We start from the raw sequence: 115,343 nt of genomic DNA, 5'->3' as shown, positions 1-115,343 counted from the left end.
AGGCACGTTTTTTGAATAATTGATAGCGAATTTTGTACATAAAGGCACTGTTCCAGCCATTCAATAATATACCTAACGCCAAAAAGCTAAAATTTACCACTGGCATAAGCACACTTGCATCGACTTTCCCTGCTGCCCCCGCTGATTTAAAAGAACTCTGCAATAAAAAATAAATGAGATAAAGTAAAAGTGCGGGTAAAATTTTGGCAAATCGTCCTTGGCGTGGATTAACACGGCTTAGTGGTACCGCGATTAATGCCATAATAGGAACCGCTAAAATAAGTGTAATGCGCCAATGAAGCTCTGTTTTACCCGCCGGTGTTGTGCTATTTAATAGTTGGCTTAAGGGCAAAGTTTCGGCATCATCAGTCTCATTTTCTGTAGCTTTATAACCTAAATAGGCTTGATACTGCTCAAAATCGGTAATACGGAAATCAGGTAATACGGCACTCCCTTCAATGCGTTGGCTATGGGTGAGGTTTAACACCTGATCACCATTTGGTAACGCGGTGAGTTCACCACGATCAGCCATAATGACAGAGGGTTTTTCATTTTTTTTATTTTGCATTTGAAAAACATAAACCCCTTCAATGGTATTATTTTGAACTTTATCAATAAATAAAACCAAATCACTACTATTCGCTGAAATAAACTGCCCTGCTGCTAACGCCCCCATTGTTGGGTTTGCTTTTGCATCTTTGACGATTTGGCTTTGCTTTTGTAATGCCCAAGGCGAAAGAACCAACGCATTGTAAGCGGCTAATCCCGCAGTGGCTAAAGATAAAATTAATGCGACTTTTACTAATAAACGTTGCCCTACACCGCAAGCGCGCATTACCGTAATTTCACTTTCTGCATAAAGGCGACCAAAGGTAAGCAATAAAGCAATAAATAAACACAAAGGCAACATTAATTGTGCCATTGTCGGCATCCCCAATCCTAATAAGGAAAATACCAAATCTGCTGGCACTTTTCCGTTTGCAGCCGAACCAAGTACACGCACAAGTTGTTGGCAGAAAAAAATGAGAAGTAAAATGAACAGGATCGCCATTTGGCTTTTTAATACTTCTTTCGTTAAATATCTTGTTAAAATCACCGTATTGCCTATGTTATTTTGCTTGCAATTTTTATAGAAGTCGTTTCAAATTGAATGGCGTATAATAACGTATTTTTCAACAGAAGGCAGTAAATTAGTGAGGAACAAATGAAATATACTGTAAAAAACACCGCACTTTCTGCGGTAACAGGTAATGTTATCGTTGCTGTGTTTGAAGAAGGAAAACTTTCTCCCGCAGCACAAACACTTGATCAATTAAGCCAAGGCGCTATTAGCCAACTTATTCGTGTAGGTGATATGAAAGGCAAACTCGGTGAAGTGGTTACCTTGCGTTTATCTAATACAAATCTCGAACGCATTTTTATAGTGGGTTGTGGCAAACAAGAAGAACTTAGCGTTCGTCAATATAAACAAGTCATCAAAAGTGCTATTCAAGCAGTAAAGGCTACCAATGCGGAACAAGTGCATAACTTTTTAACGGAAGTGCAAATCAACGAACGTGATCTTTATTGGAATGTGAGATTTGCGGTAGAAGGCATTGCTGAAAGTTTTTATCAATTTTATCAATTTAAAAGCCAAAAATCTGATAAACGTTCCGTCTTGCAGGAAGTGGTGTTTGCGGTTGAACCCGTACAGCTTACAGAGGCTGAAAAAGCCATTCAGCAAGGTCAAGCCATTGCATTAGGTGTTGCCTTAGCAAAAGATGTGGCAAATTGCCCACCCAATGTGTGTAATCCAGCCTATTTAGCCGAGCAAGCCAAAAAACTCAGCGAAAAATCACCGCACATTCGCACCACCGTACTGGGTGAAAAAGAAATGGCAGAGCTTGGAATGAATGCCTATCTTGCGGTATCTCAAGGCAGTAAGAATGAAGCTCAACTTTCCATTATTGAGTATCGCAATCACCCTAATCCACAAGCCAAACCAATTGTTTTAGTGGGTAAAGGTTTAACCTTTGATGCAGGTGGTATTTCCTTAAAACCTGCCGACAGTATGGACGAAATGAAATACGATATGGGAGGTGCGGCGTCTGTTTATGGCGTGATGAACGCATTAGCAGAATTAGCATTGCCATTAAATGTGATTGGTGTCTTAGCTGGCTGTGAAAATTTACCCGACGGCAATGCTTATCGCCCCGGCGATATTTTAACTACAATGAGTGGTTTAACCGTTGAAGTGCTGAATACCGATGCAGAAGGACGTTTAGTGCTGTGCGATACGCTCACTTATGTAGAACGTTTTGAGCCTGAGTTAGTGATTGATGTTGCTACCCTCACTGGGGCTTGTGTGGTGGCACTTGGTCAGCACAACAGCGGTTTAATGTCGCCAAATGATCATCTCGCAGAACAGCTATTAAATGCCGCACAACAAAGTGCCGATAAAGCTTGGCGTTTACCCTTAAGTGAAGAATATCAAGAACAACTTAAATCTCCATTTGCTGATCTTGCCAACATTGGTGGGCGTTGGGGCGGTGCGATTACCGCAGGTGAATTTTTATCTAATTTCACAAAAAAATATACGTGGGCGCACTTAGATATTGCTGGCACAGCGTGGTTACAAGGCGCAAACAAAGGGGCGACAGGTCGTCCTGTAAACTTGCTGACCCAATTTTTACTGGATCAAGTAAAATAAACATAAAAAAACTCCCTCAATTATTTGAGGGAGTTTTCTTTTAGGCACTACACAACTTCAATCAAAAACTGCTGTTCTTGATCAGTGAGTTCTCCCACTTCAAATAATTCAATCCCCTCTTGCTGCGCCAATGCCATTACTTGCGCCACTGCATCTGGCTTCACAGCAATCAACAACCCACCTGAAGTTTGCGGATCACACAACACCGCTTTTTGTTGCTCATTCATTGGTGAAATTTTATGTCCGTAACTCTCAAAATTTCGCCCTGTTCCACCCGGCACACAACCTTTTTCAATATAACGAATCACGCCATCTAAGGTATGAATTTTATCAAAATACACTTTAGCCTTGAGCTGTGAACCTTCACAAATCTCACTTAAATGCCCAAGCAAACCAAAACCGGTTACATCCGTCATCGCGGTGATTGCCTCCAATTCGGCAAATTGACTACCGATTTTATTCATTTGGCACATTGTTGCACTGGCAAGCCCTTTATGTTCTGGCTTGAGCTTACCTTTTTTCTCTGCTGTGGTTAAAACCCCAATGCCTAATGGTTTAGTCAAATAAAGTTTACAGCCTGCTTGTGCGGAAGCATTCTTTTTCACTTTGTCCGTAGAAATCACTCCCGTTACGGCTAAGCCGAAAATGGGTTCTGGTGAATCAATAGAATGCCCACCAGCCAGCGCGATACCGGCTTGTTGGCAAGCAAAGCGTCCACCTTCAACAATCCGTTTTGCCACACTCGGTGGTAACAATTTAATTGGGAAACCTAAAATAGCAATTGCCATTATCGGTTTGCCTCCCATCGCATAAATATCACTAATGGCATTAGTCGCCGCAATACGCCCAAAATCAAAAGGATCATCGACTATCGGCATAAAGAAATCCGTTGTACTAATAATGCCTAATCCATTACCAATATCATAAACAGCAGCATCATCTTTGGTTTCATTGCCAACCAATAAATTTGGATCAACAAACTTTTCCATTTCCGAATGTAAAATGGTTTCTAAGACTTTTGGTGAAATTTTACAACCGCACCCTGCGCCGTGACTGTATTGTGTTAAACGAATGGTTTCTGCCACCGTTTGATCTAGCGCATTTTGTACGTCGTTCAAATCTGTTTCTTTTTGCATAGCATCCTCGCGTTACCATCAACTGATGAGTGAATGAGGTTATTATACGCTGATTTATCAAGTGCGGTGATTTTTTGTGAAATTTTTGTCTTAAATCAGTTAAAATGTGCCTTATTATTTTGCTGATAAATATCACTAATGAATAGACGAAAACGCCCTACATTACAAATGATTGCCGATCATCTTGGTTTAACGAAAATGACGATTAGCCGTTATTTACGTCAGCCCGATTCTGTTGCACTAGAAACCCAGCAAAAAATTGCTGCAGCAATTGAGCAATTTGGCTATATCCCTAATCGTGCGCCAGATATTTTATCTAATGCGAAAAGCCTTGCCATTGGTGTATTACTCCCCTCACTTACAAACCAAGTATTTGCTGAAGTGCTAAAAGGCATTGAGCTAATTACAGACAAAACGGGCTATCAAACAATGGTCGCACACTACGGATATAGCGAAAAAAAAGAGGAACAACGTATTGAAAGCCTACTTTCTTATAATGTGGACGGCTTGATTTTATCGGAAAATCATCATAGCCCCCGAACCCTAAAAATGTTGGAAGTCGCCAATATTCCTGTGATTGAAATTATGGATAGCAGCGAAATGGGTATTCAACAAGTGGTAGGCTTTGATAATGTGGCGGCTGCGCAATCTATGGTAGAAACGATGATCCATTATGGTCATAACAAAATCGTATATTTTACCGCTCGAATGGATAAACGCACCCAATTAAAAATGCAAGGCTATGAAAATGCAATGAAAAAGCACGGTCTCACACCACATAGTTTAATTACCTCTGAACCCTCTTCTTTCACCTTAGGCGCACATTTACTTCGCCAAGCCTTGAGTGAATATCCTGACACTAACGGGATTTTTTGTACCAATGATGATTTAGCCATAGGGGCTATCTTTGAATGCCAACGATTAGGGATTAAAATCCCACAGGAAATGGCGATTGCTGGCTTTCACGGCCACGATGTCGGACAATCAATGACACCCCAGCTCGCAACCGTGATTACGCCAAGGTTAGAAATTGGCAAGATCGCCGCACAAGAATTACTAAACCGTTTAAAAGGACTCCCTGTGCAAAGCCATATTATTAATTTGGGTTATGAAATTCATTTGGGGCAAAGTGTGAAATAACGCCCATCACCGCCATTAAAAAAGGGCATCACAAAAAATGCCCTTTTTTACTTTCTAGCTAAAAATTAGCCATTAACAAATTTCTCGCCTAATTCAATATCAGCACGTAATGTTGGTAGCATATCTTCTAATGCTTTTTGTTCAAAAGCACTTAATTCACCAATTGGCAGAATTTCTTCAACCCCTTCTTTACCTAAACGAACTGGCTGAGCGAAGAAACGTGCGTATTTACCATCGCCCTCTACATAACTACATTCCACCACAGTTTGACCGCTCAGACCTTTTACTAAAGAATGGGCAAAACGTGCAGCGGCTTGTGCCATAGAAAGGGTTGCAGAACCGCCGCCCGCTTTTGCTTCCACCACTTCTGTTCCGGCATTTTGGATACGTTTTGTCAGTGGCGCAATTTCTTCCTCTTTCCATTGTGCATACGGCACTTGAGATAATAGCGGTAAAATGGTTACCCCTGAATGTCCACCAATCACTGGCACAGCTGTACGAGATACATCAAGTCCTTTTAACGCTGCCACAAAAGTTTCAGAACGAAGAACATCAAGTGTCGTAACACCAAATAATTTACGTTTGTCATAAACACCCGCTTTTTTCAACACTTCTGCCGCAATAGCTACTGTTGTATTGACTGGATTGGTGATGATACCAATACAGGCTTTCGGGCAAGCTTGCGCAACTTTTTCAACCAAATTACGCACAATTCCCGCATTAATATTAAATAAATCTGAACGATCCATACCCGGCTTGCGCGCAACCCCAGCAGAAATTAACACCACATCTGCGCCTTGCAACGCAGGTGTAGGATCTTCACCTGAGAACCCCTGCACTGTTACCGCGGTTGGGATATGGCTAACATCCACGGCTACACCGGGCGTAACAGGGGCAATATCATAAAGCGATAATTCTGAACCAGCTGGTAGCTGTAACTTTAGCAATAATGCTAAGGCTTGACCAATTCCGCCTGCGGCACCTAAAACTGCAACTTTCATCTAATACTCCTCTTTTTGGTTATAAATCAAATTAGTTGAATTTTAGACTTATCCCCTAGCAAATTCAAACAGAGAAATTCAATAGTGAGATCTAATTCAAAGTTTTAAAAAATTTATTTTAACCTTGTTGAATTTCCTTTCTGTTATGGTGTTTTCAACTTGCTAAAAATTGAATTTTTATGCAAAATTCCTGCCCATATTTGCAATACAACCTTATTATGAAGCCTAAAACGATGACAACAGACAAAAATGATAATTTAATCGCGACATTTAAAACCTTGCTCGAACAAGAACGCTTCGGTTCACAAGGGGAAATTGTAAACGCCCTACAACAGCTCGGTTTTAATAATATTAATCAATCTAAAGTTTCTCGAATGCTCACCAAATTTGGGGCGGTTCGCACGCGTAACAGCCGAATGGAAATGGTGTACTGTTTACCCGCTGAATTAAGCGTGCCAACGTCAAGCAGCCCATTAAAAAACTTGGTATTAGACATCGATCATAACGATTTTTTGATCGTGGTGAAAACCAGCCCCGGCGCAGCACAGCTTATCGCTCGCTTATTAGATTCAGTGGGCAAAGCCGATGGCATTCTTGGCACGATTGCTGGAGATGATACTATTTTTATCACACCGACCTCAGGCACGGCGATTTTAGCGTTAATGCAACGAGTGCAAGAATTATTTGAAACGAGCCTATAAATGAAGATTTTACTCACAGGCGGCACAGGGCTGATTGGTTCAGCCTTGATCCCGCAACTTCTCGCCAAACGACATAAAATTTGCCTTTTAACACGCAACATTCAGCCCGAACGGTTTCCAAATGAAGTGCAACAAATTGATCATCTTGCATTATTAAAAAATCTCAATGAATTTGATGCCGTCATTAATTTAGCCGGTGAACCTATTTTCAATCACCGCTGGACAGCCAAACAAAAAGCCAAACTTTTTGCAAGCCGAGTAAATTTAACGCAAAATTTAACCGCACTTATCAATCAAAGCGATTGTCCGCCTCACACCTTGATTTCAGGATCGGCGACGGGGTTCTATGGTGATCACCAAGATCATTGGATTGATGAAACAACCCCTGCTAGCACACAATTTCCCGCCCAGCTATGCCAACAATGGGAAGCCGCGGCAAGGCAAGCCAACACTCGCGTGTGTTTATTACGCACGGCAATGGTATTAAGTCCAAACGGCGGTGCATTAAGCAAAATATTACCGTTATATCGCCTAGGTTTAGGCGGAAAACTCGGTAGTGGCAAACAATATTGGGCTTGGATTAGCTTACAAGATATGATCGCGGGAATTTTATTTTTATTAGAAAATAGACAATATGAAGGCGTCTTCAACTTCGCTTCCCCACAACCGATCACCAATCAGGATTTCAACCAACAGCTCGGAAATTTCCTTAACCGCCCTCATTGCGCTAACGTGCCAGCATTTGTATTACGTTGGCTTTTAGGTGATCGCTCACAATTATTATTAGACAGCCAACGCATTCGCCCCACTCGCCTGATTGATGCGGGGTTTGAATTTAAAGTGGAGAATTTTGCGGCGTTTTTGGCAAAAAATTTAAGAAGATAAAAGGGGATATTTTCGTTTCGACACGATCTTCATATTCACGATAGACAATGCGGTAATGGCGGCAAAATGAATCCCTCATTTCATCACCTCTTTTCTTGCCAATTTTGGGAAAAAATGCAATACGGTGGAAAACTTTTTGTAGCTCAGAATTTAATTTTTCTGCGCTTTTTACAGAGCCAGTATAGTCTGATACATTGGTTAGAATTCCATCAATCTGTCTGATAGCAGGTAAAGTAATCTCTAGCTTTTTAGCTGACATATCCTAACTCTAGCTCTTCTTCTCGAGTTAAAGCGTCTAATTCTAGGGCTTTTCGTCTTAATAATTCATCGGTGTGTTTTTTCCATTCTTCCAAAGACATTGCTTCCCCCCGCTCCGCGGCGGCAATTGCCTCTGCAATCCTTTCCGCCAAAAACGCATCATAACCTTCTTCTTTTAGCATTTTCTTTCCTTTATTGAATAGATAAAATACAACGTAAGACTACGTCATAATCGCTATAAATTCAACATCTACCTAAAATTTTCTATTGTTATCCCAGCAAGAAACTAGGATAATAGCGAGCGAGATTTTTTCTGACAACTTGGCTTTCAACTATATAAAAATCATAACAATGCAATGAAAGCAAGGATAATGAACCGATGACTGACTATATTTTATTAATTATTAGCACCGCACTTATTAATAACTTTGTCCTAGTGAAATTCCTAGGGCTTTGTCCTTTTATGGGGGTATCGAAAAAAATCGAAACCGCCATTGGAATGGGGCTTGCTACAATGTTTGTACTCACCGTTGCCTCCCTTTGCTCTTATTTAATTGATCGCTACTTACTGACGCCATTTAATGGCAATTTTTTACGCACCTTAGTGTTTATTTTAGTGATTGCTGTGGTGGTGCAATTTACTGAAATGGTCATTCACAAAACAAGCCCAACCCTTTATCGCCTACTCGGTGTATTTTTGCCCCTTATCACCACCAACTGTGCGGTGTTAGGCGTGGCATTACTCAATGTCAATTTAGCCCATAATTTAACCCAATCCGTGGTTTACGGTTTTGGCGCTTCACTCGGTTTTTCCCTTGTGCTGGTGCTATTTGCCGCCTTGCGTGAACGCCTTGCCGCTGCAGATGTGCCAATGCCATTTCGCGGTGCATCTATCGCATTGATTACAGCAGGGCTAATGTCCCTTGCCTTTATGGGCTTTGCTGGCATAGTGAGAATGTAAAATGACAACCTTATATTATGTCCTTCTCGCTATCAGCGTGCTTGCTTTAATTTTTGGTGCTATTTTAGGTTTAGCCTCAATCAAACTGAAAGTGCAAGCGGATCCTATCGTAGAAAAAATTGATGCACTGCTCCCACAAAGCCAATGCGGGCAATGTGGCTATCCCGGCTGTAAACCTTATGCTGAAGCAATTGCACAAGGTGATGTGATTACCAAATGTATTCCGGGTGGGCAGCCATTAGTGGTTAAAATTGCCGATTTATTAGGCGTGGACGTACCTGCAACAGAATTTGATGAAGAAGATAACGCCGCAAAAGTCGCACTGATTCACGAAGCGATGTGTATTGGCTGCACCAAATGTATTCAGGCCTGCCCCGTTGATGCCATTATTGGCACCAATAAAGCGATGCACACCGTCATTCCAGATCTTTGTACAGGTTGTGAACTCTGTGTTGCGCCTTGCCCGACAGATTGCATTTCAATGATAAAAATAGAACAAGACATTGATCATTGGGATTGGAAATTCGATCCCAGCTTAACCATTCCGGTGCTAAATATTACCGCAAACCGCAACTCAAAGAATCAGGGAGCGGAAAAATAATGGCTGATGTATTAACCCATTTTAATTCTGGAAGATTATGGGATTTCGCAGGAGGAATTCATCCGCCTGAAATGAAATCACAATCTAATCACGTCCCAATTCGCCCAGCGGCGTTGGTAGAAACCTACTATGTACCTGTTAAACAGCACGCAGGCAATGCGGGAAATCTGTTGGTAAAAGAAGGAGATAAGGTGCTAAAAGGCCAGCCATTAACCTTAGGTGAAGGCTTGCGTAATCTGCCCGTACACGCCCCAACTTCAGGCATTGTTACGGCCATTACCCCTTATATTGCCGCTCACCCTTCTGGCTTACCTGAGCTAACCATTCAAATTCAGGCAGACGGTAAAGACCAATGGCGTACACAACACCCGATTGAGGATTTTCTCACCCAAACGCCAGAACAGCTTATCGAAAAAATTTATCACGCCGGCATTGCGGGGTTAGGCGGTGCCGTGTTCCCTACTGCGGCTAAAATTCAATCGGCAGAAAATAAAGTAAAACTGCTGATTATCAATGGTGCAGAATGTGAACCTTATATCACCTGTGATGATCGGCTAATGCAAGATTATCCTAACGAGATCATCGAAGGAATACGGATCTTACGCTATATTTTAAGCCCCGAAAAAGTGGTCATCGCCATTGAGGACAATAAACCCAACGCCGTAAAAGCCCTTAAACACGCTTTAAAAGGGGCAAATGATATTGAAATTCGTGTTATTCCCACAAAATATCCTTCTGGTGCGGCAAAACAGCTTATTCAAGTGCTAACCGGCATTGAAGTACCAAGCGGACAGCGTTCTTCCAGCATTGGCGTACTAATGCACAATGTTGGCACCGCTTTTGCGATCAAAAGAGCGGTGATAAATGACGAACCTTTAATTGAACGTGTGGTAACGCTAACAGGTGATAAAATCCCCCGCAAAGGTAATTTATGGGTACGCTTGGGAACACCTATTTCTGCACTATTACAACAAGTCGGCTACCAATATGATGGGCGTTTTCCCGTGTTTATGGGCGGACCTATGATGGGCTTTATTTTGCCAAATCTCAGCGCGCCAGTTACAAAAATCACCAACTGCTTGCTTGCGCCTGATCATTTTGAGTATGCCGAACCCGAACCTGAACAAGCTTGTATTCGCTGTTCTGCCTGCTCTGATGCTTGTCCTGTGCATTTAATGCCACAGCAACTCTATTGGTTTGCACGCAGTGAAGATCATCAAAAATCAGAACAATATGCCCTGCAAGATTGTATCGAATGTGGCTTGTGTGCCTATGTTTGCCCAAGCCACATTCCGCTTATCCAATATTTCCGTCAAGAAAAAGCAAAAATTTGGGAAATCAAAGAACAAGCACAAAAATCCCACGAAGCCAAACTACGCTTTGAAGCGCGCCAAGCACGTTTAGAGAAAGAAGAACAAGCCCGCAAAGCGCGTACCCAACGAGCTGCCGAAGCGCGTCGTGAAGAAATCGCAAAACAAAACGGCATAGATCCTGTTCAAGCGGCATTAGCGCGCCTAAAAGCTAAAAAACAAACGGACAACGAAACTCCAAATGTAAAAACCTTTGTGGATGAAAAAGGTCAGCTTCAACCAGATAATTCCGATATTATGGCGCAACGCAAAGCTCGTCGCTTAGCTCGCCAACAAGCAGAACAAGAACGTGCTGCATCAGAAAATCAAATGCAAGAAAATCCACAGAACACAAATTCTGCGGAAAATCTCACAGTTGATCCCAAAAAAGCCGCTATTGCTGCCGCACTCGCACGAGCCAAAGCAAGAAAACAAGCCTCAATCCATAATGCACAACCTGAAAACGCAAAAGCCAACACCACAGAAAATTCAACTCAAACAAATAGTGGAAGTGCGATAGAAAACCGCGAAAACTCAACGTCAGCACAAGGTGTGATTGAAAACCGCGAAAACGCAACGGCAATACAAAGTGCGGTTGAAAAAACGCAAGAAAATCCCACCGCACTTGATCCGAAAAAAGCCGCTATTGCGGCGGCTATTGCACGGGCAAAAGCGAAGAAACAGGCACAGAATGGCACGCCACAATCTTCCCACTCAACACAACCACTTGTTGAAGAACAAGGGACTGTGGAAAGCGAACACCGCGAAAGTGTGTTAGAAAACCACGAAAGCTCAACGGCAACACAGAATGCGGTTGAAAACCGCGAAAGCTCAACAGTAATACAAAGTGCGGTTGAAAAAACGCAAGAAAATCCCACCGCACTTGATCCGAAAAAAGCGGCTATTGCGGCGGCTATTGCACGGGCAAAAGCGAAGAAACAGGCACAGAATGGCACGCCACAATCTGCCCACGCGACGCAGCCACTTATTGAAGAACAAGGGGCTGTGGAAAGTGAATACCGCCAAAGTGCGATTGAAAACCGCGAAAACGCAACGGCAATACAAAGTGCGGTTGAAAAAACGCAAGAAAATCCCACCGCACTTGATCCGAAAAAAGCCGCTATTGCGGCGGCTATTGCACGGGCAAAAGCGAAGAAACAAGCGCAGAATGGCACGGCACAATCTGCCCACGCAATGCAGCCACTTGTTGAAGAACAAGGTGCTGTGGAAAGCGAACACCGCGAAAGTGCGTTAGAAAACCACGAAAGCTCAACGGCAACACAGAATGCGGTTGAAAACCGCGAAAACGCAACGACAATACAAAGTGCGGTTGAAAAAACGCAAGAAAATCCCACCACACTTGATCCGAAAAAAGCCGCTATTGCGGCGGCTATTGCACGAGCAAAAGCGAAGAAACAGGCACAGAATGGCACGGCACAATCTGCCCACGCAACGCTGCCACTTGTTGAAGGACAAGGGGCTGTGAAAAGTGAACACCGCGAAAGTGCGATAGAAAACCGCGAAGCCTCAACGGCAGCACAAGGCGTGATAGAAAATCGCGAAAACGCAACGGCAATACAAAGTGCGGTTGAAAAAACGCAAGAAAATCCCACCGCACTTGATCCGAAAAAAGCGGCTATTACGGCGGCTATTGCACGGGCAAAAGCGAAGAAACAAGCAAAAGAAAATCAATCCAAGGAAAAAGAATAAGGTTTATCAATGTTTAAAATGATGAGTTCGCCACATACCCACTCGGGCAAATTAACTGCTCGCATTATGCTGTGGGTTGCCCTGGCTATGTTGCCCGCTTTCGCGGCACAAGTTTATTATTTTGGTTTTGGTGTGTTGATTCAAAGCCTACTCGCCATTTCCTTTGCGTTAGTGTTGGAGTTTATCGTTACTCGCTTACGCAAAAAACCAACCCTGTTTTATATTAGTGATTTCAGCGTCGTGCTAACGGCATTAATGCTCGCGATGGCAATTCCGCCTTATGCGCCTTATTGGGTGATTTTAATTGGCACATTCTGCGCCGTAATACTCGGCAAACACGTTTATGGCGGCTTGGGGCAAAATTTGTTTAACCCTGCAATGGTCGGTTATGTGGTATTGCTCATTTCCTTTCCTGTGCAAATGACTGCTTGGCTTCCCCCTGTAACCCTATTAAATGAACCGCCTAGCCTGCAAGATGCTTATCAGTTGATTTTCCACGGCATCACCACAGATGGTTTCAACCTACATCAATTAACCAATTCCATTGATGGTATTACTCAAGCCACGCCGTTAGATTCCGTCAAAACGGCAAGCAAAATCAATATGGCGATAAGTGAAGTCAATCAATCACCGATTTTTGCACAAGTGTTGCCATTAAAAGGGGAACTCAACCTTGGTTTAGGTTGGGCGCAAGTGAATTTTTTCTTCTTACTCGGTGGGCTCTTTTTAATTTGGAAAAAAATTATTCATTGGCAAATTCCAACGGCTTTTTTATCCACAATGTTACTAGTAAGTGGACTACATTGGCTGCTTTCTTCTTATGTGCCAAGCCCTTTATGGCAGTGGTTTAGTGGTGCAACGATGTTCGGGGCATTTTTCATTGCAACCGATCCTGTTACCTCTTCCATTACCCCAAAAGGTAAACTGGTTTTTGGTACGATTATTGGCTTACTGGTGTGCCTGATCCGCTTCAATGGTAACTACCCTGATGGTGTGGCATTTGCTGTGTTATTGGCAAACATTTGTGTGCCACTCATTGATCATTACACGCGCCCACGCGTGGCTGGACATAGAAGGAAATAAGCAATGCAAACGGTAAAAATTAGCCTCCGCTATGGCGTGATCTTAGGTGTTATTGCGTTAATTTGTACCGCACTTTCTGCTGCGGTGTATTTCTTAACAAAAGCCCCTATTACGCAAGCAGTCGCCAACCAACAAGCGGAATTGCTCGCACAAATTATTCCACCGCAAAGCTATGATAACGATTTACTCGCCAGTTGCGATGAGCCTCATTTTGCTCAAGCAAAAACCTTGCGTATTGAGAAAATCTGTGTCGCAGAGAAAAATCATCAGCCGGTGGCTTATGCCTATGAAACCATTGCGCCAGACGGCTATTCAGGCAATATTCGTTTTCTTGTTGGCATTACGCCACAAGGTGAAGTATTAGGCTTGCGTGTACTTGAACATAAAGAAACACCGGGCTTAGGCGATAAAATTGAATTACGTATTTCTGATTGGGTGCTGAGCTTTAATCACAAAAAAATCAGCAGCGATAATCTCAATGATTGGGCGGTAAAAAAAGACGGTGGGCAATTTGATCAATTTACTGGGGCAACCATTACGCCACGCGCGATTGTCAATCAAATCAAGCGTTCTGCCTTACCTTTGTTACAACAAATGAAGGTGAATGCGGTGAAAGAGGAGCAAAACTGATGAATGAAAATCGTGAAAAAAACCACCGCACTTTAGAAAATGAGATGGATTTCACAGCGGAAACACCACCATCTCAACTGCCAATAAGCGAAGTAAAAAGCCAATGGGGTGAATTATTTAAGCAAGGCTTTTGGCATAATAACCCCGCACTTGTGCAACTTTTAGGGCTTTGCCCATTGCTTGCGGTATCTAGCTCGGCGACAAATGCCCTTGGTTTAGGCATTGCGACCATTGTAGTGCTAATGTGTACCAATGTGGTGGTTTCACTATTCCGCAAGCATATTCCACACGCCATTCGTATTCCTATTTATGTGATGATTATTGCTACTACGGTAACCATTGTGCAGTTAATGATGAATGCTTACACGTACACGCTTTATCAATCTTTAGGGATTTTTATTCCTTTAATTGTCACCAACTGTATTGTCATTGGTCGTGCAGAAGCCTTTGCGTCAAAAAATGGTGTATGGCTTTCACTTTTTGATGGCTTTGCAATTGGCGTGGGAATGGCGTTTAGCTTGTTAATACTGGGGGCAATTCGTGAAGTGTTAGGCACAGGCAAACTGTTTATGGGAATGGAAAATCTGCTCGGTAACTGGGCTGTCGCATTACATTTAAATCTTTTTGAGCTAAACAGTAGCTTTTTACTCGCTATTTTACCTCCCGGGGCATTCCTTGGTTTGGGGTTGATTTTGGCGATGAAAAACTTGATTGATGATAAAAAACAATAAACACAATGAATAAACAAAAACGTATTGAAATTTTAACGCGATTACGGGATCAAAATCCTCATCCAACGACGGAATTGAATTATCATTCACCTTTTGAGTTATTGATCGCGGTAATTTTGTCTGCACAGGCAACAGATAAAGGGGTGAATAAAGCCACCGCAAAACTCTTCCCTGTGGCAAATACACCACAAGCGATTTTAGATCTTGGATTAGATGGCTTAAAAAGCTATATTAAAACCATTGGTCTGTTTAATAGTAAAGCTGAGAATATTATTAAAACCTGTCGTGATCTGATCGAAAAACACAATGGGGAAATTCCGCAAACGCGTGAGGAACTTGAAGCCTTAGCAGGCGTTGGGCGAAAAACCGCGAATGTGGTGTTAAATACGGCATTTGGTCAGCCTACCATTGCGGTAGATACCCATATTTTCCGTGTCTGTAATCGGACAAACTTTGCGCCCGGCAAAACCGTATTACAGGTAGAAGAAAAATTACTCAAGGTTGTGCCAGCTGAATTTAAAGTCGATGTGCATCATTGGCTTATTTTGCACGGGCGTTATACCTGCATTGCACGCAAGCCTCGCTGCGGTTCTTGTATTATTGAAGATCTTTGTGAATACAAAGACAAAACTGAAAATTAAGGTAATTTATGACAACAAAAAAATCTGAACGACAAACTTGGTCAAGCCGCTTAACCTATATTATGACTGTGGCTGGTGCAACCGTAGGATTTGGCGCGACTTGGCGTTTCCCTTATTTAGTTGGTGAAAATGGCGGCGGTGCATACGTTTTATTATTCTGCGTAGCAATGATCGTGATTGGTATCCCGATGATCTTAGTGGAAAACGTCATTGGTCGCCGTTTGCGTGTCAATTCCATTGATGCCTTTGAAGATAAACTGACCGCAAAACCCCATTCAAAATATTGGAAAATCATTGGCTATATGGGCTTGCTCGGAGCATTCGGCATTATGGCTTATTATATGGTACTCGGCGGTTGGGTGATGAATTATATCATTAGCTTGATTTCTGGTAGCCTTGATATTTCTAGCACCATTAGCAAAGAGTATGCCAAAACCTTCTATGAACAGAGCATTAGCAATAGCCCGCTACAAATTGCCCTTTATACCTTTATTTTTGTTGCCATTAACTATGTTATTTTAGCGAAAGGGATTATCGGTGGGATTGAACGTTCGGTAAAATATTTAATGCCATTACTGTTTATCTTCCTTATTGGAATGGTTATCCGTAACATCACCTTACCCGGCGCGGCAGAAGGCATTATTTATTATCTCAAACCTGATTTTTCTAAAATTACACCGCAGTTATTTATTATGGTGTTAGGTCAAGTTTTCTTTGCACTTAGCTTAGGTTTTGGCGTGCTAATTACCCTTTCAAGCTATCTCAGTAAAGAAGAAAATTTAGTACAAACTGCCGTGATCACCGGCTTTACCAATACCATCATTGCAGTCTTAGCAGGATTTATGATTTTTCCATCGTTATTCAGCTTTGGCATTGAACCCAATGCTGGTCCAACGCTTGTCTTCCAAAGTTTACCCATTGTGTTCTCACATATGTGGGCAGGACGCATTTTTGCCATTATCTTCTTTAGTTTATTGCTCATTGCGGCACTGACCACTTCTATCACGATTTATGAAGTGATTATCACCGCACTACAAGAAAAACTCAGAATGCGCCGTGGCAAAGCAATTATGCTCACCCTTGGAGGAATTTTCTTACTTGGTAATATTCCATCTATTTTGAGCGATAACTTACTGAAAGATGTCACCTTCTTTGGAAAAAGTATTTTTGATGCTTTTGATTATGTGAGTGGAAATATTCTCTTTTTACTCACCGCACTTGGCTGTGCGATTTTCGTCGGCTTTGTGTTGAAAGAGGAAGCCAAAAAAGAACTTTCTGATAAACCAAATTCTACTTTCACCAACATTTGGTTCAACTATGTAAAATATGTCGTTCCATTGATTATTTTAGTTATTTTTGTGAGTAATTTAATTTAATCTCTGTTCAGATAAAAATCAGGGCTGATATTTCTCAGCCCTTAATTTTTTCGCGATTTTAAGCATTACTCGCTTTCTAATCCCTGACGAATAAGTCCTTCAAAAGCATCGTAAGCCACCAAAAACGCATCGTGTCCATAATCAGAAGGAAACTCGTGATAAGTTAAATTTACCCCGGCGTCTTCAAGCATTGCTCTACTTTTTCTCACGTCCACCGCTTTAAAAAGCTGATCATTGCTCACCGCAATTAAGCTATAACGCGCGGTAATACGTGATAACGCTTGATATGTGTTTTCATAACCTAAGGCGGGATCATATAAATCCAAGGCACGCAACAAATGCAAATAGCTATTCGCATCAAAACGATCGAGAAATTTCTGCCCTTGATAACTGAGATAAGATTCCACTTGGAAATAGTCTCCCCAGTACTGCCCTTCTACTTTCGTCGCACGCCCAAAGGCTTTGGCAAGCTGAATATCAGTACGATAGGTAAGCATTCCTAACATTCGCGCAATAGATAACCCTTGCACAGGTGGCTCACCTTCATAATAATCGCCATTATTAAAATTAGGATCAGTTATAATAGCTTGACGCATAACGTGATTAAAGCCGATGGCTTCTGCACTAAAATACAGGGAAGAGCAAAGATTTACGATGTTATCCATAAAATCCGGATAATCTATTGCCCACTGAGTGGCTTGCATTCCACCAAAAGACCCCCCAACAATGCCTTTTAAATGTGGGATTTGAAGATAATCAAGCAGCGCCCTTTGTACTTTTACAATATCTTGCACAAGAATATGCGGAAACTGGCTGCCATAAGGCTTTTGTGTTTTTGGATTTACCGAAGAAGGCCCTGTTGTCCCTTTGCAACCACCTAGCACGTTAGAACAAATGAAAAAATATTTTGATGTATCTAGTGCCAAACCTTCGCCCATAAAATTCTGCCACCAACCTGTTTGGTTGGGATCAGGGTGATAGGGTTCTGCATCTCCGGTTAATGCGTGGCAAATCAACACGGCATTACTTTTATCCGCATTTAACTTGCCATAGGTTTGGTAGGCAACATCAATATGCTCAAGCTGTCCAGCTAAAGTGAGTTTGAGTGGGGTTTGAGTAAAAAGTGTTGCTGTTTGTACTGCCATTACCTAGTCCATTATTCCATTGATGCCATCTTGCAAAGGTTAGGCAACATAGACTACCGTTAGCCTTATACCTCGCCAAGATTTTTAGACGTCTAAACCTCTAGACGTATTTTAGAATAAATTTGCTTGAATTTACTAGTCTTTTTTATTATTTTGATACGCAAAAGATAAAAAAATACGAATTTTATGCTGAAATCCTTTTTCCGTTACCTTTTTTCTTTTCGATGGGTTAGCTACCTGCCTAGAAAAGTTCTACGGTATAGCCTGTTCCTCATTTTTCTCTGCGGCTTATTGCTTGTGCTTGTCGATCAAGCCATTGGCTTTTATGTTCGTCAAGGTATTTATACCGATATAACAAAACTGCCCTATCGCCCTTATGGATTGGTGTTAGGTACATCAAAATATTTCAGTAAAAATACGCCAAATTTATTCTATTCCTATCGGTTATTAGCGGCGAATAACCTGTTTAAGGAACGGAAAGTAGATTATTTGCTACTAAGTGGGGATAACCGCACAATGGAATATAATGAGCCACGAACAATGTTTAAAGACCTCATAAAAATGGGGATACCAGAGGAATTTATGTATTTAGATTATGCGGGATTTCGTACCTTAGATTCCGTCATCCGTGCTGATCAGGTTTTTAAAGCCCATTCGATCACCATCATTACACAGCGCTTTCATTGTGAGCGGGCTTTGTTTATTGCCAAATACCACAATATTGATGCGATCTGTTTTGCGGCAGACTATCCGAGCGGCTATATGTTTGTCCGCTTCCGTGAGTTTTTTGCTCGTTTGCAAGCAGTATTAGATCTTCTTGTTGAAAAAGAACCGCACTTTTTAGGCAAGCCAGAACCACTCCCCCCACCGCCTTTCTCTGATTAGCAATGATAAACTAAATCTCGCAAGATCTTACTCGGTGCAGGTAAGCTTTCTTGGGCTGATTTATGCTTAAGGCGTTCTAACACTAAATCTAACAATTTATCTGCAATTTTTTTATGATCCTGCACTGCACAAAGGGTTTTATTGGCTAATAGTTCTAACATTTCGTGATCGCCAAAAGTGGCAATGGCTAATTGTTGTGGAATGCCTTTATTCTGCCTTAATAGCACTTGGAATATCCCCTGTAACAAGGTTAAAGAGGTAACAAATAAGGCATCTGGCAAGGGATTTGTGACAAGCCATTGCTCAAAGGTTTGTGCCGCAGAATCTCGGTGGAATTGCTCGCTATAAAGAAATTCTGCTGAATTTTCCGACCGCTCTTTTAATGCCTGACAAAATCCTACTTCACGTTCCTTACTGGTTGGAAGTTCGGGCAGCGCCCCAAAAAAGAGAACATTTTTAAACGATTGCTGTTTAAATAAATCTTGCGCTAGACGATAAGCATCATTCCTATCATCAGATAGCACATTAACCGCATTATCCGCGCTGATTTTTCGGTCAAAACCAAATACAGGCACCTTACTTTGCTGATAAAACCCATTCTCTGTGGGTAATGAGGTTGAAACAATTAACGCATCAATTTTGCGCTGAAAAAGGTGTTTGGCACAAGCCATTTCATTATTTGGATTATCATTAGAACAAGCGATCAAGAGTTGATAACCTTTTTCACGAAATTTTTGCTCAAGCTGATGAGCAATTCTGGCATAGCTCATATTTTCAAAATCAGGAATAATCAAGCCGATGGTATTGGTTTTCCCTGCTCGCAACCCAGCAGCCATTGCATTGGGTTTAAAATCATATTCCTTGATTAAGGATTGCACTTTTTCAATGGTTTTATCACTCACTCTATATTGCTTTGCTTTACCATTGACAACATAACTTACCGTTGTTCTGGAAACCCCAGCAAGTTTAGCTAATTCATCTAATTTCACATTAACTCCTTTTAATATGTCCTTTCAATTTCAAAGTGCGGTGAATTATAGCACCAAATTTTTAGTCATTTTTATGCGAAAATTCTCGAAATTTGATCTGCCTCGCAAAAAATAACCTCACCTGAAAAATATAAAAAAGACTGAATTTTCTCAATTCAGCCTTTCTCTCTACAAAAATCCAATTAGCGATTTACACGACGACGAGCGATTACAGCATTTGAAAGTTGCTCCAATACCAATTCTGAATCTTCCCAGCCAATGCAAGCATCCGTGATACTTTGTCCGTAAACCAATTCTTTACCATCCACAAGATCTTGTCTGCCTTCTACCAAATGGCTTTCAATCATCACACCAAAAATTTGATTTGAACCCTGTGCAATTTGCTGACACACATCAGTGCAAACTTCTAATTGTTTTTTAAATTGCTTACTGCTGTTTGCGTGACTGAAATCCACCATAACGTGTGGAATACGACCGCTCTTCTCAATACTTTCACAGACCTCATTGACATCTTTTGCGCTGTAATTTGGTCCTTTATCGCCACCACGTAAAATAATATGGCAATCTGCATTTCCTTTAGTGGAAACAATGGCAGAATGACCAAATTTTGTTACCGAAAGGAAATAATGCGGGGCTTCTGCTGCACCAATTGCATCAAGGGCAATGCGTACACCACCATTGGTTGCATTTTTAAAACCCACTGCACAAGATAAGCCCGAAGCTAATTCACGGTGAACTTGCGATTCCGTCGTTCTTGCCCCGATTGCCCCCCAGCTCATAAAATCAGCAACATATTGCGGTGTGATCATATCCAAAAATTCGCCTGCTGCTGGCACTTCTAAATTATTAATATCCAACAATAATTTGCGCGCAATACGTAAGCCATCATTTAACGCATAACTGTTGTTGAGATAAGGATCGTTAATCAATCCTTTCCAACCTACGGTTGTACGCGGTTTTTCAAAATAGACACGCATAATAATTTCTAAACTATCTTGATATTTCTCACGCATTGCTTTGATTCGTTGTGCATATTCCAATGCAGATTTCGGATCGTGAATAGAACAAGGCCCAATAACCACAAGCAAACGATCATCTTTGCGATGAATAATATTGTGTGCTTGTTGGCGAGCTTTTTTTACGGTGTTAATTGCCACGTCGCTTGCTGGATATTTTTCAATTAACGCAATAGGCGGTAACACCTGCTCTACGTTGCCAATTCGGGTATCGTCGTTAGCAATATAAATATCATTTTTGCTTTTTGTCATACATCACTCTCTTACATCTTAATTTGTCTTTGATCATCACTTGCTGATTCGTATTGCGAATACTGAATTGCGTGTCAATGTAACACGCATTTTTGTACTAGTAAACTAGTTTAAAGATATTATTAATAAATTTTTAATGACTGCTTAAAACTTGTGCAGGTTGTAATTTCGCTGCCCGACTTGCTGGATACAAACTGGCAATTAAACTTAACACTAATGCCACCAAAAAAACCACGGCAATATCTTGCCAATGTAGTTCGCTCGGTAAAAAATCCACAAAATACACACCATCAGAAAGTAGCTTTCTGCCAATTAAAAATTCAATGCCTTTAATTAATTGCGTGAAATTTAATGCCGTTATGCAACCTAGCACTAACCCAATTACACAGCCTTTCATTCCAGCCAGTAAACCATACCAGATAAAAATTCGTTTAATAAAGCGATCATTTGCGCCGAGCGTGCGCATAATCGCAATATCGCCCTGCTTATCTTTCACCGCCATAATCAAGGTTGAGATAATATTAAAGCACGCCACGCCAATCACTAGCACCATCGCTAAATACATTACGGTGCGAATAAGCTGAATATCGCGATACATATAGCCAAATTGGCTAATCCAATTTTGCGCGGATAAAAACTGTGGATACTGTTGCAAGGTAGGATAATTCAACTGTTGCACGGCAAAAGGGTGTTGCACCTTAAGTTCTACCCCACTGACTTCATCCGCCGAATAATCCAAAAATTGCTGTGCGGTGGCAAGGGGAATTAACGCATAGCTGTGATCGAGCTGTCCATCAAGGCGTAAAATTCCTGTAATCTGAATACGCTCACGCATTGGCTGGGTAAAATTATTGGTGCCGTCTGATTGGGAAATTAACAACGTTACCCAATCCCCTTCTTTCACCGCTAATTCACGCGCAATGCCAGATCCTAATACCAATCCCCCTTCACGGGAAAAACGCTGCCAGCCATCACCTAATACAAATTGCCCTAAGGCGCTCACCTGATCTTGCTTGTCGGCTTCAACCCCTTTGACTTGCACCACTTTTAGCTTGGTGCCATTTTCTACTAATGCGGTAAAGCTCACAAAAGGGGAACTTGCCACCACGTTAGGATCTTGTTTTAAAAGTGCGGTTAAATTTTGCCAATTTTTTATTGCTGTGCTATCGCCCTGTTCAGAATAGGCTGAAATCTCAACGTGTGGCACAACAGCTAAAATTCGCTTATTCAGCTCACGTTCAAAGCCGTTCATTGCACTTAACCCCACAATCAATACCATTACGCCCAGTGCAATACCAAGGGTAGAAAACATTGAAATCAGCGAAACCAAACGGTTTTTTTGCTTCCCTCGCTGATAACGCCAGCTAATAAAAAAAGGTGCGTTCATCTAGCTTTCTCCACGCAATACGCCGTCTTGCATCACCATTCGGCGAGACAATTTCGCCGCCAACTGCAAATCGTGAGTCACCAATAAAAAGGCAATTTTTTGCTCTTGGTTTAATTTCAAAATAAGTTCAAAAATGCTTTCCGTGGTTTTACGATCCAAATTCCCTGTGGGTTCATCGGCTAACACTAAAGCGGGCTGATTCACTAAAGCACGGGCAATGGCAACCCGCTGACGCTCACCACCAGATAAGGCAGAAGGACGATGTTTAATGCGATGAGATAAGCCAACCGCTTGTAGCATTTGTTCTGCACGATCTTGTGCCTCACTACGCGATTGTTTACCAATTAACATTGGCATCATCACGTTTTCTAACGCACTAAAATCCGCCATTAAATGATGAAATTGATAAACAAAGCCCATATAGTGATTGCGTAATTTTGCTAATTCGTCGGCGCTGGTTTGCTGTAAAGATTGCCCTTTAATGAACACTTCTCCACTGGTTGGCTGATCTAAGCCGCCTAGCGTATGTAATAACGTACTTTTGCCTGAACCTGAACTGCCCACAATCGCCACTAACTCGCCTTCTTCCATTGAAAAAGTGACCTCTTTTAGCACTGACGTTCGGCTTTCCCCTTCTTGGTAAACCTTGCTTAACTGTTGGCAGCTGAGTAAAATTTGCTTCTCTGTCATTCTTTTCTCGTTTTTTCTGTTTTATCATTAAAATCGCGTAAAAAAGCACCGCACTATGGGATCACATTATTCATAGCGCAATGCTTCTGCTGGCTCAATTCGTGCTGCGCGGTAAGCTGGATAAATCGTTGAACATAAAGAAAATAATAAGGATAGCGCAACAATAATCACAATCTGTGAATAATTAAGTTCTGTTGGCAAACGAATATTTTCTGGATTAAACCACGCCATAAGGAAATCTAAATTTAACGTAGTTAGCACACCAAGCAGCGTACCAATCAGCGTTCCAGTAATCCCAACCAATAGCCCTTGCCAAATAAACAGACTGCGTACTTGAGATTTATTTAACCCTTGCGTTTGCAAAATCGCGATTTCCCCTTGTTTATCCACCACCATTAAGCTAAGCGAAGTAACAATATTTGAGATGGCAACCACAATAATCAGGCTAATCAGCAAGCCCATCATATTTTTTTCCATTTTTACTGCTTGGAAAAATTCCCCTTTCTGGCTACGCCAATCGACTATCTGCCATTTCTCTGGGCTGAAATATTGAGGAAGTTTGGTAATATCAAAAGGATCAGCCAAAAATAAGCGATAACCTTGCATTTGCTGTGGCGGAATACGCATCAATCGACCAATATCTGAAAGATTGGCAAACACGGCGTTTGTGTCATTTTGTCCTGAAGCAAAATAAATATCACTAATAGTAAATAAACGCTGTACTGGCACGCGCCCAAAGGGCGTATATTGGCTATTTTCGGTGATCATTAAACGCACTTTATCACCAATCTGTAAATGCAATTTTTGTGCTAATTGCGCGCCAACCAGTAATTTAAATTCACCTGCTGGCAATAATTGTTCAAAAGCCTGCGCCTGAAAATGTGCTAATAAGGGATCATCAGAAAAGTGTTGAATACCTATCACTTGTCCTGCACTCACGCCCTGTGGCGCTTGCAAAATGACATTCGTGGTATTAATAGGAATCGCTCGCTGTACAAAAGCTGGCATTGTGGGAATAGGTGCTGCAAGGGATAAATTCCCCGATTTTGGCGTCATTATGGCGTGGGGAATCGTGGAAAGCACTTGTTTTTTTTGCTGATTTTCCAAGCCATTCATTACCGAAAGCACGATGATTAATGCCATAATGCCTAGCACAATGCCCATCATCGCAAGATTGGTGACTAATCGCCCAAAGCGATCTGCACTTTTCGCACGCCAATAGCGTAGGGCAATAAATAAAGAAATCGGTAAATTCATCATAAATATTTATCAAAATTTCCCCTGCTGAACAGGAGAAATGTCGTCCTGCAATAAAATTATTTGCCTGTTGCGACAAATTCTTCCATATTTTGTGTCACTTTTTTCACCAAAACTTCCACCGCACCATCCGATGCCCAAGCAATGTGCGGGGTAATAATTAAATTTGGTAAACGCGTTGCCGCTTGAATAAGTGGGTTATCTTTCTCAGGTGGCTCTTTCACTAATACATCTAACGCTGCGGCGGCAATTGTGCCATTTTCCAATGCGTCAGCTAAGGCTTTTTCATCCACTAAAGGCCCACGCCCTGTATTGATTAAATACGCCGTCGGCTTCATTAATTTTAAGGTTTCCGCATTGATCAAATTCGTGGTGTCTGGCGTTAAAGGGCAATGCAAGGTAACAATATCCGCCTCTTGTAACACTTGCTCAAAAGGTAAGTATCCCTCACGCACTGTTGTAGCCCCTTTGCGTTCTGCATAAATCACTTTCATTCCTAAGGCTTCAGCTAAACGGCCGATTTCTTTACCGAGATTGCCTTTGCCTACAACGCCTAAGGTAGAGCCTTTTACATCGGTGATGGGGTAATCAAAATAACAAAACTGTTTGCTATTTGCCCATTTTGCACTGAGTTGATCCTTATACCAATTCATTAAACTGTGTTTTAAGGCAAAAATTAAACCCAAAACGTGTTCAGGCACGGTAACAGAAGAATAACCTGTAACATTTTTCACGACAATCCCAAGTGCTTTGGCTGCCTCTAAGTCCACATTATTTGTACCCGTAGCTGTGATCGCAATTAATTTCAATTTAGGGAGCTGTTTCATTGTTTCGCGATCAAACACTACCTTACTGGTAATGACAATATCAGCCTCTTTCGCCCGTTCAATGGTTTGCTCTGGTGAAGTATGCGCATATTCCACCCATTGATGTTCAAAATTTGGGCGTGGAATGGGAATATGTTTTGGAATGGCTGTGCTATCAAGAAAAACAATTTTCATAAAATGCTCCTTATCTCTATTTAGGGATATCCTTTACCTTCAAAATTCACCTGCATCGTATTGCTAAATAGTGGCGGTAACAAACTAGCGAACTTCTAGCATCACGTCATCAAATAATTTTTTTACCGCATTGTTATCGTGTAAACGCTCCGCTTGCTCCACCATTGGGCGGGTTAAGTGCGGTGAAAACATATTGATAAAATCGTACATATAATTACGTAAGAAAATGCTATGTTTGAACGCAATTTGCGTCATACTCGAACGGAAAATATGGCTGGCATCAATGGCAACCAGATCGTTATCTTCTGGCGTGTGTGCCATTGAAGCCATAATGCCAACCCCTAAGCCTAATCGGACATAAGTTTTAATCACATCTGCATCGGTCGCGGTAAACACAATATTCGGCAACAATCCTGCGCTGTTAAAAGCATAATCTAAATCAGAAACGCCCGTAAAACCAAAGGTATAGGTTACCAGTGGGTAGTTGCCCAATTCTTCAATAGTGAGATGTTTACATTTTGCCAAAGGGTGATCCGGTTTTACAACCACCGAACGATTCCATAAATAACACGGCAATAGAACCAAATCATCAAATAAATATTGCGCTTCCGTGGTGATCGCTAAATCCACTTCTCCCGAAAGCAAGGCATCGTAAATTTGCGTGGGTGAACCTTGATGAATATGAAGGCTCACATCAGGATATTTCTTGGAAAACCGCTCTACCACAGAAGGCAACATATAACGCGCTTGGGTGTTGGTGGTGGCGATGCGTAACACGCCGTGATTAGGCTGCGTATATTCATCTGCGACGGCTTTAATGCTTTGGGTTTTCACCAATAATTCTCGCGCAATCGCGACAATTTTTTTGCCCGCTGGGGTAAGTGCTTTGATATGTTTGCCGTTACGCTCAAAAATCTCTAAGCCTAATTCATCTTCCAACAACCGCACTTGTTTGCTAATCCCCGGTTGCGAGGTAAACAAGGTATTTGCTGCTTCCGTTACATTCAAATTTTGATTTACGATTTCAACGATATAGCGTAATTGCTGAATTTTCATCATCACTCCTTGATTAAAGTGCGGTGCTTTTTTGTTACATTTTTAGGCTTTTTTATAACGTTTATTGATGTCTGCATAACGTTTCACAGCACGGCGGATTTGCCCCGTTTTGGCACGTCTGCGTTGTTTAGTCACATCTAATTTGCTTTGCGTCTCTGGTTCAAGCCCAACTAATTCACGCAAATAATTGACATTGGTGAGATCCATTTCTTCCCATCCGCCACGCGGTAAGGTTTTCATTAATTTAATATTGCCGTAACGAATACGGATCAAACGGCTCACTTGGATGCCTTGCGATTCCCATAAACGGCGAACCTCACGATTACGCCCTTCCATTAGGGTAACATCAAACCATTGATTCATCCCCTGCCCGCCCATTGGCTTAATGGCTTTGAAATTGGCTGGCCCATCTTCTAACTGAACCCCTTTGCGTAAACGGGCGATCATTGCTTCATCGACCTGCCCAAATACGCGCACGGAATATTCACGTTCCACTTCTCGACTTGGGTGCATTAAGCGATTCGCCAATTCGCCATCCGTGGTAAATAATAATAAACCTGAGGTATTAATATCTAAACGCCCAACAGCAATCCAACGCGAACCTGTCAAACGTGGTAAGCGATCAAACACGGTGGCACGGCCTTCAGGATCGTGGCGTGTGCAGAGTTCGCCTTCGGGTTTGTAATACATCAACACACGACACACTTCTTTTTGTGCTTGTTGTAAATTCACCAGATGTCCATCAATACGAATTTTTAAATTCGCATTTACTACAACGCGATCACCGAGTGTTGCCATTTTGCCGTTTACGCTGACCCGATTGGCGGCGATCATCGCTTCAATTTCACGGCGAGAACCTTGTCCTGCGCGTGCCAATACTTTTTGTAATTTTTCCCCTTCGACTTTATGCGCCGCAGAAAGTGCGGTCTTTTTTACCGCACTTTTTTCTTTACTTTCTACGTTTGATACGAAAGGCTTGTCTGTACATTTTCTTTCAGTGTTATTTTTTTCAGCAAAACGCATTCCTTTGGTGGCATTGCGTTGCGAATAAGATGTTGATTTCATATTTCCTCTTGTCGCTTTCCCAAGCGTCTAACAGTTTGAAAAAATTAAATAAATGGCGTAATTGAACCACTACCTTCACGCAAGATTACTGGCGTGTTGTCGGTTAAATCCACCACAGTTGTCGGCGCTTGTCCTAAATAGCCACCGTTAATAATTAAATCCACTTGATGTTCTAAACGATCGCGAATTTCTTCAGGATCAGATTGGGTAATACCTTCTTCCCCGGGCAACATTAAAGAACAAGATAAAATCGGCTCGCCCAAGGCATTCAATAAGGCTAACGCAATTTGATTATCTGGCACGCGTAAGCCAATGGTTTTGCGTTTTGATGTCATTAAGCGGCGTGGCACTTCTTTCGTGGCGGTGAGAATAAAGGTATAACGCCCCGGTGTGTTATTTTTAATCAGTCGATACGCCACATTGTTCACCGTGGCATAAGTTGAAAGCTCTGATAAATCGCTACACACCAAAGTGAAATTATGATTTTCTGGCAGCTGGCGAATTTGCACAATGCGATCCATTGCGTGCTTATCACCGAGCATACAACCTAAGGCATAGCCTGAATCCGTCGGGTAAACAATCACCCCGCCTTGTTTCAACATATCCACCGCTTGATTAATTAAACGCGGCTGCGGATTTTCTGGGTGTATATAAAAAAACTGGCTCATAACCTTTATCCTGTAATAATAAACTTGGGCATTATACCGAAATTCCCCGTTGATTATAGGGTTGAGGGAAAATAAATTTGTACGAAAATCACGTTACAAATTCTCCAACCCAAACTGATACAACGCATTTTTCTTATAACCATAAAGCTCGGCGACAATAGCCGCGGCTTTTTTGAGTGGAAGTTCTTTTGCGATAAGTGCTAAGGCTTTGATGGCTTGTGGTGAAAAACTTTCCTCCTCGCACTTCACATTGCCTTCTACAATCAGCACCATTTCGCCTTTGCTGCGATTTGGATCGTCACTGACCCATTGACGTAATGCCCCTATCTCATCACCGTAAATCGTTTCCCACGTTTTAGTCAGCTCTCGTGCTAGCACTACATAACGTTCTGCACCGAACACCTTTTCTATATCCGCAAGACAATCTAAAATGCGGTGGGTGGATTCATAGAAAATCAAAGTGCGGTCTTCTTTTGCAAGATTTTCTAATTTATCGCAACGTGCTTTGGATTTGGCAGGCAAAAAGCCTTCAAAGCAAAAACGATCTGACGCAATGCCTGAGGCACAAAGCCCCGCAATCGCCGCACACGCGCCGGGAATTGGGACGATTTTAATCCCCGCTTGGCGACACTTTCTGACTAAATGAAAGCCCGGATCGCTAATCAGTGGCGTACCTGCATCAGAAATTAATGCAATGCTTGTCCCTTGCAACAGTTTTTCGCATAAAATATCGGCTTTTTGTTGTTCATTATGATCGTGCAGTGCAAAAAAAGGCTTTTTAATGCCGTAATGGCTAAGTAATAAGCCACTATGACGGGTGTCTTCAGCGGCAACTAAATCCACTTGTTCCAATACTTGTAAAGCACGTTGCGTAATATCCTGCAAATTGCCAATGGGTGTTGCCACGATATATAAAATTCCAGTTAAATTGTCCATTTTTACTTCTTTTATTTGATTTTAATTATTGAGATAAGTAAGATCCCCGAGATTGTTTTCAACAACGGAGTAATTATGACTATTCTATTACAACGCATTAATTTAAAAAATCAATTAATGCCTTTTTTATTTGCATTGCTTTTAGCGGGCTGTACCAATTTATTTGGAAACAGTTTCACAAATGTGCTGAAAAACGATGCAAATGCCAGTTCTGAATATTACATCAATCAAATTCAACGCACGCAAAATCTTGAAGATCAACAAACCTATAAATTACTTGCCGCGCGTGTTTTAGTGCGTGAGAATAAAATCCCTCAAGCTCAAGCGATGTTAGCAGAATTAAACGATCTCAATGAAGAACAGCTACTTGATAAAGCGATCATTGAAGCGCATATTGCGGCGATGAAAGGGAATAATAAAGCGGCGGATAGCCGTTTAAAGGCGATTAATCTTGCCTTATTAAGCCCTTCACAACAAGCGCGCTATTATGAGGTTGTGGCGCGTGTAGCCAAAAATCGTAATCAAATTATGAATGCCGTGAAAGCGCGTATTCAAATTGATTCCCTATTAACGGACAGCCAAAGAAAACAAGAAAATAATGACCGCACTTGGGCATTATTACGCAATGCAAACCGTGGCTTAATTAACAACACATCGGCAGAAGGCAGTGCCGCATTAGGTGGCTGGTTAGCATTAGCTAAAGCATATAATGATAACTTAAATCACCCAGCACAATTAAGCCAAGCCTTACAAAGCTGGAAAGCGGCTTATCCAAGACATAGCGCAAGTTATCTCTTCCCAACAGAACTGCAAGGGTTATTTAATTTCCAACAAACACAATTAAACCAAGTTGCCCTACTGCTTCCATTAAGTGGCGATGCGCAGATCATTGGTAGCACCATTAAACGCGGATTTGATGATGCAAGAGGGAATTCGGATATTCAGGTTAAAGTTTTTGATACCCTTGCTACACCAGTGGAAAATATCATTGAACAAGCCAAACTAGAGGGAATTAATACCATTGTCGGTCCGTTGTTAAAACAAAATGTAGATAAATTAACCAACCGCCCTGACTTATTGCAAGGGCTAAACGTGCTTACCTTAAATTCTACTGAAAATTCTCGAGCAATTGGTCAGCTCTGCTATTATGGCTTAGCGCCTGAAGACGAAGCTGAATCTGCCGCAAATCGCATTTGGGATCAAGGTATTCAAAACCCATTTATCATTGTGCCACAAAGCGATCTTGGTCGCCGTACGGCCTCTGCATTTAACACCCGCTGGCAACAACTTTCAGGTACAGATGCCAATATCAAATTTTATAATAATGCCGATGACATCACTTATACGCTCCAATCAGGCTTAAGCCAACCTATTCAAGCGTTATATATTGTGGCAACGAACAATCAGCTTAGTGATATTAAACTGGCAATTGATAACAGCAATATTAACCTGAAGTTATTCGCAAGTTCACGCAGTAATTCCTCAAACAACACGCCTGAATATCGCTTATTAATGGATGGGTTAGAATTTAGTGATATTCCTTTCTTTAAAGATGTGGATTCTGCACAATATAAAAAAGTAGCAAGCGTTACCAATGGTGATTACTCCTTAATGCGTTTATATGCTATGGGTGCTGATGCGTGGTTGTTAATCAATCAATTTAATGAATTACGTCAAGTTCCGGGATTCAATATCAACGGTTTAACCGGTAAATTAAGTGCGGGTCCGAACTGTAATATCGAACGAGAAATGACGTGGTATCAATACCAAAATGCCTCCGTGGTGGTATTAAGCAATTAATTATGTTTAAATCTAAACGTCATCAAGGGGCGAGCTTTGAGCAACAAGCTCGCCTTTTTTTACAATCCAAAGGGCTAAAATTTATTGCCGCCAACCAACACTTTAAATGTGGTGAACTTGATTTGATTATGCAAGATGGCGATACCATTGTGTTTGTCGAAGTGCGGCAAAGAAAAAATGATTTTTTTGGCTCTGCGGTGGAAAGCGTAGATTGGCAAAAACAGCAAAAATGGTTAGATGCCGCCAATATGTGGCTGGCTAAACAAGATTGTAGCCTCGAAGATACCGATTGTCGTTTTGATTTAGTGGCATTTGGTAATACAATACAAGACCTACAATGGATTCCCAATTTTCTTGATGAATAAGCCTGATAAATCACAATGTTAGATAAAATAAAAGATCTTTATAGCGAAAGCATACAAACCCAGATTTCAGCCTCAAGCTTATTGCCCAATGCAATTTTTCAAGCCGTGCAAAACATCGTCGCCTGCTTATTGCGTGGTAATAAAATTATCGTCTGCGGGCAAGGGCGATCTTACGCCAATGCACAATTTCTGGTGGCGAATTTACTCAATCGCTATGAATTAGAACGCCCGAGCTTTCCCTCTGTACTACTGAGTTTAGATAATGCGATTGGCTCCGCTATTATCGCCGATCGCCCTAAACAGCAATTTTATCAACGCCAATTTAATGCCGTCGCACAACAAGGGGATCTGTTGGTGGTATTTTCCCCTTTTGGTAATGAAGAAATGGTGCTAGATACCATTAATTCCGCACTAAATAAAGAAATCAGTGTCATCGCATTAACGGGCGCGAATAACGATCATATTCAAGGCTTTCTGACAGAACAGGATTTGGAAATCACCGCACCAACAGTAAAAGAAAGCCGTATTTTGGAGCATCATCTCTTTATTATTAATACGATTTGTGAGTTAATTGACCACACGCTTTTTTCTCATTCCTAGCACTCAACCGCTTACAACCCAAAAGGAGTACAACAATGAAAACAAGGAATTTAAAAAAACTAGCCCTAATTCTCGGCAGCGCATTCTTACTACAAGGCTGCGTTAGCGCCACGGTTGCCGGCATTGTTGGGGCAACAGCCGTAGCAACAAAAGTCGCCACCGATCCAAGAACAGTGGGAACACAGGTTGATGATGAAACCCTTGAAGAAAAAGTTCTACACGCCATTAATAAAGATCAACAACTTGATAGCGAAGCTCGAATCAATGTGGTTTCATATGGCGGAAGGATTCTACTTATCGGGCAAGTGCCAAATGAAAATCTAAAAGAAATTGCCACAGGGCTTGCCAAAGGTGTTGATAATGTTTCTGAAGTTTATAATGAACTGCGAGTAGGTTCCCCTATCTCTCTTGGACAAATCAGTCAAGATAGCTGGATCACCACCCAAATTAAATCCAAACTCTTTGTCAATTCAGGGGTAAAAGCCACCGATGTCAAAGTCATCACTGAAAACGGTGAAGTGTTCTTAATGGGAAACCTCACTCAACAACAAGCCGATGCCGCAACAGAGATTGCTCGCAATGTGGCTGGAGTTGTAAAGGTTATCAAGGTATTTAAATATTTAAACTAATCCGATCATTAAGTGCGGTGCTTTTTCTTTGATTTTTACAATAAAAAATCTATTGAAAAAATACCGCACTTTAATTTCAACTGCTACAGTTATATTTTAAAGCAAGCAACCAAGTGCTGATTATTCCCCGTTAAACGCGGTTTGCTTAATGTACATTCTGTATCCGCTAATGGGCAGCGAGTACGAAACACGCAACCAGAAGGGGGATTGATCGGGGAAGGGAGATCACCTTCGAGTAGCTGAATTTTTTTACCTCGTTCCAAATTCGGATCTGGGATTGGCACAGCAGACATCAACGCTTTGGTGTAAGGATGCTTGGTTTCGTGATAGACCTTGTCATAAGTCCCCAACTCCACCGCATTACCTAAATACATCACCAGAACGCGATCAGAAATATGTTTTACCACAGCTAAATCGTGTGCAATAAAAATCAGTGATAACCCCATTTCTTTTTGCAACGATTTAAGTAAATTGACCACCTGTGCTTGAATGGAAACATCAAGAGCAGAAACAGGTTCATCACAGATAATCAGTTTAGGCTCAATAATCAATGCACGAGCAATGCCAATACGCTGACACTGACCGCCCGAAAATTCGTGTGGATAGCGGTTAATTAAATTTGGCAATAAGCCTACTTTTAACATCATTGCTTGCACACGCTCTTTGACTTCTTGTGCAGATAAATGCGGGAAGTAAATCTTCAGTGGCTCAGCAATAATATTTCCAATCGTCATTCTTGGATTGAGTGATGCCAAGGGATCTTGGAAAATCATTTGAATATCTTTACGCGTGCTGTGCCACTGTTTTTCGCTTTGTTGGCTGAGATCGTTACCTAGCCACAAAATATTGCCACCTGCGGATTTCACCAAACCAATAATCGAACGAGCAAGGGTGGATTTTCCACAACCAGACTCACCTACCACGCCTAAGGTTTCTCCTTCATATAATTTAAACGAGACGTGGTTTACCGCGTGCAAGGTTTGCTTTTTCTTAAATAAAAAGCCTTCGTTGCTTTGCACGTTGAAATGTACGCTAAGATCTTCGACTTCAAGTAATAATTTTTTCATCTTAATTTCCTCTTAGCAGCTGAGTAGGGGCAATAAAACACGCGCGTAAACGATTTGGTGCAAATTCCTCTAATAATGGGCTATCTTTACATTGTTCCGTCGCAAATTGGCAACGTGGGCTAAACGGGCAGCCTGTTGGCAAATGTAATAAATTCGGCGGATTGCCCGGAATCGTTAAGAGTTTATCTTCTTCAGAATCTAAGCGTGGCACTGCATTGATTAAACCAATGGAGTAAGGATGCGTTGGCTGATAGAAAATTTCTTTCGCTGAACCATATTCCATTGTTCTTCCCGCATACATCACCAGCACTTGATCACAGCTCCCTGCCACCACGCCGAGATCGTGAGTAATCATAATAATTGCTGTATTAAACTCGTGTTTTAACTCATTTAATAAAGTCATAATCTGTGCTTGTACTGTTACATCTAAGGCGGTGGTTGGTTCATCGGCAATCAATAATTTTGGACGGCATAATAATGCCATTGCGATCATAACACGCTGACGCATACCACCAGAAAATTCGTGCGGATACATTGCCATTCGTTTACGTGCTTCTGGCATTTTCACCGCATCTAACATTTTTACGGATTCTTCAAAGGCTTGCTTATAGCTGTACCCTTTATGTAAGACCAGCACTTCGGTTAGCTGCTCGCCAATTTTCATATAAGGATTTAACGAGGTCATTGGATCTTGGAAAATCATCGCAATTTGCTCCGCTCTTAAGCGGTTTAATTGTGATGAGGATAAACCTAAAATTTCTTCTCCATTAAAACGAGCAGAACCAGAGGTTTTACCGTTATCCGCCAATAATCCCATTAATGCAAAGGCAGTTTGTGATTTGCCCGAGCCTGACTCCCCAACAATACCGAGGGTTTCCCCTGCGTTGAGGGTAAAGGTTAAATTATTCACGGCGGTAACCTCACCATCTGGTGTTTTGAAGGTGACTCTTAAATCTTGTACATCAAGGAGAGGGTGTTTTTCGTTTTTCATTTTCTCACCTTATCGATCTTTTGGATCAAGCGCATCACGCAAGCCATCACCAATAAAATTAAAACAAAATAATGTAATTACTAAAAAAACCGCTGGAAAAATCAGTAGCCAAGGGGTGGCTTCCATTGATTTTGCCCCATCATTTAATAATGCGCCCCAGCTACTAAGTGGTTCTTGCGTACCTAGCCCTAAGAAACTTAAAAAGGATTCAAATAAGATCATTCCCGGCACGAGTAAAGAGGCATAAACCACGACAACACCTAACACATTTGGAACGATGTGTCGCCATACAATTTGTCGAGGCGAAACACCACATACAATCGCTGCTTCGATAAATTCTTTGCGTTTGAGACTGAGCGTTTGTCCACGCACGATACGCGCCATATCCAACCAAGAGACCATCCCTATTGCCACGAAAATAAGCAAAATATTTTGCCCAAAGAAGGTCACCAATAGGATCACAAAAAACATAAAAGGGAAAGAATATAAAATCTCTAAAATACGCATTAAAATGGCATCGGTTTTGCCGCCCACATACCCCGCTGTTGCCCCATAAAGCGTACCAACTAAAACGGCGATAAATGCGCCGGCAATCCCTACTAATAAGGAAATTCGTCCACCAATGGCAAGGCGAACCAGAAGATCTCGCCCTAATCCGTCTGTGCCTAAATAATGCATTGATTCAACATCTGGCGGTGAAGCCATCATTGCCCAATCCGTGTCATCATAACTAAAAGGCATTAACATTGGCGCAAAGGTGACAAAAAGTAAAATTAAAAATAGCACAAACAAGCTCATCACCGCCGCTTTATTACGGAAAAAACGGCGTCTTGCATCTTGCCATAAACTGCGTCCTTCAACCCGTTCTAATTGCTCGCCCAATTTTTCCATCAGTGCTTGATTTTCTTTTGTTTTTATCATTTTTTTGGCACTCCATTAATAACGAATTTTCGGATCAATCACCGCATATAAAATATCGACGATGGCATTAAAAACGATGGTTAATGTTCCCACTAAAATGGTTAAACTGAGTACTAAAGAATAATCTCGGTTTAACGCGCCATTAACAAAAAGCTGACCAATTCCGGGCAAAACAAAAATGCTTTCAATCACCATTGATCCGGTAATAATCCCAACGAATGCCGGCCCCATATAAGAGATCACAGGTAATAACGCGGGACGTAATGCGTGTTTTAAGATAATACGCGACATCGGTAATCCTTTCGCTTTTGCCGTACGGATAAAATTTGAATGCAATACTTCAATCATTGAACTACGCATAATTCGAGCAATGCTGGCAATATAGGATAAAGAAAGCGCGATCATTGGTAAGATAATATTACTTAGCTGTCCCCCTTCCCAACCGCCAGAGGGAAGCCATTTCAGCGTAATCGAAAAAATTAATATTAACAACGGCGCAACAACAAAACTCGGTACAACAACGCCCGTCATTGCAAAGGTCATTATTAAATAATCTAGCCACTTGTTTTGCTTTAATGCCGCAATCACACCAGCAGAAATGCCACATATCAGTGCGATTAAAAAGGCAGAAAAACCTAACTTTAAGGAAACAGGGAAAGATTGTGCAACAAGCTGATTAACCGTGTAATCCTTATATTTAAAGGAAGGACCAAAATCACCGTGCGCTAAATCTTTCAAATAAATCCCATATTGCACCATAAGTGGCTCATTTAAGTGATATTTTGCTTCGATATTTGCAATCACTTCTGGGGGGTAATTTTTTTCACTGGAAAATGGACTACCGGGGGCAAGTCGCATCATAAAAAAAGAAACCGTGATTAAAATAAATAGGGTTGGGATCGCCTCTAAGATACGGCGAAAAATTAATTTAAGCATAATGTTATCCCACAAAGATAAAAATAATGAAAAAAACACCCGCACTTAATAATGTAAACAATGTGCGGGTGCAAAAAGATTAATGTTTAATAATATAAACGTCTTTTAAATAATAATTTTGTGCAGGATGTGCATAAGCAAAACCTTTCACCCAAGGCTTAATCAGGCGAGGCTGCACATAATGATAAACGGGGATCAGCGCAGTATCATTGTCTAATATTTGCTCTGCTTGTGCATAAATTTCAGCACGTTGTTCATCACTTTGTGCGTTAAATGCGGAAGCAATCAAGGCATCATAAGCAGCGTTTTTATAGAATGCCGTATTATTTGCACTGTTAGATAAATAATAATTTAAGAACGTACTCGCTTCATTATAATCGGCACACCAACCCGCACGCGCTACATCAAAATTGCCTTGATGACGCGTATCTAGATAGGTTTTCCATTCCTGGTTTTCTAGGGTTACATTGACAACCCCTTGTAAATTTTTCTTCCAAATAGATTGTGCTGCACTCGCCAATTTCTTATGGTTGTCTGAGGTGTTATACAATAAGTTAAAATTTAATGGGTGTGATTTATCGAATCCCGCTTCTTTCAATAGGTTAAGCGCAGCTTGATTACGCTGATCTTGTGTCCAATTCGCCCATTCAGGATTTACCATTTTTTCCGCGCCATTGATAAATGGTGGGGTAAAAATATAAGCAGGTTTTTGACCTTGTTGTAAGATTTTATCCGTTAAAATTTCACGCTCTAGCGCTAAAGACAAGGCTTTACGCACTTTAGGATTATCAAATGGCGCTTTGGCGGTGTTAATTTCATAAAGATAAGTACAAAGTTGCGGGGCGTGTGTTAATTCATCCCCCAACTCTTTTTTGACTTTGGCATAAAGTTCAATTGGGATTTCTTTTCCTGTCATATCTTCATCACCAGCACGGTAACGAGAGACATCTATTGAAGCGGATTCAATCGGCAATAATACGATTTTTTCTAATACGGTATGTGCATTATCCCAATAATATGGATTACGTTCTAATTCCGCTTTTTCATTAACCACCGCGGATTTTAATACAAACGCCCCATTACCAACTAAATTCCCGGGTTTTGTCCAATTATCACCAAACTGTTCTACGACGTGTTTATTCACTGGCGCTAATACATAATGTTCAACCAATTTATCCACATAAGGAACGGATTCCGTTAAATGCAACACTAACGTATGATCGTCTTTCGCCTCCACCCCTAACTCAGCGGGTGAAAGTTTGCCAGCAATCACTTGATCAGCATTTTTTAATTTAACGAACTCAAGGAAGCTTGAATAAGGTGAGGCTGTTTTAGGATCAGCTAAACGTTGCCAGGCATAAACAAAATCGCCAGCCACTACGGACTCGCCATTAGACCATTTCGCTTCAGGGCGTAAATGGAATGTCCACGTTTTAAAGTCGTCACTGTGTTCCCAAGAACTCGCCGCACCGGGTATAATATGCCCTTTCGCATCAGAAATCACTAATGTTTCATATAGTTGACGTGCATAATTCCCCTCAACATCACCTTCCATTTTCTGAGGATCAAGGGTGGCAGGGTTTGAACTCACATTCCAGATTAATTCTTGCTTATCCGCTAATTGCGTGCCTTCTGGCACATTCGCCGCCATTGCAGTCCCTACTGATAAAGACAATCCTAATAATGCCGACAGTAATGATTTTTTAAATAAAGTGTGCATATTTACTCCTGATTTTTTATAAAATGGTCTTAATTAATAAAGGAATTTTTTAAACTTGTAAATAAGAAATTGCGAAATCATTGGGAATTGTCTTATTTGAGATTCATTGACACATTTCATTTATGAAAATAACGAAAAAAATGTGTATTATCTAAAGTGATGTAGGTTTAATGCTTCAAAAAACGTATGATGAAAATAATGTAAACAATACAACGAGACAATGTCTCGCTGTATTAGTTTAAAATGCTGCTGTAATAGGTTCTGGGCTACCGCTTAATGTTTAATAATATAAACATCTTTTAGATAATAATTTTGCCCCGGATGTTGTACCGCAAAACCTTTTACCCAAGGTTTGATCAGACGAGGAGACACATAATTATATACAGGAATAAGTGCGGTATCTTTTTCTAACACTTTTTCTGCCTGCGCATAAATTTCTGCTCTTTTTTCTTCCATTGGCTCATTAAATGATGAAGAAACCAATCTATCATATTCTGCACTTTTATAAGAAGAGATATTATTTGTGCTATTGGATAGATAGTAATTCAGAAACGTCGTCGCTTCATTATAATCTGCACACCATCTAACTCGTGCAACCTCAAAATTACCTTGATGTAAAGAATCGAGATAAGTTTTCCACTCCTGATTCTCTAAGGTAACATTTACGATACCTTGTAAATTTTTCTTCCAAATGGCTTGTGTTGCACTGGCTAATTTTTTGTAGTTATCTGAAGTGTTATACAACAACTTAAAATTCAGAGGATGGTTGCTATCAAATCCAGCTTCTTTTAATAATTTTATTGCCTCTTGATTACGCTGTGTTTGTGACCAATTAGCCCATTCTGGTTTTGTGATCTTTTCCCCTCCATTAATAAACGTTGGAGTAAAGCTATAAGTAACATTCTGCCCTTGTTGTAATACTTTATCCGTTAAGAGGCTACGTTCTAACGCCAAAGATAATGCCTTACGTACCTTAACATCATTAAATGGTGATTTTTGCATATTGACTTCATACATATAAGTACAAAGTAATGGCGTATGATAAAGTTCATCAGGCAAATCATTTTTAATTTTTATATAAGATTCAATTGGCATTTCACCATGAGTCACATCTTCATCACCAGCACGATAACGAGCCACATCAGTTGAAGAAGACACAATAGGTAATAAAGTTACCCTGTCTAATCGCGTATGTTTATTATCCCAATAATATGGATTACGTTCTAATTCCGTTTTTTCATTCACCACAGCTGATTTTAAAATAAATGCCCCGTTTCCAACTAAATTACCCGGTTTAGTCCATTCACTGCCAAACTGCTCTATCACTTTTTTATTTACTGGTGCAAGTACGATATACTCAACTAATTTATCAACATAGGGAACAGGTTCTATCAAATGAAGGACTAAAGTATGCTCATCTTTTGCTTCAACGCCCAATTCGCTTACAGGTAGCTTACCTGATACAACTTGAGCAGCATTTTTTAATTGCACAAATTCTAAAAAGGTTGCATAAGGTGCAGCGGTATTTGGATCAGCTAAACGTTGCCAAGCATACACAAAATCCCCTGCAACAACAGGATCACCATTAGACCATTTTGCATTTGGACGTAAATGAAAGGTCCACGTTTTAAAATCATTGCTATGTTCCCAAGAAATTGCCGCACCGGGTTTTATCCTTCCTTTTTCATCAGAAATAACTAAAGTTTCAAATAATTGCTGAGCATAATTTGTTTCAACAACGCCCTCTATTTTTTGTGGATCTAAGGTTGCTGGATTAGCCCCCACATTCCATACTAATTCTTGTTTTTCCGCTAAAAGCGTTCCTTCTGGCACCTCGGCAGCATAAAGCTGACCAGCAGCTAAAGCCCCTAACATTACAGCAAGCACCGATTTTTTAAACATCATTGGCATATTGACCTTCCATAATTACCACCAAATAAATATTTAATCACATATAGTGAAATTTTATTCAAAAATTAAAGCATAACTTTCATTGTTATGCAAAAGAAATTTTGCCAATCAAACTTTAAATTAGATAATAAAATTAATGCTCCTCTATGGGTTATTTTGGCTAAATGCTGACAAGTCGGCAATAAATGTTAGTTATGCTTAAGATAATGATTTAGGGGCTGTATTAGATTAACAGTTATATTAGTCTATAAAAATAAAGATAACTCATTGTAAACTCAAGAAATCTATACCGAAAAAACTGCTAGAATTTTTTGTACTTGAAGTGGCAGCTCGTTCAGCAGCAAATTTACTGGAAATTAACCCTAATTCAGCCGCCCTCTTTTATCGCAAAATCAAGGAGGCGATTAGCGACCATTTAGCCCAAGATGCCAACGAGATTTTTGCTGGTGAAATTGAGCTTGATGAAAGCTATTTTGGTGGAAAAAGAAAAGGAAAAAGGGGACGAGGTGCTAAGGGTAAAACAGCAGTTTTTGGTATGCTGAAACGAGAAGGAAAAGCCTATACGGTTATTGTTGAAAATACTAAGACTAAGACTAACACCTTACCTCCTGTAATTAAAAGGAAAATTATGCCTGATAGCGTTGTTTATACCGATTACTATCACAGCTACGATGTGCTAGATATAAGCGAATTTAAGCACGTCAGAATTAATCATTCAACTCATTTCGCAGAAACAAAAAATCACATTAATGAGATTGAAAATTTCTGGAATCAGGCTAAACGAGTACTAAGAAAATATAACGAAATTGACAAGAAATCTTTTCCGTTATTCTTGAAAGAATGCGAATTTCGGTTTAACTTTGGGACACCAAAACCCAAGCGAAAGAGCCGACCTGAAATTGTTTGATTTTGTTAAGCAAAAGTTCTTACAAGAGAATTGGTCGCCAGAGCAAATTGCCGCTCGTTTGAAATACGAACAAAGCAGATTTTCTATTAGCTTTGCCAATATTTACCGAGGGATTTATACTGGGTGGTTTGATGAGAAAGGGTTATCGCACGGGGCAAGAGGGGCGATTCGGAAACTCCGTCATAGCGGGAAAAGGCGGCATACCAATGACTATGTGGAAAAACGCGGGAAAATCCCTATTAGTCATCATTTAACCGAACGACCAAGCGAAGCCGAGGCGCGAAGCCGTTTAGGCGATTGGGAAGCGGATACGGTGTTGGGCGTAACAGGCAAAGCCTGTTTATTGACCTTGACTGATAGAAAAAGCTGTTTTTCCCTCGTCAGAAAATTGCCCGCAAAGCGAGCAGAAAGCGTTGCCAAGGTAATGGCTGAACCCTTGCAAAATCAGCCTTTAGAGAGCATTATCCCAGATAGAGAGAAGGAGTTTGCAAAACATCAGCAGGTAACGGAACGACTTCAGGTTGAATTTTACTTTCCATTGCCTCACCAACCTTGGCAAAGAGGAACAAATGAAAACACGAACGGTTTACTGAGGGAATATTTTCCGAAAGGTCGAGACATTACGCTCTTTTCAGAAGCACAAATACAAACCGTGGTCGATAAATTAAATCACCGACCACGCAAATGTTTAAACTGGAAAACACCTTATGAAGTTTATTTTGATAAAGTGTTGCAGTTAGTTTGACAATTTAAGCCATAAAAAAGCAAAAATGAGGTTTTCCCCATTTCTGCTTAATACGTTTACTCTGGACGCACACCAAGGGTATGACAGATAGCGTAAGTAAGTTCACTGCGGTTAAGGGTATAGAAATGGAAATCTTTCACGCCTTCTCGAGATAATACGCGTACCATATCAATCGCTACACTGGCTGCCACTAAGTTTCTTGTTGTAGGATCATTATCTAATCCCTCATACATTTTAGCCAACCAAGCTGGTATTTTCACATTGGTGATCGCTGCCATTTTTTGTAGCTGTTTGAAATTCGTTACTGGCAAAATTCCGGGAACAATTTCGGCATCAATCCCGATAGAAGCACAGCGATCACGGAAACGTAAATAGCTGTCAATATCAAAGAAAAATTGGGTAATAACGTGGTTCGCTCCCGCATCAATTTTACGTTTTAAATTGATTAAATCCGCTTGTGCAGATTTTGCTTCAGGATGCACTTCAGGATAGGCTGCCACAGAAATATCAAAATCTGCTACAGAACGTAATAATTCCACTAAATCAGAGGCATAAAAAGGTTTTTTATCGTATCCTGCCGGTTCATCACCGCGCAATGCGACAATACGGCGAATACCGTTATCCCAATAATCTTGGGCAATTTGTTTCAATTCATCTGGGGTGGCATCAATTCCAGTGAGATGCGGTGCGGCTTCTAAGCCCGTTTCTTGTTTAATATGCTTCACGACACTATGAGTACGATCACGTTCGCCTGAATTTGCCCCATAAGTTACCGAAACAAACTTAGGTTTTAAGACTTTCAAACGATGAATAGAATCCCATAAAATTTTTTCCATATTCTCATTTTTTGGCGGAAAAAATTCAAATGATACGTTGATGTTGCCGTTAATGCCTGATAAATGGTTGTTTAATGTATCAATTTCTTTTGCATAGCTCATACATTCTTCCTTTTCATTCTTATACGTTTAGACTGCTTTACGGCTATAAGATAATGGGAAAGCACTGTAGTGTCAATTTTAAAAATTTCATTATTTTATGAAACAAATTCATAGCAAAGCTCTTATCGCTCACCGATAAATCGGCTATACTTTTGGAAAATCAATCCCTAAAGTTAGGAAAGTCTATGAATAAAAAAGTAAAAATTGTTGGTTCACTATCCTTGATTGCTGCCACATTAGCTTTAGGCGCACAAATTTACACCAATCATAAAATTGATTACATTCTGCAAAAATTCCCTTATTCATTGCAAAATAAATTTCAATTAGATGTGGTTGAAAAAAAGAAAAATTTCTTCAGTCGCGAACTTATTTTCAAACTCTCTGGTGATAGTACCAACACATCAAGTGAAATGATTCAAACAAAACTTACCGCACTGCCTTTTGCTGTGTTTGCGGATTCAGCCCTTGTCCCAAGCTTTGTAAAAGAATTAAATAAAAATTTTAAAGTTACTATTGATAAAAATAATATCACAAGTAAATTTTCCGTGATTGGTGATTATTTCCAATCAAATATTTATACACAATTTCGCGATCTTGCCAATAAATCACAAACACTTGTTATTGATCTGAATTTTGAACCTAAAAGCCATCTAATGGACGTGCAAAGTCATTTGTCTGGCTTTAATTATGATGCTAATTCAAAGATTCACGATCTTATTGCTGATGCAACACTTATTCCTATTGATGATAATCAATATGATATTGAAAATATTTCCATTAAGCTTAAAGATGGGGATGTCTATTTATTAAATGGGGATAACACAAATATCAAATTAAAAAAATTAGATTTTAATTTAGATAAATCTGATGCTGGTAGCAATTATAATTTAAGTGCTAAAATAAATGCTGATGGGCTGACTATTACAGATAAAAACCCTAAACATTCTACGATTCAATTCAAAAATGTTGCGCTTAATGCTTCACAAAAAGAGATTCCCAATCAACTTAGCTATGTAAAATTATTGCATTTACTCAACAATAAAAATGAACTCAATACAGTAGAAATTATCGACCAAGCTTTAGATTTACTCTTTCAAAATAAAGAAAGTGAACTCAGTTTTACTTTTGAAAACTTAACCTTTACACATAAAGAAAAAGATCAGGGCGTTTCTTTTGATAATTTCTCATCTTTCTTAAAAGGAAATTTTTCTGACTTATCTCAAGCACAAAGTAACTATGCGCTTGCATTAAAATCTTGTCAAAACAAAGGTGAAAATGAACATTTTCAAATCAAAGGAATACAATTTGAGGGTAACAATAAAAATGTAAATCTTGCCACGCAGCTAGCATTGTTAAAATCAACTATTCAACTATTTTCCAAAGCCAAATCACCAGAAACGAAACAAGAAGCTAAGCAAGTAGAAAAAGAGAAAAGCACCTTTATTTCTGCCTTAAAAACCTTAGCACAAGATTACAACCAATCACAACAAGCGTTATTTAAAATAGATGAATTTACTTTAGATGATAATATCGAACTTAAAGAAATAACGATCGGAGCAAGCGGTGCTATATCTGAAGAAAAACAAGATAATGAAAATATTGAACTCACACTAGGAAGCTACATTAATAAAAAAGAGCAATTTCAATTAAAAAATGGAAAATTTAGCCTTCCATTTAGCGTAACAAATGTTGGAACACTGATTCCGCTTAATATTTGTAGCAATCTTATTTATCAAGCTGCCTGTGATAAATATCTTAATGCCGATGAGGATACGGACTTACTCGTTTATCAACCAATTAAAAATATTGCTATTAATATTGAAAATGCAACATTAAGTGGAGAAATAGATACTTATCCTTCCACCTCACTTACCCCTTTTGAAGGAAAACTCAATCTAAAATCTGGTATTTTAGAAGAGCAACAAGATAAAACCACCTCAACCTTATTATTAGAAAAATGGCAGAAAACAGAGTTTGATCTTTATTTTTCTATCGTGAATAAGTTATTTAAAGCTAATTTATTGAAAGATAAACAGTCTATTTCTTGGTCATTAATTAATGATTGGCTCTATCCTGAAGGAGAACTTAACCCTTATTTAAAAGAAAACGGTGATAATTACACCATTCAAATTAAAAAAGAGGGAGATAAAACTTGGCTGAATGATGAAATATTACCGCCAATCCTAGTACCTTAACGCCAGAACAACAATGATCCCCTCTGTAAGTGATCTGCCCCCCCAAAATTGGACAGATTGTTAAACTATAAATACTGAGTTCTGTATTGAACAGGACTCAGCCTTTTTAATACGTTTTTGGTTGTAATACACCACATATTCCTCAAGTTCAGCTTACAATTCCGCTATCGACGTATAGCTACGCGTATAAAAACACTCGGATTTCAAAATCGCAAAGAAACTCTCCATTACCGCATTATCATGGCAATTCCCTCGTCGGCTCATACTCAGTATCGCGCCCCCCTCCAGTATTTTTCACCAAACGTTTGTGCTATAAAGGACGCCCTGGTCGCTGTGAATAATAGGGCAATCCGTGGCACTTAATTGGCTTAACCCTTGTTCCAGCATCTTTTCCAAGGGAAAGTTGGGGCGTCTTGCAAACTGATAGTCGATAATTTCTCAATTTGCCAAATCCATTAGCGTCGATTTTTCTGCCGTCGTTTTTGTCGGTTTAACTCCTCCAACTTTTTTAAATAAGCCATCTCTTCATGCGTGAAAACCAGATCACGTTGCAATTTTTTAAATGATTGGGGATAAATCAGTGAGTTCAGGAACATTAATCTCTTTTTTCTTAATTTTGGGCTTGAGTATTTTAGGTTGAGTAAAAGACGATTTCCCCCCCTCTAAGCCTCTTTCACGAAAGGCTTTTAGCCACTTAATGGCAAGAGCATGAGAAATCTGATAACGTTTAGTCACTTCTCCGATAGCAATATCCTGCTCGGTCAGCTGTTTGATACTTTCTAAACGAAATTGATAAGAATGGGAGATGATCTGCACCTCAAATTGGGTATCCGGTCTTTGGGGCAGATCACTTGTTTTATAGCCTCTCAATTTTTGATAATACCGTAAAATATAGTCATCTCTAATTAGTTAATGGGTATAAAAGACAAGCTCATTTCTCCATTTTCATACAGATTAAACTCAATAGCTTCAAGGTTACCAATCACAAACTCATCATTAAAGGCTGAAACAGGATAAGTGGTAGTAAGTACAATGACTTTTGCTCCAGCACGATGACCAGCTTCAATACCACCTGGAGCATCTTCAATAACCACACAATGCTGAATATCCACACCAAGCTCTTCCGCCGCCTTGAGATAGCCTTCAGGATGCGGTTTACCTTCGCTGACTTTTTCCGCTGTAATCAAAGATTTTGGCAACGGCAAATTACAATATTGCAAACGTTCTTTAGCAATATTTTCTGTTGAAGAGGTAACAATTGCCCACTTTCCTTGTGGTATTTTATCTAATAAAGCTTTAGCACCAGCAATGGTTGTTACATCTGTTTCTTTTGCTTCTTCTTGCGTAAACAACGCCACGGCTGCCTGAATATCTGCATTATCACCCAAAATACTACGTGCAGTATCTTCTGGTCGCCGACCGTGGGATTGATGAATTACTTCCTCTGTATTCAATCCATAATGCGCAGCCCAACGTCCCCAGATGCGCGCACAAGCCTTACTTGAATCAATTAATGTACCGTCCATATCAAATAAAATGGCTTGTACAGGAAAACTAACTTTCTCTGATTTCATAAAACACCTCCTATCCTAATTTATAAAATGTAAATGTTCTCTAATGCAACATAATGGGAACGTTGCTAATGTAGCAAAACAACCATTTATATGAATACCCAAATGTTTCATATCTGGTGATAAATACCCCATACCAATTTGATTACAGCTATCCTCCTTCGCTAAATAATGAGGCAAAATTGCACAAGTTTTTCCAATTAATTCCTCATTAACACCTTCCCCAACAGACACAATAATACCTGTTCCTTCATGACCTAAAATAGTTCCTTCTTTTATATCATTATTTTTTAATCCCTGTAATACTCTTCGATCTGTTTGACAAATACTGGATCTTAATATACGAACTAAAACTTCGCCTCTTTCTGGTTTTAAATTATTAAAATAATCCAAACCAACACCATTATTTGTAAAAATAACTCTCGTTTCTCTACTTGGAAATGGTTCGTGCCTAAATAAAACTTTTAAGTAATTTTGAGAGAAATTTTGATCATTTAATAATTTTATAATTGCAGGCTCAAGCAAAGTTTGATTTCCAATAATATTATTCCCCAATCCATTAACAACTTCTGTTTGAACAACCTTATAATAGTGGTAGTGATTAATCAACTCTTCCAAAGATAAATCTATTTCTGCAGGATGATAACCCGAAGAACCTATCAATCTAATATTTTTGGAAATAACAACCACTTCTTCATTTCTATGTATATGTTCTAGATCCTGTCCTTCATAAATTGGTAACTCATCTTTTTTCTTATGATTAATCCCCGAGAACAATATAACAATGCCATATTCGGAAGACACTTCAATAGCTGAAGTTTGAGCTTTAGGGCAACTAGTGGCAACAACAGTAAGATTAGATTTACTCAAATCAAAACTGTTATATTCTCTAAATACGGAAACAAAGGGAAGTAAACCTTTAATTAGCTCTCTTCTTGTATCATCAGGCTCAATCATTTGAATTGATGCTAAGGGATATAATCTATGTGCGTATAATGCGTGTAATGTTCCGATTGGACCAGCTCCCAAAATAGTAATTACATCAATATGTAAAGTTTCAGGTAATCGGCGATAAGCATGCATAACACACGCAAGTGGTTCACTTAATACAGAAATATCAAGATATTCTTCTCTCGTTAATATATTTTTCATAGGAAGTCCTTAGATAGGAAGTCCTTAGATAGGAAGTCCTTAGATAGGAAGTCCTTAGATAGGAAGTCCTTAGATAGGAAGTCCTTAGATAGGAAGTCCTTAGATAGGAAGTCCTTAGATAGGAAGTCCTTAGATAGGAAGTCCTTAGATAGGAAGTCCTTATCACAAAGTTAAGGACGCAAAATAACCTGTTGATACTAAAACTACAAGTAACAACCCGAGTTAGAGAAAACAACAACTTATCTCTTCAGTTTAATATTAAGCATAACTTAACAAAAAAGCAACAAATAACTAAAAATAATTAGTTCCTATATTTGGTATTTTTTAAGCTTTACAAATCACAAAATCCCCCTACAATAACCGCCTTTACGCATTTGCCTTGAGTGAATGCCTGACTTGTAATCAGACACAAAGAGAAATTTATGACAACCACATTCAAACCCGAACTGCTTTCCCCCGCAGGTTCATTAAAAAATATGCGCTATGCTTTTGCTTATGGTGCAGATGCTGTTTATGCAGGACAACCACGTTATAGCTTGCGTGTTCGCAACAATGAATTTAACCACGCCAATTTAAAAATTGGGATTGATGAAGCACACGCTTTAGGTAAGAAATTCTATGTGGTGGTCAATATTGCCCCGCACAATTCCAAATTAAAAACCTTTATTAAAGATCTTCAGCCTGTGGTGGAAATGAAGCCAGATGCCTTAATTATGTCTGACCCCGGTTTGATTATGCTTGTGCGTGAACATTTTCCTGATATTGACATTCATCTTTCTGTGCAAGCCAATGCCGTGAACTGGGCAACGGTCAAATTCTGGAAACAAATGGGCTTAACTCGTGTGATTTTATCGCGTGAACTTTCCATTGATGAAATCGCCGAAATCCGCCAACAAGTGCCAGATATGGAAATTGAAATTTTCGTACACGGTGCGTTGTGTATGGCGTATTCTGGGCGTTGCTTGCTTTCAGGTTATATTAATAAGCGTGATCCAAATCAAGGCACTTGTACCAATGCGTGCCGTTGGGAATATTCGGTAGAAGAAGGCAAAGAAGATGAAGTGGGCAATATTGTTGGCAATGAAATTCCCATTAAGAATGTTGCCCCAACTTTAGGCGAAGGGCAAACCACAGATAAAGTCTTCTTACTTGCCGAAAGCCAACGACCAGAAGAAAAAATGTCTGCCTTTGAAGATGAACACGGCACCTATATTATGAATTCCAAAGACTTACGCGCCGTGCAACACGTTGAAAAACTCACTCAAATTGGTGTGCATTCGTTAAAAATTGAAGGGCGTACGAAGTCTTTCTATTATTGTGCGAGAACAGCTCAGGTTTACCGTAAAGCCATTGATGATGCGGCTGCAGGCAAACCTTTTGATGAAAGCTTAATGGATACGCTTGAAAGCCTTGCTCATCGCGGTTATACAGAAGGCTTTTTACGCCGCCATACGCACGATGAATACCAAAATTATGATTATGGTTATAGCATTTCTGAGCGTCAGCAATTTGTTGGTGAATCCACCGGTGTACGTAAAGACGGTTTGGCCGAAGTGGCAGTAAAAAATAAATTCTTACTTGGTGATGAGGTTGAATTAATGACCCCAAAAGGCAATATCGTATTCAAAATTAATCGTATGCTTAATCGCAAAGGTGAAGAAGTCGAAGCCGCCTTAGGCGATGGGCATTTTGTTTTCCTCGATGTACCAGAGGATTTGGATTTGAATTATGCCTTACTAATGCGAAATTTGGTGAACACCAACACGCGTAACCCTCACGCTGAGAGCAAATAATCACTTCCATTGGCGAGCAAGTTAGCTCGCCTTTTTCTTAGCTCAACTTAAAATTTAAAGAATTATTAAAAATTTGTTAATAAAATGTTGCAAATAACATTTTTATCCGTATAATCCTCTGCATACCCTAAAAAGTATGACTCCAAATATTTTCAGCCCTTTCCTAGAAAGGGCTTTTTTTTCACCTTATCTCCATAAAAATGCCACAAAAAATCACCGCACTTTCATTTTGTCATCTTTTTCTACGAATAAGCCTCCAACTTTAAAGACTATTTTTTGACCTCTATCACATTTTTCAACATTTCATATTCCTTCTTTTTAAAATTTCATTACAATCTTTAACATTCCATTAACAAATAAAGCCAAATTTTATATGGAGCATCTTATGAGCTATCACTACTCTCCTCTACCCAGTGTAGAACCCGAACTTCGTAAAATGATCAGTGCGCATTATAGCTGTACAGAACAGTCTGCAGTAAGCCAACTAGTCCAAACCTTAGATTTCACACCACAACAAGAATCATCCATTGAAAAACTCGCCCGAGAATTAATCAGCAAAATCCGTAGTAAAAAGCAAAAACATTATGGCGTTGATGCGTTAATGCACGAATTTTCCTTAGGCTGTGATGAAGGGATTGCCTTGATGTGCTTAGCAGAAGCCCTCTTACGCATCCCCGATGGGCAAACGCGTTATGAGTTAATCAACGATAAACTTCAACTTGGTAACTGGCAATCTCATTTGAAAAAATCAGGCTCGCTCTTTACCAATGCAGCGAGCTTAGGTTTGATGCTTGGCAATAAAATCAGTGCTAATTTAGATGAAACAGCACTTTCTTCTGCTTTGATGAAAAGTTTCTCCCGCCTTTCTGCGCCCGTAATGAAAAAAGCCATTGAAAAAGCGATGGGCATTTTAGGTGAACAATTTGTTACCGGCGAAACGATAGAAAAAGCCCTGAAAAATATTAGTACAAGAGAAAAAATGGGCTATTGTTTTTCTTTTGATATGCTTGGTGAAGCAGCAATGACTATGGAAGATGCAGATAAATACTTACAAGATTATGTGGATGCCATTCACACTGTGGGTAAACAGGCTGCAGGGCGTAGCGTATATGACGCAAATGGCGTATCGGTAAAATTATCAGCAATTCACCCGCGTTATTCTCGTTCTCAACAAGATCGTTTGATGAATGAAATCTATCCGCGTTTAAAACAGCTTTTTGTTCTGGCAAAACAATACAATATCGGTTTGAATATTGATGCGGAAGAAATGGCACGCCTTGAAATTTCGTTAGATCTGCTCGAAAAATTATTGCAAGATCCTGATCTTGAAGGGTTTAATGGCATAGGATTTGTCGTACAAGCATATTCTAAACGTTGTCCTTATGTCTTAGATTATATCATTGCATTAAACCGCCGTTTTCAACGTAAAATGATGATACGCTTGGTAAAAGGTGCCTATTGGGATAGCGAAATCAAATGGGCGCAAACAGAAGGTGTGCAAGATTTCCCTGTTTATACGCGTAAAGTGCATACGGACATCTCTTATATTAGCTGTGCAAAAAAATTATTAGACGCGCAAGATGTTATTTATCCCCAATTTGCCACTCATAATATCCAAACCTTAGCCACTATTGCTGAATTAGGTAAAGGTAAAGAATTTGAGTTTCAATGTCTGCACGGAATGGGAGAAACGCTTTACGATAACGTTGTCGGTGAGCATCAATTTAACCGCCGTGTTCGTGTGTATGCCCCAGTGGGAACCTATGAAACCCTATTAGCCTACCTTGTACGACGATTACTTGAAAATGGTGCGAACTCTTCTTTTGTTCATCAATTAGTAGATAACCAGATTTCCGTAAATGAATTAATTGAAGCCCCTTGGAAAAAATTTGCCCGTTTTAATGGTGAGCCAAATAAAGCGATTAAATTACCTGCGGATCTTTTCCCGCATCGCCGTAATTCACAAGGCTTTAATTTAAGTGATGAAATTCAGCTTCGCACGCTACAAGATCAATTAAATCAAGCAGAATATACCGATGTGCAATCGCTTTGCGCCTTCCCCGTGCAAGCCGCGCAACACTATCAAGGCAGAAAACCGGCGAATACCGCACAAATGTTGCCAACGTCCACATTCATGTCACCAGATGATGTGCCTGCCGTATTTACGGCGATGCAATCTCGCATTTGGCAAGAAAAAAGCGTGGAAGAACGCGCAACAATTTTAGAAAGAGCGGCGGATTTTTATCAAGAAAATACCGGCTTGTTACTGCGCCTTGCCATTGAAGAAGCAGGAAAAACGTTACCAAATGCCATTGGAGAACTGAGAGAAGCAGTGGATTTCTTACGCTATTATGCAGAACAAATCCGTTTATTAGATAGCAAAAATGCACTCGCCCCACCGCTCGGCAATGTACTATGTATTTCCCCTTGGAATTTCCCGCTCGCCATTTTTACTGGGCAAATTGCTGCGGCCTTAGCAGTCGGCAATAATGTGATTGCCAAACCTGCGGAACAAACTTCGCTGATTGCTTATTATGCCGTGAAATTATTACATCAAGCTGGCGTGCCAAAAGAAACCTTACAACTAACCTTAGGTGCTGGCGATTTAGGGGCGGCATTGGTGGCTCAGCCATTTAATGCTGTGATGTTCACCGGTTCAACAGAAGTGGCACATTTGATCAATAAACAGCTTATACAACGGCAAGATCACCCTGTGCTAATTGCTGAAACAGGCGGTTTAAACACAATGGTGGTAGATTCTTCCGCCTTATTGGAACAAGTCATTACTGATGTATTAAGCTCTGCCTTTGATTCTGCTGGACAGCGCTGCTCAGCTTTACGCATTTTATTGGTGCAAGAAGATATTGCTGATCGCTTATATCAAATGCTTACTGAGGCAATGAAAGAATTGGTTATCGGCAATCCAGAGCAACTTAATACGGATATTGGCCCTGTTATAGACGAAGAAGCGAAAGCAAATTTGGTCAATTATCAAACTCAAGCGCGGTCATTTTCTCGCCGTTATTTTGAGTTATCATCACCCACTTTCGGGCATTTCGTTGCGCCTGCTATTTATGAAATAGATAATTTAGCGCAAATTAATCGAGAAGTATTCGGACCAATTCTTCACTTTGTTCGTTATAAAAAAACAGAATTAGGTGATTATTTACAAAAAATCAATGCAAAAGGCTATGCTTTAACAGGTGGTTGTCATAGCCGTATTACCAAAAATATTGAATTTGTACAACAGCATTTAGCCTGTGGCAATTTCTATATTAACCGTAATATTGTGGGTGCGGTGGTCGGCGTTCAACCTTTTGGGGGACACGGTTTATCTGGAACAGGCCCAAAAGCAGGTGGAGAACTTTATGTTCAACGTTTAACCAAAACATCACAATATTATTCATCAGTACTTGCAAAAAACAATGTATTGCCTAGTATTACAGGGGAATTAAATAGCATTGATTATAAAACCACCTCTGTTTTATTACTCGGTCAAAACCACGCTCGTTTAACTGCGGCTTATCAGCGGTTACAACAAGCAGGATTTAATGTTGTTGTAGAAAAAGATAATCCGCTGTTGAGCTATCAATTACCTCATCTACATATCCTAGAAGAAGGACAGCATTTGCAAAAAGCCGTGTTCGTATCCCCGATTGATACTCAAACACGTCAGCGGTTTGCACAACATAATCCTGCGATTTTCTGTTTATATGATTGGACAGTCAATCAGGATCTGACCTTGCTATATAATGAATTTTCACGCAGTGAGAATATTTCTGCCGCAGGGGGCAACGCTACCCTAATGGCAATTGAAGAACAATAATTTTATAGGGAGAAAGTATGCAGAATTATCAAATCTACACAGCTTTTGGATTGTATTTATTAATTATTTTAGGTATTGGGATCTATGCCTATATCTCTACTAAAAATTTTAACGACTATATTTTAGGTGGTCGGAAAATGGGAAGCTTTGTTACCGCAATGTCTGCTGGAGCATCAGATATGTCTGGTTGGCTATTACTTGGTTTACCCGGTGCAATTTTCCTTACAGGCTTGTCGGAAGCGTGGATTGCTGTCGGGTTAACTGTCGGCGCTTATCTGAACTACCGCATTGTAGCAGGACGTTTGCGGGTGTTCACAGAGCATTACGGTAATGCACTGACCTTGCCTGAATATTTTGCAATGCGATTTCCTAAACGAGCCAAATCACTCAAAATTCTTTCTTCTTCGGTAATTTTGTTTTTCTTCACCATCTACTGTGCTTCAGGTGTCGTGGCAGGAGCAAAATTGTTCCAAAGTTTATTAGGTATTGATTACACCACCGCATTGATATTTGGTGCGGTGGCAACCATCGCCTATACCTTTATTGGCGGTTATTTAGCGATCTCTTGGAGCGATACCATTCAAGCTTCACTGATGATTTTCGCCCTATTACTCGCCCCAGTGATTGTGTTACTCAACATTAGCTGGGAAGAAATCACTCTTGCCTTAGCCGCAAAATCACAACAAACGGGCATTCCTTATTCTAATTGGCTTTATAATGTTTCAGGTATTGGTGTGATTTCCGCCCTTTCTTGGGGATTAGGTTACTTCGGACAACCCCATATTTTAGCCCGTTTTATGGCAGCCAATTCCGTAAAAGCCCTTGATAAAGCGCGTACAATCGGGATCACGTGGATGATCCTGTGCTTAGGTGGTGCTTGTGCAGTGGGGTATTTTGGCTTAGCTTATTTTGAAGTCAAAGGTATCGTTTTAGATTCCGCCGAATCTGTCTTCATTGAGATCTCCAAAGCCATTTTTAATCCTTGGGTCGTGGGCATTGTGCTATCCGCCATTCTCGCTGCCATTATGAGTACCCTATCGGCACAATTTTTAATGTGTTCCGCCGCTATTACCGAAGATTTCTATCACGGTTTCTTACGCAAAAATGCGTCAAGTACCGAGTTAGTTTGGGTTGGCCGCGTTATGGTATTACTCATTGCCCTTATCGCCATTGTCATCGCACAAGATCCCCATTCAAAAGTAATGGGCTTAGTTTCCTATGCTTGGGCTGGCTTTGGTGCATCCTTTGGTCCATTAGTGATCCTTTCCCTCTTTAATCGCAACATCACCTCCAACGCGGCATTATGGGGAATGTTAGCAGGCGCGGTAACTGTTGTGGCGTGGAAACCACTGATGCACGCCTTAAACTGGCAAGACATCGCCAACTTATACGAAATTATTCCCGGCTTTTTAGCTTGCTCTTTCGTTACCCTTACTTCGTCAATTTTCTCTCCGGTCGCTAAAGATGTGGCAGAAAAATTTGATGAAGCGGAAAAAAGCTACAACCGCCAACGATAACGAATGAAAGGGCTGGATCCCCCAGCCCTTCACCTTTCAATAAATCCCCTCTTTCACAGATTTTCCTTGTACAATCTACAAAATCCCAATAGACTACGCCCTGTTCTAATCTTTAATAATATGATGAAAAATTATGCGTGTTTCAGATTTTTATTTTGATTTACCTGATGAATTAATCGCCCGTTATCCAAAAGCCGAACGCACTGCCAGTCGTTTATTAACATTAAACGGTGAAAATGGTGAAATTTCTCACCGCACTTTTGCTGATGTGCTGGATTTAATCGAAGAAGGGGATTTATTAATTTTTAATAATACTCGCGTGATCCCCGCCCGAATGTATGGGCGTAAAGCCAGTGGGGGGAAAATTGAAGTATTGATAGAACGCATTTTGTCGGAAGATCGTTTTCTGGCACATATTCGTTCTTCTAAAGCCCCCAAAGAAGACGCAGAACTGTTTCTCGGCGAAGATAAATTAGGTGAAGGTAAGGGCATTAAAGCAATAATGAAAGCCCGTCACGAGAGTTTATTTGAACTAGAAATAGCAGAAAAACGCACCGCACTTTTAGACGTGTTGCAACAAATTGGGTATATGCCACTGCCACCTTATATTGATCGCCCTGATGAAGATGCCGATAAAGAACGCTATCAAACTGTGTATAACAAAGTACCCGGCGCAGTGGCTGCGCCCACTGCGGGTTTGCATTTTGATAATGATCTATTGGAAAAATTAAAAGCGAAAGGGGGAAATTTTGCCTTTGTTACCTTGCACGTTGGTGCAGGGACATTCCAACCTGTACGGGTAGAAAATATTGAAGACCACAGAATGCACGCAGAATATGTGGAAGTGCCACAGGAAACGGTGGATGCCATTTTAGCCACCAAAGCGAATGGCAAGCGTGTGATTGCGGTGGGGACAACCTCTGTACGCTCTATTGAAAGTGCCGCATTGTTTAGCCAAGAAAATCAGCACGAACAACTGCTTGCGCCGTATTTTTCGGATACCTCAATCTTTCTTTATCCGGGCAAAAAATTCCTCGTGGTAGATGCCTTAATCACCAATTTCCATTTGCCTGAAAGTACGCTGATTATGCTGGTTTCAGCCTTTGCTGGATACACTCATACCATGCAAGCCTATGAAAGTGCGGTGCAAAATGGCTATCGTTTTTTCAGCTATGGTGATGCAATGTTTATTAGCAAAAACCCAAATGTAACGGGGTTAGATTAATTTTCTAAACCCCATTTAATCACCCTCGAACTGTTTATTCGAAAAGGAAACATAATGACAATGAAATTTAAACTTCACAAAACCGATGGCACGGCACGCCGTGGCACAATGACGTTTCAACGCCCCCAAGGGGAATTTGATGTACAAACTCCTGCCTTTATGCCTGTCGGCACTTACGGCACAGTAAAAGGAATGACGCCCGAAGAAGTGCGCGCCACAGGGGCAGAAATTTTACTCGGCAACACCTTTCACCTTTGGCTACGTCCGGGGCAAGACATTATGCGTAAACACGGCGATTTGCACGATTTTATGAACTGGCATCGCCCTATCTTAACGGATAGTGGTGGCTTCCAAGTATTCAGTCTAGGCAAATTACGCAAAATTACTGAAGAAGGGGTGAAATTCCAAAATCCAATTAATGGTGAACGTATTTTCCTTTCTCCTGAAAAATCAATGGAAATTCAATACGATCTAGGCTCAGACATCGTGATGATCTTTGATGAATGTACCCCTTACCCAGCCACCTTTGATTATGCTAAAAAATCAATGGAAATGTCGCTCCGTTGGGCAAAACGCAGCCGTGATCGCTTTGATGAACTCGGTAATAAAAATGCCTTATTCGGCATTGTGCAAGGGGGCGTTTACGAAGAATTGCGTAAAGTGTCCGTTGAGGGCTTGGTCAATATTGGTTTTGATGGTTATGCCGTGGGTGGGCTTGCTGTTGGTGAGCCAAAAGAAGATATGCACCGTATTTTAGAATATGTTTGCCCACAACTTCCTGCGGATAAACCCCGTTATTTAATGGGTGTTGGGAAACCAGAAGATTTAGTAGAAGGCGTTCGTCGTGGTATTGATATGTTTGATTGCGTAATGCCAACACGTAATGCGCGTAACGGGCATTTATTCGTTACCGACGGTATTGTGAAAATTCGTAATGCCAAATACCGCGATGACACCAGCCCACTTGATCCAGAATGTGATTGCTACACCTGCAAAAATTACACCAAAGCCTATCTTTACCATTTAGATAAGTGCGGTGAAATTTTAGGGGCAAGATTAAACACCATTCACAATTTACGTTATTATCAACGCTTAATGGCACAAATCCGTGAAGCGATTGATAAAAACGAATTTGAACAATTTGTGCAAGATTTCTATGCACGCATTGGTAAGCCCGTTCCGCCATTGCAAAGTGAGGCACAACAAAATTCACAACCGAATGACGCACAGGGTAAATAAAATGCTTAACCTCCAACCACAACAATTTGCTAGCTGGAATGAGCCGATTGAAATGCTTTACGCCTGCCACGGCAAAGTGAAAATGTTCTGCCGTCAGCTGAATATTTTGCCTAGTTATTTGGAGAAAAATGGCAACATTCAAGCGGTGCAAAAAGATGTACAGCAAATTTTGAATTACTTCAATGTTGCAGCCCCACTACACCACGATGATGAGGAAAAGGATTTTTTCCCTGCGCTATTAAAATACTGCCCGCAAGCCAAAGCAGATGTGGCACGCTTAGCAAGCCAACATGAAACCTTGCATCAAAACTGGGCAAGCTTGTCTGTGCAATTAGACGCCTTGCTAAAAGGCGAAATTACACAAATTCCCGAACAGCTCATCACCCAATTTATTTCGGGTTATGACAATCATATTGCCATTGAAGAACCGTTATTTGAACTCGGTAAAAGCCATATCCCGCAAGAAGAATTAACGGCAATGGGAAAAGTGATGGCGGAACGCCGAAAAAATTAGCGTGTATCCCCATTACATCGTTGGCGTGTCAAAGAGGGATACCACTTCACTTAACGATGAAAATAAAACCTACATTTTGGTAGGTTTTATACATTCTACAAAAATAAAGTGCGGTGCTTTTTGCTCAAATTTTTTGTGCAAAAACCTTGCCATAAATCACCGCACTTTTGTAAAAGCGCTTTGTCAATACAGGGATTTTATGCTATTTTAACGCCCTATATTTTTCATTAACTAACAAAAGGATTAAAGATGGAAGCTCAACAAGGTAGCCCAATGTCAATGTTATTTATTTTCGTTCTGTTCGGCTTGATTTTCTATTTTATGATTTATCGCCCGCAAGCAAAACGGAATAAAGCGCATAAACAATTAATGGCTGAGTTAGCAAAAGGCACGGAAGTCCTCACTTCTGGCGGTATTATTGGTAAAATCACCAAAATTGGTGCTGAAAGTGATTATGTCGTTATCGCATTAAACGACACAACTGAGATTACCATCAAACGTGATTTTATCGTTGCTGTCTTACCAAAAGGTTCATTAAAAAGCCTTTAATTTATTTTAACTTTCCGCAAGGGAACAAAATCTATGTTAAATCGTTACCCTTTATGGAAGAATATAATGGTGACCCTCGTGGTCGCCATTGGTGTTTTATACTCTCTTCCAAATCTTTACGGTGAAGATCCTGCCGTTCAAATTTCAGGAACTCGTGGACAAGAAGCGAATACAACAACTCTTAGCAATGTGCAAGCTCTTCTTCACGAAAATCATCTCACCACAAAATCCATTAAATTAGAAAACGGTTCAATTCTTGCTCGTTTTAATAACACCGATGACCAACTTCTTGCCAAAGATAAAATTAGCGAAAAATTAGGCAATGGTTATTCTGTGGCACTGAATCTTGCCCCAGCGACGCCAAAATGGCTTTCAGATATTGGTGGTTCACCAATGAAATGGGGCTTAGATTTGCGTGGTGGTGTACGCTTTTTAATGGAAGTGGATATGAATACAGCGTTAGCGAAACGTCAAGAGCAGTTGCAAGACAGTTTATTAGCTGAATTACGTAAAGCAAAATATCCATATACCAGTATTCGTGCTGGGGAAAATCATAGCACTGTGGTTAACCTGAAAAACCCTGATCAACTTTCAGCGGTTCAACGTTTATTGCGTCAAGCACACCCCAATTTAGATATTCGTGAAATTTCAATCAATACGCTTTCTTTAACCTTATCCGATGCGGCATTAAATGAAGCACGCAATCACGCGATTGAGCAAAATTTAAGTATTTTACGTCGCCGTGTGGAAGAATTGGGTGTTTCTGAACCCGTCATTCAACGCCAAGGCGCAGAGCGTATCGTAGTGGAATTACCCGGCGTTCAAGATACCGCACGCGCAAAAGAAATTTTAGGTGCCACCGCAACCTTAGAATTCCGTTTAGTCAATCAAAACGCCAACCTTGATGCGGCGATGCGTGGAATGGTGCCTTCAGATTCTGAAGTGAAATTTGATCGTAATGGTCGCCCAGTGGTGCTATACAAACGTGCAGTATTAGGGGGTGAGCATATTGTCAATGCGTCATCAGGCGTTGATCAAAATTCCGCGACACCACAAGTCAGCGTTACCTTAGATAGTGAGGGTGGCGATATTATGTCGCAAACCACCAAAATGAATCTGAAAAAACCGATGGCAACTTTATATGTAGAATATAAAGACAGCGGTAAAAAAGATGAAAATGGCAAAACCGTTCTCACTAAACACGAAGAAGTGATTAATGTGGCAACAATCCAAGGGCGTTTTGGTAGCCAATTCCAAATTACGGGCATTGATAGCCCAAATGAAGCGCTCAATCTTTCCGTGTTATTACGTTCTGGCGCATTAACTGCCCCGATCCAAATTGTAGAAGAGCGTACCGTCGGGCCATCACTTGGCGCACAAAATGTGGAACAAGGCTTACAAGCGGGACTTTGGGGCTTAGCCATTACTGTCGTGTTTATGCTGATTTACTATAAAGTTTTCGGTTTATTTGCAAGTATGGCACTGCTTGCCAATATGGTCTTACTCGTTGGTTTAATGTCTTTAATTCCCGGCGCAACGCTCACAATGCCGGGAATTGCAGGGATCATTCTTTCTGTGGGAATGTCTGTGGATGCTAACGTATTGATTTTTGAGCGAATAAAAGAAGAAATACGTAACGGACGTAGCGTTCAACAGGCAATCAATGAAGGCTACAGCGGCGCATTTAGCAGTATTTTTGATGCTAACTTAACCACAATTTTAACATCTATCGTGCTTTATGCGGTGGGAACTGGGCCAATTAAAGGCTTTGCAATCACCCTTTCCTTAGGGGTTGCGATCTCAATGTTTACTGCGATTACAGGAACTCGAATGCTGGTAAATTTACTTTACGGCGGCAAACGCGTTGAGAAATTATCTATTTAAGGTGGTAATAATGAGCTTATTTGCAAAAGATAAAAAAGTGAATGAATATAAAGGGGTGATCTTACCATTCAAGCTTATCCCATTTATGCGATACCGCCTTGTAGGCTATGTTTTCTCATTAATTATTACCGCACTTTGTATTACAAGCATTGTCACCAAAGGCTTTAACTGGGGGCTGGATTTTACTGGCGGTACGGTTGTGGATACGCATTTTTCCCAACCTGCTGATTTAGAAAAAATCCGTGCAACGTTAAAAGAAAATGGTATCGACAGCCCATTAGTACAAACCACTGGTGGCGTACGTGATGTGATGATCCGTCTTTCCGCTTCTGCTGGTGGTGCAGATATTGGGACACAAATTAAAGAAATGCTAAGCAAATTGGATAATGATATCCAAATTCGTAGCGTGGAATTTGTTGGTCCGAATGTCGGCGAAGAACTCACCCAAGGCGCAATTTATGCCACCTTGATCACCTTATTAATGTTGCTTGCCTATATTGCGTTTCGCTTTGAATGGCGTTTAGCAGCAGGGGGAATCGTTGCCCTTGCACACGATGTGATTGTAACGCTTGGGATCTTTTCTTATTTCCAAATTGAAATGGATCTGACCTTTGTGGCAGCCATTTTATCGGTGGTGGGATACTCCTTGAACGATAGTATCGTGGTATTTGACCGTGTGCGTGAAAATTTCCGTAAAATTCGCCGTATTGATACGGTAGAGATTATTGATATATCACTCACTCAAACCTTATCAAGAACCCTAATGACCTCTATCACAACCCTGTTTGTGGTGATTGCCTTGTTTGTATTTGGCGGTCCTACGATCCATAGTTTCTCATTAGCGCTCTTAATCGGTATTGGTTTTGGGACTTACTCAACCATTTATATTGCTATCAGTATCGCCTATGATCTCGGCTTAAGACGCGAACATATGATTATTCAAAAAGTGAATAAAGACGATATTGATGAATTGCCGTAAAAAACGTTAAAAATGTCACCGCACTTTTTTAGCCAAGTACGGTCTAACATTAAACAAGATTTCAAGCCCGATTTATTCGGGCTTTTATTTATAAATGTGCTGATGAAAAGAGGAAGCATCGCAAAACTCAAGTGCGGTGTTTTTTTACCCAATTTTGATTCTATTCAAGGAATACTATGAAATTTACTCAAACTTTGCTAGCCTTAAGTTTATCTTCACTTTCTCTTTTTGTATGGGGGAATGCTGAGCAATCTCCCCTTTCAGAACATTCAGTCGCACAACACACGCAGCCAAAAGCACAAGAAACCCCTGATGCACAAAAGATAAATCAAGGCAATGCACACGATGAAGATAGAGATCTCGCAAAAACCCTGTTATTAAACCAACAGAAACGGGCAGATGAACGAGAAATCTATCGTAAACTTCAACAATATTTAGCCCTTTCACAAAGCGAAACGACATTAGGCATTGCAAAGGCATTATTGGCTCAATTGCAAGATTACCCACTCTTGCCTTATGCAGAATATCAGTTTTTAATCGCGAAGAAAGCAGCCTTATCGTTTGATGAAATTCTTGATTTTACGAAAAAATATCCTGATTTTCCGTTGAACAATTTGCCTCATTATTGGTTGCAACAGCAATACGATGCTCAAAATTGGCAGGCGATTTTATCTAATACCGCAATGCTGCCCAAAGAGAGCAAGTCATCTTGCATTGTGCTAACCGCACAAGAAAAAATGCCTTCAACACAAACAGAAGCGCTGACTACACCTGAAAAAACTGCACAAAAAAACACCGCACTTGCAACAAGGATAAAAAATTTATGGCTCACAGGAAACAACTCGCCCAGCCAATGTCAAACGCTTTTTATGCAAGCCTATCAACAGGGCATTATTAATGACGATTTGATCAAACAGCGCGCCTTATTAGCCGTAGAAAAAACAAATCGTGTCTTAATCAACGAATTGGCAGCATTTACGCAAAATGCTGAATTAAAAATTTGGCTTGAAAATTTAGCTAGCTTGTTGAAATCACCGCGCTTATTGCTTTCTTCGTCTAACGCATTTTATGTGGAAAATTTGCCCGTTAATGATGAAAATAAACAAATTCTACTTGCATTAATGCCTCGTTTTATTAAAAGCATTACGGAAAATCAGCTGAATGCCAGCGCACCTTTTGCCCAATTAGAACAATGGGCAACGCGTTTTAATTTATCCCCAGAACAAAGACAATACTGGCAATCCATTTTGCTTAGTCAGCTTTTTGATAGTGAAAATCCCGCCATTCAGCAATGGCGAGATGAAACCGTACAAGCCTTAAAAGAAGATAAACAAACCGAGCGTCGTATCCGTGTTGCATTGCGTAAAAAAACAGCGATTCAACCTTGGTTGAATTTGCTTTCCGAACAAGGCAAGCAGAAAGATGAATGGCGTTATTGGCAAGGTGAGGCCTTATTTCAGCAAGGCAAAACCACACAAGCCATACAGATTTGGCAAGAGATGCAGCAAAATGCACGTGGCTTTTATCCAATGCTTGCCGCACAGCGATTGGGTATTGCTTATCAACCTGCAATGAAAACATTCTCGTCAAATGAGCAAAACTTATCAAACTACACCCAGCAATTTAGTCGTATTAATGAGTTGCAGCAGCTAAATGATCACGCCAATATTCAGCGCGAATGGCGTGCATTATTAGATAACACAGATTTTGCTGGCAAGCTCGCCTTAGCACAATATGCCGAACAAAATCAATGGGTTGATTTGCAAGTAGACGCCACAATTCAAGCAAAAGCGTGGGATTATATTGCCTTACGTTTACCTAATGCTTATCAAAATTGGTTTGATTTATTCATTAATCATCAAAATTCCCCAAAAATCCACCGCACTTTTGCAATGGCAATTGCACGGCAGGAAAGTGCTTGGCGTGCCAATGTAACCTCTTCGGCTAATGCGCGCGGGTTGATGCAACTCTTACCCAGCACAGCGAAACTCACCGCCGAGCAAGCTCAGCTACCGTATAAAAAAGAAAGCCAACTGTTTGATCCCATTGATAATATTATGCTTGGCACAACTCACCTTAACCAACTTGCCGAGAAATATGGCAATAATCGCATTTTAATTGCAGCGGCTTATAACGCTGGCGCAAAACGTGTAGATGAGTGGCTCGCTCGTGCAAATGGAAAAATGACAATGGCAGAATTTATCGCCACCATTCCATTTTATGAAACCCGTGGTTATGTGCAGAATGTCTTAGCGTACGATTATTATTACCAGTTACTACAAGGTGAAAAGACAGAAAAATTTACCCAAGCGGAGCAGAATAGATTATACTAGTGAAGTAGTTTAATAGCACAGTGAAACGTTTTAATCCTAGGAGAACGCTATGTATGTGAGCAAAAATATGGATCAATGGCAGGCATTTATCGAGATTTTACGCACCGCGTTTGCACAGAATAAAGAACAAGAATTACTCACCCTGTTACTCACGGCTGATGAACGTGATGCAGTAGGACTTCGATTACAAATTGTGGCACAATTGTTAGATAAACGCTGCTCACAACGAGAAATTCAACAAAACTTAAACACCAGTGCGGCAACAATTACAAGAGGATCAAATATGATCAAAACAATGCCACCTGAATTTATGCAATGGGTAAAAGAACAGCTTGATGGGCAGAAAGAATAACAAGAAAAAATGGTTGCAACACATAAAACAAAGGATATTGCGTTATTCGCTTTATGTGTTTGCTGCTTTTTTAGGGATTACCTTATTGTTTCGCATTGTTCCTGTGCCATTCTCTTCCTATATGGCACAGCAGAAAGTCAGCCATCTTTTAAATGGGGAAAGTTACCCTATTAAATATCAATGGGTGAGTTTGGATGATATTTCGTGGCAAATGCAGCTGGCCGTGATTGCGGCAGAAGATCAAAAATTTGCGCAACATCACGGTATTGATTGGAATGCGATTAATAACGCATTGAAATATAATAAAAAATCTACAAAAGTACGAGGTGGCTCAACCATTTCACAGCAGACTGTGAAAAATTTATATTTATGGCACGGGCAAAGCTGGCTACGCAAAGCCATTGAATTGCCAACGACCTTAATGCTAGAACAATTATGGTCTAAAAAAAGAATTTTAGAAGTCTATTTAAACATTGCCGAATTTGGCTATGGTATTTTTGGCGTAGAAGCGGCAAGCCAAGCCTATTTCAAAAAATCGGCAAAACAACTTAATCAACAAGAAGCTGCCCTATTAGCGGCAGTCTTACCTAATCCAATCTTATTTAAGGCAAATAAACCCAGTGCTTTTGTACAAAAAAGACAACGTTGGATTATGCGACAAATGAATGCCTTAGGTAAGGGATATTTAACACAACTGAACTAAATAGGGGGATAATATGGCAGTATTAATTACAGGCGCATCTGCAGGCTTTGGTAAAGCAATGTGCGAAGTATTCATTAAATCAGGCTATCACGTTATTGGTGCAGCTCGCCGTTTAGAAAAACTGCAAAAACTACAAGCAGAATTAGGCGAAAATTTCTTTCCATTACAAATGGATATGAATAATTTAGAACAAATTAATACCGCACTTTCTAATTTACCTGAAACCTTTCGTTGCATTGATCTCTTAGTAAATAATGCGGGGCTAGCACTGGGTTTAGAGCCAGCACATCAGGCAAATTTTGACGATTGGCTAACAATGATTAATACCAATATCATCGGTTTAACCTATCTCACCAGAAAAGTGTTACCTCAAATGGTGGAACGCCAGCAAGGGCATATTATCAACCTAGGTTCAATCGCAGGGACATATCCTTACCCGGGCGGTAATGTTTACGGTGCAACTAAGGCTTTTGTCGAACAATTTAGCTTAAATCTGCGTGCTGATTTAGCAGGTACCAATGTGCGCGTCACCAATATTGAACCCGGCCTATGCGGTGGTACAGAATTTTCAAATGTCCGTTTTAAAGGCGATAACCAGAAAGCAGCAAGCGTCTATCAAAATGTGCAAGCCATTGAACCTATAGATATTGCTAATACAGTATTATGGATCTATCAACAACCTGCTCACGTTAATATTAACCGTATTGAAATAATGCCTGTAGCACAAAGCTTCTCCGCATTGAATGTGGTGAGAAAGTAAATTTAAGAAATAAAAGATAGGCACTATTGCCTATCTTTTTTATTTTGCTGTATTTGAAAAGGTCTTTGGTACAAGGAAAATTGCAGGCAGAACAAAAATTGCCATTAAGGCAAAGCTCATCTGCGCAGAAACAGGATAAACTAATCCAGAAATGAACGTAAAAAGCGCCATCATAATACAGCTAGAACTTGCAAAATAGATGCCTTGCAATTTCGGAATTCTCTCACTTGGCTGAGAGGTAATATAACGAATCATCGCAAAATGCCCCATTGCATAAGTAAATGCGTGCAATATTTGGGCGAAAATCAGCAAAGTAAAATTTGTCGTATACGCAAGGGTTGTCCAGCGAATAACCGCTGCTAATGCTGAAAATAAAGTCAAATAATGAATCTTCCAAGTCCTAAAAAAACGTTTAGAAAAGAAGAAAAAGACCACTTCAGCGATTACCCCCAAGCTCCACAGCCAGCTAATTTGCGAAGTGCTAATGCCATTTGCAGACCAATAAATTGTGCCATAGGCATAACAAGCCGCGTGTGAACCCTGAATAAGCGCTGTGGCAATAATCATTCTGACCGTTGTTGGATTTCGCAATAATTCTCGATAGCTTGCGCTTACTGTCGTGTTTTGTTTTTCCTGCTGATTAAATCTTTGCGTAGGATTTAAACTAATCCCCAGCCCCCAAAAAACAAGATAGCCAATAATAATACCGATGATGGCACTTTTACCTAGCCAACCGAGCAAATAGCCTGCAGTAATTGAACCAATAATAAAAGCAAGTGAACCAAATAAACGACTTTTACCATAATCCATTCCTAGCTGTTGATGCCAACTCGTTGCAATGGTATCGCAAACCGGCATAATTCCCCCATTTAGCATATGAAATAACGCAAGAATGGGAATTAACCACCAAAGAGACTGCACTGCCCAAGCGACAGCGATGAGAACCAATACACTAAGCCAAGTAAGAAGACGACTTAATGGAATAAGCTGATCGAGATGATGAACACTTTTAGTAAAAAAGATTGCGCCAGCAAAACGACAAAGATACCCAAGGGAAATTAATGTTCCAATTAATTCCACATCATAGCCATACTGTGCTAACCAGATTGGTAAAAATGGCACAATCACACCATAAGCGCAATAAAAACCAAAAAAGTTAAATGATGACCATTGAAAGGGAGTGAGTTTCAACATAGGGAAAGCCCCAACTTTGATTTTCAGATACAAAAAAAGCCGCTCTTGGCGACTATCTTATTGATTTCTTTATAATTTTAAATGGTGCCCGAGGGCGGACTTGAACCGCCACGACTCGAAAGTCGAGGGATTTTAAATCCCTTGTATAGCCCATTAACTCTAATAGCTCTTCAAGTGGAAGATCCAGCCAATACTACCACAAGATCTATTGCTAAATAGATAACTTGATCTTACACAAATTCCAAGGCTTGTAAAGGCTGGACATTAACTTTTTATAATAATGCTGAATTTACAGTGTCTCTAATCATTTCCACATCGTCTTCTATGTAAGTTAGTGTTACCTTAATATCCCTGTGCCCCAATAACTGCTTGGCTACGTAAAGATTATTAGGATTCTTCATTAAATTTGTTGCAACTGTGTGCCTAAATCTATGTGGAGATACATTGAACCCAACAGAACGAGATATAACTTTAAATATATGGCTTATTTGATGTTCACTGGTATTTTTAGCTCTATTCCTGGACAAAGGGCAAAAGAGATTAAAGTTAAATAACTGACAATCATTAGTTTGATTTGCTCGCTTTAATTCAAGGATAAGGTTCTGAAGATAAGGAAACAACTTATCTGAAATAGGAATTGTGTGTGAATGATGATTTTTATTTATTTCGGGAGATATATGAATAATTCTACTCACTAAATCTATATCACCAACCTTTAATTTTATTAATTGAGCTCGGCGAATTGCTGTATATCTGAATGTCTTTATTAACGTTTCAACAAACCATACAGGATTCAAGATACCTGGCAAATTATGTGCACCTTGCAGAAAAAAATCTAACTTTGCTAGTTCTGTACTAGACAAAATTTTCCGCTTAGCTTTTCCCTCTCTTAAAAATAATTTATTACAAGGATTATCTTGATAATCTAATAAATTTTGTTCAATTCCAAATTTATAGATTGCTTTGATGTGGCGCAAATAGCTATTCCATGTGATTGGTTTAATATTACTCCCAACCGCGGTTCTTCTCCAATCTAAAAGCAATAAACTAGAGATTTCATTTGGATACATAACATTGCAATTTCTCTGTAAGAGTCTAATAGCTTTCTGATAACTCTTAATTGTATCTCCTCGGAGATACTTACATAAAAAAATTTTGTAATAACTCTTCAAATGTAATATTACCTACCGCCATAATTAAGGTTCCTTTAATATTCTAATTAAAAAATTTCTAATATACTAAATTTCTATCGATTTAAAATAATTTACTCCATGCAGGATAAAATCTCTTATATCCTTTGAGTTTCGTAATAAATCCAGCAAACACTTCTCTTCTTTATTTATTGCTATAACCCCCCTCTCACCAAAAAGTATATAATTAATATCAACACCCTCTAATCCTAGCTTCATTAAATAGTCGACTCTAGGCATAATTCGATTATGCTCATATTTGAACTGAGCTTGTGATCTAACACCTCCTAATTTTGCAAATGCTCTTTGAGTTAACCCCATTCTCTGTCTTTCTTCTTTTAAACGATGACCAATATACATATACATCCCTATTCTAGATAAAACGTTGACTAGCTCGTAATATATCTATCCAAAATATACTAAGCAATCAATTTTTATTTCATTTTTTCAGATAATAAATGCGAGAGCATACTCGATCTTTAAGGGAGTAACTCATTACATGGCTATAGGTAGGATTCCAATTAGTTATAAATAACACCTATATACATTATTTGATATTTCAGGAACCATGTATTATAAAAGACAAAGCAAACAAGAAAAAAATAGTAAATAGATATTCGTAATATTATATAGCATTTGAAAAAGATTTAATCTATTCATCTCTGCTACATTTTCTTATCTTTTACAGCTTAAAAGTAAGAATAATCAATGACAAAGAAAAAATCAATATTGACGCAGGAACTTTAAGATCAAATAGAATTATAAAAGAAAGAGACTTCCCACTCGAATTAAATAATTGAATGAGGCCTTAATAAAAGAAGCTGAACAGAAAACTTTAGATTATCGTGTGGCATAAAATCATGCAAAGGTCGATAAAAGCCATCCTTATACTCAATCCCAAACATTGAGTATTTAAATTAAGTTAGGTGATGGACCTTTAATATAGTAGCTATAATAAAGTATGGTGTGCTTGACACACCATACTCGTAGCTAATCTAGTTAATTAAGCTTCAATTGGTGTACGCCAGTCATCTGAACCTGATGTACCTGCTACAGTATGCTCCCAAGTGATTTTTCGGTAAGCTAAAAAGACATCAAGTAATTGAGTAAACTCTTTTTGAGAAGGATCCTGTGCATGTGGCATTAAAAGATCCATATTAACAATAGTTGCATCTTCTAATGTAGTTGTGAAGTAATGCTCTTGTTTGCCTTCAACTGATGTGCGATACCATTTTAATTCTACTTTCGGTAGCATTTCTCCTGAAGCTAACGCATTATAAAGTAATGGAACTGCTTTATTTAGGGCTACCGTTAAAATTAATGGTTTATGTGCACGTTGACCTGATGGTTGACCTGATTGTGGATCCGTTGGTACGGTCACTTGGTGTTTAACCTGCTGAACCAACATTTGATCTTCATGACCTTCAACAAAAATATTTCCCACAGAATCAGCCGTAAACGCACCAGCTGTGATATTACCTTGGGTTTTTCCTGTAATTGAAACGTAACATGGAGTTGGCATAGTAGTTGTCCTCACTAATGTAATAATGTAATAAATAATTATTGACGTCAGAAATCAAAAAAGATGATTTCTTGTATATTAGTATGTCGTTTTTTATCTAAAAAAACAACAAAAAGCTTAAAAAACACTCTATTAAAGAACCAGAATTTTGATATACTAAATTTGTAGATGGTCTATATACCATGTATACCCCCTTTTCATTCTATACAATTAAAGAAGGATAATGCTATGAGTAAAAAAGAAGGTTCTGTTGCACCTAAAGAGCGAATCAATATTAAATACGTCCCAGCAACAGGCGGTGAAACTGCCGAAGTTGAATTACCATTAAATCTCTTAGTTGTTGGTGATATGAAGGGAAAAGCAGAAGACTCATCTATAGAAGAGCGATCAATGATTTCTATTGATAAAAACAATTTTTCTTCAGTTATGGAAGAAATGGAAATTGGTTTGAATATTAATGTTGCAAACAAATTATCCGATAACGCATCACCAGATGATGAAATTAATGTGCAATTAGACATCAAATCTCTTAATGACTTCTCTCCAGATAACATTGTTAAATCCGTTCCAGAATTACGTAAATTGCTTGAATTAAGAGAAGCATTAACTGCCGTCAAAGGACCACTTGGGAATGTTCCGGCTTTTCGAGCTAGAATCGCAGAACTACTCGAAGATGAGCAATCCCGAGCTCAATTACTTGCAGAATTAAATTTAGTTGATAAAAAATAGTTGATCATACCAGAGGACTTTAGATATGGCTGATAAAATCCAAACAGAACAAATCGAACAAAATACCACTACCTCGGGCTCATTACTTGATGAAATCATGGCTCAAACAAGGCTTTCTGAAGATAGTGAAGGCTATGATATTGCTAAACAAGGTGTCGCTGCTTTTATTAGTAACATTTTAGAAACAGGCTCTAAAGAAGAGCCAGTAAACAAGTTATTAATAGATAAAATGATCAATGAGATTGATCGGAAATTAAGCGCCCAAGTAGATGAGATTCTACATCACAATGAATTTCGTAATTTAGAATCATCTTGGCGCTCATTAAAATTATTAGTTGATAAAACAGACTTTAGAGAAAATATTAAGATTAACGTTTTTCATGCAACAAAAGAAGAATTACTCGATGACTTCGAATTTGCACCTGAAATTGTTCAATCTGGTTTTTATAAACACGTTTATTCTTCTGGCTATGGTCAATTTGGTGGAGAACCTATTGGTGCCGTGATTGGGAACTATGAATTTACCCCTAAATCCCCAGATATGAAACTCTTGCAATATGTGAGCGCTGTAGGTTCTATGGCTCACGCCCCATTTATATCTTCCGTATCCCCCGCTTTCTTTGGTATTCAAAGTTATACTGAATTACCTGCAATTAAAGATCTAAAATCAGTGTTTGAAGGACCAATGTATGCTAAGTGGCGTTCATTACGAGAATCTGAAGACTCTCGTAGTTTAGGATTAACTGCCTCTCGTTTCTTAGTTCGTTTACCTTACTCTGTGTCAGACAATCCGGTAAAAACTTTTGGCTATGAAGAGGATGTAAGTAAAGACCACGAACACTATCTATGGGGTAATAGCGCATTTTTACTAGCTTCTTGCTTGACGGATAGTTTTGCTAAATATCGTTGGTGTGCAAATATTATTGGCCCACAAAGTGGCGGTGCGGTCTATGATTTACCAGTTCATATTTATGAAGCGATGGGACAAATTCAGTCAAAGATCCCAACAGAAGTGCTTATTACAGATAGAAGAGAATTTGAATTAGCGGAAGAAGGATTTATCGCATTAACTATGCGTAAAGGTAGTGATAATGCTGCATTCTTTTCTGCTAATTCTGTTCAAAAACCAAAAATTTTCCCAAATACAAAAGAGGGTAAAATAGCAGAAACCAACTACAAATTAGGTACTCAATTACCATATACATTTATGATCACTCGAGTAGCTCATTTCTTAAAAGTGTTACAACGTGAGCAAATTGGTAGCTGGAAAGAAGCAACTGATTTACAAACCGAGTTAAATAAATGGCTCAAGCAATATGTCGCTGATCAAGAAAACCCACCTGCAGATGTTCGTAGTCGTCGTCCATTCAGAGCGGCATCTATTTCTGTATCAGATGTAGAGGGAGATCCAGGTTGGTTCTTGTCTTCCATCAAATTAAGACCACACTTTAAATATATGGGATCTAACTTTGAACTATCGCTTGTTGGTCGTCTAGACAAGGAATAGAAAAATGGCATTATTAAGTTGGCAACGAGATAGTACAGCTAGCTTATTTGAGCGTATACAGGGGAAGGAGGTAAATCCTTCTCCTCTCTCCCATTCTGGTCTCAAAACTTTTATTGAGTCAATAAAACATAATCTTAACAATATCCTTAATACCCATCCAGGCACATCACAAAGTGCGGTCCAATTAGGCATTATGGACTTAAATGATGCCACGAGTAATACAGGAGATATCTATCAAAAAATATCCCAAATCATTCAAGAATGCATTTTGAATTTTGAGCCTCGAATCATCGCGGTAAATGTGACACCATTTCCTAATGAAGAGCAACCTCTAACCCTATTTTTTTACGTCACGGCAACAGTATCCTTTGAAGACTACACCAAAGACATTGCCTTTAATTTACACCTAGATAACGATCATCGTTATTATCTAGATATGAGCAACATTACTTAAGATGTGATTATGTCTCTTGAAAAATATTTTAGACAAGAATTAGATTATCTGCGTGAATTAGGTAAAGAAATTGCTAATGAAAAGCCTCATTTGGCTAATTTTTTATCTGAAAAAAGTGCCGATCCCGATGTTGAACGATTACTAGAAGGCTTTGCCTTTTTATCTGGTAGTTTAAGAGCTAAAATTGAAGATCAATTTCCAGAGTTCACTCATAGTTTAATTAATATGCTCTGGCCAAATTATCTGCGCCCAACACCAAGTATGACTATCGTTGAATTTTTTCCCAACCCTAAAGTCGCAAAAGGTTTTGATGTCGTAAATAAAGGCACCACGTTATTAAGCCGTCCTATAGTATCTGGTAACTCCGACAAAAAACTACAATGTCAATTTCAGACTTGCCGTGATGTTTGGCTCAATCCCTTCTCTCTTTCGGATGCAAGTGTATTAAATAGTAACGAGCAAGCTATTATTAGCTTAGTATTTTCTAGTGAATCGCCACTAAAGTTCTCTGAACTAGATTTAAATAAGTTGCGTTTTTATCTTGGGGCAGATGATTACACTAATCAGCAACTATATCTATGGTTTAGCTATTACTTGACAGGTGCAGAGATTGTTGTCAACGACCAGAAAATAACATTACCTGAGTTTAATTTTTCACCTGCAGGATTTAATAAAGAAGACGCTCTCTTACCTTACCCTAAAAATGCTTACAGTGGTTATCGGATCTTACAAGAATATTTCTGCTTTCCCGAAAGCTTCATGTTCTTTGACGTAAATGGTATCGCTCCACTACCAAATACTCTTGATGAATCAAATCAATTTATATTAAACCTCTATTTCTCTGAGCCATTGTCTTCAGATGTTCAAATCAGAAAATCAACTTTTAGACTACATTGCACACCTGCAATAAATTTATTTAAGCATAGTTGTGAACCGCTTAGATTCGATGGGGATAAAGATGAATATTTGCTAAAAGGAAGTTATTCTCATCCTGAATGGTATGAAATATTCTCAGTAGATCAAGTATCAAGCCATGTTGAAAATACGAACAATAAAGCTAGAGGGCCTCGTAATTCTTCCACACGTCATTACTTACCTTTTGAAAGCTTTGAGCATCAAATTGAATATGCTAAAGGACGAACCGAACTTTATTATAAAGTAAGGGCTAAAGATGCCTTATTTGAAAAAGGATTTGATCATTATATTTCTTTTGTAAGAGGCGATGAGGTAAGAAGTTTAGGAAAAACCGAATCCATCTCGATCAATGTGACTTGCACTAACCGTGAAATACCAACCAACTTAAAAGTTGGTGATATTTGCATTGGCACAGAAACAAACCCAGCAATTGTTGAATTTAAAAATATCACTCGTCCATCTATGCCACTGCATCCATTACTAGATGGAACACTCGCTTGGAAATTAATTTCCAATTCTTCACTAAACTACTTATCGTTACTCGAAATTGAGGCATTAAAAGAGATTATTAGAACCTATGATCTGCCTAGCTGGCATAGTAGGAGAAATGCCAAAATGTCCCAAAAGAAACTTAATGCGATTAAGTCAATAGAAACCAAGCCAATAGATCGATTATTTAAAAGTGTTTCTATTAGAGGACTACAATCTACCTTATATATCAAACAAAGCGAATTTAACTCTGAAGGTGAAATGTTTTTATTTTGCACTGTGCTATCCCAGTTCTTCTCTCTCTACGCAAGTGTAAATTCATTTCACAAACTGAAAGTAATAAATTTAGATAATCAAGCGAGCTATGAATGGCCTATTCAAATCGGACAGCATCAATTGATGTAAACACCGCCTCCCAAAAACTAGACATTAGCCGATACAATTTCTATCGACTAATGGAGCTATTATGTAAAATCAAAGGGGTTGATCCAAGTGAAAGCTTAAGTTTATTACCTAAAGATGAAATTATTCGCCTAACATCACTAGCCGGATTAGGCTTCCCAATTAGAGATATCGCTAACTTAAAAGAATTACCGGAAGGAACATTTGAACTTCAAGTTTCTTTTTTAGGTTTGCATGGTAGCCAATCGCCCCTACCTGGCTATTACCTAGATAGTCTAGCCACTGAATATCTTCATAAAGAGACAAAATTAGTTGATTTTATGGACTTATTCAACCATAGACTATCGTTATTACTACATCAAATTTGGCGAAAATATCGCTACTACATAAATTACCAAACAAATGGAACTGACGAATATTCTAACAGAATGTTTGCCTTAGCTGGACTTGGCTATAAAAGTATCAGAAACAAACTCTCTGTCAATCATTCCAAAATGTTAGCTTATGCTGGTATTTTATCTAGTCCTGCTCGCTCCCCTGAAATCATTTGTAACTTGGTTTCCCATTGTTTTGATTTAGAGTTCGTCTCACTAGAAAGTTGGTGTTTTCGTTATGTTGAAATCATCGAAGATGAACAAAACCGATTAGGATTAATGAAAAAAGAAGCGGGTAAACCACCAAAAGGCCGTTCTTGTTTAGGTGAAAATTTCACCTTAGGTAGCAGAAAGCCAAACAGAGGAAGCAAATTTGAATTACAGCTCAACAACCTTTCTCGGCAAGAATTTTTGTCATTTTTACCAAATGGAGAAAATTATCTCCCCCTCGTTACCTTTGTCTCTTTTATATTAAAAGATCAATTTGCCTGGGATTTGAGATTAGGATTAGCAAAAGAGCAAGTATCAGGTATGGTTTTAGGAACCGAGCAAGATAGTTTACTTGGCTGGACAAGTTTTATAGGTCATCCAGTACAAGAACCCGATGTGTTATTGACAATTAGAGAGTAAAAATCAATACGAATTTAACAAGGAGAAATTATGTTCGACTTATTCACCTCCAAAGGCCTCCACTTCACCCTTGAAGTGGGCCAACTGCCGCCTGACACCTTCCGTGTTGTCAAATTCGATTTCGAAGAAGGCTATAATTCCCTCTTTAAACTCTCCATTGTCGCGGCAACACAACATAACCAGCTTCCATTTGGTTCACTACTCGACTGCGCCGCAACCCTTTCCATCTGGCAAGATGGTGAGCGACAACGGAATATCTCCGGTATCGTCACACAAATCAAACTCGGTAAAACCGGTGAACGCTATACCTTTTATCACTTTACTATCTCCCCTCATCTCTGGCGATTAACCCAAAAAAGACGCTCGCGCATTTTCCAACATACCAGTATTGAAGCTATCTTAAAAACCCTGCTGCGCGATTCCGATGTGCTTTTTCACACCATTGATATCGCCTACCGCACAAGACGGGAATATTGTGTGCAATACCGCGAAACCGATTATGAATTTTTCCAACGGATTATCGGTGAAGAAGGCTTGTTTTTCTTTTGTACGGAAGATGAACATAATCAAATTGACCGGCTCTTTATTTACGATGATGCCCATCGTTTATCCAAAGAAGATACCCTCTCCCTTGACTATAATGCCAATCCTACCGTATTACGCCAAGCCCCTCATCTCCGTACCTTCCAATGGACCGAACAAATTCGTCCTTCTGAAGTGTTGTTAAAAGATTACACCTTCAAAAAACCAAATTGGAATGCGGAATATGGCTTACAAGGCACGCAAGAAGAGATTCAATTTCAAGGAGACTACCCTTACTACGACTACCCTGGCCGCTATAAAAATGACAGTGGCGAACGCTTTGCCCAATATCGTCTCGACAGTTTACGCCGTGATGCCCATACGGGCGAGGGAGAAAGCAATCACCCAGCTTTAAGAATAGGCCAACTCTTACACATTCATCGCCATCCTCGTGCTGACTTCAATCAGCCTTGGCAATTAACTTACATTCAACATCATGGCGAACAACCGCAAGCCTTGGAAGAGGAAAGCCATTTTAGTCAACGTGAAAACACTACCTTTATCACTAATCGCTTTGAATGTCTTTCTCCAGAGAAAACTTTCCGTAGTAATTTTCCTCAAAAACCACAAATCTGTGGCACACAAACTGCGGTAGTCACAGGCCCCAAAGGGGAAGAAATTTTCACGGATTACCAAGGTCGAGTGAAAGTGAAATTTCATTGGGATAAAGGGGAATTCAACGATTCCAGAAGTTCTTGCTGGGTGCGTGTTGCTCAACCTTGGGCGGGGCAAAACTGGGGGATGCTCGCTATTCCACGTGTTGGGCAAGAAGTGGTGGTGAGCTTTTTAGAAGGAGACCCTGACCAACCGCTGATTATTGGACGCGTGTATAATGAGCTACAAATTCCTCCGGGTAATCTGCCTGCCACCTATACCCAAATGCACATTAAATCAAAAACCTACAAGGGGGAAGGTTACAACAGCATTCTCTTTGAAGATGCCGCGAACCGAGAATTATTTGAAATGCATGCCCAGCGGGATATGACCACACTGGTTGAGCATGACCAAAAAAATCACATTAAAAACCACCGCACTTTAACGGTTAACGGTAGCCAACGCACTCAAATTGACCAAGGCAGAACCACCCAAATCACCACCGGTAATGACATCAAAACCGTCTTAGCGGGAAACAATCTTGAAACCATCAGCTTACTTAAAGCTATCCAAGCGAAAGAGATTTTCAATGCAGCACACGACCGCATTGAACTTGAAGTGGGTAAACAAACCAGCCTGACGATGGACAATGAAAAGATTCTCCTTCGCTTTGGTAAAAACACGATTTTGATGAATGAAGAAGGGATTTGGTTGGATGGCGTCCATATTGGAATGCAGGAGAAGGAGTTGCAAGTGCCGGATAATACCGGAGAGCCTAAAAAAGAATCTCATTACATCGCGAAGGTTCTCGTAACAGATAAAGCTACTGGAGAAATTTTAGCTCATCGACCTTGTGAAATTGAATTTTCATCAGGAAAACGAATTAAACAAGAAACAGATCAAAATGGCTATTTATATATTCAAAGCAACCAAAAAGAAACTGTAAATATTCATGTACTGTTTAAATCACCAAAAAGACTCTTACAAGCTAATGAGGTTATTGAAGAATGAATCAACAAATAACTACAACGATAGGATTGGAAAAAGAATATGAAGCTAAAGAGCATGTTATAAAAACGAATGACAAAGCAGCAACAAGGCAGACTATTATTAATAGAGTGAATAATAACCTAAAGGAAAGGTTCGGAACACAATTTATTGAACGCTCTGGTTGGAAAGCTAAACCGCCTAAGAAAAAACTCACCGAAAGCTGGAACTATAATGCAATCGTCATTCACCATCAAGGAAATTCAAATTTCGGTTTCTGTTGTGGAGACCCAATCAACGAAACACAGAAAATTCAACAATCTGAAATGAAAGGATCTCAAAATTTTGATGATATCGGTTACCACTATATTGTAAGCTGTGAAGGAAATATTTTAGAAGGAAGAGATATTAGATTTCAAGGTTCTCATGTAAATTGGAATAATTCCAATAAAATAGGGATATTATTACTTGGTGATTATTCAGAAAGAGGTGAAATGAATTGGCATAATATAGAAGAAGCAAAGGATTACCTTATAGATCATCTAGACTTTTTTCATTCACTCAGTGTCCCAGAAATTCAAGGATATGCTTGCATTACTTTAATTGAAGCATTGCTATCAGTGTTCTTTATTAAACAACTAGGAGGACATCGAGAATTTGCCTTACCAGGCGATCATCGAACGTGTCCAGGAAATATAGGAATGCAATTTGTTACCTATTTAAGACAAAATTTTCAACTATCTGCACCAGAAAAAGGAACAATTAATGAATAAAAAACTCTATAAATTTTATAAATGTTCAACAATCTTATTGTTTATCTCTAACCTAATATTGACTAGTATGATTATGTTTTTTAATAGCGAAATAGGTATAGTAAGAACAACTACAGAATTTGGGGATAATTACGGTTTTTTTTATAAGAAGAAAGATATGCACAGGATTTATTATTTTGATCCTATAGGAGAACAAGACCTAGATCAGCTTTCTAATGATGCATTTCACGAGCTGTCTGAATACTGTGCTGCTGCAAGTGAAAATAATTACAGACATAAAATTTCTTGTGGTCCTTATTTTAATAAGGAAGTAAAAAGAAGGGCCTCTCTACGTCCTCATTCTTTTATTTTAACATATAATGGTGAAATATATAGAAATAGTCCTTATATTATGCAATATGATAAAAAAACTATAGAGGGTATAACAAATGATAAAGGAGAGACAGAAACCGTTTACGTTAGTGATAAAAATGATGTACATATAGAAATTGATTGGGAAGCTTATAAAAAACAGATGAAAACCCAAGATAATAAAAAGCTAGAAAATATACCTTTAGAGAAAGAAGAAAAGCAATAAAAAATATTCAAAATATACCACACTTTAGATATTAATGCCATTTAAAATATTCATCAAATACATCTAGGAAATGTAGGAATGCAATTTGTTACCTATTTAAGACAACATTTTCAACTATCTGCACCAAGAAAAGGAAAAATTAATGAATAAAAAATTTTATAAATGCACAACAATCTTATTATGTCTTTCTAATCTTATATTGATTGGAGTTGTTATATTTTTTAATAGTGAAATAGGATTTGTTAAAGTGAGTGGTGAATTTGGTCCGGGCTATGGTTTTTTTATAAGAAAAAAAATATGCACAGAATCTTCTATATTGACCCAGTTGGTGAACGAAACTTAGACCGACTATCTGATGAGGATTTTAATGAATTATCTGAATATTGCGCTGCAGTAAGTGAGGATAATTATAGATATCAGGTGGATTGTGGCCCTCATTTTATTAAGGAAGTAAAAAGAAGAGAGGCGATAAAAAGAGTAGAGATCCCTGAAAAAATCAAAAGTCCTCACCGTTTTAGGTTATTAGGAGAAAGTGAGCCATATAGAAATATACCCTATATTATGCATTTTGATGGAGAATCCGTAAAAGGAATTACCAATGAAAACGGAGAAACAGAGGAAGTTTATATTGCAGACGAAGATGAAGATAATATTGATATAAAAATTGATTGGGACGCTTATTTTGGTAAAGAAGTGGATGAGTATAGCAAATAAGACTAAAAGACGGATGACAAATTTACACACCACAAAAATAGGCTGACAAAGCTTCTATTATGTACCGCTGTCTTATAGAAGAGTGGTTACGAACTTATTGTGTTTTGGAAATACAGTATGTATTACTATGTCACGCCAGATAAAAAATTTTAATAAGGGATAACAATGAACACCCTAAAATTCCCCGATTTTTCTGTTTCCAAAGGCCTCCACTTCACCCTCGAAGTAGCACAACTGCCGCCTGACACCTTCCGTGTTGTCAAATTCGATTTCGAAGAAGGCTATAATTCCCTCTTTAAACTCTCCATTGTCGCGGCAACACAACATAACCAGCTTCCATTTGGTTCACTACTCGACTGCGCAGCAACCCTTTCCATCTGGCAAGATGGTGAGCGACAACGGAATATCTCCGGTATCGTCACACAAATCAAACTCGGTAAAACCGGTGAACGCTATACCTTTTATCACTTTACCCTCTCCCCTCATCTCTGGCGATTAACCCAAAAAAGACGCTCACGCATTTTCCAACATACCAGTATTGAAGCTATCTTAAAAACCCTGCTAAGCGATTCCAATGTGCTTTTTCACACCATTGATATCGCCTACCGCACAAGACGGGAATATTGTGTGCAATACCGCGAAACCGATTATGAATTTTTCCAACGGATTATCGGTGAAGAAGGCTTGTTTTTCTTTTGTACGGAAGATGAACATAATCAAATTGACCGGCTCTTTATTTACGATGATGCCCATCGTTTATCCAAGGAAGATACCCTCTCCCTTGACTATAATGCCAATCCTACCGTATTACGCCAAGCCCCTCATCTCCGCACCTTCCAATGGACCGAACAAATCCGTCCTTCTGAAGTGTTATTAAAAGATTACACCTTCAAAAAACCAAACTGGAATGCGGAATATGGCTTACAAGGCACACAAGAAGAGATTCAATTCCAAGGAGACTACCCTTACTACGACTACCCTGGCCGCTATAAAAATGACAGTGGCGAACGCTTTGCCCAATATCGTCTCGACAGTTTACGCCGTGATGCCCATACGGGCGAGGGAGAAAGTAATCACCCTGCTTTAAGGATAGGTCAGCTCTTACACATTCATCGCCACCCTCGTGCTGACTTCAATCAGCCTTGGCAATTAACTTACATTCAACATCATGGCGAACAACCGCAAGCCTTAGAAGAGGAAAGCCATTTTAGCCAACGTGAAAACACCACCTTTATCACTAATCGTTTTGAATGTCTTTCTCCGGAAAAAACTTTCCGTAGTAATTTCCCTCAAAAACCACAAATCTGTGGCACACAAACTGCGGTAGTCACTGGCCCCAAAGGGGAAGAAATTTTCACGGATTACCAAGGCCGGGTTAAAGTGAAATTTCATTGGGATAAAGGGGAATTCAACGATTCCAGAAGTTCTTGCTGGGTGCGTGTTGCTCAACCTTGGGCGGGGCAAAACTGGGGAATGCTCGCCATTCCGCGTGTTGGGCAAGAAGTGGTGGTGAGTTTTTTAGAAGGTGACCCTGACCAACCGCTGATTATTGGACGCGTGTATAATGAGCTACAAATCCCTCCGGGTAATCTGCCTGCCACCTATACCCAAATGCACATTAAATCAAAAACCTACAAAGGGGAAGGTTACAACAGCATTCTCTTTGAGGATGCCGCGAACCGAGAATTATTTGAAATGCACGCCCAGCGGGATATGACCACAGTGGTTGAGCATGACCAAAAAAATCACATCAAAAACCACCGCACTTTAACGGTTAACGGTAGCCAACGTACTCAAATTGACCAAGGCAGAACCACCCAAATCACCACCGGTAATGACATCAAAACCGTCTTAGCGGGAAACAACCTTGAAACCATCAGCTTACTTAAAGCTATCCAAGCGAAAGAGATTTTCAACGCGGCACACGACCGTATTGAGCTTGAAGTGGGTAAACAAACCAGCCTGACGATGGACAATGAAAAGATTCTCCTTCGCTTTGGCAAAAACACGATTTTGATGAACGAAGAAGGCATTTGGTTGGATGGTGTGCATATTGGAATGCAGGAGAAGGAGTTGCAAGTGCCAGATAATACAGGGGAATTAAAACCACTCTATCGGCTTCAGTTCCATCTATTAGATGATGAAGGAAGACCTTACCAAAATACGCCATTTACAATCAAATTGCCAGAAAGCGAACAGAAAGGTATAACGGATGAAAATGGGTTGACACCTGTCTATTTTAGTGAACAATCTGCTGAAGCTGAAATTCGGTTACATATTAATAAATTAGATGAGAGAAGCTGGACATGGTAAATAACAAAACATCAAAAGCAAATTTTAAAATAAATGACTATGTGGAAACCATTAAAATATCAAGACCAAAATATATTCTCTATGTAATAACGAATGAGAATACATGGGAAGATTCATTTCATCTCTATAATGTTTGGGGTATTGGTACACATACAGGAATGATTCTTGAAAACACTCAAAATAAGAGCGAATCTTTATTATATGACCCAAGTGGAAGTTATTTTTTCAAAAGAGAAAGTGGCGAAATTATCTACCCAGGCAGTGGCTATACATTATCAGGAAATGATTTTTCATTTGAAGATTATATTAATTATCAAAAAGAGGATGGTGAAGATGTTTATGCACATATATTTTATCTTTCTGACGAAGAAGGAGAAAGAATCAAAAGTAATATAGAGGCAGATAGAAGTTGTGGTCCTATGGGGTGCACTGAATGCTCAAGTGAAGTACTTAAAGGTGGAATTGGTAAATTTAAGGACCTAGAAATAACTAGCCGTCCCAATCAACTAGGAGACCAATTAAGAAAATTATCAGATATAACTATAAAACTATAGTGGAGAGACATAAATGAAAAATATTTTTATTAAACGAAATGCTGAATGGTTTGCTATAATTACTTTCTTTTTGTTATATGTATGCACAGGAAGATTTAGATATTCTAAGGTTGTAGACTATCAAGGAATATATTTATATTACATTCTTTCTTTTACCTTATGGTTTTGGATAAGAACATTTTTCCACACTAAGAAATATTTATTTTTCATAGTTTGCCCAATGATTTGTCTATTCCTATCCTGTTTTATTATGTCTTTTTATTATTTTAATTCTGGTTTTATATTTTTTTTAATACATTTCATCCTATGCTATATAGTTATGGGGTATATTTATCTGAGCTTGCTAATGTTCTTATTTTACAAGCTTTTAAAATAATAAATTTTTATTAGATTCTTTGAATATTATTAAATTAATCAAATGTTAGCCCCATATCCTGCCGCTCAGGTCGGCTATGAGCTCGGAAAGGACTTCAATCGTGCTTATGGAATAGCGACCGCCGACTACCGAATATCCGAAAAAGTCACCTTGTTTCAATTAAAAATTACCGAAGCGCAGTATGAAGCCATTTATAAAAATGTGGTACGAATCAGAAACGGAATAGAACAACGAGAGCAATATTATAATATTGCAAACAATTATACCTGTGCAAAAGTGGTAAGGGATGATGCCATTGGAAATATTTTACCTGATTTACCTTGGGGAAGAAGTGCTGTGATGACAGGGCATATCCACGCGATTAATCCTTATGCGTTTTATGACCAAATGCAGGAATATAAGAAAAAATCAAAATTTATACAAGAGTTTATCATCGACTTAGATGATCAACAGACGCAATGGAATAAGTTTATTCATGCAATTAAAGATGGCAATAAGAAAAATCTCCTTTTTCAAAATATGCCGAAAGATATTATTTTAGAAAAAGGAGCAAAAAAATGAAAAGCGTATTATTAGCAATATTTCTATTACTTACATCATCATATGGAAGTAGTGCTTCTTCTATAGAAAAACAAGAAAGTTCCGGGAGGGGCAATATTTCAATAATATACATTAATGAAATTAAAAAATATCAATTTACCAAAAGAAACATAGCCGACTTTAAGTTCTTTCTTCAAAAAAACATAGAAATAATAGAAAAAAATAGTATTTATTCAGTATTAAGAGAGTTAAATTCAAATTTCGAAGGGGGAGAAATTGTCCCTAAAAAACTGTTTACTCCAATAACCAAGGGATACTTTACTTACTCTTATCTATTTGGTAAGTCAATAAAAGAAAATTTCGAAATTCATGGATATTATGACAGTAGTTTTGATAAAAAAACTAAAAACTTCTGGAAAACAGCAACAATATTTCCCGTTGCAGAAAGAATAGCAATGAACTCAGAGTTTACTCAAAAAGATTTCGATGACTTAAATCTAGTTTTTAAACAAAAATACTTTTTAAAAGATCTTCTCTTAAAAAACACATTATCCTCCCTAGCCGGGTATTCAGATTCTTACTTTAAAGCAACAGGGCGATTCGAAGCGATAGAAAAAAATTGCTATGCAATTTATCGATTTGAACGTAAAGATGAAAAAGCCCATCTCCAATTTGATTTTTGTGTGAGTCGCAATAATTACCAAGAAACGGATAAATACCCTTATCGATTTGGAAAAATTGTGATTGAACGGTTAGATGAGCCAAAATTGGATAAATCACGTTACAAAGTTGTACCATATAAAGCAACAACGCTGCCTAATTGGGGGAAATAAGTAATAAAGATAAGGAGCAATAAATGCCAACTCCCATCATAACCAAAACCAAGACGCAACCCATTGAAAATAACAGCTATACGATACACGCTGAAGACGCTTATTTTCTTGTACTTGGCTTTGAGGTCAATAAATCACCTTTAACTAACCTTAATTTTGAAGAGGAAATGAACAAAAATGAAGGGGACGATAATCAGCCTCAACAATCCGCTTATCAACGAATTCCCCTAGAGGATGATTGGGGAGATATCGAAATAGACATGCCTGTTCATCAGGTACTCACTGACCCCGGGCATGCATTTATGTATTTGACTAAAAACCTAAATGCCACCATTTTCTTAAGTGTTGGCCCTTTAGCTAATGATGCTGAACGATTAGCTGAATATAGAAAAAAACACCAACTCCCTAACCAAGAACAAATTAATCAAATGTTAGACCCATATCCTGCCGCTCAGGTCGGCTATGAGCTCGGAAAGGACTTCAATCGTGCTTATGGCATAGCAACCGCTGACTACCGAATATCCGAAAAAGTCACCTTGTTTCAATTAAAAATTACCGAAGCGCAGTATGAAGCCATTTATAAAAATGTGGTGCGAATCAGAAACGTAATAGAACAACGAGAGCAATATTATAATATTGCAAACAATTATACCTGTGCAAAAGTGGTAAGGGATGATGCCATTGGAAATATTTTACCTGATTTACCTTGGGGAAGAAGTGCTGTGATGACAGGGCATATCCAAGCAATTAATCCTTATGCGTTTTATGACCAAATGCAGGATTATGAAGCCAAGAATGAACTTATTGGACGAAAAGTAATCGATAAAGGAAGCAAAGATGATACAGAACTTTTCTGGAATAAGTTTATTAAGGCAATTCGAGATAAAAAACAACCACGCGATGTTTTTTTATAACCGGAGACAACCCAATGACAACGAAGAACCGATTATACAAGATACTAACCAGTCTATGCTTCTGTTTTGCTTATATTACCTGTTTTGCAGAAACAACTAATCAGGAGACTATCGAAAAACAATATATTGATATCAATGAGCTTACCGCCAAACATGCCTACCAATTTACACCACAAGATATTGCTATTGTTAAAAAATTAATTTGGAGTAGCTTAAATGTTCTCAGTCAAAAATCTAGCATAGCAGAAGAGATTTCTAAGCTAGGTAAACCTTTTGAAGGTGGGGAAATTCTGCCTAAAAAATTCTTTTCACCCATTCGAGATGGAGGAATCTTTAACTATCATACTTTTGAAAAAAGACGTGAAGGTAATAAAGAAATTTTTGTTGAAGGCATATACAGTAGTCAAATTAGAAAACGCTTCAATGAAAAATATTGGGATTTTGCTCTAATACGTCTTGGCGTAGATGACTATGGACAAGCAACCCAATTTTTAGACCGTGATTTTAAAGAATTTAATTTAACGTTTAAAGAAAAATTCTTCTTTCTCGATTTATCGTCAAGAGATCAAGTTAAATATGCAGGAAATACTGAAGAATATATTGGTAAAGATAAATGCTACGCGATTTATCGTTTTGAACGTGTTATTGGAAAGGAGGAATACCACTTTTATTTTTGTGTAAATCGTGAAAATTACGATGAACACGCACGTTATCCTAATAAGTGGGGAAATCTAGCCATAATACGGGTAGATGATCCAGCCCCAGACAAATCACGTTACAAAGTTGTACCATATAAATCAACAACTCTGCCGAATTGGGGGAAATAAGAATTGTCAATTTCAATATGATTTGTCGAGTATTAAGAAATAGGCGAAAAACCACCGCACTTTTATCAGCATACCAAGAACATCTCCTTTTCATTGATTGTGAATTCACCTAAGTTCATTTATATTATGAAGATAAATGAACCATTGCATATCAATGAAAAGGGTATCCTATGTACCGAAATGAGACTAAAATACCAACCTTCTCCGTTGCTAACGATCTCCACTTCACCCTTGAAGTGGCACAACTGCCACCTGACACCTTCCGTGTTGTCAAATTCGATTTCGAAGAAGGCTATAATTCCCTCTTTAAACTCTCCATTGTCGCAGCAACACAACATAACCAGCTTCCATTTGGTTCACTACTCGACTGCGCAGCAACCCTTTCCATCTGGCAAGATGGTGAGCGACAACGGAATATCTCCGGTATCGTCACACAAATCAAACTCGGTAAAACCGGTGAACGCTATACCTTTTATCACTTTACCCTCTCCCCTCATCTCTGGCGATTAACCCAAAAAAGACGCTCACGCATTTTCCAACATACCAGTATTGAAGCTATCTTAAAAACCCTGCTGAGCGATTCCGATGTGCTTTTTCACACCATTGATATCGCCTACCGCACAAGACGGGAATATTGTGTGCAATACCGCGAAACCGATTATGAATTTTTCCAACGGATTATCGGTGAAGAAGGCTTGTTTTTCTTTTGTACGGAAGATGAACATAATCAAATTGACCGGCTCTTTATTTACGATGATGCCCATCGTTTATCCAAGGAAGATACCCTCTCCCTTGACTATAATGGCAATCCTACCGTATTACGCCAAGCCCCTCATCTCCGTACCTTTCAATGGACCGAACAAATTCGTCCTTCTGAAGTGTTGTTAAAAGATTACACCTTCAAAAAACCGAACTGGAATGCGGAATATGGCTTACAAGGCACACAAGAAGAGATTCAATTTCAAGGAGACTACCCTTACTACGACTACCCTGGCCGCTATAAAAATGACAGTGGCGAACGCTTTGCCCAATATCGTCTCGACAGTTTACGCCGTGATGCCCATACGGGCGAGGGAGAAAGCAATCACCCAGCTTTAAGAATAGGCCAACTCTTACACATTCATCGCCATCCTCGTGCTGACTTCAATCAGCCTTGGCAATTAACTTACATTCAACATCATGGCGAACAACCGCAAGCCTTGGAAGAGGAAAGCCATTTTAGCCAACGTGAAAACACCACCTTTATCACTAATCGTTTTGAATGTCTTTCTCCGGAGAAAACTTTCCGTAGTAATTTCCCTCAAAAACCACAAATCTGTGGCACACAAACTGCGGTAGTCACAGGCCCCAAAGGGGAAGAAATTTTCACGGATTACCAAGGCCGGGTTAAAGTGAAATTTCATTGGGATAAAGGGGAATTCAACGATTCCAGAAGTTCCTGCTGGGTACGTGTTGCTCAACCTTGGGCAGGGCAAAACTGGGGGATGCTCGCTATTCCGCGTGTTGGGCAAGAAGTGGTGGTGAGCTTTTTAGAAGGCGACCCAGACCAACCGCTGATTATTGGACGCGTGTATAATGAGCTGCAAATCCCACCAGGTAATCTGCCTGCTACCTATACCCAAATGCACATTAAATCAAAAACCTACAAGGGGGAAGGTTACAACAGCATTCTCTTTGAGGATGCCGCGAACCGAGAATTATTTGAAATGCACGCCCAGCGGGATATGACCACACGGGTTGAACATGACCAAAAAAATCACATCAAAAACCACCGCACTTTAACGGTTAACGGTAACCAACGTACTCAAATTGACCAAGGCAGAACCACCCAAATCACCACCGGTAATGACATCAAAACCGTCTTAGCGGGAAACAACCTTGAAACCATCAGCTTACTTAAAGCTATCCAAGCGAAAGAGATTTTCAACGCGGCACACGACCGTATTGAGCTTGAAGTGGGCAAACAAACCAGCCTGACGATGGACAATGAAAAGATTCTCCTTCGCTTTGGTAAAAACACGATTTTGATGAATGAAGAAGGCATTTGGTTGGATGGCGTGCATATTGGGATGCAGGAGAAGGAGTTGCAAGTGCCGGATAATACAGGGGAATTGCAAGAGCAGTATGATGAAACATTCTTCTTATCAGATATAGATACAGGAGAAAAAATTGTTGGTTACCCATTTCTCATTATAACTGATAGCGGTAAACATATTTTTGGTTATACAAATGACAATGGGGAGATCCCCAAGATTATAACAGGCAATAGATCCGAAGTTATAAAAATATACTTCGGAGATGAGGCTTTATATTTTTACGATGAAGAATAAGGAGAAAATAGATATGGGATGGCTATGGTATAGTGAAGAAAAAACTAATAACAAACACAACTCTATAAAAGAATTAAAATTAAGAACTATTAAATTTAAAGAACTATGGAATAATTATCCAGATACCAATCCGAAACATATAAGCAATGAAAGTAATGGACAAGATATTTTTAATGATCATTGTGCAATAAATATAAGTGAAACACTATTAAAAATAGGATTACAAATGCGTTCTTTCAAAGGGGCAAAATGCTATGGTAAATGTAATTATCCTAAAATGCATGTATTACGCGCTCAAGAGTTAGCTAACTGGTTAACTAAAAAACCTTTCCCTGGAATCCTTGAGCCTGAAATATATACCGGAAAAAATTTTGAAGAACATATTGGAAATAAAACAGGAATTATTTTTTTTCAAGATTATTGGGTTAGACCTGGAGAAAAAAATGGAATCAGAACAGGAGATCATATTGACTTATGGAATAAAGGTGAATTAGCCAGCATGAATCCTATTTCCAGTTGGGCAAGATTAAATTTTCCTAGTATAGGAGAATTATTTGGTTTATCTGATCTCAGACATGCAAAGAAAGTATTATTTTGGAGAATAGAATGATTAGACTACTATCTTACATTGTAATATACATATTAATTCTTATAGCTTTTTGGTTTGGTGGATTTAGATTTTTTATTCTTTTTATATTTCCAGACTTTAGCTATTATTGGGGAAGCGGAATGGAAAGGGCACTTTGGGACAGTATATTTGCTTCATTAATTCTATCTATTATATTTTCTGCACCAACAACTTATATGATTTTAAAAAATAAAAAAGTAGCAATAGTGTTATTTCTAACTTCATTTACAATAATAGAATTAGTCTTATCTCATTTCCTATTAAGGTAGTGTTTACATCCCAAACACTTAAAATGGGAGATTAGAAATGAGAATTTATTAATATACAGGATTAGGTTAATAACATCAATCAATTATGAAAAATCTAAAAATAGAAGTTGATTTATATATCACTAAGGAGAAGGAAGTGAAAAGATTAATTTTATTATTTCTAGCCAATAGTGCTATAGGAGAAACAAATAACATAATTACTAAAGAAGAGTATATACAGGATGCGGAACTGTATCATCAATTTCTTGATTTAGGAGAGAGTCTTTGCATTGATAAAATCTATCATTTGCAAACTGAAGATAAAACCAATAAATATTCTTTCTTTAAAAAACATTCTCAAACATTAAATGGTTTAAACTCTAAATTTGACTATTACTATAAGTGGAGTGACATAAAAATAATTTTAAATAAATACTACAATGAAAACATTAACAACACTATTAAAAAATATAAATTAAAGGATGAATATTTTAAGTTGGAATATAGCTCTCCAACATTTATCTGTAAGGATCTATTTACTGACAATAAAAAACTAAAGAAGTTGTATAAGGATTTTATATATAAATATAATTTATCTGACTTAAAATAATTTTAAGTTTTAAAAGCGCAACTATAATAATTGAAATAGGAAATTACATATTGAAATTGACCAAGACAGAACCACCCAAATCACCACCGGTAATGACATCAAAACCGTCTTAGCGGGAAACAATCTTGAAACCATCAGCTTACTTAAAGCTATCCAAGCGAAAGAGATTTTCAACGCGGCACACGACCGTATTGAGCTTGAAGTGGGCAAACAAACCAGCCTGACGATGGACAATGAAAAGATTCTCCTTCGCTTTGGTAAAAACACGATTTTGATGAATGAAGAAGGCATTTGGTTGGATGGCGTGCATATTGGAATGCAGGAGAAGGAGTTGCAAGTGCCGGATAATACCGGGGAATTAAAACCGCTCTATAGGCTCCAGTTCCATCTATTAGATGATGAAGGAAGGCCTTACCCAAATACCCCTTTTTCAATTAAATTACCAGAAGGCGAACAAAAAGGAATAACGGATGAAAATGGATTAACACCTGTCTATTTTAGTGGACAATCTGCTGAAGCTGAAATTCGGTTACATATTGATGAAGTAGAAAATGATCATTGGAGTTGGAAATAATGGAAAAAGAGAAAAAGACAACCGTTGGAACATTTACACAGGACCCGACTAAGAGCATTGTTAAAGTTCAAATCACGAGAAGAATTCCTGATGGAGTGTATGTGTGGGTTGAAACGGAAGGATGGGGACATGCTTACATTATGACTAGTATTGATAATCATATAACTGTTTATACATATGGAAGATACGATGATGTTGATTTCTGGAAAATTACAGGAGAGGGAGTTTTAGGAAAATTCGAGGATTGTGAAGCTATACTATATATGAAAAGTAGTAAACATGATAGTCTTTGTTCTGTCTATAAAATATTGGACATTACCCCTTGTAAAGTGCTTAGTATCTTAAATTTTGAATGGAGTAGAAGTAATGAAAAACCGAATAACCCCGAAAAATTTAAAGATAATCCTAAGATTAAAAATTTATGGATAACAAAAGGGCATGTCATTGATACTTATGCTGTATACAATAGGAATTGTACAACTATTACAATTGATACTATTGAAAAAGCGGGTAGCAACTTATTCTCTAACTTAAATAAAACAGAAGAGCCACTTTGGAGTATACTTCTTACACCTGCTGGATTACAAAATTATTTGGAGAACAGCAATAATTCTGCAATAGTAAAAAACATAACGCAATATATGAAGCTAACTCTATTTCCAGGGTGAAAACCATGAAAAAAATAATAACTGCGATGCTTGTTTTTTTATACTTATATAACATACTCACCTATGTAGATATTAATATAAGAATAGGGGATGACTTTCTTTACATTAGTAATCTTTCATTTGAAAATCTATCAAAACTAAGAGGTATAGTTTCTCAAATCTCAAAGCTATTCGTGTTATACTCAATAATGGGATTTATTTGCTTAGTAAATAGAAAATTAATACTTTTTATTTTATCTATTGAGGTGCTTATTTTTATTTACTATACTATTTTAATGGCATTATTTTTATTAAGCATAAAAAGCAATCAATCCATACCCACAATAAAATATATCATTGATAACTTATATGTCGAGGCATTGATACTTATACTTAATCCATTATTACTCTTTATGAAAAATCATTACAACCCAAAGAAAAAATAAAGGGGGCTGTAGTAGATTAGCAACAATGCTATACTACAAAAATGAAGATAACATATTGTAAATTAAAGAAATCTATACAGAAAAAACTGCTTGAGTTTTTTGTTGCAGAAGTTACTGCAAGAACAGCAGCAAATTTGCTAGATATTCAACCGAATACAGCCGCTTTGTTCTACCATAAAATCAGGCTTGTGATTGGCTATCATTTATCCCTTGAAGTTAACGAGATTTTTGAGGGGGAAATTGAACTAGACGAAAGCTATTTTGGTGGTCATCGAAAGGGAAAACGAGGACGAGGAGCGGCTGGAAAAGTTGCTGTTTTTGGGTTACTAAAACGACAAGGAAAGGTATTTACTGTTGTGGTTGAAAACACCAAGAGTGAAACATTACTCCCTGTTATTAAAAGAAAAATCAAGCCTGATAGCTGGGTTTATACGGACACTTATCGCAGTTATGATGCGCTTGATGTGAGTGAATTTCACCACGAACGAATCAATCATTCCGAGCTATTTGCGGTGAAACAAAATCATATTAATGGCATTGAAAGTTTTTGGAATCAGGCGAAGCGGATACTGCGAAAATATAATGGAATTAACCGAAAAAACTTTCCTTTATTCTTGAAGGAATGTGAATTTCGGTTTAACTTTGGGACACCAAAAGAGCAGTTAAAAATATTGCGAAAATAGTGTGAAATTTAGGGCTAATCTACTACAGCCCCAAAATTATAAAATATATAAAATCAATGATGTCTCATTAGATAAAAACATAACTTTCTTTGAGGACTTGTGGAATAATAGTAATGAAACACCTAATAACTCTAACAAAAAAGAGATATGGAAAAAATATGGAAAGGTTATTAGTAAATATAATTTATTTTATAGAAACTGCACAACAGTTACTATTGACTCATTAAAGTATGCTGGCACAAACATATTTAACATTGAATTAAAAGACTCTTCCGATAATATAGAATATAGATACAAAATAGAAGGAATCATTGCACCATTAGAATTAGGAAACTTTATGGAGACTAGAAAAATATCCTCAACTAACATTAGTGACTTCACATCACAAATAAAGTCCTACTTCAACTAAAAAGAGATGAAATATGAAATACATACTATTTACAATCCTTGCCATTTTTTTTGCATTAATAATAATCGATATCAACCTAAATATAAAATATAGTATATTCGTTGATGAAACTATGGATCACACCCTTTACAAGAGGATATTTTCTTTTTTTTATTCTTGCAATCATATTCTGTCAATTCACTTTCTTTTTAGTTTTTTTTCAAAAAGAAGAAAATATTTTATTTTCTTATCTTTAATCACGCTCTCTCTATTAATTGGCGGATGGGCTTTCATAAATGCCACTAACTCATTTAAATCGAACATAGAAAGAGAGGTTATTTCGATATATCTTGAATATTTTTTATTATTTTTTATCTCTGTTTTGTTATTTATATCGAAGACTTATATTAAAATAAAAAATTGAAACTATATAAACAACATATATACATAAAGTCTATTCTTAGATTCCTAAAGGAGTAATATTATAGAAAGGAGTTAAAATGAGACTTATTCTATTATTTTTGTTTTTAAGCGTACCCTGCTTTGCTAAAGAAAAAGAGGTATTTTTAGACTTTAGAGATTATGCTTTAAAACTATGTTTAACTATAAACTACAAAGAGCTTGGCATTGAATTAAATGATGCTTCTAAGTTATCCGAAAATCATTCGGTACAGGAAATATATGATTTAATGAATTTTGTAACTCAAAAAACGAATGAATTTCATAAACAAAAATATATAATTCACATGGAGGAAAGAAAAGATATTATAGCTAATGATATATTCTTACAATGCATTAGTTTTTATAAATCAAAAGAGCTGTCTGATTTTGTTGAAAGTTTAGAAAAATAATAATTTATGCCGTATGCTCATTAGTAAAAATACTAAAGAACAAATTTTATTTTTAGAGTTAAGATGATATGCCAAATAAAAAGTTTTTATTAATACTTTTATTTTTTATAATTAATAATAGCAATGCATCCAACTTGCTTACACAAGTAAAAGAAAAACTTTCTAATGACGAGTTAGCTCTGGAGCAATTCCAATATTTAGGGACATTACATTGTCTAGATGTAAGAATAGGAATGGAAAAGAACTCATTATTCACTAATAAATATATACATCTTTATAATAACCTTTACCCCCTCCCTAGATTATTTAAAAGTAATAAATTACTGGAAAAATATATTATTATTGAAAAAGATGTTATCTTTCCAAAAAAAGGAGTTATGCTGGATAAATATTTCCACAATGACCTTAATTTCTGTTTAAAATTATATTCATCATCTAACATAAAAAAACAATACTTAAACTTTATCTCTAAAAAGATTAACTATATAGATGAAGATCCTGATTCTTCTGAATATGAGGATGAAAAAACTATAAGAGAAAATATGCTAGACTATATCAATAGAGGAAAATTAGACGTACATAGGTTTTTAGATGGGCTTCCAAAAGAATAAAAGAAAAATGAACAATAAGCAAACACAAGCCAACGGCATTATTCGCCAACAACGCTTTCTAGGTGCTTATTATAAATATCAAGTGGAAGTGGCTGGACAGTCTTTGAATGTGATTAGCCAACACGAATTTCCCTTACATAGTGCAGTGCAAATTGACTTAAAAAATGGCGTTACGCCGTTGTTATTTAGCGAAATGCTAGAGGGATAATTGTCGATAAAAATGCCATAAATGTATCCTTTATAATACATAAGCCTTTTGAAGCGGAAAATTTCCTTACAAATTATTTGCTCTTATTCGAAAGAGGCGATTTTTTAATCTATCATACCTTTGCGAAAAGGAGGGCAAGGTAATAAAAAATTGTTGTTGGAAGCATATATAGGTTGATTATCATACAATTTTCCAATTGTGGCTTTATTCAAGTTAGCTTATATTATCATCAATAAAAAACGAATATTTAATAAGGGATAACAATGAACACACTAAAATTCCCCGATTTTTCTGTTTCCAAAGGCCTCCACTTCACCCTTGAAGTGGGCCAACTGCCGCCTGACACCTTCCGTGTTGTCAAATTCGATTTCGAAGAAGGCTATAATTCCCTCTTTAAACTCTCCATTGTCGCGGCAACACAACATAATCAGCTTCCATTTGGTTCACTACTCGACTGCGCTGCAACCCTTTCCATCTGGCAGGATGGTGAGCGACAACGGAATATCTCCGGTATCGTCACACAAATCAAACTCGGTAAAACCGGTGAACGCTATACCTTTTATCACTTTACTATCTCCCCTCATCTCTGGCGATTAACCCAAAAAAGACGCTCTCGTATTTTCCAACATACCAGCATTGAAGATATCTTAAAAACCCTGCTGAGCGATTCCGATGTGCTTTTTCACACCATTGATATCGCCTACCGCACAAGACGGGAATATTGTGTGCAATACCGCGAAACCGATTATGAATTTTTCCAACGGATTATCGGTGAAGAAGGCTTGTTTTTCTTTTGTACGGAAGATGAACATAATCAAATTGACCGGCTCTTTATTTACGATGATGCCCATCGTTTATCCAAAGAAGATACCCTCTCCCTTGACTATAATGCCAATCCTACCGTATTACGCCAAGCCCCTCATCTCCGTACCTTCCAATGGACCGAACAAATTCGTCCTTCTGAAGTGTTGTTAAAAGATTACACCTTCAAAAAACCAAACTGGAATGCGGAATATGGCTTGCAAGGCACACAAGAAGAGATTCAATTCCAAGGAGACTACCCTTACTACGACTACCCTGGTCGCTATAAAAATGACAGTGGCGAACGCTTTGCCCAATATCGTCTCGACAGTTTACGCCGTGATGCTCATACGGGCGAGGGAGAAAGCAATCACCCAGCTTTAAGAATAGGCCAACTCTTACACATTCATCGCCATCCTCGTGCTGACTTCAATCAGCCTTGGCAATTAACTTACATTCAACATCATGGCGAACAACCGCAAGCCTTGGAAGAGGAAAGCCATTTTAGTCAACGTGAAAATACCACCTTTATCACTAATCGCTTTGAATGTCTTTCTCCGGAGAAAACTTTCCGTAGTAATTTCCCTCAAAAACCACAAATCTGTGGCACACAAACTGCGGTAGTCACTGGCCCCAAAGGGGAAGAAATCTTCACGGATTACCAAGGCCGGGTTAAAGTGAAATTTCATTGGGATAAAGGGGAATTCAACGATTCCAGAAGTTCTTGCTGGGTGCGTGTTGCTCAACCTTGGGCGGGGCAAAACTGGGGAATGCTCGCCATTCCGCGTGTTGGGCAAGAAGTGGTGGTGAGCTTTTTAGAAGGCGACCCTGACCAACCGCTGATTATTGGACGCGTGTATAATGAGCTACAAATCCCACCAGGTAATCTGCCTGCCACCTATACCCAAATGCACATTAAATCAAAAACCTACAAAGGGGAAGGTTACAACAGCATTCTCTTTGAGGATGCCGCGAGCCGAGAATTATTTGAAATGCATGCCCAGCGGGATATGACCACAGTGGTTGAGCATGACCAAAAAAATCACATTAAAAACCACCGCACTTTAACAGTTAACGGTAGCCAACGTACTCAAATTGACCAAGGCAGAACCACCCAAATCACCACTGGTAATGACATCAAAACTGTCTTAGCGGGAAACAATCTTGAAATCATCAGCTTACTTAAAGCCATTCAAGCTAAAGAGATTTTCAACGCGGCACACGACCGTATTGAGCTTGAAGTAGGCAAACAAACCAGCCTGACGATGGACAATGAAAAGATTCTCCTTCGCTTTGGTCAAAACACGATTTTGATGAATGAAGAAGGCATTTGGTTGGATGGTGTGCATATTGGAATGCAGGAGAAAGATATTCTACATCAAAATAAAACAGTAAATAAACAAAAGAAATACAGCCATTTTTTTATTGTTCAAGATAGTAATAATAAAGCAAGAAGAAATATCCCATATAAAATTTATGTAAAAAATAAAGTAATAATGACCGGATATACCAATGACAAAGGTGAAACTGAGGTGTTTTATAGTGACAATCAGGAGGATTTACATTTTGAAATAGATTATAGTTTAAGCGATATTAATTATTTTAAATAAGAGGAAAATAGATGCAATGAAAAAAACAATTGGTACGTTACAGGATAAAGATAAAAATTCTAACACATTACATATTGAGGATAGCTATGCATTAACCATAGGATTTGAAATAATTGATTTTGAAAAAAATTTTATAGATTTAGGGAACTTATATGGTAACACGGATAAATATCATTATGCAGTAAAGAGTCCTGGCCATACATTTATTTATTTGTCATATAATAATGAAATAACTAGTTTTTTTAGCTTAGGTCCAGAAGCCAGCAATAATGGAAATAATGGAAGTTATTTAAAAAAAATGCATGGAAAAGGAACTCCAGATTATTGGATTTCTGACGATGTATATTTATTTAGATTTCACCTCGAGCCAGATGAGTATATTAAATTATTAGAAAAAATAACAAGAGAAAGAGAAAGTATATTAAATGGAGAGAAATATTATAGAGTGGTTGGAAATCATACCTGCGCTTCTGCTGCAAGAGATATCATTACATCTATTTGGAGCAATTTTCCGAAAGGAGAAAGCAAAATTGTATTAATAGGAGATAGAGAAGGAATAGAATTTGTATATCCAATATCTGTAGTAAATCCATACGCATTTTATAATGATTTGGTTAAAGGAGGTTATAAGTACAGAAAAATTGATAGTAATATAAACATGTGGGATCTAATTATAAGAGGTGAAGATAGAAACGACCCCTATATAAACACAGGTGAAAAATGATGAGATCTATCTATTCACTGATTTTAATATTGTTTTTTTTAACAACTGATGGAAATACAATCATGGACTTTAAAAATATAAGAGAAAATAACAAATACACATTTAACTCAGATGTTGTAGAAATTTGCAGAAGCGAATACTTTACAGCAAACTTAATTAAATTTATAAAAATAAATATGGATATATTATCCATACCAGATGAAATTAACAAACTAAATAATGAGAAAAATATCATATTTAGATTCTACCCACCAAAAGTTATAAAAGATCCAATTCTGACAGGTGTTATGGATTATTATTTTATTATTGAATCACATACAGAAGAAAGACTAGGTAGCTATTTTACCTATCATAGCTGGATACATAGAGAAAAAGAAAATGAACCTTGGAAAGAAATTAGCATTTATGGATATTATCAAGAGTGGGATAAATATCAAGATTTTGGCAATTTTGAAAAAGAAGATTTTGAATCTTTAGGATTGACATTTAAGCAAAAAAAACTATTAAGGAGTTTGGATGAAACTGAATGGTTGAAATATTCCTCCACTAAGTATAAACAAATAAATACTGAAGTTTATAATAAAATTACCAAAAAGGCCTATGCTATTTATGAATTTGAAACAACAAAAAATAATATTAGATTAAAATTTAGCTTCACGGTTTCTAAAGAAAAATATTATGCAAATCCTAAAAATCAATCTCTGCCTTTTGAATGGTCACAATTGTTTATTGAAAGATTAGATGATTAGCGTAAAACATAATAAAACTTCTAAAGTTCAAAGAGCAAAGCATATTTGTTTACCCTGTACTCCTCAAACTTACCCAAGGAATGTCGGTATGCAATTTGTTACTTATTTAAGACAATATTTTCTTTTTTCATAGTGAAATAGGACTTGTCAGAGTAACAACAGAATCTGGCGCAGGGTATGATTTTTTATAAGAAAAAAGATATGCACAAGAATATTTTATATTGAGCCTGTTGGAACTGCAAAAGGAATTACCAATGAGAACGGAGAAACAGAGGAGGTTTATGTTTCAGATGAAGATGAAGATAATATTGATATAAAAATTGATTGGGACGCCTATTTTGGTAAGGAAGTAGATGAGTATAGCAAATAAGACTAAAAGACGGATGACAAATTTACACACCACAAAAATAGGCTGACAAAGCTTCTATTATGTACTGCTGTCTTATGGGGTGGTTACGAACTTATTGAGTTTTGGAAATACAGTATGTATTACTATGCCATGCCAGATAAAAAATTTTGGGGCTGTAGTAGATTAGCAACAATGCTATACTACAAAAATGAAGATAACATATTGTAAATTAAAGAAATCCATACAGAAAAAACTGCTTGAGTTTTTTGTCGCAGAAGTTACTGCAAGAACAGCAGCAAATTTGCTAGATATTCAACCGAATACAGCCGCTTTGTTCTACCATAAAATCAGGCTTGTGATTGGCTATCATTTATCCCTTGAAGTTAACGAGATTTTTGAGGGGGAAATTGAACTAGACGAAAGCTATTTTGGTGGTCATCGAAAGGGAAAACGAGGACGAGGAGCGGCTGGAAAAGTTGCTGTTTTTGGGTTACTAAAACGACAAGGAAAGGTATTTACTGTTGTGGTTGAAAACACCAAGAGTGAAACATTACTCCCTGTTATTAAAAGAAAAATCAAGCCTGATAGCTGGGTTTATACGGACACTTATCGCAGTTATGATGCTCTTGATGTGAGTGAATTTCACCACGAACGAATCAATCATTCCGAGCTATTTGCGGTGAAACAAAATCATATTAATGGCATTGAAAATTTTTGGACTCAGGTGAAGCGGATACTGCGAAAATATAATGGAATTAACCGAAAAAACTTTCCTTTATTCTTGAAGGAATGTGAATTTCGGTTTAACTTTGGGACACCAAAAGAGCAGTTAAAAATATTGCGAAAATGGTGTGAAATTTAGGGCTAATCTACTACAGCCCCAAAATTTTAATAAGGGATAACAATGAACACACTAAAATTCCCCGATTTTTCTGTTTCCAAAGGCCTCCACTTCACCCTCGAAGTAGCACAACTGCCGCCTGACACCTTCCGTGTTGTCAAATTCGATTTCGAAGAAGGCTATAATTCCCTCTTTAAACTCTCCATTGTCGCGGCAACACAACATAATCAGCTTCCATTTGGTTCACTACTCGACTGCGCTGCAACCCTTTCCATCTGGCAAGATGGTGAGCGACAACGGAATATCTCCGGTATCGTCACACAAATCAAACTCGGTAAAACCGGTGAACGCTATACCTTTTATCACTTTACCCTCTCCCCTCATCTCTGGCGATTAACCCAAAAAAGACGCTCTCGTATTTTCCAACATACCAGCATTGAAGATATCTTAAAAACCCTGCTGAGCGATTCCGATGTGCTTTTTCACACCATTGATATCGCCTACCGCACAAGACGGGAATATTGTGTGCAATACCGCGAAACCGATTATGAATTTTTCCAACGGATTATCGGTGAAGAAGGCTTGTTTTTCTTTTGTACGGAAGATGAACATAATCAAATTGACCGGCTCTTTATTTACGATGATGCCCATCGTTTATCCAAAGAAGATACCCTCTCCCTTGACTATAATGCCAATCCTACCGTATTACGCCAAGCCCCTCATCTCCGTACCTTCCAATGGACCGAACAAATTCGTCCTTCTGAAGTGTTGTTAAAAGATTACACCTTCAAAAAACCAAATTGGAATGCGGAATATGGCTTACAAGGCACGCAAGAAGAGATTCAATTCCAAGGAGACTACCCTTACTACGACTACCCTGGCCGCTATAAAAATGACAGTGGCGAACGCTTTGCCCAATATCGTCTCGACAGTTTACGCCGTGATGCCCATACGGGCGAGGGAGAAAGTAATCACCCAGCTTTAAGGATAGGTCAGCTCTTACACATTCATCGCCATCCTCGTGCTGACTTCAATCAGCCTTGGCAATTAACTTACATTCAACATCATGGAGAACAACCGCAAGCCTTGGAAGAGGAAAGCCATTTTAGTCAACGTGAAAATACCACCTTTATCACTAATCGCTTTGAATGTCTTTCTCCGGAGAAAACTTTCCGTAGTAATTTCCCTCAAAAACCACAAATCTGTGGCACACAAACGGCGGTAGTCACTGGCCCCAAAGGGGAAGAAATCTTCACGGATTACCAAGGCCGGGTTAAAGTGAAATTTCATTGGGATAAAGGGGAATTCAACGATTCCAGAAGTTCTTGCTGGGTGCGTGTTGCTCAACCTTGGGCGGGGCAAAACTGGGGAATGCTCGCCATTCCGCGTGTTGGGCAAGAAGTGGTGGTGAGCTTTTTAGAAGGCGACCCTGACCAACCGCTGATTATTGGACGCGTGTATAATGAACTACAAATCCCACCAGGTAATCTGCCTGCCACCTATACCCAAATGCACATTAAATCAAAAACCTACAAAGGGGAAGGTTACAACAGCATTCTCTTTGAGGATGCCGCGAGCCGAGAATTATTTGAAATGCATGCCCAGCGGGATATGACCACAGTGGTTGAGCATGACCAAAAAAATCACATTAAAAACCACCGCACTTTAACAGTTAACGGTAGCCAACGTACTCAAATTGACCAAGGCAGAACCACCCAAATCACCACTGGTAATGACATCAAAACTGTCTTAGCGGGAAACAATCTTGAAATCATCAGCTTACTTAAAGCCATTCAAGCTAAAGAGATTTTCAACGCGGCACACGACCGCATTGAGCTTGAAGTGGGTAAACAAACCAGCCTGACGATGGACAATGAAAAGATTCTCCTTCGCTTTGGTAAAAACACGATTTTAATGAATGAAGAAGGGATTTGGTTGGATGGCGTGCATATTGGAATGCAGGAGAAGGAAATTGAAAAAGAGAATTTTTTAACAGAAGGCATTCAACTCTACAGCCATAGCTTTATACTCCAAGATAAATCGGGTAACCCATATAAAAATATGCCTTACATCATACGTTATGATGGTAAAACCTTAACAGGTATCAGTGATAATGAAGGAAGAACACGTCCGATTTACACTCAAGACGAAACAAAAGTAGATGTACAAATTGATTGGGAAAAACTATAAGGAACAATAAATGATTACTCCTATTATTACAAAAAGCAAGACACAGCCCATTGAAAATAACAGCTATACGATACACGCTGAAGATGCTTATTTTCTTGTACTTGGCTTTGAGGTCAATAAATCACCTTTAACTAACCCTAATTTTGAAGAGGAAATGAAACAAAATCAAGAGGAAGATAATAAGCCTCAACGATCCGCTTATAAAAAAAGCTCTATAGAGGATGATGTTGTGGGAGATATCGGGTCAGAAATTTCTTTTCATAATGCATTAATTGACCCAGGACATGCATTTATGTATTTAGTTAAAAACCTAAATGCTACGATTTTCTTAAGTGTTGGGCCTTTAGTTAATGATGCTGAACGATTAGATGAATATAGAAAAGCCCATCAACTCCCTGACGAAGAACAGATTAATCAAATATTAGCCAAGCAGCCTGTCGCCCAATCAGGCTATAAAATAGGACATAACATTAGTCGTGCTTATGGAAGAGGAACCTCTGACTATCGGATACCAGAGAAAACATTCTTATTTAAATTAAAAATCACTGAAAAACAGTATGAAGCGATTTATAAAAATGTGGAGAGAATAAAAAAAGAAATAGAACAAGGAGAACGTTTTTATAATATTTTTGATAATCATACTTGCGCAAAAGTGGTAAGGGATGATGCGATTGCAAATATTTTACCTGACTTACCTTGGGGAAGAAGTGCTGTGATGACAGGGCATATTCAGGCAATTAATCCTTATGCTTTTTATGAACAAATGCAGGAGTATAAGAAGAAAGTAAGGTTTGTCAGAGAATTTGTTATTGACATGGCAGATAAAACAGAGGATGAATGGAGTAATTTCATTGAGGAAATTAGAAATGGAAATCACAAGAAACTGATATCATCCAAGATGCCAAAGGACATTATTTTAGAAAAGGGAGTAAGAAAATGAAAAAAATATTATTTGGACTCCTTCTATTATTTATATCATGGCATAGTGTCCCCATCGAGAAAAAATTAAAAAATGAAAAAGAGGATTTATATGAAAAATATATCAACGCAGAACAAATAAGAAAAATCAAAACTTATAAGTTTACACGAAAAAATGTAGAAGATTTTATATTTTTCCTTCAATGCTCTATTAATATTTTAGAAGATGGAAATATCTATTCTGTTTTAAATAAGCTAAATTATTCGTTTAAAGGAGGAGAAGATAGCCCCAAGAAACTCTTTGCTCCTATAAAAAATGGAAAAATCTATTACTACTACATTTTTCAAGATCCAATTAAAGAGCATAAAGGAGTTTCCGGACGTTACAGTGTATACTTTAAGAAAAAAGATAAAAAATACTGGAAAACCGCGACTATATTCCCTGTTGCAGAAAAAATGGCAATGAACTCAGAGTTTACTCAAAAAGATTTTAATGACTTTCATCTTGTGTTTAAGCATAAATATTTTTTAAAAGAATTACTTACTAATGATACTAATAAATATCTAGCAGGATATTCTGCCTATAGCCTCAGAGAGCCTGCACGTTTTGAGGAAGAGGAAAACAATTGCTATGCAATTTATCGATTTGAACGCAAAGATGAAAAAGCCCATCTCCAATTTGATTTTTGTGTGAGCCGCAATAATTACCAAGAAACGGATAAATACCCTTATCGATTTGGAAAAATTGTGATTGAACGGTTAGATGAGCCAAAATCACCTAATTATAAAATTGTGCCATACAAAGCAAAAACTTTACCAAATTGGGGGCAATAAGAATTATCAATTTCAATATGATTTGTTGAGTATTAAGCAATAGGCGAAAAACTACTGCGCTTTTGTCAGCATACCAAGAAAATCTCCTTTTCATTAATTGTGAATTCACCTAAGTTCATTTATATTATCAAGATAAATGAACCATTGCATATCAATGAAAAGGGTATCCTATGTACCGAAATGAGACTAAAATACCAACCTTCTCCGTTGCTAACGATCTCCACTTCACCCTCGAAGTAGCACAACTGCCGCCTGACACCTTCCGTGTTGTCAAATTCGATTTCGAAGAAGGCTATAATTCCCTCTTTAAACTCTCCATTGTCGCGGCAACACAACATAATCAGCTTCCATTTGGTTCACTACTCGACTGCGCTGCAACCCTTTCCATCTGGCAAGATGGTGAGCGACAACGGAATATCTCCGGTATCGTCACACAAATCAAACTCGGTAAAACCGGTGAACGCTATACCTTTTATCACTTTACCCTCTCCCCTCATCTCTGGCGATTAACCCAAAAAAGACGCTCTCGTATTTTCCAACATACCAGCATTGAAGATATCTTAAAAACCCTGCTGAGCGATTCCGATGTGCTTTTTCACACCATTGATATCGCCTACCGCACAAGACGGGAATATTGTGTGCAATACCGCGAAACCGATTATGAATTTTTCCAACGGATTATCGGTGAAGAAGGCTTGTTTTTCTTTTGTACGGAAGATGAACATAATCAAATTGACCGGCTCTTTATTTACGATGATGCCCATCGTTTATCCAAAGAAGATACCCTCTCCCTTGACTATAATGCCAATCCTACCGTATTACGCCAAGCCCCTCATCTCCGTACCTTCCAATGGACCGAACAAATTCGTCCTTCTGAAGTGTTGTTAAAAGATTACACCTTCAAAAAACCAAATTGGAATGCGGAATATGGCTTACAAGGCACGCAAGAAGAGATTCAATTCCAAGGAGACTACCCTTACTACGACTACCCTGGCCGCTATAAAAATGACAGTGGCGAACGCTTTGCCCAATATCGTCTCGACAGTTTACGCCGTGATGCCCATACGGGCGAGGGAGAAAGTAATCACCCAGCTTTAAGGATAGGTCAGCTCTTACACATTCATCGCCATCCTCGTGCTGACTTCAATCAGCCTTGGCAATTAACTTACATTCAACATCATGGCGAACAACCGCAAGCCTTGGAAGAGGAAAGCCATTTTAGCCAACGTGAAAACACCACCTTTATCACTAATCGTTTTGAATGTCTTTCTCCGGAGAAAACTTTCCGTAGTAATTTCCCTCAAAAACCACAAATCTGTGGCACACAAACTGCGGTAGTCACAGGCCCCAAAGGGGAAGAAATTTTCACGGATTACCAAGGCCGGGTTAAAGTGAAATTTCATTGGGATAAAGGGGAATTCAACGATTCCAGAAGTTCTTGCTGGGTGCGTGTTGCTCAACCTTGGGCGGGGCAAAACTGGGGGATGCTCGCTATTCCACGTGTTGGGCAAGAAGTGGTGGTGAGCTTTTTAGAAGGAGACCCTGACCAACCGCTGATTATTGGACGCGTGTATAATGAGCTACAAATTCCTCTGGGTAATCTGCCTGCCACCTATACCCAAATGCACATTAAATCAAAAACCTACAAGGGGGAAGGTTACAACAGCATTCTCTTTGAAGATGCCGCGAACCGAGAATTATTTGAAATGCATGCCCAGCGGGATATGACCACACTGGTTGAACATGACCAAAAAAATCACATCAAAAACCACCGCACTTTAACGGTTAACGGTAGCCAACGTACTCAAATTGACCAAGGCAGAACCACTCAAATCACCACCGGTAATGACATCAAAACCGTCTTAGCGGGAAACAACCTTGAAACCATCAGCTTACTTAAAGCTATCCAAGCGAAAGAGATTTTCAATGCAGCACACGACCGCATTGAACTTGAAGTGGGTAAACAAACCAGCCTAACGATGGACAATGAAAAAATTCTCCTTCGCTTTGGTAAAAACACGATTTTGATGAATGAAGAAGGCATTTGGTTGGATGGCGTGCATATTGGAATGCAGGAGACAGAAATCGAATTAGCTTCAAACCAATCGCAATATGAAGATAAAAAAATGACTTTACAATATGCAGATATCTATGGAAAATCCCCACAAGGAGAAGAAATCACCCTCACACCATCTAAATCGGGTCAGTCGCTTCAACTTACTGCAGATAGCCAAGGGAAAATAGAGATAGAAGGCACGAGTCTCAACTTTTTTACTGCAACTCAGTCAACAAGGGAGAAAAAGTAGATGTCATCAGCAGCGCATCACAATGAAACTTCAACAAGAAGAAAAGAAGTTCGCTATATTTTCTTACCTGGAGAACCTGTTGAAAAGCTCGCTCGTTCTTGTGATTACACTATTTTATTAGGCACTGTACAAGAAGTTGTGTTCAACTTCCAAACGAAACTATTTACAGATTTAACCGTTGAAATTCTCCCAAGTGAAAAAGATAGCAACAATTTTAGACTCAATGCCGTTTATGATAAACAAACCAAGAAATTAATACATGGCAACTTCTCTATTTCAAATCAAGGCATTCCCTACCGTGTCCAAGTGAGCCGATTTTTTGATGGCACATTTATTGTTCGCTCAAAAGATAAAGAACTGGGACGATACAAAACCACCAGAATAGGCATTCAGACCGAAGAAATAGAAAAACCAGATTTATGGCTAGAGCCTATGTATATTGGATTTTCAGATGTGCCAGACATCAATCAACTACATGGCATTCATAAGGCTCATCAACAAAGTGCTTATAAATGGGTAAAAACGCTTGATCAATTTAATCATCAGGAAGTATTTAAACCCCTCTATCAACCTGAACGCGTTCTTCAGGCTTTTGATGAATTATGGAAAGATAATGGTTATGCTTGCATCAAAAATGAGCCTGAGGAAGTTGGTGTATTCATTTTTTTAGAACCTAAGAAAATATTCAAAAATAAAATCAATGTTCCTCTATCAATTGATCCTTATGGAAGTATTGCCCATAAATATAAAATCGCTCAAGAGATTTCATTAAATGAATTAGATGAATTGAAACTAATTTTAAAACAAGGAGAATATGATGAATTAGAAAATATTTTGCAATACTATGGATTAATCTATCCGACTATTGATTATCTTTCATCTAATAAAAAGTTACTTTCTCTATCTAATAGAAAAATTCAGATAAAATGGGTTAAAGGATACGTTTGTATTGCATTTAAAGGAAGTATCCCAGCCCCTTTGCCTAGTGGAGGACTATCTAGTAAGAGCTATTCCAGTTTAGGAGGTTTTCATATCAGTAAAAATATGACAAGAACAAAATTCGCATTCCAAGAAGTAACAAATTTATCTAACACATTAAAAGGGACTTTTAGCAAATTGTCGACTCTTGCATTTTTCTTAGATGTATGGGGAGATTATGAAGATATTATGAATTCTCAAGAAGGGTCAAAAAGTATTGTTGAATTGCTTGGAAGGGTTGGCATTAATTTAATATCTGCTATTTTAGGATATTATTCATCTTCCTTTATAATATCAACCATCATGGCTGGATTAGCTACTGTAACTACGACAATACCAATATTCTTTGTTATTATGGGCGGCGCACTAATTATAACAGCCATATCTATAATATACTCCAAAGTTTCTAACCAAGGAAAAATTATTCTACACAAAGCATTTGAGTAACATAGCATGAGCAAATCAAAAATAATATTATTACCCCATAATAGAATATCTAAATACTCTTTAATTGCATTTTTTATGATGTTTATATTTGTATTTTCACATCAATTAATTATATATAATAGCTTTGAACATGGCCGATTAAAGCACATACTTTATACATATGTAACATTTGAGGCGATATACCTTTTATGTTTTTATCTACTACTTAATTTCCTGAATAAAAATGGCAAGGTAATACCGTCCATGATTATAAGAAGTGCATTTTTCAACATGCCAACCACAACTTTCATCTTGTTTTTTCCAACTGTTTTAATTCAGATTATCAATAACAAATATTTTTTAATATTCTTTTTCCTATACTTATTACTCACTCTCTTTATATCTTTTCTCTATACATATGAATATAATGATAACAATCTCATAGAAAGAAGTAAAAAACATTGGTTAAAAAAAGAAGAGAAGAATAACGAGACGCTATTTATAAATGATTACTCATTACCAAAACTACTACAGTGGAATAACATGTTTTTCTTAATTGGGTTTCTTCCAGCAACAGCATTAATCCTTTTTTATTTCATAGTAAGATTTAATCAAAAATATGACATCTATTATTCTACTGGCATAATGTTATTCACCACCACCTTTATATATCCAACATTTTGTTACTGGGGGATAATAATAAAAACCTACTTAAATAAAAAGAAAAAACACAAATAAAAATAATAGATTGAGTTATTTAAAGTCAAAAAAGAAGCTAATCTCTCAAAAATCCCCTTACAATACTATCCTTTTGGAACACCAGTCGAACGCTATAAAACAGCACAAACAGTTGAGGTAAGGGAATTAGAACATATCCTTGAAGATAAAGAATATAAGGAGCTTATAGAGATTCTCCAATATTACGCTAACGATGACATGGCTTTAGTTAAAGATACAATTGATTACACATTAGAAAATAAACATTGGATAAAAGCAATGAGTCATAAAGTCGAAGTAAAATGGATAAACGGATATTTAGCCATTGTATTTAAAGGAAAAACTCCTGCTTTTGGATTTAGATATGCTGGATTAGCGCATGAAAAATTAAAAGGTGTAACCGGAGGAATTCATATTAGTAAAAATATTAAACGGATTTGGCTATCCGCAAAAGAAGTACTATCCATCAAATCATTAGCTAAAGCAAATTTCTCCGGCCCATTAGCCGCAACAGGATTCGTGATTGATGTCATTTTGGATTATGATACAGTAGTGTTGGATGAATCAGGGAGTCGAGATATTGTAGAGTTATTAGGAAGAATTGGGTTATCTTTTTTGGGCGGAATAGCTACTGTGACGATAAGTTCTATATTGACTTCTTTAATATTATCTATTTCCGGATTTATGCCCGCTTTCCCTGTAATATTAATCTTCTTACTTAGTGGCGTTGTTATTGTCAGTATAGGTTATGCTATTAACCAAGCCATTGATTACATAAAGGATGAAACATGGAACTAAAATATTTAAACAAAAATAGTAGGTTTATTTTTAATAAATATAAAACAGGTGTAGGATCTTATAAATTTATATTAACAGTCTTTTTTATTTTTTTAATCATACAATATGCAATCCTCTTCTTTACAGACCTTAATATCCCAATAGAAAAGAAAAATAAGTTAATAGTGTTGTTTTTGATAGGAGAGCTTACCTATCTATTTTTATTCTATCTCATAACACAATTCCTTTCAAAAAAGAATAAATATTATTGCATTAATGTATCTTCATTCTACCATCTTTGGTATGGGATGCATGAGTATTGTATTGCTCTTTTTTCCAGCTTATGTTTTAAGTTATTTTCTATACCCTGAATTATACTTAAATCTTATTCTTATACTCTCTTTCCTTCTGTTTGTAGCAATAATTCACGTCATTAGAATCAATGAAGAAAAGTTAATTATAGATAGCCTTTCTATTTTTTCTGGTAAAAAATCTTCTAAAGAGATCGTAAGTTTAGATAACTTGGCAAAGAGTAAAATTTTAAAGTATGCCCTTTATATTATCTTAACCATTTTTATAATCAGTATGTTCCAATCTACTCGGAGTCGGCACGCAGAAAATGGACTTTACTATGTTCTCCAAACTGCAATTATAGGAAATTGTGCAATATTGTATTCAGATATGTGTTATGTATTACTCATAATCAAAATAGAAACAAAAAGATTAATAAAAATATGTAATAGCGATAATAAAAATCCAAAAATTAAATAAATATTGTAGAAGTTAAAACTTCTATATAAGCTACCTTTAACTAAGGTAAAAAAACAAACTTTTATAACATAGATAATAAATTATTTCGTTGTGAGCAACTCACCTCGGAAAACTATGATTTAATTCAAAAACACAATATAAAAACCATTATCAATAAGAGATTTTCAACGCGGCACACGACCGTATTGAGCTTGAAGTGGGCAAACAAACCAGCCTGACGATGGACAATGAAAAGATTCTCCTTCGCTTTGGTAAAAACACGATTTTGATGAATGAAGAAGGGATTTGGTTGGATGGCGTGCATATTGGAATGCAGGAGAAGGAGTTGCAAGTGCCGGATAATACTGGAGAGCCAAAACCAGATGGAGAAATTATTCAATTATATTGGTCTTATGGCGAGGAGTTAATTAAGTTAGAGGATCTTTCTCGTCATTATACGGACTTAAATTTACATATAGTCAAAGAGAATGGCAGAGTGGGCGATAAAGTCGAAGCTATAATTGAATATGAAACAGAAAATGGAAAAGAAAATGTGATTGTAAGCGGTATTATTGGCAATAATAGCGAAGCAGTCATAAGAAATGTTTTTGAAAAAAGAAATCTAAGTTTTAATAAGGAATAATTATGGCAACAATTACTGCTCGGGCAGGAAACAGAAAGCGCTCTATAAAGGTGAGAAGACCGCCTTGGGATAAGGTATATGAGGGATATCCTAAACGAGAAGATCCCACTTCAATAACAAATGAAAATGATGAATATGCTGAATTAGTATTTATATCAATAATGGGGGAGAATTATGACAGAAATATCTTTATAAATGCCTGTGCTACAAGATTATCCCTCGCTTTATTAAATGGAGGAATGAAACCACCTAGGAACTACCCAATTATAAAAGGAAAATTTGCAGGTAAAGGTGTGATTGTCAGTGCGGCAAAAATGATCGAATGGTTAAAAAAGCAGTTTGGTTCTCCGGAGGTTTTTATAAGATATCCAGAATCCTTGCAAGAAATACAAAATGCAATTGGAAACCGTAAAGGTATTTATGGCATGATAGCTAAAGACCCTAAATGGGCTAGTGGACATGTTACTCTATGGCATAAAAATAATGCAATTGGAGGACATAATTATTTTTTAGAAGCAAAAAAATATATTTCTGGGAGTTAAAATAAATGAAGAAATTAAATGTAATAATATTTTCACTACTCAGTAGTTTATCTGCATCAGGAAATTTAGAAAATATAAAAAAAGATTATGCCTCAGATGGCGAATTATATGGCCAGTTTTTAGACTTAGGAAATAGCGTCTGCCTAGATAATGTTTTATATTCACAAGGTTTTTATAAAAAAAATAACCATTACTTTTTTAAAAAACATTCTCAAACATTAAATGGTTTAAACTCTAAGTTTGACTATTACTATAAGTGGAGTGATATAAAAATAATTTTAAATAAATACTACAATGAAAACATTAACAACACTATTAAAAAATATAAATTAAAGGATGAATATTTTAAGTTGGAATATAGCTCTCCAACATTTATCTGTAAGGATCTATTTACTGATAATAAAAAACTAAAGAAGTTGTATAAGGATTTTATATATAAATATAATTTATCTGACTTAAAATAATTTTAAGTTTTAAAAGCGCGACTATAATAATTGAAATCGGGAATTAAATATTGAAATTGACCAAGGCAGAACCACCCAAATCACCACCGGTAATGACACAAAAGTAAAAGTTATAAAATATATAAAATCAATGACGCCTCATTAGATAAAACATAACTTTTTTTGAGGACTTATGATAATAGTAATGAACCACCTAATAATTTCAACAAAAAAGAGATATGTAAAAAATATGGAAAGGTTATAAACAAATATAATTTGTTTTATAGAAACTGCACAACAGTTACTATTGACTCATTAAAGTATGCTGGCACAAACATATTTAATATTGAATTAAAAGACTCTTCCGATAATATAGAATATAGATACAAAATAGAAGGAATCATTGCACCATTAGAATTAGGAAACTTTATGGAGGCTAGAAAAACATCCTCAACTAACATTAGTGACTTCACATCACAAATAAAGTCCTACTTCAACTAAAAAGAGATGAAATATGAAATACATACTATTTACAATCCTTGCCATTTTTTTTGCATTAATAATAATCGATATCAACCTAAATATAAAATATAGTATATTCGTTGATGAAACTATGGATCACACCCTTTACAAGAGGATATTTTCTTTTTTTTATTCTTGCAATCATATTCTGTCAATTCACTTTCTTTTTAGTTTTTTTTCAAAAAGAAGAAAATATTTTATTTTCTTATCTTTAATCACGCTCTCTATATTAATTGGCGGATGGGCTTTCATAAATGCCACTAACTCATTTAAATCGAACATAGAAAGAGAGGTTATTTCGATATATCTTGAATATTTTTTATTATTTTTTATCTCTGTTTTGTTATTTATATCGAAGACTTATATTAAAATAAAAAATTGAAACTATATAAACAACATATATACATAAAGTCTATTCTTAGATTCCTAAAGGAGTAATATTATAGAAAGGAGTTAAAATGAGACTTATTCTATTATTTTTGTTTTTAAGCGTACCCTGCTTTGCTAAAGAAAAAGAGGTATTTTTAGACTTTAGAGATTATGCTTTAAAACTATGTTTAACTATAAACTACAAAGAGCTTGGCATTGAATTAAATGATGCTTCTAAGTTATCCGAAAATCATTCGGTACAGGAAATATATGATTTAATGAATTTTGTAACTCAAAAAACGAATGAATTTCATAAACAAAAATATATAATTCACATGGAGGAAAGAAAAGATATTATAGCTAATGATATATTCTTACAATGCATTAGTTTTTATAAATCAAAAGAGCTGTCTGATTTTGTTGAAAGTTTAGAAAAATAATAATTTATGCCGTATGCTCATTAGTAAAAATACTAAAGAACAAATTTTATTTTTAGAGTTAAGATGATATGCCAAATAAAAAGTTTTTATTAATACTTTTATTTTTTATAATTAATAATAGCAATGCATCCAACTTGCTTACACAAGTAAAAGAAAAACTTTCTAATGACGAGTTAGCTCTGGAGCAATTCCAATATTTAGGGACATTACATTGTCTAGATGTAAGAATAGGAATGGAAAAGAACTCATTATTCACTAATAAATATATACATCTTTATAATAACCTTTACCCCCTCCCTAGATTATTTAAAAGTAATAAATTACTGGAAAAATATATTATTATTGAAAAAGATGTTATCTTTCCAAAAAAAGGAGTTATGCTGGATAAATATTTCCACAATGACCTTAATTTCTGTTTAAAATTATATTCATCATCTAACATAAAAAAACAATACTTAAACTTTATCTCTAAAAAGATTAACTATATAGATGAAGATCCTGATTCTTCTGAATATGAGGATGAAAAAACTATAAGAGAAAATATGCTAGACTATATCAATAGAGGAAAATTAGACGTACATAGGTTTTTAGATGGGCTTCCAAAAGAATAAAAGAAAAATGAACAATAAGCAAACACAAGCCAACGGCATTATTCGCCAACAACGCTTTCTAGGTGCTTATTATAAATATCAAGTGGAAGTGGCTGGACAGTCTTTGAATGTGATTAGCCAACACGAATTTCCCTTACATAGTGCAGTGCAAATTGACTTAAAAAATGGCGTTACGCCGTTGTTATTTAGCGAAATGCTAGAGGGATAATTGTCGATAAAAATGCCATAAATGTATCCTTTATAATACATAAGCCTTTTGAAGCGGAAAATTTCCTTACAAATTATTTGCTCTTATTCGAAAGAGGCGATTTTTTAATCTATCATACCTTTGCGAAAAGGAGGGCAAGGTAATAAAAAATTGTTGTTGGAAGCATATATAGGTTGATTATCATACAATTTTCCAATTGTGGCTTTATTCAAGTTAGCTTATATTATCATCAATAAAAAACGAATATTTAATAAGGGATAACAATGAACACACTAAAATTCCCCGATTTTTCTGTTTCCAAAGGCCTCCACTTCACCCTTGAAGTGGGCCAACTGCCGCCTGACACCTTCCGTGTTGTCAAATTCGATTTCGAAGAAGGCTATAATTCCCTCTTTAAACTCTCCATTGTCGCGGCAACACAACATAATCAGCTTCCATTTGGTTCACTACTCGACTGCGCTGCAACCCTTTCCATCTGGCAGGATGGTGAGCGACAACGGAATATCTCCGGTATCGTCACACAAATCAAACTCGGTAAAACCGGTGAACGCTATACCTTTTATCACTTTACCCTCTCCCCTCATCTCTGGCGATTAACCCAAAAAAGACGCTCACGCATTTTCCAACATACCAGTATTGAAGCTATCTTAAAAACCCTGCTAAGCGATTCCAATGTGCTTTTTCACACCATTGATATCGCCTACCGCACAAGACGGGAATATTGTGTGCAATACCGTGAAACCGATTATGAATTTTTCCAACGGATTATCGGTGAAGAAGGCTTGTTTTTCTTTTGTACGGAAGATGAACATAATCAAATTGACCGGCTCTTTATTTACGATGATGCCCATCGTTTATCCAAGGAAGATACCCTCTCCCTTGACTATAATGCCAATCCTACCGTATTACGCCAAGCCCCTCATCTCCGTACTTTCCAATGGACCGAACAAATTCGTCCTTCTGAAGTATTGTTAAAAGATTACACCTTCAAAAAACCAAACTGGAATGCGGAATATGGCTTACAAGGCACACAAGAAGAGATTCAATTTCAAGGAGACTATCCTTACTACGACTACCCTGGTCGCTATAAAAATGACAGTGGCGAACGCTTTGCCCAATATCGTCTCGACAGTTTACGCCGTGATGCCCATATGGGCGAGGGAGAAAGTAATCACCCAGCTTTAAGAATAGGCCAACTCTTACACATTCATCGCCATCCTCGTGCTGACTTCAATCAGCCTTGGCAATTAACTTACATTCAACATCATGGCGAACAACCGCAAGCCTTGGAAGAGGAAAGCCATTTTAGCCAACGTGAAAACACCACCTTTATCACTAATCGTTTTGAATGTCTTTCTCCGGAGAAAACTTTCCGTAGTAATTTCCCTCAAAAACCACAAATCTGTGGCACACAAACTGCGGTAGTCACTGGCCCCAAAGGGGAAGAAATCTTCACGGATTACCAAGGCCGAGTGAAAGTGAAATTTCATTGGGATAAAGGGGAATTCAACGATTCCAGAAGTTCTTGCTGGGTGCGTGTTGCTCAACCTTGGGCGGGGCAAAACTGGGGAATGCTCGCCATTCCGCGTGTTGGGCAAGAAGTGGTGGTGAGCTTTTTAGAAGGCGACCCTGACCAACCGCTGATTATTGGACGCGTGTATAATGAACTACAAATCCCACCAGGTAATCTGCCTGCCACCTATACCCAAATGCACATTAAATCAAAAACCTACAAAGGGGAAGGTTACAACAGCATTCTCTTTGAGGATGCCGCGAGCCGAGAATTATTTGAAATGCATGCCCAGCGGGATATGACCACAGTGGTTGAGCATGACCAAAAAAATCACATTAAAAACCACCGCACTTTAACAGTTAACGGTAGCCAACGTACTCAAATTGACCAAGGCAGAACCACCCAAATCACCACCGGTAATGACATCAAAACCGTCTTAGCGGGAAATAATCTTGAAACCATCAGCTTACTTAAAGCTATCCAAGCGAAAGAGATTTTCAACTATGCTCACGACCGCATTGAGCTTGAAGTGGGCAAACAGACCAGCCTGACGATGGACAATGAAAAGATTCTCCTTCGCTTTGGCAAAAACACGATTTTGATGAATGAAGAAGGGATTTGGTTGGATGGTGTGCATATTGGAATGCAGGAGAAGGAGTTGCAAGTGCCGGATAATACAGGGGAATTAAAACCGCTCTATAGGCTCCAGTTCCATCTATTAGATGATGAAGGAAGACCTTACCAAAATACCCCTTTTTCAATTAAATTACCAGAAGGTGAACAAAAAGGTATAACGGATGAAAATGGATTGACACCTGCCTATTTTAGTGAACAATCTGCTGAAGCTGAAATTCGGTTACATATTGATGAAGCAGAAAATGATCATTGGAGTTGGAAATAATGGAAAAAGAGAAAAAAACAACCGTCGGAACATTTACACAAGACCCGACTAAGAGCATTGTTAAAGTTCAAATCACGAGAAGAATTCCTGATGGGGTTTATATTTTTACTGAAACAGTTATGTTTGGACATGCTTTTGTATTAATATCCTCAAATAACCAAATGACCTCATATAGTTACGGAAGATATGGGGAACAAGATACATCACAAGGTATTTTGTTTCGTTATAAAGGAGAATTATGTAAAAAATATGCTATGAAAGAATTATATAGATTTAATGCAAATGTATATAAAATATTAGATGTTACCCCAGAAAAAGTTTCAGACACATTTGAGAAAATCTGGCTCTCTAGCACACAACCAGCTAAGAGTAAAATGCCTGATTCTTATAATTCAGGAAGAGTTATAGATGAATATAAATTAACCTCTAGAAATTGTACAACAGTAACAATTAACGCACTACAGAAATCAGGTACTAATATATTTAAGGACAATATGCTTATAGAACGATGTAAATATGTTCCATCAAATTTTTACGATAAGAGCATTTATTTTCTTGATGACTTAGACTGCATAAATCCTGAGGAAGATAGGTTTTTTATAGACC

At 38.2% G+C, this 115,343-nt stretch carries 106 protein-coding genes and 1 pseudogene (2 of these 107 cut by a window edge); 76 read left to right on the top strand and 31 right to left on the bottom strand.

From position 1 onward, the window contains the following. Positions 1–1,096, bottom strand: the 5' portion of a protein-coding gene (gene lptF / locus L4F93_RS09510) for an LPS export ABC transporter permease LptF (RefSeq protein ID WP_250350061.1). It extends 2 nt beyond the left edge of the window; only the first 1,096 of its 1,098 coding nucleotides appear in the window; the start codon lies at positions 1,094–1,096; its stop codon straddles the left edge of the window (only 1 of its three bases is visible, at position 1). A gap of 108 nt (positions 1,097–1,204) precedes the next feature. Here lptF and L4F93_RS09505 point away from each other — a divergent pair, with 108 nt between their 5' ends. Further along, entirely contained in the window at positions 1,205–2,689 is a 1,485-nt protein-coding gene (locus L4F93_RS09505) for a leucyl aminopeptidase (protein ID WP_250350060.1), read from the top strand. 47 nt (positions 2,690–2,736) lie between these two features. On the opposite strand, the gene selD is transcribed toward L4F93_RS09505, so the two are convergent. After that, positions 2,737–3,774 carry a selenide, water dikinase SelD gene (gene selD / locus L4F93_RS09500; protein ID WP_250351678.1) on the bottom strand — a complete coding sequence of 346 codons (1,038 nt, stop codon included), beginning with the start codon at positions 3,772–3,774 and terminating at the stop codon, positions 2,737–2,739. Positions 3,775–3,963: 189 nt separating this feature from the next. Here selD and gntR point away from each other — a divergent pair, with 189 nt between their 5' ends. Continuing rightward, entirely contained in the window at positions 3,964–4,965 is a 1,002-nt protein-coding gene (gntR, locus tag L4F93_RS09495; protein WP_250350059.1) for a gluconate operon transcriptional repressor GntR, read from the top strand. 65 nt (positions 4,966–5,030) lie between these two features. Here the strand turns inward: gntR and mdh are convergent, their stop codons facing one another. Further along, entirely contained in the window at positions 5,031–5,966 is a 936-nt protein-coding gene (mdh, locus tag L4F93_RS09490) for a malate dehydrogenase (RefSeq protein WP_250350058.1), read from the bottom strand. 233 nt (positions 5,967–6,199) lie between these two features. On the opposite strand from mdh, the gene argR reads away from it, so the two are divergent. Together argR and L4F93_RS09480 are read left to right on the top strand one after the other, a co-directional pair. After that, entirely contained in the window at positions 6,200–6,667 is a 468-nt protein-coding gene (gene argR / locus L4F93_RS09485) for a transcriptional regulator ArgR (RefSeq protein ID WP_250351677.1), read from the top strand. Beyond that, entirely contained in the window at positions 6,668–7,552 is an 885-nt protein-coding gene (locus L4F93_RS09480) for a TIGR01777 family oxidoreductase (RefSeq protein WP_250350057.1), read from the top strand. Here the strand turns inward: L4F93_RS09480 and L4F93_RS09475 are convergent. Together L4F93_RS09475 and L4F93_RS09470 are read right to left on the bottom strand one after the other, a co-directional pair. Further along, on the bottom strand, positions 7,503–7,811 hold the full coding sequence (locus L4F93_RS09475; RefSeq protein WP_250350056.1) for a type II toxin-antitoxin system RelE/ParE family toxin: 309 nt from the start codon (positions 7,809–7,811) through the stop codon (positions 7,503–7,505). The genes L4F93_RS09480 and L4F93_RS09475 overlap by 50 nt on opposite strands. Next, entirely contained in the window at positions 7,801–7,992 is a 192-nt protein-coding gene (locus L4F93_RS09470; protein WP_250350055.1) for a hypothetical protein, read from the bottom strand. Before L4F93_RS09470 ends, L4F93_RS09475 begins: the two co-directional genes overlap by 11 nt. 197 nt (positions 7,993–8,189) lie before the next feature. Between L4F93_RS09470 and rsxA the strand changes: the two genes are divergently transcribed. From rsxA to L4F93_RS09430, 8 genes are read left to right on the top strand one after another with little or no spacing between them, the layout of a single operon-like run. Further along, positions 8,190–8,771: an electron transport complex subunit RsxA gene (gene rsxA / locus L4F93_RS09465; RefSeq protein ID WP_250350054.1), complete on the top strand. Its 582-nt coding sequence runs from the start codon at positions 8,190–8,192 to the stop codon at positions 8,769–8,771. A 1-nt stretch (position 8,772) separates the two neighbouring features. Then, positions 8,773–9,372 (top strand): electron transport complex subunit RsxB, encoded by a 600-nt coding sequence (gene rsxB / locus L4F93_RS09460; RefSeq protein ID WP_250350053.1) that lies wholly within the window; start codon positions 8,773–8,775, stop codon positions 9,370–9,372. Beyond that, complete coding sequence (gene rsxC, locus L4F93_RS09455) at positions 9,372–12,431, top strand: electron transport complex subunit RsxC (RefSeq protein ID WP_250350052.1); 3,060 nt, start codon at positions 9,372–9,374, stop codon at positions 12,429–12,431. The genes rsxB and rsxC overlap by 1 nt, the downstream gene beginning before the upstream one ends. Positions 12,432–12,440: 9 nt before the next feature. After that, a complete protein-coding gene (rsxD, locus tag L4F93_RS09450) occupies positions 12,441–13,514 on the top strand; it encodes an electron transport complex subunit RsxD (RefSeq protein ID WP_250350051.1) in 1,074 nt (357 codons plus the stop codon). Between the two features lie 3 nt (positions 13,515–13,517). Next, entirely contained in the window at positions 13,518–14,144 is a 627-nt protein-coding gene (gene rsxG, locus L4F93_RS09445) for an electron transport complex subunit RsxG (RefSeq protein ID WP_250350050.1), read from the top strand. Positions 14,145–14,188: 44 nt separating this feature from the next. Continuing rightward, positions 14,189–14,875, top strand: coding sequence for an electron transport complex subunit E (locus L4F93_RS09440; RefSeq protein ID WP_268741098.1), 687 nt, complete (start codon positions 14,189–14,191; stop codon positions 14,873–14,875). 5 nt (positions 14,876–14,880) lie between these two features. Beyond that, the gene (gene nth / locus L4F93_RS09435; RefSeq protein ID WP_250350049.1) at positions 14,881–15,516 is read left to right on the top strand and encodes an endonuclease III; all 636 of its coding nucleotides are present in this window, start codon (positions 14,881–14,883) and stop codon (positions 15,514–15,516) included. A gap of 8 nt (positions 15,517–15,524) precedes the next feature. Then, the gene (locus L4F93_RS09430) at positions 15,525–16,892 is read left to right on the top strand and encodes a sodium-dependent transporter (protein WP_250350048.1); all 1,368 of its coding nucleotides are present in this window, start codon (positions 15,525–15,527) and stop codon (positions 16,890–16,892) included. 65 nt (positions 16,893–16,957) lie between these two features. On the opposite strand, the gene metX is transcribed toward L4F93_RS09430, so the two are convergent. Further along, entirely contained in the window at positions 16,958–18,037 is a 1,080-nt protein-coding gene (gene metX / locus L4F93_RS09425; protein ID WP_250350047.1) for a homoserine O-acetyltransferase MetX, read from the bottom strand. A 186-nt stretch (positions 18,038–18,223) separates the two neighbouring features. On the opposite strand from metX, the gene L4F93_RS09420 reads away from it, so the two are divergent. Continuing rightward, positions 18,224–18,922 carry a SanA/YdcF family protein gene (locus L4F93_RS09420; protein WP_250350046.1) on the top strand — a complete coding sequence of 233 codons (699 nt, stop codon included), beginning with the start codon at positions 18,224–18,226 and terminating at the stop codon, positions 18,920–18,922. Here the strand turns inward: L4F93_RS09420 and cra are convergent. The 10 genes from cra to rsmI all read right to left on the bottom strand — a co-directional run bounded on the left by cra (position 18,919) and on the right by rsmI (position 29,239). Continuing rightward, complete coding sequence (gene cra / locus L4F93_RS09415) at positions 18,919–19,911, bottom strand: catabolite repressor/activator (RefSeq protein WP_250350045.1); 993 nt, start codon at positions 19,909–19,911, stop codon at positions 18,919–18,921. The genes L4F93_RS09420 and cra overlap by 4 nt on opposite strands. 182 nt (positions 19,912–20,093) lie before the next feature. Further along, positions 20,094–21,179: a 3-deoxy-7-phosphoheptulonate synthase AroG gene (gene aroG / locus L4F93_RS09410; RefSeq protein ID WP_268741094.1), complete on the bottom strand. Its 1,086-nt coding sequence runs from the start codon at positions 21,177–21,179 to the stop codon at positions 20,094–20,096. A gap of 133 nt (positions 21,180–21,312) precedes the next feature. Next, the gene (gene lolE, locus L4F93_RS09405; RefSeq protein WP_250350044.1) at positions 21,313–22,566 is read right to left on the bottom strand and encodes a lipoprotein-releasing ABC transporter permease subunit LolE; all 1,254 of its coding nucleotides are present in this window, start codon (positions 22,564–22,566) and stop codon (positions 21,313–21,315) included. Continuing rightward, a complete protein-coding gene (lolD, locus tag L4F93_RS09400; protein WP_250350043.1) occupies positions 22,567–23,256 on the bottom strand; it encodes a lipoprotein-releasing ABC transporter ATP-binding protein LolD in 690 nt (229 codons plus the stop codon). 66 nt (positions 23,257–23,322) lie between these two features. Further along, entirely contained in the window at positions 23,323–24,513 is a 1,191-nt protein-coding gene (locus tag L4F93_RS09395) for a lipoprotein-releasing ABC transporter permease subunit (RefSeq protein WP_250351674.1), read from the bottom strand. A 59-nt stretch (positions 24,514–24,572) separates the two neighbouring features. Then, positions 24,573–25,514: a 2-hydroxyacid dehydrogenase gene (locus L4F93_RS09390; protein ID WP_250350042.1), complete on the bottom strand. Its 942-nt coding sequence runs from the start codon at positions 25,512–25,514 to the stop codon at positions 24,573–24,575. Between the two features lie 84 nt (positions 25,515–25,598). Then, entirely contained in the window at positions 25,599–26,570 is a 972-nt protein-coding gene (gene cysB, locus L4F93_RS09385; protein ID WP_250351673.1) for an HTH-type transcriptional regulator CysB, read from the bottom strand. 42 nt (positions 26,571–26,612) lie between these two features. Further along, positions 26,613–27,593, bottom strand: coding sequence for a 23S rRNA pseudouridine(2605) synthase RluB (gene rluB / locus L4F93_RS09380; RefSeq protein WP_250351672.1), 981 nt, complete (start codon positions 27,591–27,593; stop codon positions 26,613–26,615). A gap of 86 nt (positions 27,594–27,679) precedes the next feature. Continuing rightward, positions 27,680–28,303, bottom strand: a complete 624-nt coding sequence (locus L4F93_RS09375) for an L-threonylcarbamoyladenylate synthase (protein ID WP_250350041.1) — start codon at positions 28,301–28,303, stop codon at positions 27,680–27,682. Positions 28,304–28,396: 93 nt separating this feature from the next. After that, a complete protein-coding gene (gene rsmI, locus L4F93_RS09370) occupies positions 28,397–29,239 on the bottom strand; it encodes a 16S rRNA (cytidine(1402)-2'-O)-methyltransferase (protein ID WP_250350040.1) in 843 nt (280 codons plus the stop codon). A gap of 75 nt (positions 29,240–29,314) precedes the next feature. On the opposite strand from rsmI, the gene L4F93_RS09365 reads away from it, so the two are divergent. The 4 genes from L4F93_RS09365 to dolP are packed head-to-tail and all read left to right on the top strand — an operon-like array spanning position 29,315 to position 32,633. Continuing rightward, the gene (locus L4F93_RS09365; protein WP_250350039.1) at positions 29,315–31,039 is read left to right on the top strand and encodes a penicillin-binding protein activator; all 1,725 of its coding nucleotides are present in this window, start codon (positions 29,315–29,317) and stop codon (positions 31,037–31,039) included. A gap of 2 nt (positions 31,040–31,041) precedes the next feature. Then, positions 31,042–31,404, top strand: a complete 363-nt coding sequence (locus L4F93_RS09360) for a YraN family protein (protein ID WP_250350038.1) — start codon at positions 31,042–31,044, stop codon at positions 31,402–31,404. Between the two features lie 15 nt (positions 31,405–31,419). Continuing rightward, positions 31,420–32,004, top strand: coding sequence for a D-sedoheptulose-7-phosphate isomerase (locus tag L4F93_RS09355; protein ID WP_250350037.1), 585 nt, complete (start codon positions 31,420–31,422; stop codon positions 32,002–32,004). 35 nt (positions 32,005–32,039) lie between these two features. Further along, positions 32,040–32,633, top strand: coding sequence for a division/outer membrane stress-associated lipid-binding lipoprotein (gene dolP / locus L4F93_RS09350; RefSeq protein ID WP_250350036.1), 594 nt, complete (start codon positions 32,040–32,042; stop codon positions 32,631–32,633). A gap of 89 nt (positions 32,634–32,722) precedes the next feature. Here the strand turns inward: dolP and oppF are convergent, their stop codons facing one another. The 6 genes from oppF to L4F93_RS09320 all read right to left on the bottom strand — a co-directional run bounded on the left by oppF (position 32,723) and on the right by L4F93_RS09320 (position 40,179). Continuing rightward, positions 32,723–33,700, bottom strand: coding sequence for a murein tripeptide/oligopeptide ABC transporter ATP binding protein OppF (gene oppF / locus L4F93_RS09345; protein ID WP_250350035.1), 978 nt, complete (start codon positions 33,698–33,700; stop codon positions 32,723–32,725). Position 33,701: 1 nt separating this feature from the next. Further along, positions 33,702–34,691, bottom strand: coding sequence for an ABC transporter ATP-binding protein (locus L4F93_RS09340; RefSeq protein WP_250350034.1), 990 nt, complete (start codon positions 34,689–34,691; stop codon positions 33,702–33,704). Positions 34,692–34,700: 9 nt separating this feature from the next. Then, positions 34,701–35,612, bottom strand: a complete 912-nt coding sequence (oppC, locus tag L4F93_RS09335; RefSeq protein ID WP_250350033.1) for an oligopeptide ABC transporter permease OppC — start codon at positions 35,610–35,612, stop codon at positions 34,701–34,703. 15 nt (positions 35,613–35,627) lie between these two features. Further along, entirely contained in the window at positions 35,628–36,548 is a 921-nt protein-coding gene (gene oppB, locus L4F93_RS09330) for an oligopeptide ABC transporter permease OppB (protein WP_250350032.1), read from the bottom strand. A gap of 79 nt (positions 36,549–36,627) precedes the next feature. After that, positions 36,628–38,268: an ABC transporter substrate-binding protein gene (locus L4F93_RS09325; protein WP_250350031.1), complete on the bottom strand. Its 1,641-nt coding sequence runs from the start codon at positions 38,266–38,268 to the stop codon at positions 36,628–36,630. Between the two features lie 273 nt (positions 38,269–38,541). Beyond that, complete coding sequence (locus L4F93_RS09320) at positions 38,542–40,179, bottom strand: ABC transporter substrate-binding protein (protein ID WP_442778837.1); 1,638 nt, start codon at positions 40,177–40,179, stop codon at positions 38,542–38,544. Between the two features lie 253 nt (positions 40,180–40,432). Here L4F93_RS09320 and L4F93_RS09315 point away from each other — a divergent pair, with 253 nt between their 5' ends. Together L4F93_RS09315 and L4F93_RS09310 are read left to right on the top strand one after the other, a co-directional pair. Beyond that, positions 40,433–41,086 carry an IS1595 family transposase gene (locus tag L4F93_RS09315; RefSeq protein WP_250351671.1) on the top strand — a complete coding sequence of 218 codons (654 nt, stop codon included), beginning with the start codon at positions 40,433–40,435 and terminating at the stop codon, positions 41,084–41,086. Next, positions 41,082–41,831: pseudogene (locus L4F93_RS09310) on the top strand (IS30 family transposase); the annotation flags it as partial. The gene L4F93_RS09315 and the pseudogene L4F93_RS09310, both read left to right, overlap by 5 nt. 56 nt (positions 41,832–41,887) lie before the next feature. Here L4F93_RS09310 and metF read toward each other — a convergent pair. Further along, the gene (gene metF / locus L4F93_RS09305) at positions 41,888–42,769 is read right to left on the bottom strand and encodes a methylenetetrahydrofolate reductase (protein ID WP_250350029.1); all 882 of its coding nucleotides are present in this window, start codon (positions 42,767–42,769) and stop codon (positions 41,888–41,890) included. Positions 42,770–42,954: 185 nt separating this feature from the next. Between metF and L4F93_RS09300 the strand changes: the two genes are divergently transcribed. Continuing rightward, complete coding sequence (locus tag L4F93_RS09300; RefSeq protein ID WP_250350028.1) at positions 42,955–44,964, top strand: hypothetical protein; 2,010 nt, start codon at positions 42,955–42,957, stop codon at positions 44,962–44,964. A 153-nt stretch (positions 44,965–45,117) separates the two neighbouring features. Here L4F93_RS09300 and L4F93_RS09295 read toward each other — a convergent pair whose 3' ends face one another. From L4F93_RS09295 to L4F93_RS09280, 4 genes are all read right to left on the bottom strand, one after another. Continuing rightward, the gene (locus L4F93_RS09295) at positions 45,118–45,192 is read right to left on the bottom strand and encodes an IS3 family transposase (protein ID WP_250351670.1); all 75 of its coding nucleotides are present in this window, start codon (positions 45,190–45,192) and stop codon (positions 45,118–45,120) included. Between the two features lie 330 nt (positions 45,193–45,522). Further along, on the bottom strand, positions 45,523–45,834 hold the full coding sequence (locus L4F93_RS09290) for a helix-turn-helix domain-containing protein (RefSeq protein ID WP_250350027.1): 312 nt from the start codon (positions 45,832–45,834) through the stop codon (positions 45,523–45,525). Between the two features lie 35 nt (positions 45,835–45,869). Further along, a complete protein-coding gene (locus tag L4F93_RS09285; protein WP_250350026.1) occupies positions 45,870–46,538 on the bottom strand; it encodes an HAD-IA family hydrolase in 669 nt (222 codons plus the stop codon). A gap of 15 nt (positions 46,539–46,553) precedes the next feature. Next, on the bottom strand, positions 46,554–47,687 hold the full coding sequence (locus L4F93_RS09280) for an alcohol dehydrogenase catalytic domain-containing protein (RefSeq protein WP_250350025.1): 1,134 nt from the start codon (positions 47,685–47,687) through the stop codon (positions 46,554–46,556). Between the two features lie 422 nt (positions 47,688–48,109). On the opposite strand from L4F93_RS09280, the gene trhP reads away from it, so the two are divergent. From trhP to L4F93_RS09215, 13 genes are all read left to right on the top strand, one after another. Then, positions 48,110–49,480 (top strand): prephenate-dependent tRNA uridine(34) hydroxylase TrhP, encoded by a 1,371-nt coding sequence (trhP, locus tag L4F93_RS09275; RefSeq protein ID WP_250350024.1) that lies wholly within the window; start codon positions 48,110–48,112, stop codon positions 49,478–49,480. Positions 49,481–49,865: 385 nt separating this feature from the next. Continuing rightward, the gene (gene putA / locus L4F93_RS09270) at positions 49,866–53,306 is read left to right on the top strand and encodes a bifunctional proline dehydrogenase/L-glutamate gamma-semialdehyde dehydrogenase PutA (RefSeq protein ID WP_250350023.1); all 3,441 of its coding nucleotides are present in this window, start codon (positions 49,866–49,868) and stop codon (positions 53,304–53,306) included. Positions 53,307–53,323: 17 nt separating this feature from the next. Further along, the gene (putP, locus tag L4F93_RS09265; RefSeq protein WP_250350022.1) at positions 53,324–54,823 is read left to right on the top strand and encodes a sodium/proline symporter PutP; all 1,500 of its coding nucleotides are present in this window, start codon (positions 53,324–53,326) and stop codon (positions 54,821–54,823) included. Positions 54,824–54,956: 133 nt separating this feature from the next. Next, positions 54,957–56,048, top strand: a complete 1,092-nt coding sequence (gene queA / locus L4F93_RS09260) for a tRNA preQ1(34) S-adenosylmethionine ribosyltransferase-isomerase QueA (RefSeq protein WP_250350021.1) — start codon at positions 54,957–54,959, stop codon at positions 56,046–56,048. 60 nt (positions 56,049–56,108) lie between these two features. Beyond that, positions 56,109–57,287, top strand: coding sequence for a tRNA guanosine(34) transglycosylase Tgt (gene tgt / locus L4F93_RS09255; protein WP_250351669.1), 1,179 nt, complete (start codon positions 56,109–56,111; stop codon positions 57,285–57,287). 1 nt (position 57,288) lies between these two features. Further along, positions 57,289–57,801: a hemerythrin domain-containing protein gene (locus tag L4F93_RS09250; RefSeq protein ID WP_250350020.1), complete on the top strand. Its 513-nt coding sequence runs from the start codon at positions 57,289–57,291 to the stop codon at positions 57,799–57,801. 249 nt (positions 57,802–58,050) lie between these two features. Beyond that, positions 58,051–58,350, top strand: coding sequence for a preprotein translocase subunit YajC (gene yajC, locus L4F93_RS09245; RefSeq protein WP_250350019.1), 300 nt, complete (start codon positions 58,051–58,053; stop codon positions 58,348–58,350). Positions 58,351–58,383: 33 nt separating this feature from the next. Next, positions 58,384–60,234, top strand: a complete 1,851-nt coding sequence (gene secD / locus L4F93_RS09240) for a protein translocase subunit SecD (protein ID WP_250350018.1) — start codon at positions 58,384–58,386, stop codon at positions 60,232–60,234. Positions 60,235–60,244: 10 nt separating this feature from the next. Then, on the top strand, positions 60,245–61,213 hold the full coding sequence (gene secF, locus L4F93_RS09235; protein WP_250350017.1) for a protein translocase subunit SecF: 969 nt from the start codon (positions 60,245–60,247) through the stop codon (positions 61,211–61,213). Positions 61,214–61,389: 176 nt separating this feature from the next. Next, positions 61,390–63,546, top strand: coding sequence for a transglycosylase SLT domain-containing protein (locus L4F93_RS09230; protein WP_250350016.1), 2,157 nt, complete (start codon positions 61,390–61,392; stop codon positions 63,544–63,546). 49 nt (positions 63,547–63,595) lie between these two features. Next, positions 63,596–63,898 (top strand): trp operon repressor, encoded by a 303-nt coding sequence (gene trpR, locus L4F93_RS09225; RefSeq protein WP_103852641.1) that lies wholly within the window; start codon positions 63,596–63,598, stop codon positions 63,896–63,898. After that, a complete protein-coding gene (mtgA, locus tag L4F93_RS09220) occupies positions 63,882–64,601 on the top strand; it encodes a monofunctional biosynthetic peptidoglycan transglycosylase (RefSeq protein ID WP_250350015.1) in 720 nt (239 codons plus the stop codon). Before trpR ends, mtgA begins: the two co-directional genes overlap by 17 nt. Before the next feature lie 13 nt (positions 64,602–64,614). After that, entirely contained in the window at positions 64,615–65,361 is a 747-nt protein-coding gene (locus tag L4F93_RS09215; protein ID WP_250350014.1) for an SDR family oxidoreductase, read from the top strand. 39 nt (positions 65,362–65,400) lie between these two features. Here L4F93_RS09215 and L4F93_RS09210 read toward each other — a convergent pair whose 3' ends face one another. The 4 genes from L4F93_RS09210 to L4F93_RS09195 all read right to left on the bottom strand — a co-directional run bounded on the left by L4F93_RS09210 (position 65,401) and on the right by L4F93_RS09195 (position 69,267). Next, a complete protein-coding gene (locus tag L4F93_RS09210; RefSeq protein WP_250350013.1) occupies positions 65,401–66,555 on the bottom strand; it encodes a 3-phenylpropionate MFS transporter in 1,155 nt (384 codons plus the stop codon). Positions 66,556–66,827: 272 nt separating this feature from the next. Beyond that, positions 66,828–67,727, bottom strand: coding sequence for a tyrosine-type recombinase/integrase (locus tag L4F93_RS09205; protein ID WP_250350012.1), 900 nt, complete (start codon positions 67,725–67,727; stop codon positions 66,828–66,830). Positions 67,728–67,793: 66 nt separating this feature from the next. Next, positions 67,794–68,105, bottom strand: a complete 312-nt coding sequence (locus tag L4F93_RS09200) for a helix-turn-helix domain-containing protein (protein ID WP_250350011.1) — start codon at positions 68,103–68,105, stop codon at positions 67,794–67,796. A 643-nt stretch (positions 68,106–68,748) separates the two neighbouring features. Further along, positions 68,749–69,267, bottom strand: a complete 519-nt coding sequence (locus L4F93_RS09195) for an Hcp family type VI secretion system effector (RefSeq protein WP_250350010.1) — start codon at positions 69,265–69,267, stop codon at positions 68,749–68,751. Positions 69,268–69,495: 228 nt separating this feature from the next. Here L4F93_RS09195 and tssB point away from each other — a divergent pair, with 228 nt between their 5' ends. From tssB to L4F93_RS08980, 43 genes are all read left to right on the top strand, one after another. After that, a complete protein-coding gene (gene tssB, locus L4F93_RS09190; RefSeq protein ID WP_250350009.1) occupies positions 69,496–69,996 on the top strand; it encodes a type VI secretion system contractile sheath small subunit in 501 nt (166 codons plus the stop codon). Positions 69,997–70,021: 25 nt separating this feature from the next. Beyond that, entirely contained in the window at positions 70,022–71,503 is a 1,482-nt protein-coding gene (tssC, locus tag L4F93_RS09185; protein WP_250350008.1) for a type VI secretion system contractile sheath large subunit, read from the top strand. A gap of 4 nt (positions 71,504–71,507) precedes the next feature. Further along, positions 71,508–71,957: a type VI secretion system baseplate subunit TssE gene (gene tssE, locus L4F93_RS09180; protein WP_250350007.1), complete on the top strand. Its 450-nt coding sequence runs from the start codon at positions 71,508–71,510 to the stop codon at positions 71,955–71,957. Between the two features lie 9 nt (positions 71,958–71,966). Beyond that, entirely contained in the window at positions 71,967–73,766 is a 1,800-nt protein-coding gene (tssF, locus tag L4F93_RS09175; protein ID WP_250350006.1) for a type VI secretion system baseplate subunit TssF, read from the top strand. Continuing rightward, positions 73,730–74,767 carry a type VI secretion system baseplate subunit TssG gene (gene tssG, locus L4F93_RS09170; RefSeq protein WP_250350005.1) on the top strand — a complete coding sequence of 346 codons (1,038 nt, stop codon included), beginning with the start codon at positions 73,730–73,732 and terminating at the stop codon, positions 74,765–74,767. The genes tssF and tssG overlap by 37 nt, the downstream gene beginning before the upstream one ends. A 30-nt stretch (positions 74,768–74,797) precedes the next feature. Beyond that, on the top strand, positions 74,798–76,954 hold the full coding sequence (locus L4F93_RS09165; RefSeq protein WP_250350004.1) for a type VI secretion system Vgr family protein: 2,157 nt from the start codon (positions 74,798–74,800) through the stop codon (positions 76,952–76,954). Continuing rightward, the gene (locus L4F93_RS09160; RefSeq protein WP_250350003.1) at positions 76,951–77,703 is read left to right on the top strand and encodes an N-acetylmuramoyl-L-alanine amidase; all 753 of its coding nucleotides are present in this window, start codon (positions 76,951–76,953) and stop codon (positions 77,701–77,703) included. The genes L4F93_RS09165 and L4F93_RS09160 overlap by 4 nt, the downstream gene beginning before the upstream one ends. Next, a complete protein-coding gene (locus L4F93_RS09155) occupies positions 77,696–78,280 on the top strand; it encodes a hypothetical protein (RefSeq protein WP_250350002.1) in 585 nt (194 codons plus the stop codon). The genes L4F93_RS09160 and L4F93_RS09155 overlap by 8 nt, the downstream gene beginning before the upstream one ends. 297 nt (positions 78,281–78,577) lie before the next feature. Continuing rightward, positions 78,578–78,994 carry a hypothetical protein gene (locus tag L4F93_RS09150; RefSeq protein WP_250350001.1) on the top strand — a complete coding sequence of 139 codons (417 nt, stop codon included), beginning with the start codon at positions 78,578–78,580 and terminating at the stop codon, positions 78,992–78,994. Between the two features lie 165 nt (positions 78,995–79,159). Next, on the top strand, positions 79,160–81,307 hold the full coding sequence (locus L4F93_RS09145) for a type VI secretion system Vgr family protein (protein ID WP_250350000.1): 2,148 nt from the start codon (positions 79,160–79,162) through the stop codon (positions 81,305–81,307). Next, positions 81,301–81,861, top strand: coding sequence for a hypothetical protein (locus tag L4F93_RS09140; protein WP_250349999.1), 561 nt, complete (start codon positions 81,301–81,303; stop codon positions 81,859–81,861). Before L4F93_RS09145 ends, L4F93_RS09140 begins: the two co-directional genes overlap by 7 nt. A gap of 418 nt (positions 81,862–82,279) precedes the next feature. Further along, complete coding sequence (locus tag L4F93_RS09135) at positions 82,280–82,798, top strand: hypothetical protein (protein ID WP_250349998.1); 519 nt, start codon at positions 82,280–82,282, stop codon at positions 82,796–82,798. After that, positions 82,795–83,610 carry a hypothetical protein gene (locus tag L4F93_RS09130; protein ID WP_250349997.1) on the top strand — a complete coding sequence of 272 codons (816 nt, stop codon included), beginning with the start codon at positions 82,795–82,797 and terminating at the stop codon, positions 83,608–83,610. Before L4F93_RS09135 ends, L4F93_RS09130 begins: the two co-directional genes overlap by 4 nt. 23 nt (positions 83,611–83,633) lie before the next feature. After that, positions 83,634–84,524, top strand: a complete 891-nt coding sequence (locus L4F93_RS09125; protein WP_250349996.1) for a hypothetical protein — start codon at positions 83,634–83,636, stop codon at positions 84,522–84,524. Positions 84,525–84,538: 14 nt separating this feature from the next. Beyond that, positions 84,539–85,351 carry a hypothetical protein gene (locus L4F93_RS09120; protein ID WP_250349995.1) on the top strand — a complete coding sequence of 271 codons (813 nt, stop codon included), beginning with the start codon at positions 84,539–84,541 and terminating at the stop codon, positions 85,349–85,351. 170 nt (positions 85,352–85,521) lie between these two features. Next, positions 85,522–87,681, top strand: a complete 2,160-nt coding sequence (locus tag L4F93_RS09115) for a type VI secretion system Vgr family protein (RefSeq protein ID WP_250349994.1) — start codon at positions 85,522–85,524, stop codon at positions 87,679–87,681. 13 nt (positions 87,682–87,694) lie between these two features. Next, on the top strand, positions 87,695–88,291 hold the full coding sequence (locus tag L4F93_RS09110; protein WP_250349993.1) for a type VI secretion system amidase effector protein Tae4: 597 nt from the start codon (positions 87,695–87,697) through the stop codon (positions 88,289–88,291). A 423-nt stretch (positions 88,292–88,714) separates the two neighbouring features. Further along, entirely contained in the window at positions 88,715–89,167 is a 453-nt protein-coding gene (locus tag L4F93_RS09105; RefSeq protein WP_250349992.1) for a hypothetical protein, read from the top strand. Between the two features lie 202 nt (positions 89,168–89,369). After that, complete coding sequence (locus L4F93_RS09100) at positions 89,370–89,741, top strand: hypothetical protein (RefSeq protein ID WP_250349991.1); 372 nt, start codon at positions 89,370–89,372, stop codon at positions 89,739–89,741. Next, positions 89,741–90,409 carry a hypothetical protein gene (locus L4F93_RS09095; protein WP_250349990.1) on the top strand — a complete coding sequence of 223 codons (669 nt, stop codon included), beginning with the start codon at positions 89,741–89,743 and terminating at the stop codon, positions 90,407–90,409. The genes L4F93_RS09100 and L4F93_RS09095 overlap by 1 nt, the downstream gene beginning before the upstream one ends. Before the next feature lie 466 nt (positions 90,410–90,875). Continuing rightward, the gene (locus L4F93_RS09090) at positions 90,876–91,517 is read left to right on the top strand and encodes an IS1595 family transposase (protein ID WP_250349989.1); all 642 of its coding nucleotides are present in this window, start codon (positions 90,876–90,878) and stop codon (positions 91,515–91,517) included. Position 91,518: 1 nt separating this feature from the next. Next, the gene (locus L4F93_RS09085; RefSeq protein WP_250349988.1) at positions 91,519–91,926 is read left to right on the top strand and encodes a hypothetical protein; all 408 of its coding nucleotides are present in this window, start codon (positions 91,519–91,521) and stop codon (positions 91,924–91,926) included. 479 nt (positions 91,927–92,405) lie between these two features. After that, the gene (locus tag L4F93_RS09080) at positions 92,406–92,756 is read left to right on the top strand and encodes a hypothetical protein (RefSeq protein ID WP_250349975.1); all 351 of its coding nucleotides are present in this window, start codon (positions 92,406–92,408) and stop codon (positions 92,754–92,756) included. Positions 92,757–92,824: 68 nt separating this feature from the next. Beyond that, a complete protein-coding gene (locus L4F93_RS09075; RefSeq protein WP_250349974.1) occupies positions 92,825–93,367 on the top strand; it encodes a hypothetical protein in 543 nt (180 codons plus the stop codon). Between the two features lie 7 nt (positions 93,368–93,374). Beyond that, positions 93,375–93,575 carry a hypothetical protein gene (locus L4F93_RS09070; RefSeq protein ID WP_250349973.1) on the top strand — a complete coding sequence of 67 codons (201 nt, stop codon included), beginning with the start codon at positions 93,375–93,377 and terminating at the stop codon, positions 93,573–93,575. A gap of 263 nt (positions 93,576–93,838) precedes the next feature. Beyond that, a complete protein-coding gene (locus L4F93_RS09065) occupies positions 93,839–95,986 on the top strand; it encodes a type VI secretion system Vgr family protein (RefSeq protein WP_250349987.1) in 2,148 nt (715 codons plus the stop codon). Positions 95,987–96,002: 16 nt separating this feature from the next. Continuing rightward, complete coding sequence (locus L4F93_RS09060) at positions 96,003–96,710, top strand: hypothetical protein (RefSeq protein WP_250349986.1); 708 nt, start codon at positions 96,003–96,005, stop codon at positions 96,708–96,710. Next, positions 96,707–97,459, top strand: a complete 753-nt coding sequence (locus tag L4F93_RS09055; RefSeq protein ID WP_250349985.1) for a hypothetical protein — start codon at positions 96,707–96,709, stop codon at positions 97,457–97,459. Before L4F93_RS09060 ends, L4F93_RS09055 begins: the two co-directional genes overlap by 4 nt. A gap of 557 nt (positions 97,460–98,016) precedes the next feature. Next, positions 98,017–98,670 carry an IS1595 family transposase gene (locus L4F93_RS09050; RefSeq protein ID WP_250349984.1) on the top strand — a complete coding sequence of 218 codons (654 nt, stop codon included), beginning with the start codon at positions 98,017–98,019 and terminating at the stop codon, positions 98,668–98,670. A 42-nt stretch (positions 98,671–98,712) separates the two neighbouring features. Continuing rightward, positions 98,713–100,839: a type VI secretion system Vgr family protein gene (locus tag L4F93_RS09045; protein ID WP_250349983.1), complete on the top strand. Its 2,127-nt coding sequence runs from the start codon at positions 98,713–98,715 to the stop codon at positions 100,837–100,839. A 10-nt stretch (positions 100,840–100,849) separates the two neighbouring features. Next, on the top strand, positions 100,850–101,779 hold the full coding sequence (locus L4F93_RS09040) for a hypothetical protein (RefSeq protein ID WP_250349982.1): 930 nt from the start codon (positions 100,850–100,852) through the stop codon (positions 101,777–101,779). Further along, entirely contained in the window at positions 101,776–102,591 is an 816-nt protein-coding gene (locus tag L4F93_RS09035; protein ID WP_250349981.1) for a hypothetical protein, read from the top strand. Before L4F93_RS09040 ends, L4F93_RS09035 begins: the two co-directional genes overlap by 4 nt. Positions 102,592–102,761: 170 nt before the next feature. Next, positions 102,762–104,897, top strand: coding sequence for a type VI secretion system Vgr family protein (locus L4F93_RS09030; RefSeq protein ID WP_250349980.1), 2,136 nt, complete (start codon positions 102,762–102,764; stop codon positions 104,895–104,897). After that, entirely contained in the window at positions 104,898–106,322 is a 1,425-nt protein-coding gene (locus tag L4F93_RS09025) for a hypothetical protein (RefSeq protein WP_250349979.1), read from the top strand. It begins immediately after the preceding gene. Positions 106,323–107,237: 915 nt separating this feature from the next. Continuing rightward, a complete protein-coding gene (locus L4F93_RS09020; protein WP_250349978.1) occupies positions 107,238–107,816 on the top strand; it encodes a hypothetical protein in 579 nt (192 codons plus the stop codon). A 946-nt stretch (positions 107,817–108,762) separates the two neighbouring features. Then, on the top strand, positions 108,763–109,188 hold the full coding sequence (locus L4F93_RS09015) for a hypothetical protein (RefSeq protein ID WP_250349977.1): 426 nt from the start codon (positions 108,763–108,765) through the stop codon (positions 109,186–109,188). Between the two features lie 2 nt (positions 109,189–109,190). Continuing rightward, entirely contained in the window at positions 109,191–109,730 is a 540-nt protein-coding gene (locus tag L4F93_RS09010; protein WP_250349976.1) for a T6SS effector amidase Tae4 family protein, read from the top strand. Between the two features lie 5 nt (positions 109,731–109,735). Next, positions 109,736–110,194 carry a hypothetical protein gene (locus tag L4F93_RS09005; RefSeq protein ID WP_115261407.1) on the top strand — a complete coding sequence of 153 codons (459 nt, stop codon included), beginning with the start codon at positions 109,736–109,738 and terminating at the stop codon, positions 110,192–110,194. Between the two features lie 959 nt (positions 110,195–111,153). Beyond that, entirely contained in the window at positions 111,154–111,504 is a 351-nt protein-coding gene (locus L4F93_RS09000; protein WP_250349975.1) for a hypothetical protein, read from the top strand. Between the two features lie 68 nt (positions 111,505–111,572). Next, complete coding sequence (locus L4F93_RS08995; RefSeq protein ID WP_250349974.1) at positions 111,573–112,115, top strand: hypothetical protein; 543 nt, start codon at positions 111,573–111,575, stop codon at positions 112,113–112,115. A 7-nt stretch (positions 112,116–112,122) separates the two neighbouring features. After that, complete coding sequence (locus L4F93_RS08990; protein WP_250349973.1) at positions 112,123–112,323, top strand: hypothetical protein; 201 nt, start codon at positions 112,123–112,125, stop codon at positions 112,321–112,323. 263 nt (positions 112,324–112,586) lie between these two features. Next, on the top strand, positions 112,587–114,737 hold the full coding sequence (locus L4F93_RS08985) for a type VI secretion system Vgr family protein (RefSeq protein ID WP_250349972.1): 2,151 nt from the start codon (positions 112,587–112,589) through the stop codon (positions 114,735–114,737). Then, positions 114,737–115,343, top strand: partial view of a hypothetical protein gene (locus L4F93_RS08980; protein WP_250349971.1) — the 5' portion only. 158 nt of this gene lie beyond the right edge of the window; only the first 607 of its 765 coding nucleotides appear in the window; it begins with the start codon at positions 114,737–114,739; its stop codon lies beyond the right edge, outside the window. Before L4F93_RS08985 ends, L4F93_RS08980 begins: the two co-directional genes overlap by 1 nt.

Source organism: Avibacterium sp. 20-132 (genome assembly GCF_023611925.1).
Classification (GTDB): domain Bacteria; phylum Pseudomonadota; class Gammaproteobacteria; order Enterobacterales; family Pasteurellaceae; genus Avibacterium.
The sequence above is the reverse complement of the archived record's forward strand: the minus strand, read 5'-3'. Positions and strand labels throughout refer to the sequence as shown.

Coding starts and splice junctions, on each gene's coding strand:
- L4F93_RS09505 (WP_250350060.1), top strand. CDS start 1,205: ATGAAATATACTGTAAAAAACACCGCACTTTCTGCGGTAACAGGTAAT.
- gntR (WP_250350059.1), top strand. CDS start 3,964: ATGAATAGACGAAAACGCCCTACATTACAAATGATTGCCGATCATCTT.
- mdh (WP_250350058.1), bottom strand. CDS start 5,966: ATGAAAGTTGCAGTTTTAGGTGCCGCAGGCGGAATTGGTCAAGCCTTA.
- argR (WP_250351677.1), top strand. CDS start 6,200: ATGACAACAGACAAAAATGATAATTTAATCGCGACATTTAAAACCTTG.
- L4F93_RS09480 (WP_250350057.1), top strand. CDS start 6,668: ATGAAGATTTTACTCACAGGCGGCACAGGGCTGATTGGTTCAGCCTTG.
- L4F93_RS09475 (WP_250350056.1), bottom strand. CDS start 7,811: ATGTCAGCTAAAAAGCTAGAGATTACTTTACCTGCTATCAGACAGATT.
- L4F93_RS09470 (WP_250350055.1), bottom strand. CDS start 7,992: ATGCTAAAAGAAGAAGGTTATGATGCGTTTTTGGCGGAAAGGATTGCA.
- rsxA (WP_250350054.1), top strand. CDS start 8,190: ATGACTGACTATATTTTATTAATTATTAGCACCGCACTTATTAATAAC.
- rsxB (WP_250350053.1), top strand. CDS start 8,773: ATGACAACCTTATATTATGTCCTTCTCGCTATCAGCGTGCTTGCTTTA.
- rsxC (WP_250350052.1), top strand. CDS start 9,372: ATGGCTGATGTATTAACCCATTTTAATTCTGGAAGATTATGGGATTTC.
- rsxD (WP_250350051.1), top strand. CDS start 12,441: ATGTTTAAAATGATGAGTTCGCCACATACCCACTCGGGCAAATTAACT.
- rsxG (WP_250350050.1), top strand. CDS start 13,518: ATGCAAACGGTAAAAATTAGCCTCCGCTATGGCGTGATCTTAGGTGTT.
- L4F93_RS09440 (WP_268741098.1), top strand. CDS start 14,189: ATGGATTTCACAGCGGAAACACCACCATCTCAACTGCCAATAAGCGAA.
- nth (WP_250350049.1), top strand. CDS start 14,881: ATGAATAAACAAAAACGTATTGAAATTTTAACGCGATTACGGGATCAA.
- L4F93_RS09430 (WP_250350048.1), top strand. CDS start 15,525: ATGACAACAAAAAAATCTGAACGACAAACTTGGTCAAGCCGCTTAACC.
- metX (WP_250350047.1), bottom strand. CDS start 18,037: ATGGCAGTACAAACAGCAACACTTTTTACTCAAACCCCACTCAAACTC.
- L4F93_RS09420 (WP_250350046.1), top strand. CDS start 18,224: ATGCTGAAATCCTTTTTCCGTTACCTTTTTTCTTTTCGATGGGTTAGC.
- aroG (WP_268741094.1), bottom strand. CDS start 21,179: ATGACAAAAAGCAAAAATGATATTTATATTGCTAACGACGATACCCGA.
- lolE (WP_250350044.1), bottom strand. CDS start 22,566: ATGAACGCACCTTTTTTTATTAGCTGGCGTTATCAGCGAGGGAAGCAA.
- lolD (WP_250350043.1), bottom strand. CDS start 23,256: ATGACAGAGAAGCAAATTTTACTCAGCTGCCAACAGTTAAGCAAGGTT.
- L4F93_RS09395 (WP_250351674.1), bottom strand. CDS start 24,513: ATGAATTTACCGATTTCTTTATTTATTGCCCTACGCTATTGGCGTGCG.
- L4F93_RS09390 (WP_250350042.1), bottom strand. CDS start 25,514: ATGAAAATTGTTTTTCTTGATAGCACAGCCATTCCAAAACATATTCCC.
- cysB (WP_250351673.1), bottom strand. CDS start 26,570: ATGAAAATTCAGCAATTACGCTATATCGTTGAAATCGTAAATCAAAAT.
- rluB (WP_250351672.1), bottom strand. CDS start 27,593: ATGCGTTTTGCTGAAAAAAATAACACTGAAAGAAAATGTACAGACAAG.
- L4F93_RS09375 (WP_250350041.1), bottom strand. CDS start 28,303: ATGAGCCAGTTTTTTTATATACACCCAGAAAATCCGCAGCCGCGTTTA.
- rsmI (WP_250350040.1), bottom strand. CDS start 29,239: ATGGACAATTTAACTGGAATTTTATATATCGTGGCAACACCCATTGGC.
- L4F93_RS09365 (WP_250350039.1), top strand. CDS start 29,315: ATGACTATTCTATTACAACGCATTAATTTAAAAAATCAATTAATGCCT.
- L4F93_RS09360 (WP_250350038.1), top strand. CDS start 31,042: ATGTTTAAATCTAAACGTCATCAAGGGGCGAGCTTTGAGCAACAAGCT.
- L4F93_RS09355 (WP_250350037.1), top strand. CDS start 31,420: ATGTTAGATAAAATAAAAGATCTTTATAGCGAAAGCATACAAACCCAG.
- dolP (WP_250350036.1), top strand. CDS start 32,040: ATGAAAACAAGGAATTTAAAAAAACTAGCCCTAATTCTCGGCAGCGCA.
- oppF (WP_250350035.1), bottom strand. CDS start 33,700: ATGAAAAAATTATTACTTGAAGTCGAAGATCTTAGCGTACATTTCAAC.
- L4F93_RS09340 (WP_250350034.1), bottom strand. CDS start 34,691: ATGAAAAACGAAAAACACCCTCTCCTTGATGTACAAGATTTAAGAGTC.
- oppC (WP_250350033.1), bottom strand. CDS start 35,612: ATGATAAAAACAAAAGAAAATCAAGCACTGATGGAAAAATTGGGCGAG.
- oppB (WP_250350032.1), bottom strand. CDS start 36,548: ATGCTTAAATTAATTTTTCGCCGTATCTTAGAGGCGATCCCAACCCTA.
- L4F93_RS09325 (WP_250350031.1), bottom strand. CDS start 38,268: ATGCACACTTTATTTAAAAAATCATTACTGTCGGCATTATTAGGATTG.
- L4F93_RS09320 (WP_442778837.1), bottom strand. CDS start 40,179: ATGCCAATGATGTTTAAAAAATCGGTGCTTGCTGTAATGTTAGGGGCT.
- metF (WP_250350029.1), bottom strand. CDS start 42,769: ATGAGCTATGCAAAAGAAATTGATACATTAAACAACCATTTATCAGGC.
- L4F93_RS09300 (WP_250350028.1), top strand. CDS start 42,955: ATGAATAAAAAAGTAAAAATTGTTGGTTCACTATCCTTGATTGCTGCC.
- L4F93_RS09285 (WP_250350026.1), bottom strand. CDS start 46,538: ATGAAATCAGAGAAAGTTAGTTTTCCTGTACAAGCCATTTTATTTGAT.
- L4F93_RS09280 (WP_250350025.1), bottom strand. CDS start 47,687: ATGAAAAATATATTAACGAGAGAAGAATATCTTGATATTTCTGTATTA.
- trhP (WP_250350024.1), top strand. CDS start 48,110: ATGACAACCACATTCAAACCCGAACTGCTTTCCCCCGCAGGTTCATTA.
- putA (WP_250350023.1), top strand. CDS start 49,866: ATGAGCTATCACTACTCTCCTCTACCCAGTGTAGAACCCGAACTTCGT.
- putP (WP_250350022.1), top strand. CDS start 53,324: ATGCAGAATTATCAAATCTACACAGCTTTTGGATTGTATTTATTAATT.
- queA (WP_250350021.1), top strand. CDS start 54,957: ATGCGTGTTTCAGATTTTTATTTTGATTTACCTGATGAATTAATCGCC.
- tgt (WP_250351669.1), top strand. CDS start 56,109: ATGAAATTTAAACTTCACAAAACCGATGGCACGGCACGCCGTGGCACA.
- L4F93_RS09250 (WP_250350020.1), top strand. CDS start 57,289: ATGCTTAACCTCCAACCACAACAATTTGCTAGCTGGAATGAGCCGATT.
- yajC (WP_250350019.1), top strand. CDS start 58,051: ATGGAAGCTCAACAAGGTAGCCCAATGTCAATGTTATTTATTTTCGTT.
- secD (WP_250350018.1), top strand. CDS start 58,384: ATGTTAAATCGTTACCCTTTATGGAAGAATATAATGGTGACCCTCGTG.
- secF (WP_250350017.1), top strand. CDS start 60,245: ATGAGCTTATTTGCAAAAGATAAAAAAGTGAATGAATATAAAGGGGTG.
- L4F93_RS09230 (WP_250350016.1), top strand. CDS start 61,390: ATGAAATTTACTCAAACTTTGCTAGCCTTAAGTTTATCTTCACTTTCT.
- trpR (WP_103852641.1), top strand. CDS start 63,596: ATGTATGTGAGCAAAAATATGGATCAATGGCAGGCATTTATCGAGATT.
- mtgA (WP_250350015.1), top strand. CDS start 63,882: ATGGGCAGAAAGAATAACAAGAAAAAATGGTTGCAACACATAAAACAA.
- L4F93_RS09215 (WP_250350014.1), top strand. CDS start 64,615: ATGGCAGTATTAATTACAGGCGCATCTGCAGGCTTTGGTAAAGCAATG.
- L4F93_RS09210 (WP_250350013.1), bottom strand. CDS start 66,555: ATGTTGAAACTCACTCCCTTTCAATGGTCATCATTTAACTTTTTTGGT.
- L4F93_RS09200 (WP_250350011.1), bottom strand. CDS start 68,105: ATGTATATTGGTCATCGTTTAAAAGAAGAAAGACAGAGAATGGGGTTA.
- L4F93_RS09195 (WP_250350010.1), bottom strand. CDS start 69,267: ATGCCAACTCCATGTTACGTTTCAATTACAGGAAAAACCCAAGGTAAT.
- tssB (WP_250350009.1), top strand. CDS start 69,496: ATGAGTAAAAAAGAAGGTTCTGTTGCACCTAAAGAGCGAATCAATATT.
- tssC (WP_250350008.1), top strand. CDS start 70,022: ATGGCTGATAAAATCCAAACAGAACAAATCGAACAAAATACCACTACC.
- tssE (WP_250350007.1), top strand. CDS start 71,508: ATGGCATTATTAAGTTGGCAACGAGATAGTACAGCTAGCTTATTTGAG.
- tssF (WP_250350006.1), top strand. CDS start 71,967: ATGTCTCTTGAAAAATATTTTAGACAAGAATTAGATTATCTGCGTGAA.
- tssG (WP_250350005.1), top strand. CDS start 73,730: ATGGCCTATTCAAATCGGACAGCATCAATTGATGTAAACACCGCCTCC.
- L4F93_RS09165 (WP_250350004.1), top strand. CDS start 74,798: ATGTTCGACTTATTCACCTCCAAAGGCCTCCACTTCACCCTTGAAGTG.
- L4F93_RS09160 (WP_250350003.1), top strand. CDS start 76,951: ATGAATCAACAAATAACTACAACGATAGGATTGGAAAAAGAATATGAA.
- L4F93_RS09155 (WP_250350002.1), top strand. CDS start 77,696: ATGAATAAAAAACTCTATAAATTTTATAAATGTTCAACAATCTTATTG.
- L4F93_RS09150 (WP_250350001.1), top strand. CDS start 78,578: ATGCACAGAATCTTCTATATTGACCCAGTTGGTGAACGAAACTTAGAC.
- L4F93_RS09145 (WP_250350000.1), top strand. CDS start 79,160: ATGAACACCCTAAAATTCCCCGATTTTTCTGTTTCCAAAGGCCTCCAC.
- L4F93_RS09140 (WP_250349999.1), top strand. CDS start 81,301: ATGGTAAATAACAAAACATCAAAAGCAAATTTTAAAATAAATGACTAT.
- L4F93_RS09135 (WP_250349998.1), top strand. CDS start 82,280: ATGTTAGCCCCATATCCTGCCGCTCAGGTCGGCTATGAGCTCGGAAAG.
- L4F93_RS09130 (WP_250349997.1), top strand. CDS start 82,795: ATGAAAAGCGTATTATTAGCAATATTTCTATTACTTACATCATCATAT.
- L4F93_RS09125 (WP_250349996.1), top strand. CDS start 83,634: ATGCCAACTCCCATCATAACCAAAACCAAGACGCAACCCATTGAAAAT.
- L4F93_RS09120 (WP_250349995.1), top strand. CDS start 84,539: ATGACAACGAAGAACCGATTATACAAGATACTAACCAGTCTATGCTTC.
- L4F93_RS09115 (WP_250349994.1), top strand. CDS start 85,522: ATGTACCGAAATGAGACTAAAATACCAACCTTCTCCGTTGCTAACGAT.
- L4F93_RS09110 (WP_250349993.1), top strand. CDS start 87,695: ATGGGATGGCTATGGTATAGTGAAGAAAAAACTAATAACAAACACAAC.
- L4F93_RS09095 (WP_250349990.1), top strand. CDS start 89,741: ATGGAAAAAGAGAAAAAGACAACCGTTGGAACATTTACACAGGACCCG.
- L4F93_RS09090 (WP_250349989.1), top strand. CDS start 90,876: ATGAAGATAACATATTGTAAATTAAAGAAATCTATACAGAAAAAACTG.
- L4F93_RS09080 (WP_250349975.1), top strand. CDS start 92,406: ATGAGACTTATTCTATTATTTTTGTTTTTAAGCGTACCCTGCTTTGCT.
- L4F93_RS09075 (WP_250349974.1), top strand. CDS start 92,825: ATGCCAAATAAAAAGTTTTTATTAATACTTTTATTTTTTATAATTAAT.
- L4F93_RS09070 (WP_250349973.1), top strand. CDS start 93,375: ATGAACAATAAGCAAACACAAGCCAACGGCATTATTCGCCAACAACGC.
- L4F93_RS09065 (WP_250349987.1), top strand. CDS start 93,839: ATGAACACACTAAAATTCCCCGATTTTTCTGTTTCCAAAGGCCTCCAC.
- L4F93_RS09060 (WP_250349986.1), top strand. CDS start 96,003: ATGAAAAAAACAATTGGTACGTTACAGGATAAAGATAAAAATTCTAAC.
- L4F93_RS09055 (WP_250349985.1), top strand. CDS start 96,707: ATGATGAGATCTATCTATTCACTGATTTTAATATTGTTTTTTTTAACA.
- L4F93_RS09050 (WP_250349984.1), top strand. CDS start 98,017: ATGAAGATAACATATTGTAAATTAAAGAAATCCATACAGAAAAAACTG.
- L4F93_RS09045 (WP_250349983.1), top strand. CDS start 98,713: ATGAACACACTAAAATTCCCCGATTTTTCTGTTTCCAAAGGCCTCCAC.
- L4F93_RS09040 (WP_250349982.1), top strand. CDS start 100,850: ATGATTACTCCTATTATTACAAAAAGCAAGACACAGCCCATTGAAAAT.
- L4F93_RS09035 (WP_250349981.1), top strand. CDS start 101,776: ATGAAAAAAATATTATTTGGACTCCTTCTATTATTTATATCATGGCAT.
- L4F93_RS09030 (WP_250349980.1), top strand. CDS start 102,762: ATGTACCGAAATGAGACTAAAATACCAACCTTCTCCGTTGCTAACGAT.
- L4F93_RS09025 (WP_250349979.1), top strand. CDS start 104,898: ATGTCATCAGCAGCGCATCACAATGAAACTTCAACAAGAAGAAAAGAA.
- L4F93_RS09020 (WP_250349978.1), top strand. CDS start 107,238: ATGGCTTTAGTTAAAGATACAATTGATTACACATTAGAAAATAAACAT.
- L4F93_RS09010 (WP_250349976.1), top strand. CDS start 109,191: ATGGCAACAATTACTGCTCGGGCAGGAAACAGAAAGCGCTCTATAAAG.
- L4F93_RS09005 (WP_115261407.1), top strand. CDS start 109,736: ATGAAGAAATTAAATGTAATAATATTTTCACTACTCAGTAGTTTATCT.
- L4F93_RS09000 (WP_250349975.1), top strand. CDS start 111,154: ATGAGACTTATTCTATTATTTTTGTTTTTAAGCGTACCCTGCTTTGCT.
- L4F93_RS08995 (WP_250349974.1), top strand. CDS start 111,573: ATGCCAAATAAAAAGTTTTTATTAATACTTTTATTTTTTATAATTAAT.
- L4F93_RS08990 (WP_250349973.1), top strand. CDS start 112,123: ATGAACAATAAGCAAACACAAGCCAACGGCATTATTCGCCAACAACGC.
- L4F93_RS08985 (WP_250349972.1), top strand. CDS start 112,587: ATGAACACACTAAAATTCCCCGATTTTTCTGTTTCCAAAGGCCTCCAC.